The sequence below is a fragment of the Acinetobacter genomosp. 15BJ genome (assembly GCF_000400715.1).
GTDB lineage: Bacteria > Pseudomonadota > Gammaproteobacteria > Pseudomonadales > Moraxellaceae > Acinetobacter.
On the sequence record NZ_KE007346.1, the window covers coordinates 432728 to 548070 of the forward strand.

Genomic DNA, 115343 nt, shown 5'->3' on the forward strand with positions numbered 1-115343 from the left:
CAACGTATGATATACGCTGAATTATCAGGAGACTTTCCCTTGGGAGATTCTAGGCAGCCAACTTATAAAAGTCTTCGGCCATTTGATTTGGTGTCGAGCCTGTAAATTATTTTGTGTAAGTTCCATTTTTTATAAATGATCTTTTAATCGATCATCGAACTGAATCGTAAACCAATTCATTGCTAAACGCCAATTTTGAATTGGCATCGTCCATTTCTTCGCAGCATTTGATGTTGCTAAGTAAATGACCTTCTTTACTGAGTCATCAGATGAAAAGATTTTCCTCTTCTTCGTTGAATGGCGTATTACGCTATTCAACGACTCAATCGCATTTGTTGTATAAATTGCATGACGTATTTCGGCTGGATAGCTAAAGATCGTTCGGATATTTTCCCAATTGGCCCGCCAGGATTCTCCAATTTTGGGATACTGGTGATTCCATTGATCACAGAAGATGTCTAGGGACTTTAAAGCATTTTCCTCTGTACTTGCCTGATAAATCGCTTTCAGACCCGAGGTAACAGCCTTGTAGTCTTTCCAGCTTACAAATCTCAGGCTATTGCGTACAACATGCACGATACACAGTTGAATATCAGTATGAGGGTAAACGGAGGCTATCGCGTCAGGAAAGCCTTTTAATCCATCTACACAGGCAACAAGAATATCCTGTACTCCTCGATTTTTTAGCTCTGTCATGACTGACAGCCAGAATTTGGCACCTTCTGTCTGAGCAATCCACATACCCAGTAATTCTTTTTGTCCATCCATATTGATGCCTAAAGCAAGGTATACGGACTTGTTAATCACATTGGAGTGCTGACGGACTTTGACAACAATACAGTCAAGATAGACAACAGGATAAAGGCTATCTAAGGCTCTATTTTGCCACTCAGTCACTTGCTCAATCACAGCATCGGTAACTTTGCTGATGAGAGATGCTGAGACATCGGCATCGTACATTTCTTTGAAGAAGGCTACAATTTCCCTATTAGTCATTCCTTTTGCATACAGTGAGAGGATTTGGTCATCCATACTGGTGATGCGTGTTTGGTGCTTTTTGATAATTTGTGGCTCAAATGAACCTTCTCGATCACGGGGAATATCTAAAGCCAGTTGTCCATCTTGAGTTGTAATGGTTTTAGAACTAAACCCATTACGGCTATTTGAGCCTTTCCTGGACTGATGCTTTTCATAACCGAGATGGTCTGAAAGTTCAGTATTGAGTGCAGTTTCAATCATGAATTTTTTAAAGACTGCTGTCATTTGGTTTAAGTCTTCTGGTGTTTTTAGACCTTTAGCCAATTCGGCAGCCATACTTTTGATTGTTGCTTCATCCATGTGAAGTACCTTTTGTAATTATCCTCTGAAGGATAAATGAAAATTAAGTACTTACACAAAATTTAGAACAGTCCCTTGGTGTCTTAAAACCCAAACCCTTTTGAATTCTTCGATGATTATAAAATAATTCAATGTATTTTATAATATCTGCTTTGGCTTCTTCTCTGGTTTGATAGTTGTAATTTGGAGGGTGTTTTTTTAGAGTAAATTTTCGTAAATTAAGTGGATAAAATATTCCAATTATAAAAGCCAGTAAATTATTTTTTGTAAGTTTTAATAGTCAATAATAGGACTTCCACTGACAACAAGATTTAAGCATAACTTTTCTTTTAATCGCTCATAGGGTGTTACGCCATTCATAACTGCATGAGGTCCGGCATAATTGTAAAATGCCTCCCATTCGGCCAGCTTGGCTTATAAATCCACATCATATGTGTAGTCTAAGAGCTGGCAGAAGTCCATTTTATCAGTCTAATGAGTTCGTTCGACCTCACCGTTATGTTTAGGTGTTCGTGGGTTAATATAGCGATGATGAACGGCCAGATCATTCAGATGACAATGGAATTTAGACTTAAACTCATGACCATTATCAGTCTGAATGGTATGAATATGGAAAGGAAATTTGTATATCACATAATTGATGAAATCAATAGTATTGGCTTGATTATGTTTCTCATAAATCTTTAATGCCCTAATCCTACTTTAGATAAATTGAATAGTTGGATGAAGAAGCTTTCCCAAAATTTAAATTATCAAAATGGAAAGGTAGCCATTGCGATAGTTAATGCAAAAAATAAGCAGTCTCGCAAAATGTTGGAACGGGCTGGACAAGTAGCTGGACCAGATTGGGAAGAATTTAATAATCAACGGTGTTTAAGATTGACGATTCCAAGGCCAATGAACTTAAACGATCTAAAAAATGATCGCTTCCATATGACAATGGCTCGGCTACTGTTGTCACATTTAGATTCTTTGATTGGCTATAAATACTGTGTTGGGATACACCTAAAAGTTCTGCAACATGAGTGACAGAATATCCGTGTTTAGTAATCAATTTTACAGCTTCATCTTTAAATTCTGGGGTATAACGTTGTCCACTCATAATATTTTCTCCTATGCAAAATGAATAGACCATATTTGTCTAGGAGAGTGGTGGCAGTCCATTATCTAACTAAAAGGTGTCTAAAAAATCGGTGGCTATTCAGTCAAGTAAATGTATGAAATTTTAAATTTTAAATGTATATTTAAAAAATCCCATAAGGTGATCAATAGGACTCTATTGATTTAAAACTACACTTAGTAAATTACAGAACATATGCATATTTCAAAAGTCAGCTTAGTTAATTATAGAAATTTTAAAAATTCTTCTTTTCTATTTAATGAAGGAGTTAATACAGTAATTGGAGAAAATGGATCTGGTAAGACAAATTTATTTAACGCAATAAGGTTACTCTTAGATGACTCTTGTATTCAATATGCATATAAACTAAATGAAAATGATTTTAATAGAGAGCTCGGTGGGGATTGGAAAGGGCATTGGATAATTATTAGTATTGATTTTGATAAGTTGGATAGTAATGAGGCTATACAGTCTCTTTTTGTCCACGGTGCGGGATTACTCGAATCAGAATCTGCAACAAAGGCGTGCTACACACTTTTCTTTAGACCTAAAATTCACATTAGACATAAACTTGCTGATTTGAATGAAGGGGATATAGTTGGGTTGCAAGAGGTACTAGAAAAAATAAATATTCAGGATGACTATGAAACTGTATTCCATGGAAAAAGTTCAGCTAATTATAATGATCCGAGCATCTACGAAAGTTTAGTTGGTAATTTTACAGATGTTAAATTTCCTAGAGATATTGATGCTTCAAAATTTGGAGTGAGGGTCCCTCATCAGCTATCAGTATCTAAAGAAATTTCTTTCACATTTATACAGGCTTTGAGAGATGTAGTTAGTGAATTCAAAAACAATAGAACTAACCCATTATTAACATTATTAAAAAGAAAAAGTGATGAAATTAAGCAAGAGGAATATCAACCTATTAGTGAATTGGTCTTGACTTTAAATGGTGCTATAGAAAATCTATCTGATGTCCAAGAAATTAGAAATGATATTAAAAATACGCTTTTAGGTACAATTGGTCGTACTTACTCGCCATCTTCCTTGTCAATAAAGTCTAGCGTTCCAAATGAGGCTGAAAAATTACTACAATCATTAAAAATTTTTATGAGTGAACCAGATGAGGAGTATGAGGGAGGGGTTCATGAGTTAAGTTTAGGTAGTGCAAATTTAATTTTTTTAACTTTGAAATTACTTGAGTTTAAATATAGAAAATCAAAAGATACGTTTGCAAATTTTTTAATTATTGAAGAACCTGAAGCACATATTCACAATCACATACAAAAAACTTTATTTGATAAATTGGATTATGAAAACACACAGATTATTTACTCAACACATTCAACTCAAATATCAGAAGTGAGTAATGTTGAAAATATTAACATTGTAAGTAAGAAAACAAACAATTCTGAGGTATATCAGCCTTCAACAGGTTTAAGCTCTAAAAGTATTAATCAGATTCAGCGTTATTTGGATGCAGTTCGCACAAATCTACTGTTTGCAAAAGGGGTTATTTTGGTGGAGGGGGATGCAGAAGAAATCCTAATTCCAATCTTAATTAAAAATGTATTTGGTGTAAGTTTAGATGAATTAGGTATAAGCTTAATTAATATTCGAAGTACTGGGTTTGAAAATGTTTCCCAACTTTTTCATGACAGTCGTATTCGCAGATACTGTTCAATTTTAACAGATCTTGACAGTGCTATTTGTGATACCAATGTATTACCAATAGATAGTGATAAAGTTAAAAAATATAAAGAAAAAGTTGCTAGATCTGCAAAAAGTGGTGCGGAACGTAAAATAAAATTAGATGAACTTGAAAAAGATAATGATTGGGTAAAAAGTTTTTATGCGAATTATACCTTTGAAGTTGATTTCATTGCTGCAGGTAATGGTTTTGAAATTAAACGGATAGTTAAAGATATTTATACTGATCCAGCAACTTGTATTAAAGCTAAAGAAGATATAAGTGATGGCAATGTAGCAGTTTTTGGCCGTAGAGTCTTGACGATGGCTAACAGTGCTGGTAAAGGTTGGTTTGCTATTTTACTAGGAGGGCATATTACATATCAAACAGAAATACCCGACTATATAATGGATGCACTAATTTTTTCTAAAGAAGATTATTCTAAATTCTTATTAGCAGATATGATTGAATATAGAATAGGTAGGTATGAAGCGGAAGATGATTGTGATATAGATTTCTCTCCATTAAGAGAAACTTTAGAAGAGTATAAGTTTTCAGGATTATCATTAAATTCTGTGATTGAGGAAATACAATCTGTGATCGAAGATGATCAGATTTTAATTTTTTTAGATAGATTATAAGAAAGTAAATATGTATATATTATCGGATGAGTCTTTAAACCAGGAGCAAAAAGCTGCTATATACACAAATGAAAATGTGTTATTGATTGCATGTCCTGGTAGTGGTAAAACTAGAACTCTCATTTATAAAATTGCTTATGAATTGAGTAAGATGACCTCATCTAAACAATTTGTTATAGCTATTACTTATACAAATACAGCAGCTGAAGAAATTAAAGAAAGAGTGGAAATACTTGGTGTTGACACTACTCAGCTTTGGATAGGAACGATTCATTCATTTTGTTTACATTGGATACTTAGGCCATATTACTTATATTTGGATAATCTAAAAAATGGCTTTACAGTAGTTAATTCATATGATTCTGAAGAAATTATAACAAAATTATGTGAACCATATAAAAATGAAAAAATTAAATTTTGGGATTGTGGTGTAATAGCAAAGCCAAATGGTATTTATCTAACTTGTAGTGATCCTAATAAGCAATCATCATTGTTAAAAATAATCAGTGAATATTATGAAATATTGCAAATAAATAATCAGATTGATTTTGAACAAATTTTAAAATATTCATGGGATTTGATTTCTAAAAAAAATATAATTAGTAAGTCACTTAGTAAAATTTTTTCAACAATACTTGTTGATGAGTATCAGGATACAAAAGAAATTCAGTATTATATAATTTCTGAAATATTAAAATCAAACAATGGCGATACTAAAACTCTTATCGTGGGTGATCCTAATCAGGCTATTTATGATTCTTTAGGAGGCTTTCCAATGCCGAAAGCCGATTTAGAAATTTTATTAGGATTTAATTTGGTTTGTCTCAGTCTTGAGAAAAATTATAGATCATCAGATAGAATTGTAAAATATTTCGACTTTTATAAAGTAGATAATAATACTATTATTGCTTCAGGTGATAATTCAGAATATAAGAGCTTAATAACTTACAATAACTCAGTAGCACTTGATGATTTAATTGATGAAATTTCTCATTTAATTTTATTGAATATAAGAGATCATAATATTTCCCCTGATGAAATATGTATTGTTGCACCTCATTGGGTTCATATAGGTGTTATTACTAGGAAACTTATGATTAAGCATCCTGATTTGAACTTCAATGGACCAGGTATGGCACCATTTTCTAGAGATATTGATAATTTTTGGTATAAGGTTTCAAAAATTATTTTAACTGAGCCATCGCCAGACATATATATAAGAAGGTTGAGATGGAGTGGTGAAATCTTAAAAGATCTTGAATTATTTGGAGTTAATATTATAGACATATCAAATAAGGATCTACTTAAAATTTGTAATTCAATCACAATAAATGAAAATGATGGGCTAGTATATTTGAGTAAATTTTTTTCAATACTTTTTGAATTGTTAAATATTGATTGGGAAATAATTCCTACTCTTAAAAGCCATTACGATTCATTTTTCGCAAGTTCTTATCAACGAATAGAAAAACTTTCTGCAGAGGGATTGAGTGGTGTAGAGACTCTTGAAAATTTCAAGAAAGTTTTTAAACAAAAAGGAGGAATATCGGTATCAACTATTCATGGAGTTAAAGGAGAGGAATATGATGCTGTAATAGGTTTCGCTCTACTTGATGGCTTTGTCCCGCATTTTAGTGATCCAAAGGGTGAGTTAAATTCCAAAAAGATGCTTTATGTTCTTGCATCTAGAGCCAGAAAAAATTTGCATTTAATAGCGGAAAGAATGAGAAATCCACATAGTTATCACGCTCCTAATGGTAAAGCGCCTACTTCTCATTTAGAGCTTTACAAATACTCTTATGATAATTAACAAATAAATTGAAAAAAACACTCTATATAAAATATTTAGGTTGAATTCATCATTAGATAATTTTTTCATAGAAAAATTCTGCCCAATCAGCCGTTAGCGCTTTACGTTATCTCAAGATAAGGGCATCGTAAATAAGCTACTTCAACTTCATCTAGTAGCTTATGCGCAATTACATGCTCACACACCTCACGAGAATAATCAGTTTTGTCTGCTGACCAGTCACGGAATGTGGAACAGAAGGCATGCGTAGTAACTATCCGATTTTGTTTCGGGGCAATAATAGCCTAAGCTATTTGTATTACAGATAGTGAGTATTGCTCTCCTGTTAGAGTTCGAAAACGGATGTGATATAATAGGAAATCGAACTCTAGTTACCTTAAATAGACAAACTACTGTTTTGAAATAGATTGAAACAAAGAAATCACAGTGCGGTAAAAATAGTAGTAAAAAATTAAAAGTTAAATATTTAATTGTTATTTATTAATAATTTATTTCTTTAATTTGACTGTCACCGCTTCCGCCAAATACGAAAAAGCCCTTATGAAAATAAGGGCTTTTTTATTTCTCTGTGTTCTAGATTAGCAACTTCGTTGCAATTGCCCACATCATAAGCCCAACGACAACATCTAGAATTCTCCACGAACTGGCCTTTTTAAACCAAGGCAATAAGATTCTTGCGCCATAGCCTAAAGCGAAAAAGAAGATCCATGAAGAAAGTATGGTTCCGGCTGCAAACAAGTACAGATGATCTGCAAACTGAACTGAAATCGAACCAACCAGAATCACGGTGTCTAGATAGACATGTGGATTCAGCCATGTGAAGGCCAAGCACATACCAATAATCTTAAATAGCGAGTCTTTTTCAATTTCACTGGGGTTGAGTGATGAGCTATTGTTTATGGCTGAGTAAAAGTTTCTAAGTCCATATAAAAATAAAAAAGCAGCACCAAAGTATTTGGCAATGGTGACGATCAAAGGGAAGTCAATCACGATTTTTGAAAAGCCCATGACCCCTAAGTAAATCAGGATAGAATCTGAAAGTGCACAGATCAAACAGACCCAAAAAACATGCTGCTGTTTTAAGCCTTGTTTTAGAACAAAAGCATTTTGCGCGCCAATGGCTAAAATTAAAGAAAAGCCAATACCAAGCCCATAGAAAAATGCAGTCATATTTTGGTTCCTCAATCATATAGGGTGGTCTGTGCTGGCTCTGGATGGAAAAGAACGTGCAGATGCTTAGGCAAAAGCAGTTCGTCTAACGCTTAGATCAAGTGTTAGATGCTTTTTTTCCATTAAAAATTTACTGTTTGCTATTATCTTTTTTTATTTATAAAAGTCAGTAAAATTAAGATTGTTTTGGTTTGGCTAAATTTTTTTTAAGGTTTGATGCTGAACACAAAACAAGGTGAAGTATTTTTTGCTGTCGTTGAAAAGGGGTGTTTTGGGTAGGTTGTTATGAGGCATTCAGAGTAAAGGCTAATGGGTTGTACCTTAGATTTTAGCTATAGCTTTCTATATCTGAGATGGATATGACTGAATCAGTGTTTAGAGGTCGGGTAATGTAACAAAGCTGCTTAATCTTGTTGTCCGAATTACCCCCCTTGTTTTTCAATTATTGCCCTTATTTTCAGAATCGTTTTAGATCAAAATTAAAAACAATCGACACAGGAAGTGTTCGAGGCAATATCCAAGCACATATTTAAAAATAATGAAGTGAGTCAGGCATGGACCTCAATCATAATATTCAAGGTGTAAACAACCAAATGCTCAACAAAACAAGAAAAGTGATTGCGCTCGGTTTTGCCACACAAGGCCTTGGCTACGCGACCGTGATGACAGCACTCCCCACAATAAAAGGTCGATTCAGGCTTTCAGATGATCAGTTATCGCTGATTATTCTTGGGGTATGCATTGCAGCAGCGCTCGGTTCAATTTTAGCTGATCGTATCGCAGTCAAGCTTGGTTCACGACTTGCCGTTGTGACTGGTTTTATTTTTGAAGCGATAGGAATAGTAATTGCTGCATTTAGTCCAAATGTGATTCTCATGATTGCGAGCTTTTTACTTTATGGGCTTGGACTAGGCTGTTTAGATGCAGCACTGAATATGCAAGCAGTTATGATGGAGCAACGGCTTGGTAAAAGTGTATTTGGTGGTTTCTTTGCTTGTTATACCGCGGCTGCATTTTTAGGTGCATTAATTATGTCAGCCACTGTTTCAACGGCACTTGGAGCAACGACAGCATTATGGATTGCAGTGGCGATTGCCTTCATCACCTCGCAACTCTCTAGACACTGGTTATTTCAGCAAAAACAATGCTCAGACATACATCCACAAGAGAAACCTGCAATTCCATATCAACAACTTCTTATTTTTGGGCTGATTATTTTGATTGTGTTCACTGTCGATTCTGCAATCAGTACATGGAGTTCAATGTATCTCAAAGATGTTTTGGCAAGCTCGGCAACGATTGCTCCTTTAGGGTATGCAGCCTATCAAATTGGAATTTTACTCACACGCTTAAGTCTTGATTATTTGCTGCAATTTAAAACAGCGACATGGATTGCTTTGGTCACGCTCCTGATTGGAGCATTTGGGTGTGTATTGTCTGGAATAAGTCATTCATTAGTGACCGTTATTTTGGGTTTTGCATTGGCTGGTGTTGCTGTAGGCGCTTTGGTTCCACTGACCTATTCTGCCGTAGGTCGTTTAGATGAAAGTCGACGCGATGAAATTATTGCTCGTGTTAATATTTTTAATTATGGGGGCGCAGTAGCAGGTGCGGTCATCGTTGGGCTGCTAGCAACGCCTTTTGGTTATACGCCGTCGTTTATCGGTTTGGGATTTGCCTTACTCAGTATTATTTATTTGAGAAAAAGACTGGTTTGATCTACATCAACCAGACAGAGGCATTTTGTGATGGTCTTAATCAGAAGTCATCAACAACGGCATTAGAAAATCTAGTGACGCCAAGATAAATCAGAATTGTGCCTGAGGGTACGCAGATTCATTGCCGAACAGAATTGGAGATTTTTTCAGATAGAAGATTGACTGGTTATGATCATCTTTTTTTATTTTTAAAATTTAGTAAGATTAATGTTATTTTGATTTTCCTAAAATTTTTTAAGGTATTTATGCTGGACAATAAACAATGTGAAGCCTTCTTTGCAGTTGCTGAAAATGGAAGTTTCGAACAGGCAGGCGTGAAGCTTTATATTACTGCTTCAGCAGTAACATTGAGGGTGCAGGCACTGGAAAAGGAATTGGGTCAATTATTGCTGATTCGTGGTCGCCCCTGTGCACTCACGCAAGCGGGTCAGCAATTGTTTGAACATTTGCAGCATATAAAACGTTTAGAACAAAATTTATTACACGGCTTGACGGGTGCTGGAGAGTCACATTTTTTTAAGACCGTGATCGGCTCAAATGAGGACTCATTGGCGACATGGTTACTTCCTGCATTAAAGGATGTGTTACTGAAAGAAAAGATTGTGATTGAGCTGAGAACGGATGACCAGTCTCATACCTATTCATTGTTAGAAAAGGGTACGGTGAGTGCTTGTATTTCGATCGAAGATCAACCCATGCGCGGTTGCCGTGCGCAATATTTAGGTTTGATGCGTTATCAAATGATGGCGACAGCGCAATTTAGACAGAAATGGTTTGCTGAAGGTGTTCATCGAGAAACTTTACGTGCTGCACCAGCGATTATATTTAATGAAAAAGATCGCATGCATTTTGATCTTCTTGAAAAAAACTATGGATTGATGAAAGGTACTTATCCTTGTCACTTAATTCCATCGTCAGAGTCTTTTGTGACCGCAATTAAATTGGGGTTAGGTTATGGCATGGTGCCTGAGCTGCAAATGAATATTGAAAATAAAGCAGAAGTATTGGTTGGATTATTGCCTGATCTTAGCGTTGATATTCCACTGTATTGGCATCATTGGGATCAACAATCAAAGCCATTACAGCTTTTAACTGAGCATATTGTCAATCACGCTCGATTAATTTTGGCCTGAGATGAGAGAATAACAATAAAAAATTATTATATCGTGTATTGCATAAGCATTTTAACTGCATGTAGTTAACACTGCTTCTAAATCATTTCATTAGCATAATAAAACCTAATAAACTTTTAGAAGCAATGTCGAAACTAAATCAAGTCTGAATATTTTATTGGACGACAAAGATTAGAAAATCCTAGAACTTCCAATATATTGTTTAGAGACATTATTTAAGGCGATTAATATACGGCTAGCATCTTTCGTGCTTAATGCTTCATTCAGCTCATGCATATAAGCTACAATTTGTTCTTTTACTTTATCTGCGAAAACTGGCGTGACAGCTTGATCTTCATAGAGTAGGACATAGTTTTTTGCAAAACCATAAATGAGAAATAAAGCGTTGTATTCAAGCGGGTGCTCAGCAGCAACAATAGCTTGTTCACATTGATTTTTTAATTGTTGGTAGGCGTCCGTTCCATTTGGAAGAGTTTGAAACGTTTCAAATATAGATTGGAAATTCATTTGAATTACTCGCTCAAAAAGAAAATCTACAGATGATTGAACTAAAAATCAAGAAAAATTTATTATTTTTTATGATTAATTATTTATGTAATGATTCAGGTTATTTTTTTAGATAGTTAAATGTTTTATTGGCAGATTTAGTTTTATATCTCTACAAAAGTTGAATATAGCGGTGGTATCACAGATTTATTTAATTTTTTTTACATTTCCGATACTAGTCATATACATGCTGTACAAATCAAAAAAGACCTTAATATGGGAAAATGGTAACAATTATTTGATTTTGATCGTTTTAGGTGATAGTTGTGAAGAATATTTTATTACCCGCGATTTTGGTATTGGGTTTGGTTGGTTGTACTTCGATCACGACTATGTCTCCTGCTCAATTTAACCAACTCAGTACAACACAGATTCCATTCTCAGGAAATTGGACGGGTGAAGCGGGTACTGCATCAGTCGCGTTAAGCCTGAACCGTCAAGGTAGTGGCATGCTGTGTATGGATGACCGTAAGGAAGTCATGTCTTATCAGGTAAAGTTGGTTGATAACACCCTATACAGTGATAAAGGGGTCAAGTTTAAAGTCAAAGCGTTGAATAACAGCAAGGCCAACATTCACATGAGTTTATTGGGGTTAGGGGTGAATCTTGATCTGAATAAAGATGATTCGTTAAAGAATGCCACTGTAAGTTGTAAGCAAGCCCTAAATTAATTTTGTATTGCGATTCTAAACCTTGCCTGTGATTGCAGGCATTTAAAATTTTCCGCAGATTAAAGAGACCGTTATGTTTTCTCCTTATATTCATGCGTTTGCATTATTTTTCTCATTGCTCAATCCCTTCCTGATGAGTGTTTACATGGTCGGGATGATCCGTAATACCGATGCAAAGGTATTTAGTAAAGCCTTGATACAGGGGAGTTTGATCGCCTTTGGGGTGTTTATTCTATTTGCCTGGGGCGGTGAGAATATTTTTAGTCGCTATTTGAATGTTCGTTTCGAGTCTTTTCAAATTTTTGGTGGCTTAATTTTCTTGGTGATTGGTTACCGTTATGTATTCCAAGGTGCGGAAACGATCGGAGAAATGCGTGGTGCGCCTGAGCATTTGGCCGGTACCATCGCAATGCCATTTATGATCGGTCCAGGCACAATTAGTGCGGCGGTAGTGACAGGGGTAAGTGTACCTTTTACGGGTGCAATGGCTGTTATTGCAATTACCTTAATTTTAACCTGTAGTATTTTGATCCTGATGAAGTTTGGTCATGATCATTTACGCTATAAACATGCAAAATATATCGATCGCTATTTTGATATTGTTGGACGTTTATCTGCTTTACTGATTGGCACGATTGCAATTGATATGATTGTAAACGGTATCATTGGGCTGATTCGTTCGGCCAATCTGAGTTGAATGGCATAAAGCCCAGATTTTCTCATTTCAAGTATTTTGTCCAAGTATTCTCTTTCTTTTGCAAAGGTACTGAATCAAAATACTTGAGATGTCATTATTTTGAATTAAACAATAACAAGATCATAAAAAGAATTGATGATGTTTTATTGCTTTACACATACTTTTAGGCTCATGAATGAACGATAATAAAGACGTTGTATTTCTCAATGAGCTCTCATGTATCAATTAGATCAAGCAAACCAAGCACCTGATGACCAGTCAGAGTTGACGATGACGGTTTTAATGACACCTGATATGGCCAACTTTTCAGGTAATGTTCATGGTGGAACTATTCTCAAGTTGCTCGATCAAGTCGCCTATGCGTGTGCCAGTCGATATTCAGGTAGCTATGTAGTCACAATGTCGGTTGATCGCGTCAATTTTAAAGAACCCATTTATGTAGGTGAGTTGGTGACTTTTCTTGCCAGTGTGAATCATGTCGGCCGTACTTCAATGGAAATCGGCATTCGTGTTGAAGCACAGAATATTCAGAAACGAACTATTCGGCACACCAATACTTGTTATTTCACCATGGTTGCCGTGGATGAACAGCGTAAGCCAAAAGAAGTACCACAGCTAAACCTAGATACAGAATGGAAGCGTTGTCGTTTTGAAGCCGCAGAGCAACGTAAGGCGATACGTTTGCAAGAAGTTCATCAACCTTCATGCAGTGTTTTTAAGAAAACGACATCGTAGTCAGTTTTTAATATAGTGCTGATGCAAAAATAAAAGATCGAACCGCAGCATGGTTCGATCTTTTTTTACATTTGTAATGAAATAAAATTTAAATCATTACAAATGTTGGTCTAAAGGTCTGGAGGAACCTTGAGATCTGATTAGTTTGTTGGTGCAGGTGTAGACGCAGGTGCTTCAGTTGTTGTCGCATCAGCAGCAGGTTGACCTTGAGTTTCAGGCTGTTCCTGAGTTGAAACAACAACTCTTTCTTCAGTTTGTTGTTCATTTGCAGGCGCTGCAAATGTAGACGCTGCTGCAAGAGTAATTGTTGTTGCAAGAAGAGTTTTGATAAGTTTCATGTTTGGCATCCTTAATTAATTAAATATCAACCTCAATACGATGATTCGGTTAATCCAAATCTCAATTTCGGCATGAGGTTCATGCTATGTGCCAAACTTAGTTGCGGCAATATTCTTAACAATCTATTACGTCTATCTTAACAATATGAAATATTGAATCGCCTTATGTAGTTGCTATGTAAAACATCATGAAGAAATTAAGGATTAAAATGTATGTAAATATGTTTTTGTGATTAAAAAATAATCTATTATTTTACGTGTTTTAAACACTAGCCTTAGTTTTATAAAAAGTTATTAATTGAATAAACCATTTATATCTTATTTTTAAATAAGAATTTTAGATTTCATGTGTGATGAATATCTCCTTATTGTTATTTAATAGCTTTTGAGTCTAATTATAGGGCAAATCATTCTTTATTTTATTTCATCAATTTTTCGCTTTAGAATGAAATAAATTTTCAATGCGAGTCGATCGTGAAGGTTATTGCTCCCAAAACAGTTCCCACTCATATTATTTCTGGCTTTTTAGGGGCAGGTAAGACCACATTATTGCAGCATTTACTCACTCAAAAACCTGAGCATGAAGTTTGGGCGATTCTGATGAATGAGTTTGGGCAAATTGGGGTTGACCAACAACTGATTACCCAGCAGCAAGGTTATGCGGTGAAAGAGCTGTTAGGTGGTTGTTTGTGTTGTAGCAGTCAATTGCCGATGCAGATTGCACTTTCTCGCTTACTCACTGAAAGCAAACCTGATCGATTGTTTATTGAACCAACGGGTTTAGGGCATCCAGCACAATTATTGGAGCAATTGACTGAACCGCATTGGCAAACGAGTTTGGCAATGCGTGCTTTGGTGATTGTTGTAGATGGAAGTCGTCTACATGATCAGGATTGGGTCAAACAGAATTTATATACCGATCAATTAAAAGTGGCTCAAATTGTGGTGTTGTCGCATATCGACTGTATGACAGCAGCAGATCATCAAGCCTATGTGGCTTTAAAACAAGAATATGAAACCTATGTCCAGTATTGGATTGAAGCTGAAAATGGGCAGGTGGATATTCAGCAATTGGATATTCAGCAGCAACCATTACAACGTAAGATCCAACCCTTATTAAGATTGCAGCAAAAACAAGCTGTTGAACAGATACCAGAAATAAAGCAGCTCCCTTATCATTATGTTGAATCGGCTCAAGGCTATACGGTCGCGGGTTGGAAATTACCGAAACGCTGGCAATTTAATTTTCATGATTTATTAGATGTGTTGTGTGCGCAACAAGACTGGGTACGAATTAAAGGAATTTTTAATACTGATCAAGGTTGGAAAAGTTTTAATTTTAATCCGCAGCAGTTTAACTATAAGTCAGCCGAGGAGAGCATCGATAATCGCATTGAAGTCATTTGTCAGTCAACACGTGACTGGTTGGCTTTTGAAACACAATTATTGCAGTGCCGTATCGATCCGATTGATGATCAACATGATCAAATCGCACATGCTTCTCGGTAAAATAGAGTATGCTTAGCGCCAAATTTGAGAACACTGTATTTAAGAGTTTAGTTTATGGCGTTAAAAGCAACAATATATAAGGCAGACCTCAATATTGCCAATATGGATGAGCATATCTATGCAGATTATCAGCTCACGCTTGCTCAGCATCCTTCTGAAACCATTGAACGTTTAATGGTTCGTATTTTGGCTTATGCGCGTTTTGCCGATGAACGTTTAGAATTCACCAAAGACTTATTTGAAACAGATGAGCCAGCGCTATGGCAAAAAGACCTGACTGGACTGTTAGAGAAATGGATCGAAGTGGGTTGTCCATCTGAAGATAAAGTGAAAAAGGCCAGTGCACGTTGTAAGAATGTTGCTGTGGTGACCTATGGTTCTCAGTCAGATGATTGGTGGCAGAAAAATACTAAGATTAAAACCTTGAGCAATGTGCAAGTGTGGCAATTGGACCCACAAACTACGCAGGCACTTGAGGGTTTATGCGAACGTACCATGCAATTGCAGTTGAATATTATGGATGGTGAATGGACTTTGTTAAGCGATAAAGGTCAAGTCGACATTCAGTGGCAACAATTGCAATAATTTTAGTTTGAGTGATGTGGAGAGATAGAAATGAGCGCGGAATTAGAAATTATTGACTTGAAAGTAGGTGAAGGCAAAGAAGCGGTTCGTGGTGCTTTGATCACGACTCATTATACCGGTTGGTTGGAAGATGGAACCAAGTTTGACTCGTCTTTAGATCGTGGCAACTACTTTGAAACCGTGATTGGTACAGGTCGTGTGATTAAAGGTTGGGATCAGGGTATTATGGGCATGCGTGTAGGTGGAAAGCGTAAGCTGATTGTGCCTGCACATTTGGCCTATGGTTCACGTAAAATGGGCAAGATCATTCCAGCCAATGCCAATCTGACTTTTGAAATTGAACTATTTGACGTAAAAACACGCGACGAATAACCAGTTTTGATTGAGTAAATTGCAGCGGTTTGGTTTATTTTTAGACTAAATCGCTTTAAAATCATAAAGATAAAATAATATTGATAATTGTATAATAAGATTTTGATTTTAAAAACATTTCTTTCATCTGAATTTTATTACAGCCCAAGAAAAATATATTGATTCTGTATACAGTCCTGTATATCTTTGAGTTAAAAGAGCAATTTTTCTATGGCCCTTATTGTTAAAGCATAAATCTGTATTTTCAGGGTATGAAATATTGTGCTTCAGGTGACTCAAAGTTGATGGGGGTAAGTCAGCTATAGTTCATCAATGATAAAAAATGTCGCAAAAAGTAATGATAAGAATTTGAGTGAGTAGAGGTCGATATGAATGATTATTTGGATATCACTGCATCAGAACTATTAAGAGAGTTAGATCATTTTTTTCTGATTGATACCCATGATGGCGCCCAGACTGGTTTTTGGGTCAATGAAAAAGCGCTGACAGACAAGCACTACTGGATGGATGGCGACTATAAGGTTGAAATCCTCAGATCTTTACAGCCTTCGCATCAGTATGCGCCACATGACTACAAAATCACGCGTTTGACAGTAGGGGAAAATGACAGTAATGTGGTGTTATTGGACTATGATGGGGTGCATAAAAAAATTCAGACCTTTCGTCGCGGTGAATGGGTAAACCGTCTGAATAAATATTTTTATCAAAAAGAGCGCCACTATTTACAGCAGCTTGCAGATCATCCCAACTTTCAATTAATACAGTATTAATCTCGTATCACGATGCTTAAATGCCCCTAATTCAAATCTTGAAATAGGGGCTGGCGTGCTTACCAAAAAATATTCAATTAAAATGTGATTGATTTCATAAAAAATACATTTAAGTTTATTTTCAGCTTTTAAAATTATAAATACAATCCGTACTTCCAGCTGACCATCAAAAACATCTTATTTGTCCATAAAATTGTAAGATGATGCAGGCATGATCTGCGATCAGCGAATTTCTAATCTTGAGACGATATCTCTATGACAACACGTTTAGTGTCCCCAACTTTAAAAACTGTTTTAGGTCTTGTATTTGGGGTGGTTGCCTGCACCACAACTTTTGCGGCAAATCCAAAAATTGATGCAACCACATTGACGGTCATTGGGTATCACGAAATCACAGAACGTAAAGATGCCTTGATTCCAAGTTATGCTGTGACAGCCAAACAATTTGGTGAACATATTGATTGGCTAAAAAAGAATGGCTATCACTTTATTAATGTCGACCAACTGATCAAAGCACACCAAGGTAAATATAAATTACCAACGAAACCTATTTTGCTGACGGTGGATGATGGCTATCAGTCGTTTTATCAAAATGCCTATCCGATTATTCGCGCGAAAAAAATTCCAGTGGTATTGGCTGTCGTCGGATCTTGGTTAGAGCCTAAAGCCGATCAGAAAGTTGATTTTGGTGGTGAGCTGATTGAGCGCAATAAAATTCTGAGTTGGGATGAACTCAAGGAAATGCAGAACAGTGGTTTGGTTGAAATCGCCAGCCACAGTTACCATTTACATCAAGGCATTAATGGCAATCCGCAGGGCAATCTGGAACCTGCTGCGATTACGCGTATTTATGACCCTAAAACCAAGAGCTATGAAAGTGATGCAGCTTATCAGGCCCGTGTTTATCAAGATTTAAAAAAGAACAATGACCTATTAAAATCACATGGTTTACGTTCGCCACGCGTGATGGTCTGGCCGTATGGTCGCTATAATATGCAGTTGGTACAAACCTCCAAACAGTTGGGGATGCCAATTACTATTACTTTGGACGATGGGGCAGATCATGCCAAGCAATCGCTACAAAATATGAGCCGTATTTTGATTCAGGGCAATATGTCGACCAGTGCATTGGCGCAAGAGATTAAGAACCGTGAATTGAATTTGAATGATAACAATCGACCGCAAAAAATTATGCATGTCGATTTAGATTATATTTATGATCCAGATACCAAGCAGCAAGAACGTAATCTCGATCATCTGATTGATCGTATTAATGGGATGGGTGTAAATACAGTGTATTTACAAGCCTTTTCTGATCCTGATGCTAATGGTTCTGCCGATATGGTGTATTTCCCAAATCGTCATATTCCAATGCGCGCAGACTTATTTAACCGCGTTGCTTGGCAAATCCAAACTCGTACGCCTGTGCAGCGTCTATATGCATGGATGCCACTTTTGGCTTGGGAATTACCTAAAACTGACCCAGTGTCGAAAGATTTAGTGGAAACACAGCAAGCAAAAGTGGGTGAGCATTTGAATATGGGCTATATCCGTCTCAGTCCCTTCTCGCCAGAAGCTCGTCAGACTATTAAAGAGATTTACCAGGATTTGGCTAAATCAACGCCGTTCGATGGTTTGTTATTCCATGACGATGTGACTTTGTCAGATTATGAAGATGCCAGTCCTGATGCGTTGGCGGCGTATGCCAAACAAGGCTTACCAACTGACCTTGCTAAAATTCGTGACAATGATGCTGACTTGCAAAAATGGACGGCTTATAAAACCAATTATTTAGATGATTTTGCCATGGAGCTTGCGGGGGAGGTTCGTCAATATCAACCATTCCTAGTGACTGCTCGTAATCTTTATGCGCAGGTGGCTTTAAATGCTTATGCAGAAAACTGGTATGCACAATCTCTAGAGCAATCACTAAATCGCTATGATTTTACTGCGATTATGGCGATGCCGTATATGGAGCAATCGGACAATCCAGCTAAGTTCTATTCCGATATCATGAATCGCGTGAAGCAGTATCCAAACGGCATTAAAAAGACCGTGATGGAGTTACAGGCGGTAAACTGGCGCAATGACCAAAAAGTACCGTCTGAAGAAATGGCAGCTACGATTAAGTCCTTATATGAACAAGGTGCAATGCATGTGGCATACTATCCAGATGATCCGATCAAAGGACATCCAGATGTTGAAACCATGCGTAAGGCTTTTGGTCTAAAATCATCTCAATTAGTACCATAGTCGAGTAATGTAGATGAGTTGGATTGCTTTATTGTGGTCATATGCCATTAAGTTTGTTTTTTACTATCCATTATTTATGTCGTATTTGTGGATGGTGGGGGCACTTATTTTCTATTGGAGAGAGCGTCAAGATCCTCCTTATCAGCAACCTGCGGCTTTACCTGAATATCCTAAAGTTGCGGTCTTAGTACCGTGCTTTAATGAAGGGGATAATGCCGAAGAAACCATTAGCCATGCACTGAAATTGGATTATCCCAATTTTGAAGTGATCGCGATTAATGATGGTAGTTCTGACAATACCGGTGAAGTACTAGATCGATTAGCCACGCAGTATGAAAAATTACGCGTAGTGCATCTGGCACAGAACCAAGGCAAAGCGATGGGGCTGCAAGCGGGTAGCTTGATGACTGATGCAGAATTCCTGATTGGGATTGATGGTGATGCTCTGCTCGATCCACATGCGGCCAAATGGATGATGCGCCATTTCTTGGAAGATCCAACAGTGGCCGCGGTAACTGGGAATCCACGTATTCGGACACGTTCGACTTTGCTTGGACGTATTCAGGTTGGTGAGTTCTCTTCGATTGTCGGTATGATCAAGCGCGCACAACGAACCTTTGGTCGTTTATTTACCGTATCGGGCGTAATTACCGCTTTCCGTAAAAGTGCAGTACATCAAGTTGATTATTGGTCACCGAACATGTTGACTGAAGACATCGACATCACTTGGAAACTACAACGTGCAGGTTGGGATGTACGTTTTGAGCCAAATGCCTTGGTCTGGATCTTGATGCCGGAAACCTTAAATGGTTTATGGAAGCAGCGTCTACGTTGGGCCATGGGTGGTGCACAGGTCTTGGTTAAAAATATTGATGTATTTTTAAAGCCTAAACTTAATTTTTTATGGCCTTTGATGTTTGAACTGTGTTTGACACTTGTTTGGTCATATTTGATGCTTATTATGGCGATCATCTGGTTATTGCATTTTATCTTTGCAATTCCAGCACTGGCGGTCGTGAGCTCGCCATTTTTACCTTACGGTAGTGGAATTTTATTGGGGGCGACCTGTTTAATTCAGTTTGCTTTAAGCAAATGGATGGATAGTCGTTATGAACCAAACCTTGGGAAAAATTATTATTGGATGATTTGGTACCCGTTTGTGTTTTGGTTGATCACAATTACTGCTACAATCGTCGCCTTTCCAAAGGTGCTGTTGCGTAATGATGAGAAGCGTGCCCGTTGGATTAGCCCAGATCGTGGAATTCGTTGAATCGTAAAGATTCATTTTGCTGAGTAAAAAGCAATGAAAGCAGACAGCTTGATTATTGATGTACGTCGCCAACTCCCATGGCATAAACGCTACTTCTCGACCACTACCACCGCAATGATGTGGGCAGGGTGGTTATTGTTATGGCGTCCATTTATTTTGGTGTGGGTGTTGGTTGAATTACAAAAGACCCATATCGCACAGCGTTTAATGTCCGCATTTGGTGATGGCATTGAGCATGGTGTAACAGCATTGTTTATGTGTGCGGTTGCATTATTGCTTTGGAGTTTGTTACCTGCAAAACGTGTGCATAAAAAGCATGCTGTTGAAAAGACACTTCCTGATTATGCACGTTATTTTGAATTAGCTGAGCAAGAAATTCAGGTTGGACGTCAGCAGAAAGTCAGCATCGTTCATCATGATGAAAATGGTAAAATCATTCGAGTAGAATAGTTTTTATTGTTCTCAATAGACGATATCAAATGCCTTGGTCTTTTATGATTAAGGCATTTTTTATTATCTGGTCTTAAATTTCAGACATAAAAAAACCAGCTTACGCTGGATTTTTATTTGCACCATCTTTCACTAGTTGGAAGATGGTGCCCGAGGCCAGACTCGAACTGGCACGCTTTGTGGGCGGGGGATTTTAAATCCCCTGTGTCTACCGATTTCACCACTCGGGCATGTGCGCAATAATAGAGGACACTTTAAAACTTGGCAAGAGCAAAACAAGCTATTTGCTTTCTTTTCAAGCAATTCATGTGCTTATCTGATGAAAATTAAGCACTGTCATATAACTTTCATGATTCTTTCATCAAACTGAGATCAAAGCTTCATTTAAGCCAATTAATTTAAGTCATTTATTTATAGTGATAAAAGTTAAGGTAGCTATCCAAATGACAGCAAAAATTTCACGACGGGAACTTATTCAAAAAAGTCTATTCGGTTTCGGGGCGTTGTCTTTATCTGCGGGTTTTACAGGATGTAACGACAGTTCAGATCAAGAGACAGCAACACTACAAGTGAATTTTGAACATGGGGTTGCCAGTGGTGATCCTTTACAGGATCGCGTGATCTTGTGGACACGTTTGACGCCAAGTGAGAGTAGTGCACGTCTGCAAGTGACATGGGAAATTGCTTTAGATCAGCAATTCAAACAAATCATTAAAACCGATAAAGTCACGACAACAGCTTCACAAGATTTTACTGTGAAGGTGGATGCAACAGGTCTAAAACCAGATCAAAGCTATTTCTACCGTTTTATCTTCGGGGATAAGGTTTCACCTGTGGGTCAAACCAAGACTTTGCCAAGCAGTGCGACAAAAGTCAGTTTTGCGGTGTGTTCATGTTCAAACTATCCAGCAGGTTATTTCTATGTATATCGCGAAATGGCCAAGCAAAATGTCGATGTGGTGATCCATTTAGGTGACTATATTTATGAGTATGGTGCAGATGGTTACGCGGCAGAAGATGCGGCTAAACTTGGGCGAAGTCTCGCGGCAGATAATAGTAAAGAAATTATTAAGTTGGATGATTATCGCAAGCGTTATGCGCTCTATCGTAAAGACAAAGACTTGCAGGCTTTGCATCATCGCCACCCATTTATTGTGATTTGGGACGATCATGAGTTAGCTAATGATGCATGGCGAGAAGGGGCGGAAAATCATCAGCCGAACGAAGGACCTTTCCTTGATCGTAAATTGGCAGCTCTACAGGCTTATTTTGAGTGGATGCCAATTCGTCCTGTCGATGATCAACATACCAAGATTTATCGCCAGTTCGATTTTGGTAATCTGGTTCAATTAACGATGTTGGATACGCGAATTATTGCGCGTGATGAACAGTTGGACTATGCCAACTATATGACAGCGAATGGTTTGGATATTGCAAAGTTCCAGGCAGATTTGACCAATCCAGCACGTACTCTAATGGGCTATACCCAACGTGATTGGCTGATTGGAAAACTGCAACAGTCGACAGCAAACTGGAATGTGCTTGGTCAGCAAATTCTAATGACTAAGATGTTGGTTCCTGCTGAGCTGCTGCTTGCTTTGGCTGAAATTACTGCGGGTAATCCAAGTACAGATACCTTAAATAAGATGAATGCCCAAATCACTGAATTAGTAAAATTGAAAATTCGATTATTACAAGGTGATCCTAGTTTAACAGCACAAGAAAAAGCGCGTGTTTTGACAGTTGCACCCTATAACTTGGATGCATGGGATGGTTATTTTGCTGAGCGTGAGATTGTGTATGCTGCTTTGGCGCAATTGAAGAAAAAAGTCGTGGTGTTAGCAGGGGATACCCATAATGCATGGTCATCGAATTTATACAGTAAAGATGGTGCTTTTGTCGGGGTAGAGTTGGCAACCAGTTCGGTTTCTTCGCCAGGTTTGGAAAAATACTTAAATATTCCATTGGCACAACTGCAACAGTTTGAATTTGCATTCACGACTTTGATTGATGAGTTAAATTACTGCAATTTAAATCAAAGAGGCTATTTGATTGTTCAATTTGATGCTGCGCAGGTTCAATCGCAGTGGATTTATGTCGATTCGATCAAAAAGCCTGAATATGTGATTGATAAATCACGGGGCTATCAATTGAGTTTGGATAAAAACTTATTGCCAGTGAAAACAGGGCAGCAAGTGGCTTAAGTTTCAAAGATGGTAGGAAGCCAAGTCAATGAACTTGGCTTTTTATTATCTGTCCTTAAATTTTAGGCATAAAAAAACCAGCTTACGCTGGATTTTTATTTGCACCATATTTCAGTAGCTGAAAGATGGTGCCCGAGGCCAGACTCGAACTGGCACGCTTTGTGGGCGGGGGATTTTAAATCCCCTGTGTCTACCGATTTCACCACTCGGGCTTTACCAATGGAGGCGGAGGTCGGAATCGAACCGGCGTACACGGAGTTGCAGTCCGCTGCATGACCACTCTGCCACCCCGCCATCTCTTGGTGATGCACATATTAGCAATCTTTAAAAAAAAAACAATAGTGTTTATTGCGAATATGCACATAAAAACAACATCTAAAAGAATATTGCTCAAATTATCATGTATTATTTACGCAATTGATTCATACCCACTTTGGAGATGCGCTGTGGCATTGGTTTTAGACGGTCGTGCATTAGCAAAACAAATTGAAACGGATTTGTTGGTACGTGTAGAAGCATTAAAAGCAAAATCGGGGCGTACCCCAATCTTGGCAACCATTTTGGTTGGTGATGATGGTGCATCTGCCACTTATGTGCGTATGAAAGGGAATGCTTGCCGCCGTGTTGGCATGGACTCGCTTAAAGTTGAGCTTCCAAAAGAAACCACAACTGAACAATTATTGGCTGAAATTGAAAAATTAAATGCTAATCCAGATGTACATGGCATCTTGTTGCAACATCCAGTGCCTGAACAAATTGATGAAAGAGCATGTTTCGATGCGATTTCATTGGCAAAAGATGTCGATGGCGTAACGTGCTTAGGTTTTGGTCGTATGGCAATGGGTGAAGCGGCATATGGTTCAGCAACTCCAGCTGGCATCATGACCATTTTGCAAGAAAACAAAATTGAAATCGCTGGTAAGCATGCGGTTGTGGTTGGGCGTTCTGCTATTTTGGGTAAACCAATGGCGATGATGTTATTACAAGCCAATGCTACTGTGACCATTTGCCATTCACGTACTCAAAATCTGCCAGAATTGGTTAAACAAGCCGATATTATCGTTGGTGCGGTGGGCAAAGCTGAGTTGATCCAAAAAGACTGGATCAAGCAAGGTGCGGTTGTGGTTGATGCAGGTTTCCATCCACGTGATGGCGGTGGTGTTGGCGATATCCAATTGGTCGGTATTGAAGAGATTGCTTCAGCTTATACACCAGTACCGGGTGGTGTAGGGCCGATGACGATTACGACTTTGATTCGTCAAACTGTAGAAGCTGCTGAAAAAGCATTAGCGTAACGATTAATAACCCCTCGTTAAGAGGGGTTTTTTTAGAATTAAACAAATATGAGTTGTACTTTTCAATTTGCCAAAGCACCTGAACATTTGCTTGATGCTTTGCATCAGGTGATTCCCAATACTGATTTACTCGCACAGCAGTTGCCTGAAACACCAATTTCGCTTTGGTTAATTCCACCAGTATTTCCAACCGATCGCTTAGATGATGAAGTGATTCGAAGGATTTGGAATGAAACGCCGTATTGGATTTTTTGTTGGGCTTCTGGTCTGGCGATGGCGCAATGGCTATTGGCTGAGCCGCATCATGTTAAAGATAAGGTTGTTTTAGATTTTGGTGCTGGTTCTGGTGTGGTTGCGATTGCGGCAAAAATGGCAGGCGCTAGGCGTGTGATTTGTTGTGATATCGATCCAATCAGTCTGGCATCATGTCGTGAAAATGCGTTGTTGAATGATGTTGAGCTAGAGTATTTGGATGATTTGTATCAATCAGAGCAGGTCGATGTATTGCTTGCGGCAGATGTACTGTATGACCAATCCAATCGTTTCTTTCTGGATGAGTTCCTTAAGTTTGCACCTGAAGTGTGGGTTGCGGATAGTCGAGTCAAAAATTTTAGCCATCCTCAATATCTAAAAATTGATGAACGTAGCGCAAGCACTTGGCCAGATCTAGATGAAGCCAAAGAATTTAGAAACGTCAGTTTTTACCGCACCAAATAAATACTCTTTATCAAATCTCAACACAATCTCCTGACTATGCATGCTAAAACATTCAGATGAAATAAACAGATGGCCTTTAGGCTGTTATATAGAAGAATGTTTAAAAAGGAAGGTGTATGAGTATCCAGCAGATTGATGATGGGAAACATGGCGCATTTAAGTTGTTTGAAGGCGAGATACTTGCTGGTGAAATGGCTTATACCTGGGCGGGGGACAGTATGCTCATTATTGATCATACCGATGTGAGTGATCAATTTCGTGGACAAGGTGTCGGGCATAAGTTGTTAAAGGAGTTGATTGCTTTTGTACGTGAACGTCAGGTGAAAGTCATTCCTTTGTGTCCGTTTGCAAAATCGGTGTTTGATAAGGATCTTTCGATTCATGACGTATTGAAAGGCTAGGCTGAGTTGGATGTCTTCCAAATGATGGAATACATCCATTTTCATTGATCAAGACATAAAATCAAGAACAAGTATAACGAACCACTTTGAGTGTGCTAGGACGCGTTTCAAGTGCCTGACGGGTTGCATAGCCTTCACTATTATTCAAATCTGGTGAATTAGATAAGCCAAATGTTGCACGGCTATTACCGATTTTTACGCCATATTGCTCTTGTTGGGTTGGATTGACGATTTCATTAACACTGAGCACTGCAAGTTTATAGGTTTTGTCTGCACCTAAAATTTGCTTGCAGGCATGTTGTAATTTTTTCTCATCTAGATCGCTATTGCTACGTGCCGCGAGGGTATAGGCAACAGTCGCGGAAGTGGCAGTTTTATTTTCGATTTGATAACCTGTTGTGCCATTGTATTGATGTGGACTACTTTGACAGGCTGCAAGAACAAGAGCACCGCTCATAATTAATAATAAATTGGTTTTTTTCATATCAATGATCCTGTTATTTCTGGTTTTAGTATCGCATAAAATAAGTTTTTTATTGTGAGGAATCTTTAAAATACAGGCTATTCATCGTTTTTTAGCTTCAAATATAAAGAAAGAATTTTCGTTTTCGAACAATTTTGCATATAATCTGCCAAGTTTTTTATTTAATACAGAAGTCATTGCTTTTTTGTAGTATTTGAGCCCGTTTTTTAACGGGCATTTAATTTATTGCACTATACATAAGCAAGTCTGGATAGGTATGTCATGATCTCTACAGATAGTCAAAAGAAATACGTGGTTGCATTTGACCAAGGTACAACCAGTTCACGTGCGATCGTATTGGATCACGATGCGAATGTCATCAGTATTGCTCAGCGTGAATTTACGCAAATTTACCCACAACCGGGTTGGGTTGAACATGATCCAATGGAAATCTGGGCGACGCAAAGTGCCGTATGGGTCGAAGCTTTAGCGCAAGCAAGTATTTCTAGCGAGCAAATCGCAGCGATTGGAATCACCAATCAGCGTGAAACCACTGTCATCTGGGATAAAAAGACAGGTAAACCTATTTACAATGCAATTGTATGGCAAAGTCGCCAAAGCAATGAGATTTGTAATCAGCTGCGTCAAGATGGTTGGCAAGATTACGTTCATAAAGTGACTGGTCTGGTTCTTGATCCGTATTTCTCTGCGACTAAAATTAAGTGGATTCTGGATCGCGTTGAAGGTAGTCGTGAACGTGCAGAACGTGGCGAGCTTTTATTTGGTACCATCGATACATGGTTGCTTTGGAAATTGACCAATGGCCAAGTTCATGTGACTGACTATACCAATGCATCTCGCACCATGTTATTCAACATCGAAACGCTTGAATGGGACGATAAACTGCTTGAAGCTTTAAACATTCCTAAAGCGATGTTGCCTGAAGTTCGTGGTTCTTCTGAAGTCTATGGTTATACACATACCATTAGTGGTCAAGAAATTGGGATCCCAATTGCAGGTATTGCAGGAGATCAACAAGCCGCATTGTTTGGACAAATGTGTGTTGAAGCGGGTCAGGCAAAAAATACCTATGGTACAGGTTGCTTCTTGCTCATGAATACAGGCAAGCGAATTGTGCAATCTGATCATGGTTTATTGACCACGATTGCATGTGGTCCACGTGGTGAAGTGAACTATGCATTGGAAGGTGCGGTGTTCAATGGTGGTTCATGTGTGCAATGGTTGCGTGATGAACTTAAGGCGATCAATGATTCACATGATTCTGAATACTATGCAACCAAAGTAAAAGACAGTAACGGTGTCTATGTGGTGCCTGCATTTACAGGCTTAGGTGCGCCATATTGGGATCCAACAGCACGCGGTGCGATCTTGGGGATTACCCGTGGTGTAAGTATCGAACATATTATTCGTGCCACATTGGAATCGATTGCTTACCAAACCCGTGATGTTTTGGATGCTATGCAGCAAGACTCGGGTGAGAAATTGCGTACCTTACGTGTCGATGGTGGTGTAACTGCCAATAATTTCTTGATGCAATTCCAAGCCGATATCATGGGGACTTCAGTAGAACGTCCTGCGATGAAAGAAACAACGGGCATGGGTGCAGCATTCTTGGCTGGTTTGGCTGTCGGTTTCTGGTCGGATTTAAACGAATTGAAGAGTAGAATGACCATCGAAAATACCTTTGTGCCAGAGTGTAGTCAGGATGTGACTGAAAAACTCTACAAAGGTTGGTTAAAAGCAGTCGGACGCACTCGTGATTGGGCGGAAGACTAAGCTAAAATAGACCGTTTAGTATGACTTAAAACAACATAGGATGGATGAGCATGAGCTTGATACTACGCCAACAAAAAACCCTCGAACTAGTGAGAGAGCGTGGCTATATCAGTATTGAAGAACTTGCTCAACATTTTGATGTTACCCCGCAAACCATCCGTCGTGATATTAATCAATTGGCGGATGAGGGGTTGTTGAGACGTTATCACGGTGGTGCAGCGCATGATTCAAGTGTGGAAAACACTGAATATACGATGCGTGTTGGCCATATGTTGGAACAAAAAAGAACGATTGCAGCTGCTGTGGCTGCTGCTGTTCCTGATTATGCCTCTTTATTTATTAATATTGGGACCACAACTGAAGCAATCGCGCATGCATTATTGAATCATACGGGTTTGCGGATCATTACCAATAATCTCAATGTGGCGAAAATTCTCAGTACCAAAGAAGATTTTGAAGTTTTGATTGCCAGTGGGCGTGTGCGTCCAGATGGTGGCGTGATTGGTCAGGCGACGGCAGACTTCTTTAAACAGTTTAAAGCGGATTATGCTTTAGTCGGCATTAGTGGAATTGAAGAAGATGGCACTCTGCTGGATTTTGATTTCCAAGAAGTGTGTGTCTCTCAGGAAATTGTATCGAGTGCCCGACAAGTGTTCCTTGCGGCGGATAGTAGTAAGTTTGGTCGTAATGCGATGATTCGTTTGGGTTCGCTTAAGCAAGTTGATTGTATTTTTACAGATCAACAGCCGAATGATGAATTTATGAAAACCATTCGAGATTTAGATGTTGGGCTAATTGTTGCCCAATAAATCTTCATTTCCGAAAAATTGTTAATTTTCTTGAGTTGAGATTATTTGACTCAAGAATATTTAAATAAGAATAATGCTGTAACGATGAGCAGTCTTTGTATTGCCAGAAGATCCTCTTTTTCAACTATACATTTTCGATTTTGACCATTTATCTAAAAATGTCTATAAATTGGCATTTTTTTGACGAGTTTTTATTGTTTGTTTTCATTTTACATGTTTAAATGTTCGTTATTGAACAATAATGAAAATTTGCGGTGATTTATGCAAACTTCTCCTCAGTCAAACGACAAAATTTATGACCTTGCTGTCATTGGTGGTGGTATCAACGGTGTTGGTATCGCAGCAGATGCTTCGGGTCGTGGCTTATCTGTATTCCTATGTGAAAAAGATGATTTGGCCAGCCATACCTCTTCTGCAAGCAGTAAGTTGATTCATGGTGGTTTACGTTACCTTGAACATAAAGAGTTTCGCTTAGTACGCGAAGCGCTGGCTGAACGTGAAGTATTGTTGGCAAAAGCACCACACATTATCCGTCCAATGCGTTTTATCATGCCGCATCGCCCACATCTGCGCCCAGCATGGTTGATTCGTACAGGTTTATTCTTTTACGATCACTTGGGCAAACGTGAAAAGTTATTGGGTTCGAATAACGTTTATTTTAAAGAAGACAGCCCATTAAATGCTGCAATTACTCGTGGTTTTGAATATTCAGACTGTGCGGTAGATGACTCTCGCTTGGTGGTGTTGAATGCCATGCATGCCCGTGAAAAAGGGGCTGACATTGTAACGCGCACCCGTTGCCTATCAGCACAGCGCGAAGGGCAATATTGGGTTGTGGATTTGGAAAATGAAAAAGGTCAATTCCAGATTAAAGCCAAGGCTTTAGTGAATGCTGCTGGTCCTTGGGTTGCACAATTCATTAAGCAAGATTTACAGCTCAAATCGCCGTATGGTATTCGTTTGATTCAAGGTAGTCATATCATTGTGCCTAAGCTTTATGAAGGTGATAAGGCATTTATCATGCAGAATGATGACCGTCGTATTGTGTTCGCGATTCCATATTTGGATCAATACACCATGATTGGAACTACGGATCGTGAATATCAAGGTGATCCAGCACAAGTGAAAATCACTCAAGAAGAAATTGCTTACCTGATTGAAGTCAGCAATGCACACTTCAAAAATCAGTTAACCCAAGCTGATATTATTTCAACTTTTGCTGGTGTACGTCCATTATGTGACGATGAATCGGATAATCCGTCGGCAATTACCCGTGACTATACGTTGGCTTTATCTCAAGAATCGGAAGATCAGGCACCTTTACTTTCAGTTTTTGGCGGTAAGTTAACCACATATCGTAAGTTGGCTGAGTCAGCTATGCAGCAGTTAAAAGCGTTTTTCCCTGAAATGAAGGGTAGTTGGACAGCAACTGAGGCTTTACCTGGTGGTGAAAACATGGCATCAGCTGAACAGTTGGCAAACGAAATTCGTGCGCAAATAACCGATGCTTCAGAGTCTTTGGCAAAACGTTGGGCATCTGCTTATGGTTCACGTATTTGGAATATCTTGGGTGAAGCAACTTCGGTTGAGCAGTTAGGTCAGCATTTTGGTCAAGGTTTGTATGCGAAAGAAGTGGATTATTTATGCCGCTTTGAGTGGGTAACGACCAGCCAAGATATTTTATGGAGACGTTCAAAGCTAGGTCTTAATTTTGCGCCAAGCGAAATCGAAAGCTTAGATGTGTATTTAGCAAATAAACCAAATACCACAGTTGCTGCTTAAAAGCTCTCAATAAAAAAGCCCCTTTTTAAGGGGCTTTTTTAATGGGTTTTAATCAGTACTTGAAGCGGAATGCAACGGTGTAATTTGCAGGTGCTCCGTAGAAGGCTTGTCCATCGGTAAAGCTGTTTAAATATTTTTTATCAGTCACGTTATTGGCATTGGCCTGAATACTGAGGTTTGGACTAAGGTCATAGCTTGCCATCAAATTGAGCAGTGCATAATCACTTTGTTTGAGATAAGTATTAAAGCTTGGGTCAAAACGGGTGATCTTACTTTGCCATTTCACACCTGCACCTACTTTCAGTTTTGGCAATTGTGTAGGAGAGTAGGTGGTGAGTAGATTGAAGCTTTGCGTTGGGTTATAGGTTCTTGCAGCACCGCCATTTTTTAAATCTTGCAAGCTAAACTGGGTATAACCGAGTGAAACATTGACCTGATCTGTTAATTGTCCAGCCAAACCAACTTCTACGCCTTGTGAGCGTAAATCACTGATAGCTGAAGTACGGTTGAGAGGATGGCTATCTGTTGGGCGTAGCGGGTAATTATTTTCCTCTGTTCTAAAAACAGCCAGTGTTCCAGTGAGTTTATTATCTAACCACGAACTCTTAAAGCCGAGCTCATAGCTTTTACCTTTAATTGGGTCGGCAACTTTTCCTGTTTTTTCATCGACTGCAGTTTGCGGTCGGAAAATCGAGGTATAACTCATATAACCAGTATATTCAGGGGTGAAGTTGTAGGTAATACCTGCATAAGGGGAGACTTTACTTTCATCATAAACCATTGGCGCATCGTAACTTGTACCTTCGCTTTTGGCTTTTACATAGTTTGCCCCCAAGGTAACTTTTAGATCATCGTTAAGGTGAAGGCGTGTTGCTGCATAAACCGATTGGTTGCGTTGTGTATAGTCTGCGGTCTGAGAAAAATCAGACCAAGTGACATTGTTGGGGGTCCAGCTTGCCCAATCTGTGGTGTAAGGGACATTATTGGCATAGTTAATATTACTATCATGCAAGGTCCCGTTTTTTGCATGGTCATTTTGATGGCTGTTTGAGAAAGTATAGCCGATGATTGCTTCATGCTCTCGATTGAACAGGTCAAATTTGCCTTGTAGATTTAAATCGGCAGTATGTAGTTTATTATTTTCTAAAAAGCCGCTTGGTGTTAGGGAAATACCTGAACCATCCGCATTTGGATAGCCATAGTAGTAGAGCAGCTGGCTTTTACGATCCTTCTCATTGTAGTTATAGCTTAGGTTAGCAGACCAAGTTTCTGATAATTTTTGTTTTAACTCAAAAAATGCATTACGTGAGGTATTATCCCAATAGGTCCAATCTGGATTAGGGTTATAGGAACGATCATAGCTGATTTGTTTACCCGTAGAATCCATCAACGGTAAAGCACCTCAGTTATTGGCATTGGGCTTATTTTTTTCTTGGCTGGCACCCACAGTCAGTAAAGTGCTATCACCAAGATCAGCTTCTAAAATTCCTGCAATGCCATTTTTCTCGGAACTATAGCGGTCTAAGTTTGAATCCCCCGTTTGTTGAAAACCAGAAACGCGGCCGCGAACAGCACCGTTTGGTGATAGGCTACCTGAGGCATCTGCCTCATAACGTTGTGTATCCCATGAGCCATAGCTTAATCCCGCATTGGCTTGAAACTCTTTGGTAGGGCGTTTACGGATATAGTTAATGGTTGCGCTTGGATCACCAAAAGCATTGGTCAGTGCATCCGCACCTTTAATGACTTCAATGCGATCGTAAAAATAGCTGTCTGGATTGGTATCGTTATAATTCCATTCACTTGATGGAAAACCAACTCCATCAACCAAAATGTTTGAAATTTCAAAACCGCGTGCCATATACACTGAACGCTCAGTTTCAAGTGAGTTAACGGTCACACCTGGGGTGTTGTTGAGCACATCTCTAGAACTGGTGAGGCCAAAATCTTCGATTTGTTGTCGTGTCACCACATTAATGGTTTGTGGGGTTTCTTTGGCTTCAATATCGAGTTTGGTGGCGCTTGAACTATTTTTAATGGTATATGCTTTGGTTTTTTCACTGGCATTGCTATCTTGCGAGGCTTGAACTTTGATGGTTGGGAGTTGTTGTGAACCTTCCTCAAGTGCATGACTATATGAGCTGATACTGACTAATGTGGAGATTGCTAGAAAAAGGGGAGTGCGTTTGAACAGCGAAGAAGAACTCATACCTACAACCATGTAAATGAGAAATATTATTATTACAATTATTGTTAATATTCGTTAACTTTGCAATTTATTTCGTCCAAAGCTTAATGGGAATACCTAGTGTGGGGTGGAGGGTTGATAGGAATTTTCGAAAATTGGGCATTAAAAAAGGTCGCTGTGGCGACCTGTGATCAGTTATGTCCAGTCAAATGTAAATAGGACACGTCGAGTTTCGGGTTGGTAAAACATCAAGATGTTGTCGGCGCCATGATTGCAATACTCCCAACCGGATGCGGAGGCAATAAAATAATAACGTCGTTGCTGTTGGTCAAAGATGTGTACAAAATAATGGTCATCTTGTTCCATATTTTTCAATTGAAGTTGTTCTTCAATCGGGTAGCACCAGTTACCATATTCAGCATCGCCACCCAGTTGATTGAGTAAAATGGTGGGTTTGTCATTTTGATAATTGACATCAGATGTGCTAATCACTCTTTTTTGTTCTAAGAAGCGTTGTTTAACCTGTTGAAAATATTCATGCATTTCTTGACTGTGAGTCAAAACCTCAGTGTATGAAGGATGGCTTTTATTTTCTAAAATAAAATAGTGTTGATCAGCCAGCCAATGATATTGAGACTGCTCATCCAGCTGTAAAATAAACCAATTTTCATGCGCAAATTCGTTATAAAACTCAGCAGTTTCTGAGCCGATGTAGCATTCATAAGGCTCAATTGGATTGACTAAATGAATCCAACCTTGCCATTCAGGATTGATCTGGGTAAGGTCAATCGAAATGAGGGGGAGTAAATGTTTTGCGAGAAAGGCGTCTTTGGCTTCAAAAACAGTGTCTGAGTCTGGGAGTAATTTTAAAAAATCTTGTGCAATTGTAATGTCTTGTTGCATAGCTTTTCCTGTTTAAATCGATAAAATACGGATCTCTTTATATTTTTTAACTGACTTTTGCTGGCACATCAAAGTCTTAACTTGTTCATCTTCGATGGATGAAAATTGCTTATCAGGCTGTTAGTTTATTATCGTTTTGCAATTTAAGATGACAAAAAAGGCCGCCGTAGCGACCTTTTTTAATCTCCCTGAATCTCTCTTTATTAAAGAGGGAAACTAAGGTGATTAAGCAGATTTAACAGCTGCTAATAATTCATTTTGACGATCTTTAAGTGCTTGAGGTAAGCGAGCACCAAGTTTAGTGAATAACTCAGTGTGGCTTTCAAGTTCTTTGATCCATTGATCTTTATCTTGAGCTGTAACAGTGTTGAATTGCTCTTTAGAGAAATCAATACCAGTCCAGTTCAACTGTTCGTAAGTTGGAACATAACCGATTGGTGTTTCAGTCGCTTCAGCGCGGCCTTCACAACGATCAATGATCCATTCAAGAACACGCATGTTTTGACCGAAACCAGGCCATACGAAGTTGCCTTCAGCATCACGACGGAACCAGTTTACGTTGAAGATTTTTGGTAGTTTATTACCAGCAGCTTCAGCTTTTGCACCAACTTCTTGACCAAGTTGTAACCAGTGACCGAAGTAGTCAGCCATGTTATAACCCGCAAATGGAAGCATTGCGAATGGGTCACGACGAACGATACCTTGTTGACCAACCGCTGCTGCAGTTGTTTCAGAGCCCATCGTTGCTGCTTTATAAACACCATCAACCCAGTCAAATGCTTCAGATACTAAAGGCACTGTATCTGCACGACGACCACCGAAGATGAATGCAGAGATTGGTACGCCTGCTGGATTTTCCCAGTCAGCGTCAATCGAAGGACATTGACCAGCAGAAACAGTAAAGCGCGAGTTTGGATGCGCTGCTTTTTCGCCTTCAACGTATGGTTGGCCTTTCCAAGTGATCAGGTCAGCTGGAACTTCTTTAGTTAGACCTTCCCACCATACTTCGCCATCTTTGGTTACTGCAACGTTGGTATAAATCACATCTTTATGCATCGTTGCGATACAGTTCGGGTTGGTTTTGGTATTTGTACCAGGCGCAACACCGAAGAAACCAGCTTCTGGATTGATTGCATACAAGCGACCATCTTCACCTGGTTTGATCCAAGCAATATCGTCACCTACAGTTTCAATTTTCCAGCCTTCGTAACCTGCTGGTGGAATTAACATCGCAAAGTTTGTTTTACCACATGCAGAAGGGAATGCTGCTGCGATGTAGTGTTTTTCACCTTGTGGGTTAGTTACACCTAAAATTAGCATGTGTTCAGCTAACCAGCCTTGCTCGCGACCCATTGCAGAAGCAATACGTAATGCTAGGCATTTTTTACCAAGCAATGCATTACCGCCGTAACCAGAACCGTAAGACCAGATTTCACGAGTTTCTGGATAGTGAACGATATATTTTTCGTTGTTACATGGCCAAGCAACATCTTTTTGACCATCTTTTAATGGTGCAGCAACAGTGTGTACGCATGGGATAAACTCACCATCTGTACCTAACACGTCATAAACTGCTTTACCCATACGTGCCATTTTAGTCATGCTGACTGCAACGTAAGGTGAATCTGTTAACTCGATACCAATGTGAGCAATGTGGCTTCCTAAAGGACCCATCGAGAAGGGAACCACATACATGGTACGGCCTTCCATTGCACCGTCAAATAATCCATTTAATTTTTCGCGCATTTCTGCAGGAGCAACCCAGTTGTTTGTTGCGCCAGCATCTTCTTCATTTTGCGAGCAGATATAAGTACGGTCTTCAACACGAGCAACGTCAGAAGGATCAGAATTTGCAAGATAAGAACCAGGATGTTTTTCTTGGTTAAGTTTTTGCATGGTGCCGTTAGCGATCATCAAGTCCATGAGACGTTGATATTCTTCTTCGCTTCCGTCACACCATTCGATTTTTGCTGGTTTGGTCAATTTTGCAATTTCTTCCACCCATGCAATCAGCTTAGGGTGACGAACGAATTCTGGTGCGTTCACTTGGGTCATGGTGATGCCTTTTTAAAGTGTGTACGACGTACAAATTCTATCCACTGGATGGCAGTGAGACAGATGAAGTAAAAAAAGTGGCTGTATTAAAGCATAAAATCATAAAAAATATAAGACTAAAGAATAGGTGGGTGTGTAAGATGGGAAATGTAGGTTTGTGATTATAATATTGTTTTTTAATAACTTTATTATTCTATGATTTATTATTTTGTTTTTTTATATGTAATATTTTTTTTATAAATTTCTTTGTTAATCAATATTTTAATTTATTTTTAATTTTTTGAGAATTGTTATTGATTATATGAATAATGTTCATTCAAAATTTACATAAACTTGCTTTTATTTGTTGATTTTGTAAACAAAAATAGGCTTATCTAAAGCCTCAAGGTTGATGCGAATGAGTCGAAATTTACAGCCTTTATCTATTATTTATAATCAAAAATCAGGCTTTCATGCCACGCAGCAAGATGATGAATATGAACGCCTCATGACGTATTGGACGCAATATGGGTTTGAAATTCAGGTTTTTGAATTAAATCAGCAGGTTAATTTTGATGAAATGATGCAGGCTGTATTTGCTCGGCATCAACAGGCAGATTCACGTGGTGTGGTTGTTGCCGCTGGGGGAGATGGAACGCTGAATGCCGTTGCAAAGAAGTTGATTCATACCGATATTCCGATGGGAATTATACCGCTGGGTACGTTTAATTATGTCGCACGAGCGTTGAATATCCCGATTGATGTTGCACAAGCGGCAGAAGTAATTGCAACAGGTAAGATACAGGCAGTACACGTTGCGGGAATAAATGATCAAATTTATCTCAACAATGCCAGTTTAGGGCTGTATCCTTTATTTATAAAAAAACGTGAATTATACAATCAGCGACTTGGGCGTTTTCCTTTAAATGCCTATACATCGGGTTTGGATGTGTTACTACGGGAATCTAAATCTTTAAAGTTGGCAGTGACTGTGGATGGTCAAAAGTATCCAGTGGCTACACCGTTGATTTTTTTTGGCAATAATCAATTACAGCTCAGCGATATGAAATTAAGAATTGCCGAATGTGCTGTCAATGGAAAGCTTGCAGGGGTCGTAGTCGCTAAAAGTGATCGTCTCAGTCTATTAAAAATGTTATGGAAGTTGATTCAGGGAAAAATTGATCAGGCTTCCGATGTGTATTCATTTTGTGCCGAACATATACAGGTCGATTGTAAAAAGCCAAAATTAACAGTTGCGGTAGATGGAGAGCTTATGGAGATGCAAACTCCATTAAAATTTTCAGTGAAAAAGTCAGCGTTAAAAGTGATGGTTCCGAATGTTATTACACCTGTCTGATCTGCATTTTGGAACGGAACGTGGCGTTTGTATTGAAGCAATCAAGCAATTTTGCCAGCAACATCGTCCTGAAGCTGTGATCGTGAGTGGTGATCTGACCCAACGCGCGCGCTTTAAGCAGTTTTATGCATGTCGACAATTTCTAGATGCGCTTAATCTTCCTTATCTGGTGGTACCAGGCAATCACGATATTCCGCTGTATCATGTCTGGAATCGCTTCTTTTCTCCTTTTGTTCGTTATCAGGCATTCTTTGGGCGTTTGGAAACAACGCTGGAAACGGAGCATTTTTATATTGTTGGGATGAATAGTATTCGTCGGCGATATCATACAAGAGGGCATATTTCTCTTGAGCAAATTCATGAGGCTTATGAGCAGTTAAAAAAAGCGCCATCTAATAAAATCAAACTGGTGGTTTTTCATCAGCCCTTTTATACCTTTCCAAATGAGCATGGTGATAAAGATTGTCCTGTGCTAGGGAAAATCGCTTTAGAGCGTTGGGGCGAAACAGGGTTGTTTGGTTTATTGCACGGACATTTACATAAAGTCGCTGTACATGATTTAAATCAAATTTTTCAATTGGGATTTGATCATCCAATCTTTGATATCCATGCAGGCACAGCGGTTTCAAACAGATTACGCTTTGGGTTAACCAATAGTTTTAATGTAATTTCGGATGATGGCAAGATTGAACATTATTGGTTTGATGAACATGAAAATACATTTAAGGCCTCCTTGCTTTAGTTGGTCAAATAGTTCGTAAGAGAAGTTTCTTAGGTTAAAATAAAAGAATAGTTTTTCTTTTCTTAATAATTGATTTTATTTATTTTTTTGTTTGAAAGTTTTTTTCTTTTAAAATATATTCAATATTCTTAAGTTTTAAGAAAATAAAAATTAATTTAATAAATGGTGGGGAAATGAAAACAATACGAAGACAGTATGATGTCTTAGGTCAATCTCAGGAGCCAAAGGATCATACGACATCTGAAATTTTTAATTTGAATAAGGGAACTTTTTCTGATTACACAACAAATCAAGCCAAGAACAGCGTTTTATTTTATAAAGATAAAGAATCTATTGTAAATGTTGAACGAGATAATGAAAGGTTATTTAATTTAATCCCTAAAGTGAGAGCTGAAAATAATTTAACTAGCATTACAAAGATTCATGATGTAGATCAATTTTTTAGTTTTTTAAATGAATCGCTATATAAGGTCGTATCAAAGGTTCATAATTTTTTAGATGTTCACTTTTTAAAAGCATTAGATGATTTATCTATTGATCAATTTAAGGGGAGTGATGTTGATAATATTTACTATGTCAATCATCCTTCTGATTTTGTACAAGAGTATAGTATTCAATATTATGAAGTCTTCGATAAGGTCTGGGTTGATAACAGCTATTATGAGTCACAATGGGTTGAAAGTGGTTATGAACGTGAAAATTTGATTGTTGACGGACATAATGGATCTGTTTGGGTTGAAAGCGGATATTATGATCAGATAGAGGTGGTTGAAGGGTATACAGAACAGGTTTTAGTTGAGCAAGGTCATTTTGAAACACAAAAAATTTATAAAGACCAAGTAGGGGTGATTTATGTCGATGATCATTCACCGACCAGCGACTATTATAAATATTTGACACAATACTATGATGCAAAAACAAAGGTTTGGCAGGCTGGATATGAGCTAACCTTGGCTGAATCAAAAAATGTTTGGGTTGATACCAGTTATTATGAGTCACAATGGGTTGAGACCAATCATTATCAAAAAACAATCTGGGTGGATACAAGTCACTACGAAGATCAATGGGTCGATACAAGCCATTATGAAAAGGAATGGATTGATACGAGTGGCTATGAAAATATTTTAATAAGCAGTGGTTATTGGGAAAATCAACTAATCGAATCTGGTTACCGAGATGTAGACTTTGGTGGGCATGATAAGGTTTTGAGTTCTGTAAGTTATAGTCTGATGGGGAATTATGACTGGGTAAATGACCCAGAAAGTATAGAAAGACATTTAGAATGCGGGCGTTATATTGAAGATCTTGAGCTAGTTGGTAGTGCAAATATCAATGCCACAGGTAATGGATTGGATAATGTGATTACTGGAAATGTTGGAAACAATATTCTGGACGGCCGTGGTGGTCATGATAACTATATTGGGGGTGCTGGTTCAGATACGGTGATTTATAACATATTGAATTATAGTGATGGACTTGTTGATCGATGGCAAGATTTTCATGTCGGTAATGTCTGGACAGATTTGCAAGCAGACAAAATTGATCTTAGTCAATTATTGACGGATTATACTGGGGATGGCTCGACTGCATCTCTGGAAAAATTCATTCATGTCAATCAAGAAGGCGAAAATACTATTGTAAGTATTGATCGAGATGGTGAAGCGTCTGCTGAGAACAGTGTTCAGTTAGTGCTACTCAACAATGTCAATACAACATTGAGTGAATTATTGGGCAATCACCAAATTATTTTTTAAACGTTTTTTATAAAAATCTAAGAGCTGTCAATGACAGCTCTTTTTCTTGGCTGTAGACAATTTGTTCAATCAAAATCAGTTTGAAGAAAAAATACTAAAAAAGTCGAGTTTTTTTTAATTCTCCCCTTGAAGCTATTTTTTTTAACCCCACAAAAGTGGCATATCAAAATTTTATGTATTGCCATGAATTGGCGATACGAATTAATCAAAAAGACTAAGTCTGATGGAGTTAACTATGAGCAACATTCGTCCATTACATGATCGTGTTGTGATTCGTCGCGTAGAAGAAGAAACTAAAACGGCTGGTGGTATTTTACTTCCAGGTTCTGCTGCTGAAAAACCATCTCAAGGTGAAGTAATTGCAGTAGGTAATGGTCAAATCACTGACAATGGTGTTCGCGCTTTAGACGTTAAAGTTGGCGATAAAGTATTGTTCGGTACTTATGCAGGTACAACAGTAAAAGTAAGCGGTGAAGAGCTCTTGATCATGAAAGAGTCAGATATCTTAGCTGTACTTGAAGGCTAATCGATACATAACTCACAAATTAATCAGATACAGTATTTAAAAAGATTCGGAGTTTCACATGTCAGCTAAAGACGTAAAATTTGGTGATTCAGCTCGCTCAAAAATGATTGCAGGCGTAAACACTCTTGCAGATGCAGTAAAAGTTACTTTAGGCCCTAAAGGCCGTAACGTTGTCATCGACCGTTCTTTCGGTGCACCGCACATCACTAAAGATGGTGTAACCGTTGCGAAAGAAATTTCTTTAAAAGACAAGTTTGAAAACATGGGTGCTCAACTTGTTCGCGAAGTTTCTTCTAAAACAAATGACATCGCGGGTGACGGTACAACAACTGCAACTGTACTTGCTCAAGCAATCTTAAATGAAGGGATCAAATCTGTAACTGCAGGTATGAACCCAATGGATTTAAAACGTGGTATCGACATCGCAGTGAAAACTGTTGTTGAAAATATCCGTACCAATGCAAAACCTGCTGATGATTTCAAAGCAATTGAACAAGTAGGTTCAATCTCTGCGAACTCTGATACAACTGTTGGTAAACTTATCGCTCAAGCGATGGAAAAAGTAGGTAAAGAAGGTGTTATTACTGTAGAAGAAGGTTCTGGTTTCGAAGACGCATTAGACGTTGTAGAAGGTATGCAGTTCGACCGTGGTTATATCTCTCCATACTTCGCGAACAAGCAAGATACCTTAACTGCTGAACTTGAAAATCCGTTCATCCTTCTTGTTGATAAAAAAATCGGCAATATCCGTGAATTGATCGCTGTATTAGAAGCTGTTGCTAAAACGGGTAAACCACTTCTTATTATCGCTGAAGATGTTGAAGGCGAAGCGCTTGCAACACTTGTTGTGAACAATATGCGCGGTATTATCAAAGTATGTGCAGTTAAAGCACCTGGTTTTGGTGACCGTCGTAAAGCAATGCTTCAAGACATCGCGATCTTGACTGGCGCGACTGTGATTTCTGAAGAAGTAGGCATGTCTTTAGAGCAAGCTTCTCTTCAAGATCTAGGTACTGCACACAAAATCACTGTATCTAAAGAAAATACAGTCATTGTTGATGGTGCTGGTAATGCTGCACAAATCGCTGAACGTGTTCAACAGATCCGTGCGCAAATCGAAGAATCTACTTCTGAATACGACAAAGAAAAACTTCAAGAACGTGTTGCTAAATTAGCTGGCGGTGTTGCAGTTATTAAAATTGGTGCAGCAACTGAAGTTGAAATGAAAGAGAAGAAAGATCGTGTTGACGATGCTCTTCACGCAACTCGTGCGGCAGTAGAAGAAGGTGTTGTTGCAGGTGGTGGTGTTGCACTGGTACGTGCTGTAAACGTCTTGGATGGCTTAAAAGGCGCGAACGAAGATCAAACTGCAGGTATCAACATTTTACGTCGTGCGATTGAAGCGCCACTTCGTCAAATCGTTTCAAACGCAGGTGATGAGCCTTCAGTTGTAATCAATGCAGTTAAAGCGGGTGAAGGTAACTTCGGTTATAACGCTGCAACTGGTGAATATGGCGATATGTTAGAGATGGGTATTCTTGACCCTGCTAAAGTAACGCGTTCTGCACTTGAACATGCAGCTTCTGTTGCTGGTTTGATGTTGACGACTGAATGTATGATTACTGATATCCCAGAAGATAAACCAGCTGGTCCAGATATGGGCGGTATGGGTGGTATGGGCGGCATGATGTAAACTGCTCATATATAGTTTAAATTATTATAATTTAAGCTATAAATTTTTAACTTACTCACGATGTTACTCACATTTGAGTTTGTTACAAAAAGGTCGCAAATTTTATTTGTGACCTTTTTAATTCATGGATCACTATTAATTCGATCATATAGTTGACCTGAATTAATTACAAAATCAGATGTGTTTGGAGTCGTTGGAGGATCTTATTGATCAGAGAGAGTAGGGAATCATTTGCATCTACAGCATTAACTGATATCGCTAATAATTGGTCTAGGAATAGAGAAAAGATGGAAAAGAAAAAGCGGAGAAAAAATAATGGAGTCTTATGAGTTAACGAAATATGATCATTTTATAAATCCTGCTTTTATTAAGGTTGTAAAGGGTGAACTTATTTTTTTAATTTTTTCACTGGTCTGTTTGTGGATACTGATACCTGCGGTTTTTGATTCTGATCGATGGGTTGTAATGGTTTTTAATTTTAATATTTCATTGTATTATCTTTATCCTGTTTTTGTTGGGTTTCTCTGTTTATTATATGTATTTGGAAGGGTTTTTAAATATTATAGTCGTACTGTATTTCATTTTTATTTTAAAGGTAATTTTCTGGTGCTTAATATCTTTGAGTTTAAAAGCGTTCAGTTTAGTGAATTTAATTTTGTTTTAGACAAGTATAGTATTGGACACTGGAATGGCTTTAAGAAAGAATATTTTAATTGTGTAGGGATTGAAGGTAATAAAAAAATATATCTCCTTCCTATTGCTGATGATAAACAAGATGAGCTTGTAAAGCTTTTGCTTGATCATGGTGGGAAGCAACTATAATTTTGAAGATGACAAGAGTAGTGATAGGAGTAATATATGTTTGATCAATTGAATACGATTCAGGTTATAAGTATTTTTGTTACGCCTATCATTATTATCTTAGGAGTATTTTTGCTCCAAAATCATTAAGACGACCTTTGTCGATTGGGCTTATTATATTATTAACAACTTATTTTATTCGATTGTTTTAATGTAAATTAACTTACTAGTAAGTATTGCTTTTTTAAATTTATTTAAAAAATAAAAAAACTATAATAAAGTCACAGGTTAATAGAGTGGTTTGTGGTTTTGTAGTTATATTGGCAGTTGCACTGCGAGGGTAACTTTTTATTTTATTTTTTTGATTTGTGCTTATTTCTGGTGGTTTTTTGCAGGCGAAATTACTTATACGCCAACTAAATGAATATTCGTTGTACCAAATCGACGTATTTACCTGTTTGTTGTACAGAGTGCTCGATCCAGTTTAACTTGATAAATTCAGAGAAATTTGAGAGGGATGTATTTGTTTGTTGAAACGTGAAATCTAAACTCATAAAAAATGAGCGTATTTATGTACACTCATTTTTACTACATTTTTTTAAGTTTTAGCCTTAACTGTTTAGCATTACTGCATATGCAGGGTTTTTTTTATTGACCATTTTGGGGATTTAACGAAATAAAATAATCATCCAGGTAAAAAAGATAATTGCCAAAGAAACAAATTGCGCAGCACTGCCCATATCTTTTGCATTCTTAGATAGCGGATTCTTTTCTAGCGAAACGCGGTCCACTACAGCTTCAATGGCCGAATTAAACAGCTCTACAATAATCGCCAATAAACAGACAGCAACCATAAGTGCCTGTTCAACGGCTGACACATGTACAAAGAAGCTCATCGGGATCAAGATCACATTCAGTAATAGGATTTGTCGGAAGGCAGCTTCATGACTAAAAGCGGCTTTAAATCCTGCGATTGAATAGCCTGTGGCATTTAAAATCCGCTTAATGCCACTTTTGCCTTTATAGGGAGAGTATTGCGTCATTACGATCGAGGAATGAGAGAAAGGCTTATTATAAGAGCAAAGATGTTGCAGTAAATTGGCAATATGTCGCATGCGTGTAGCATGAGCCGCAGCTTTCTGCCATTAATCTCTATAAAGCTTGCATTTATAAATTGTCAATTTGTGCTGTGCTAAGGATAATAAGCACAGAATTATTGAAGGAAAGCGCTGCATGAAAATTATCGCAGATGAAAATTTGGCATTTACCGATTATTTCTTTGCGGAATTTGCAGAAATACAGCACCGAGCAGGGCGTACCTTAACCCATGCGGATGTACAGGATGCCGATGCACTTTTAGTTCGCTCTGTGACTAAAGTGAACCATGCCTTAATTGATCAGAGTAAAATTAAGTTTGTAGGCAGTGCCACCATTGGAACAGACCACCTTGATATCCAAGCCTTAGAGCAACAACATATTACGTGGAGTAATGCTGCAGGTTGTAATGCACAAGCAGTCGCAGAATATGTGATTACCGCGTTACTGTATTTAGATATCAATCTTTTGGAAAAAAATAAAGCCTTCACTTTAGCCATTGTTGGTTTAGGGAATGTCGGTAGTCGTCTTGCCGTGATGGCACAATTGCTTGGTTGGAATGTAATTGGCTATGATCCTTATGTGCAATTAGGCGGTATTGAAAATGTCTCTTTTGACGAGCTGTTAAAACGTGCCGATGCCATTTCAATTCATGTGCCTTTAACCTTATCGGGTGATTTCCCGACGCAGCATTTATTTGATGCAGCTGCTTTGACTGCTATGAAACCCTCTGCTGTTTTAATCAATAGTGCGCGTGGACCTGTGATTGAACAGGCTGCATTAATGGTAGATATTTTGGATACTAAACGTCAAGTCGTTCTCGATGTATTTGAGTTTGAACCAGAAATTTCTGAGCAACTGTTGGATTTATTGGCCTTAGCAACGCCACATATTGCGGGTTATAGTCTGGAAGGGAAGGCCAGAGGCACACAGATGATCTATCAAGCTTTTTGCGATAAATTCTCTTATGAAGCCTCGAAGCATTTTGAGAGTCAATTGCCTCAGGTGGAACAATATTTCTGGCAGCAGGATTTAAAAGCTACGCTGAAACAACATCTGACTCAGATTTATGATATTGCTGCCGATGATCAGCAACTCCGTGCTTGTGTACAAGCGGGCAAGGTTGAGCAAACAGCATTTGATCTACTCCGAAAAAATTATCCTTTACGCCGTGAGTGGGCTGCCCACGGTGGACCAAAAGCATGAGTCAAGCAATGAAAACTTACCAACCGACCTGTTCAATTGATGCCTTAAAAGCGCGTGCAGAGATGTACAGCAAGATTCGTCAGTTCTTTGTTCAGCGGCAAGTACTTGAGGTTGAAACCCCGATTTTATCGCAGGCAGGTGTGACTGATGTACATTTGGCTTCTGTTCAAGTACAGCGTCATATTCACGGCAAATTAAATACCCAGTATTTACAGACCTCTCCTGAATTTCCAATGAAACGTTTATTGGCTAGTGGCAGTGGGGCAATCTATCAAATTTGCAAAGTCTTCCGTGATGATGAGCATGGGCGTAAGCACAACAGTGAATTTACGATGTTGGAATGGTATCGACCGGGATTAGACTTAAAGGGCTTGATGCATGAGACTGCGGATCTGCTAGAAACCTGTCTGGTGCATCGTTTTGGTGACATTCGTCCAGTTGTTCTCAGTTATAAGCATGCTTTTCAGGATCGTTTGGATATTAATCCTTTGCAAGCGACGGTGAAACAACTCAAAGATACAGCCAATCGTGTTGGGCTTAATCTTGATTTGGGTGATGATCGTCTAGCGTATATGGACTTATTATTTTCGCATTTTGTCGAGCCTAGTCTGGGCTTCGATGCACCTGTATTTTTGACCGATTTCCCACCTGAAATGGCATCATTGGCAAAAGTGAAACAGGATGAAGATGGTGAATCCGTTGCAGCTCGTTTTGAGGTGTATATCGAAGGTTTAGAGCTGGCCAATGCCTATGATGAGTTATTAGATGCTGAGGTTTTAGCATCACGTTTTGAGGCGGATAATGCTGAACGTGCGAAGCAGGGCTTAGCAGTGATTCCAACTGATCAGTATTTATTGGCAGCTTTACCCCATATGCCTGAATGTTCTGGTATTGCTTTGGGTATTGATCGTTTACTCATGGTTGCCATGAATCAACTCAAAATTGATCAGGTCATTGCATTCCCAGCAGAGATTGCCTAGGGCTTTTATTTTCAGTCTTTACAGAAGTTGCATTAATAGCTGCATCAACTCACTTTGGCGATGTGTTCGGGTTTTTTTGAAAATTGATTGCAGATGCTTTTTCACAGTATCCGCTTGAATTTCATGTGAAAGAGCAATTTCTTTGGTGGTTTTTCCTTCCAGAAGTTGCTCACATATTTTATGTTCTACAGGAGTGAACATAAAAAGTTGGGTGCAGATGTCTTTCTGATATTTAGGTTTTTGTTTGAGTCCAGAAAAGGTGGCAAGTAAGACTGGACGAAGGCCAAAAATCTTATGGGTTTTTTCTGGGCTGAGTAAATCTAGCGTTAAGAATAAATGTTGATCGAGTAGCATGATCTTTGAACTTTCATGACTCGAATGTTCAGAATTGTTTTTATAATGACGCTCCAATTCAATCAGATTCTGGTCAAATTGTTGCTGATGTTGTTCATTAAAAATAAAACGACGCTGTTTGATTTGAATCTGTTGGTGATCTTGTAATAATTGCTGAGCTTCGGAATTGATCTCTAAAATATCCCCATTGAGATTAATAATGGCAATGGGTTGGTTCATTTTTTGAATTAACTGTGACCCGAGTAAGGTCATGGTGGAGTATTCAAAATGATGACGATATTGTTGAATTTTTTGTTGTACGATCGGCAAAATTTCATAAATTGGCTGGAGTTCGGTACAACTTAAAGCACCCCGATCAGGGCTGGTCAGAAAGGCCAATAATACACAGACTTTTTGATCATAAATAATTTGAATGGCTGAACAAAAACGTAGATCTAAAGGCTGTAAAACACGTTGATAGACTTGGGTGTGGGTAATTTCCTGTTCATGAAAATGTTGTGCACAATGCATCCAGCCCATCATTGGTGCGATGAGCATTTTCTTTAAACGAGGATCGTCATCAATATCTAAACGAATTTGAGTGAGAGCCGCTTGTTCGAGCTGATGTGCATCAAAATTGACGCCGTGGTGAACACTAAATGAAAGCGCTTGAACTTCGAGATCAACGGCCAAAAGTTGTGAGGCTTGAATATTAAAATAATGATTTAATTGCTCTAGAAAAATAATCCAATCATCAGCATGCTGAACTTTATTCAAGATGTCCATGACAGGGCGATGCTGAGTTAAATTCATCTAAAAACCCCATTAAAAGAATAGAATAAATTTCCATATAGTTTATATGGGTTTTAGATAAATGAAATTACTAAATGAAAAAAATGTGACTTGTTATGCAATGAACTGACGAAATAGGTGTTTTGGGTTAAACCATTTTAAGGGGAGACTAAACATGAATATGCCTAAACTGGATAGCAGTCTAGGCATATTGGAATTCAACAGCGTCCTTTTTTAGCTTGCCCAGATGGGCAAAAATCACCATGACCCTCATGATGATTATCTGGATCAATAACCACACTGCCATGAGGAGGATGTACTGCACCGGCGGATAAACCGAAGGTCAGTAACGTACTGAAGCAGAGCAATATTATTTTCATCATTGCATCCTATCGTTATTACTTTCACTTTAAAACGATCAATATGTTTCGGCTAGCGAGATGATGCTGGTTTTTTAACAGAGATTGGTATCATTCGGCTGTGCGTAAAACAGTTCTAAATCCGACATGGGTTGCTGCCAAATCAAATTCTTGTGGATAGCGGCTACTGTTTCGGTAACGGGCACAAAAATTGGAGGCACATAGAAAAGAACCGCCTTTAAGCACATATTGCGTTGCGGTGCTATTTTTTTGGCGCAGCTCTGCATAATTGCCCATGTGCTGATCATGTGCACCCTGATAAACAGAGGACGTCCATTCCCAGACATTGCCAATCATATCGAACAGCTTAAAGGCATTGGCAGGGTAACAGCCAACAGGCGCTACGTTTTCAAAATGATCTTCAACGCTATTGTTGAAAGGAAATTCGCCCTGCCAATAATTGGCTTGTGGATGTTGATGGGCATCTTGTGGTGCTTGATGTAAAGGGGTATCGGTTTTCGAACCTGCTTTGGCGGCATATTCCCATTCTTGCTCTGTTGGTAAATCCCGACCCAACCAAACGGCATAATGTTCTGCATCATTTTTGGTGACATAGCGAACTGGCTCAGAAGGAAGAGGGGCTTGACCTGCTATACCATTGGGTTTTTTCCATGTGTAATCTGCTTTCAGTTGCCACCATTGTTTGGGGTTGTTCGCATCAGGCGAAAATACCGCCGCCTGCTTTTGTTTTTCTGCATCGGTGATATAGCCGGTTGCTTTGACAAAACTGGAGAATTGGGCAACCGTCACCTCGGTTTGATCAATCCAAAAACTTGCTACTTGGCGTTGTGCTTGACCAAAATTCAATTCATCAGGATAGGCTAAGTTTGAACCCAGTTGAAATGAACCTTTGGGAATCTGGACCATGCCCGCGGTTTTACTCTTTTGCCATGCTTCAGGTAAGCCTGAATACTGTTGGCATTGAGACAACGAGCCCAGTTGTAGCACTGAGCTACTTTGCATAGGCACGTGACTGTTAGGATCAGGCTTCGCTTTGCTACAGCCTGTCACGAGGGACAGGCTGCTGATTGAAACTAAAAAGCAAATCCACTTCATTTGCGGAAATATTCCTGAACGCCATTTTGTTGAGTATATTTGTTATAGACATCGACAAGTTCTTGTAACTTGGCAGGATTATCTTGCGCTAAATTCTGAGTTTCACCGCGATCATTCTTGAGGTTATATAATTCCCAAGTACCTGTGCCAAGTTCTGATTTGCCTTGTAATGCAATTTTCCAGTCGCCTTGGCGTGCATATTTACTGCCATGCAGTTCATCTGCAAAACTAAAGTTAACTGGGCGAATGGCTTGCGCTTTATTGTCGAGCACAGGTTTCCAAGAATAGCCGCTTGGCGTATTGATTTGACGACCTTTGTATTGACCTTGTGGGACGGCAATATTGGCATAGTCGAGCACGGTTGGGAACACATCCAATACTGAGGCAAAACCATGATGCGTGGCTTGGGCTTTGCTTTGATAAGGGAGTTTCACAATTGCCGGTGCGGTGGTTGCACCTTCACCCGCAGTATCTTTCCAGAGGTGGAAAGGTGCAGCGCTGACTTCTGCCCAACGTGGTCCAACATAGTGATAAGAGCTTGATGTCCCCACGTTATTAACGCCGTTATCAAAACCTGCTTCGGCACCGTAATTGCCACGAATAAAGCCTTCTGCGCCATTATCTGAGACAAAGAAGATTAAGGTATTGTCATATAAATTATTGCGTTTTAAATATTGAATCACTCGACCAATATTGGCATCCAGATTTTCGACCATGCCTGCATAGATTTCCATTCTGCGTGCTTCCAGCGCTTTTTGCTCGGTCGAAAGCTCATTCCATTTACCATATTTTTGCGGTGCATTTTGTGTGGTGATTGGTTCAGCTGCTTTAAAGTTTGCTGGAATTAATCCGAGTTGTTTTTGGCGGGCTATGCGTGCATCACGAATCACATCATAGCCAGCATCATAAACACCACGATAACGGTCACGATATTCAGCTGGTGCTTGTAAGGGCCAATGCGGTGCGGTGTAAGCGGCATAGGCAAAGAATGGCTTGCCTGAGCTTTTACCTGACTCGAGATAACTGATCAATTTGTCTGTGAAGTAATTGGTAGAGAAGAAATCATCGGGTAAGGATGAAATCGGAACTGGTTTACCATCTTCGGTATAAGTGGCATTACGCTTATAGGCAGCCGGTGCTTGTTTGAAATGTAGGTCTAAGCCCTGTAATAGCGTAAATGAATGATCAAAACCTTTGGCATGTGCGTTGGTTGCATCGGTTAAACCTAAGTGCCATTTACCACTGATATAAGTTCGGTAACCGTTGTCTTTGAGGACTTCGGCAATGGAGAGTGAACGTTCATTCAAATAGCCCTCATAACCGGGTTGCCCTTTTAGATGCTCAGGTGTGAGTTCAGCCATTGCACCAATCCCCGCTAAATGATGATCAGTCCCCGAAATCAATTGTGAGCGTGTTGGCGAGCAGGTTGGCGCAGTATGATAATCCGTTAAAATGCGACCTGCTCGGGTCAATTCATCAATATTCGGGGTGTGAATTTCTCCACCAAAAGCACCTAAGTCTGAATAGCCTAAGTCATCTGCCATGATGAATAAAATGTTGGGTTGTTTCTTGGTTTCAACCACGGTGTTTGAATCATCAGAATCATTATTGCTGCAAGCTGAAATTGAAAGGCTAAATAATGCAATTGAAAGCGTGCTCAGGAGGCTGTTACGAGACATGAGAATTGACTTAATTTTATAGAAGAATTAGGGTGAGTTTAGAGAGATGATTTTTATGATAAAAATAATTAAAATTTGATTGTTAATCTAAAAAAAAGAAAAGCCCCAATGCAGGGGCTTATTTCTAAGATGATTTAAAATGGGATTTTGGTGAGTTGATTCAAGAAATGTGGAACAACCCTTGGCTCCAAGATGATGGTCACTACCACGCCATAGGCAGCACCCCAGAGATGCGCACTATGATTGATATTGCTATTGCCGCGTTTACCTGACCAGATGCTATAGGCCACATATAAAATGGCAAAAATAATCGCAGGGACAGGAATAAAGAATACGAAGATCAAGTTCCATGGCTGGAACAGGATATAGGCAAACAGTACCGCTGAAACTGCACCAGAAGCACCTAAGCTCGCCCATCGTGCATCATGACGATGTTTCAGATAGCTCGGTAAAATGGCTACAATCAGTCCGCCCAAATAGAACAAAACAAAGCCCATGTCATAGAAAAACTGACGATAGAAGCTTTCGATAATATTGCCGAAGAAAAACAGCGTGATCATATTGAACAATAGATGCGTGCCATCGGCATGAATGAAACCATGCGTGATAAAACGGTCATATTGCCCACGTTGCATTGCAGGAGGCCAAAAGATCAAACGGTTCATCACCGCCTGATTGGAGAAGGCCAATAAGGAGATTGCAACAGTAATAATGATCAGAGTCACAGTGTGACCAAAGGGTAGATGTAACATATAGGTTTTAAATTGATCAGTGTCTAAGCAATAATGCCATTAAAAACTTAATAAACAATGTTCTTGCATAGAATTCCTACAAAAATGGTTGATTTTTTTTTATTACCCTCCATCTTCGGTTAATATAACGACATCAGCTTGAGGATTATTGTTATGTCGACTGAGAACACCAACACTGCTGTCGCAGAAGAAATTCCAAACCTTTTAATTACTCCATCTGCACAAGAGTATTTAGGTGATTTATTAGCAAAGCAAAATACCCCAGGAATTGGCGTTCGTGTTTTTGTAGAGCATCCAGGTACTCCACGTGCTGAATGTTGTATGGCATATAGCGCACCTGAAGAAGTGGTGCCGACAGACTATAAACAGGATTATCCTAATTTTCCTGCTTATGTTGATGCACCTTCAATTCCGTATTTGGTTGACGCCGTAATTGACTACAACAAAGATCGTTTTGGTGGTCAATTAACCTTCCGTGCACCAAACTCGAAAGTACCGCGTGTCGGCCCAGATGCTTCAATTGAAGAACGTATTACCTATGTACTGCAATCTGAAATTAATCCAGGTCTAGAAGGACATGGCGGTAATTGTAGTTTGGTAGAAGTAAATAATGATCCAGAACACGGTCTGACTGCTGTGTTGAAATTTGGTGGTGGTTGCCAAGGTTGTTCTGCGATTGATGTTACCTTGAAGCAAGGTGTAGAAACCACTTTAAGACAGCATGTGCCTGAATTACAACGTGTAGTGGATCAAACTGATCATACGCAAGCAGAAGGCGCTTATTTTAAATAATCGCTGGAAATTTACTGTATTTTTTAAAAGCCCTTTCGAGGGCTTTTTTTATTGTTTAATCAAAACTGAGATGATTTTTCTTTATTCTATAAATAGATGTATGCAAAACAAAGTGAATTTATAAATAATAATAATTATCATTTTTATTGAGTTTTATTTGTTTTTTGTTAGAATTCTCATGAATTTTTAAGCAAATCTTAAGATTTTTTCTGAATCAGGTGGGAATATGTCCAATACAATAGTACGTCAATCACTACTCACAATTTCTGTGTTGAGCGGTATGATGACCGTTGCACATGCAGCAGAAACTCAAACGAATAAAGATGCAGTGCAATTAGACAAGATTGTTGTGACTGCAAGCGGCTTTGAACAAGATATTAAAAAAGCGGCAGCCTCGATTTCGGTACTGACACAAGAACAAATCAATAAAAAAGCTTATCGTGATGTGACTGATGCACTTAAAGACGTGCCAGGGGTTGTTGTAACAGGTGGGGGCAGTTCAAGCGATATTAGCATCCGTGGTATGGGCAGTGCTTATACCGTAATTATGGTTGATGGTAAAAAAGTAAATACCCGCTCTGTACGACCAAATAGTGATAATTCGGGGATTGAGCAGGGTTGGTTGCCAAATATTGGCGCGATCGAACGTATTGAAGTCATCCGTGGCCCAATGTCTGGTTTATATGGCTCAGACGCGATGGGTGGTGTGATTAATATCATTACCAAGAAAAATGTTACTGAGTGGACTGGATCAATCAAGCTTGATACCACATTACAGGAAAATTCTGACTCAGGTAATCAATACCAAACTAATGCGTATATTGCAGGTCCTTTGATCGCCAATCTCTTGTCTTTTAAAGCTAATGGCTTGTATTCACAGCGTGATGAAGATGAAATTTATGGTGGCTATAGCAAGCAAAAAATTCGTGCGGGTGGGGCTGCATTTAGCCTGACACCGAACGATGATCACACCATCGATTTAGAATATCAACGTTCAATTCAAAATCGAGATGCAACGGTTGGAAAGAGCATTTCTCCAGTACAAACTGGACGAAACAAACCTGCTAATTCGCTTACTGATTATTATCGTACTGAATATAGCTTAACCCATCGTGGCAAGATTGGTGCTGTAGAGACGCACTCATATATTCAACGTGAGGAAAATGAAAATCCATCACGTAATATGGAAGCGACGAACACCACTTTTAATACCATCAATAAAATTAATTTTGATCGTCATAGCTTGAGCTTTGGTGGTATGTATTTAAAAGAAGAATTAGATGATAAAGGCAACCAGTTAAGCGTGGGTGGGGCGAAACCTGTTTCAAACCTTGATCGTTACAGTTGGGCATTATTTGCTGAAAATGCTTGGAACATTGTGGATGATTTCACTTTAACCACATCACTTCGTTTAGATAAAGATGAAAAGTTTGGCGACCACTGGAGCCCGAAGGTTTATGGTGTTTGGGGTTTAAATGACAACTGGGTGATCAAAGGCGGTGTGTCTACAGGTTATAAAACTCCAGCACTGCGTGCCACAGTCGCAGAGTGGGGTCAAGCAACGGGTGGTGGTCAGAGTAAAGGGGTGATTGTGGGGAACCCTGATCTAAAACCTGAAAAAAGTGTGAACTATGAAGTTTCTTTCAACTGGGATAATTTGGATAACTTGACTGCTGGATTAACGCTGTTTAATAGTGAGTTTAAGGACAAAATTACAGAAGTGAGAACCTGCCAAGGTGAAAATGTTGGTGCCTTAGAATGTGATTGGTTGGGTGAGAAGTTCGACTTTGTTAGCTTACGTGAGAACGTTGATAAGGCTAGTATGCGTGGTGCGGAAGCAACCTTTGGTTGGAAAGTACTCCCTAATGTGAATTTGAGTGCGAACTATACCTTTACGGATACAGAACAAAAGAGTGGCGTGAATAAAGGCAAACCTTTAAATGAAATGCCAAAGCACATGTTTAACACCACAGCAGACTGGGAGATTAATGATCAGTTCTCAAGTTGGGGACGAGTTAACTATCGTAGTAAAACCTCTGATTACTTGAGCCGTACTGCGATGGCGAAAGGTAAACCTGCGTATACCATGGTGGATGTAGGCGTAAACTATAAGCCAACACAAAATATCGCTGTTGCAGCGGGGATCTATAACTTATTTGATAAAGAGATTGATACAGCAACCTATAATTATGTATTAGATGGTCGCCGTTACAATCTTGGCGTGACGTATAGCTTCTAAATGACAATAAGGAAAGGATAGGGCAGCAAATGCCTTATCCTTGTTTATTTAAGATTTGATTGACTGCTTCAGAATAATAAAACTTCTCTAAATACGCGCGTGCGCGTTGTCTTAAATAACCTGTCTGGATGACTTGCTGTAAAACAGGGCTGAGTAAATGGCTCAGTTCATTTTCAATTAAGGCTTCATCGATATTCAGATCACGTAATAAAAGGTCAAAAGTTCGCTCCTGATTACGGGCATACCATGCATAGACACCATCATGCACTTGTTGTTTGAGATAAGGTGTTTGACGGATATGTTCCCAAATTTCATGTCCCATGCCCACTGTTTTAGGCAAATCTTGTACTTCGACATAATTACGCAAAACCGATAAAGGCATAAGTTTAATTTTATGCCAAAGGTTGGCCTGAAAATGGTAAAGCTTGTCATCATTAAAATGCTGATTTAAGACTTTTTCACTCATTTGACTGATTTTTAAAATATTCTTTTGCAGGTAATGTCCAATTGTTTCATTTAGATTGGAATCAGTCACTGATTCTAAAACCGATTTACCCATTTTCATAAAATGTCCAACACCTGGAACACGTTTAGACATCATAGAGTTATCTAAATAATCTTGAATAGAATGTTGAATCAATTGGGTAATCAATGCAGAAAAGGCGGGGTTGTTCACCACTGTTCTGATCAAACGCTGCCGATGTCCACTCTTGCTCGCCACATACTGGGCGATTGAATCGATGGTCAGTACAGGGATAACATCTTCAATGGTGGTTTGATCATTGATGGGGTGAATCAAGGCAAAGCGAATATGTTCCGCAATTTGTTCGACTAAGAATGCACTGGCAGGTGTAGCTAAAATTTGTTTTTCGATAAGCTCAAAGATTTGTTCAAATGACCAAATATGCTGTAGCTGTTGTAAACGCAACCAATGATAGAACTGCTTAAACTCAAGTTGAATGGTTTCTGCGTGTGCAAACTCAGCGTCAAGAAAATCAAGTTGAGCATCAATCAGTTGTTCTATCATGGGTTGTTTAGACATAAAATCTCAAATTATTAATCAAATTTATGGTGATGGTGCAGTTGCAGGTTTTTGTGCCTGAATCTTGCTTAAAAATGGTAAATATTGCTGAACCACCAATTGATCTGCTTCCAAGATTGGCATATGTCCAACATTATCCAAGATCACAGGTGTTTGCGCATTTTTCATCAGTGATTTTAACTCAGGTGCAACTTCAACATTGATAATTTTATCTTGTTTGCCCCATAAAATGAGCGTTGGTGCATCAATTGATCGCGCAAGTAAAGCAAATGAATCTGGTGTATATAATTTATTGAGAGCAATGATTTGATCGACCATCTTTTGAGTTTGCTCAACTTGGCCAATCATCATTTTCTCTTGGGCTTGAGCAATTTCCTTTGGAATAAATGGTGGTGTGTACATGGCTTGTTGCATTAAGAAATTAAAGTCACCTTTCTTGCTCACAATCATGTTTTTCAATTGATTTGGATCTTTTAGGTAAGGGGTAGTGGCAGACTTATAAACACCAGCTGCATCAATCAAGAACAAACTTTTGGTTTCAAATGGATATTGACCTGCATACAGCATTGCAATTGAGCCACCCAATGAATGACCTGCAACATGCGCTGGTCCTGTGAGATTAGCCGCTTCGACAAAACGACGCAATTTTTCTGTCACGTTTGGAACTGAATAATCAAAGTCTTTCGGAACGTGTGTTTCTCCGCTGGCTGGAAGATCTGGAATAACCACATGATAATTTGCTGTGAGCGCACGTGCGACACGGTTCCAGTTGTCGCGACTTCCTGCTAAACCATGTATCAAAATGACGATAGGTTTTCCTGCTTGTCCACCTTCACTATATGACCATGTGATATCACCCACTTTTAAAGTCTTTGTTTGCAGCCCAGCCCATGCACGCTCTTGTTGCAGAACATTCTGAAAGCTCATCTCAATTTCCGCAGCTTGCGTCGTGCTCATCGCAACTGTTGTGAAACTACATGCAAGTAATGCGGCGGTTAAGGTCTTACGAAAGGGGAAGGAAAATCGATTTCTCATGTTCATTGTTCTGTCCTTGATTTATTTTTAAACACTATTGATTATTAGGGAAGACGCTAGAGGAGTCATTTGCATAATTTACAGATGTATGGAAATTCTTGCCAATGAAATCATCAATTTTCTACGATTTTCTCAATGAAAAGAGTGCGAGTTTGAGTGAGAGTTTCTGTTTTTGTCAGTGACTTTCAAACAGGTGCACATTAAACTGTTTGCCTAGCTCAATCACAAATGGATACACGCATGCTCACCGCACAAGAAGCATTAGAACGTTTAAAAGCTGGTAATGCCCGTTTTGTAAAAGGAGAAGCAGTTCAACAAAAATTGTTGTCTCACCAAGAACGTGCCGAGATGGCAAGTGATCAAAATCCTTTTGCAATTGTTTTAGGTTGTTCTGATTCACGTGTACCTGCAGAAATGGTGTTTGACCAAGGTTTGGGTGACTTGTTCGTGATTCGTGTTGCAGGAAATATTGTTGCACCTTCACAGGTTGGAAGTGTTGAGTTCGCTGCAGAGCGTTATGATTGTGCAGTTGTGGTAGTACTTGGTCATAGTCATTGTGGTGCGATTCAGGCCACGATTGATACTTTGATGCATCCTGATCACCCGCCTTCATCGAATTTAATGTCGATCGTGAACCGTGTTCGCCCTTCGGTTGAAATTTTGATGCAAACTGAATTGAAAAATGATTTGAAAAAGCTTTCTGCGCATGCAGTTCGTTCAAATGTATTTGCTTCAGTGAATCAACTTCGTCATGGTTCTGCCGTGCTGGAAAGCCTGATTGAAAAAGGTAAAATGATTGTGGTTGGGGCAGAATATTCGCTTGAAACGGGTGAAGTAACTTTTTTTGATTTTTAAAGCAGATGGCGAGTTGAGAAACTCGCCATTATTTTATCATTAATGCTTTATATCCATCGTTGATAAAATTTGGATGTTTCAATTAAAGAGCAGCTTTACTATGAATATTATGCCGATATCTGAATCACAATTATCAGATTGGCTAGCATTAAGAAGCTTACTCTGGCCTGATCATGAAGATGCGCATTTATTGGAAATGCGCCAGCTACTTAAACAAACCGATACTTTACAGTTATTGGTGTATTCGGAAACGCAACTTGCGATAGCAATGTTGGAAGCATCGATCCGACATGAATATGTGAATGGTACACAAACCTCACCCGTGGCTTTTCTTGAAGGGATTTATGTATTGCCTGAATATCGACGTTCAGGCATTGCGACCCAGTTGGTTCAGTGCGTAGAGGAATGGGCGAAACAATTTGCATGTACAGAGTTCGCTTCAGATGCAGCGCTTGAAAATACGATCAGTCATGCAATGCATCGGGCTTTGGGTTTTCATGAAACTGAACGCGTGGTGTACTTTAAGAAAAATATCGGCTAAGCAGTTTTAGCTATTCAATAGGCGCTTATAAGGCGCCTTTAATATAAGGATAAGCCACATTTAGCATAATCGGTTGCGCTTTGGCATTGGGATGGATTTGATCATTCTGAATTAAATTCTTATGCCCAGCCACGCCCTCAAGGAAGAACGGCAAGAGTTTTACTTTATATTGCTGGCTTACAATTTTGTAATTATTTTCAAAAGCCGTGCTATAGGCTGTCCCATAATTCGGTGGTATTTTCATACCAAACAGTAAAACATTGGCTTTCTGTTTTTGGCTCAGCTGTACCAATTGAGCGAGATTCTTTTGAATCATTTGTGGTGGTTGGCCACGTAGGCCATCATTGCCACCAAGCTCAATGACCACGATTTCAGGCTTGTAGGTTTGTAATAACTTCGGAAGTCTTGCCAATGCACCGCTAGTGGTTTCGCCGCTGACACTTGCATTGACCACTTTGTGTTGTTTCGGATACTGTTGGTCTAGGCGTTGTTGTAATAATTGCACCCAACCTTGCTTTACATCGATGCCATAACCTGCGCTCAGGCTATCACCCAAAATTAAAATAGTCTTTGCTGAAACCAGTGTTGGAATTAAGCCAATGGCGATGATTCCAACTGCTTTTGATAGTGACCAGATAACTTTAGATTTTTGCATCGTATTTCAAATTTGTCCTAAAGGATACGTGACATCATGCCACAACCGATTATCTCTGCCCAAAAAGTTACACAAAACATTCAAATCAATCAGCAAAGTCTGAGCATTTTAAAAGACATTGATTTAGACATCTATCAAGGTGAACAGATTGCCATTACTGGCCGTTCGGGCTCAGGGAAATCAACTTTATTAGGTATCCTCGCGACATTGGATCGACCGAGTCTAGGGGAATTATGGGTCTGTGGAGAAGCTGTTCATCAGCTTACTGAAGAACAACGTGCCCGTGTCCGTTTAGAAAATATTGGCTTTGTCTTTCAATCTTTTCAGTTGTTGCCGCAGTTAAGCGCTTTGGAAAATGTGATGTTACCGTTGCGGTTACAACCGGATTTTAATTTCAAGCAGGCAGAACAAAAAGCATTGGCATGGTTGGAACGGGTTGGACTGATTCGACAAGCACAGCAAATGCCGAAAGTGCTTTCAGGTGGAGAGCAGCAACGCGTCGCAATTGCACGAGCTTTGATTGCCGAGCCAAAAATCATTTTTGCAGATGAACCCACAGGGAATCTAGATGGGCAAACTGCGGAAGAGGTTGAGCAACTGTTATTTGATTTAAATAAAGAACTCGGTACAACCTTAGTGCTAGTCACCCATGATCAAAACTTGGCTGCACTTTGCCAACGCCATGTCAAACTGGCTGATGGTCAAATTCAGGAAATCGTCAAGTTGCAGGAGGGGGTATGAGTTCAGTCCTGAAACCTTTATTGCTGCAAAGTTTTCGTACTGGGGGCTTATATCTGCTGATTATCGCATTGTCTTTGGCAATCAGTGCAACCACGGCTCTTAAGTTTAGTAATACTCAAGTACAAAATGCGGTGGCATTACAAGCTGCCGAAATGTTGGGTGGAGATCTGGTTTTATCAGACAAGGACCCCATTCAGCCGAATTGGCTGCAACAGGCAGATGAACTGAAGTTAAAGCATGCTCCTGTGACCGTATTTAGCTCAATGGCACATACCCAAGATCAGTTTGTGATGGTCAATGTCAAAGCCGTAGATGGAAATTTCCCATTGCGTGGCCAACTGCAAATTCAACCCCAAGCACAGGCGATACAGCCTGGGCAAGTCTGGTTAAGTCAAAGGGCAATGGATTTATTACACGCCAAGCTGGGTGAACCACTGGCAATTGCCGATGCTCAGTTTAAGGTGACGGGCATAATCGAGCGTGATTCTAATCAAGAGACTGGATTCTCAGGTTTCTCTCCAACGGTGATTATTCACCAAGCCGATATTGCTAGAACCAACGCAGTTCAAGTTGGAAGTCGTATTGAATATCGACTGCTGCTTGCGGGTGAGCCTGAGCCAATCAAAGCCTATAAAAAGATTTTTAAGCAATCTCAAAAAAATGAACAAGACACTGAACAGCAGGCAGATCAACAACTGGAAGGTGAGCAAAGCTCACTAAAACTCAGAGATGCCAGTCAATCCAATACTCGTTTAATGAAGCCGATTGAAAATCTGGATACCTTCTTGCAGCTGGCCAATCTATTGACCATTTTACTTTGTGGTATTGCGATTGCTTTAACCAGTCAGCGTTATGTCCAACAGAACCAAGATCATATTGCATTGATGCGTTGTTTGGGGGCGAGTAAGCGACAAATTTTATTGGCATATATTGCCTTGCTTGGAATTGTCAGTGCCTTGTCGATTGTGTTGGGAAGTCTGATTGGGATTGCTTTGGGTTATGGTTTACTGCAATTAATGTTGCAACTGATTCCACAACTGCAATTGAGCTTCGCAGTCATCGATCTGCTTTATGCCTTACCGATTGCGATTTTTACCAGTGTGATGGTGTTGATAGGCTTTATTTTGCCAAGCATTTGGGAATTATTAAACACGCCACCAATTCGGGTGATTCGCCAGCAAGAGCGTTCGCGTAAGTCTTATGTGGCAATGTTCGCAATTGGTATTGTCAGCTTGATTCTGTTTAGTTTGGTGCTGAGTGATAACCTACAGTTGAGCTTGTTGGTGCTCAGCGCAATCTTACTGCTTTGCACAATGATGTATGCCGTGATTTGGCTGCTACTCAAAGCGATTAAACAACTGAAACATCCTCTAGCGGCTTATGTTCGTATTCCACATCAAACCGCTTTGCAGATCACTGCACTGGCTTTAGGTCTGAGCTTGATTACGGTATTGAGTGTATTAAGAACAGATCTATTGCAACGCTGGCAACAGCAATTGCCTGTGGGCACCCCGAACCAATTTGTCTATGGTTTGCCACCGTTTGATATGCCTCAGTTTAAGCAACAGATCGAGCAAAATGGTTGGCAATCAACGCCACTATATCCAAATATTCGTGGGCGTTTACTGGCTAAAAATGGACATGCATTTGCACCTGAGTTGGTTAAGCAAAACAATTCATTACGCCGTGAATTAAATCTGACCCAAGCCAGTCTTTATCCTAAAGATAATGTGATTACCCAAGGTGTTGCAAACTTTAGCAAAGCAGGACAAGTCTCTGTAGAGGAAAAAACCGCACATGAGCTTGGCATTCAAATTGGTGATCAACTCAGTTTTAGTTTGCCTGAAGGGACATTAGAAGCAACAGTGGTGAACTTACGTACTGTCGAATGGGAAAGCTTTAGTCCGAATTTTTTCTTCATTTTCTCACCCGAAACGATGGATGAAAACGCGGGCAGTTATTTAGGCAGCTTCTATTTGCCACCTGCTGATCAGCCGAAAATGGTGCAATTGATTCAGCAATTTTCCAATACAGTCTTTATTGATGTCGGACGGATTCTAGATGAAATTAAACGCTTGGTGAATGTGCTGGTACAGATTGTCACGGTGCTGGCTGCCTTAGTCGGCTTCTCTGGCGTATTGGTACTGATTGCATGTTTAAATGTGCTGATGGATGAGCGTCGTAAAGAAGTTGCGTTGCTACGTTCATTTGGCGTTGCCAAGAATAAGTTAAAACGGATGCTCAGTCTTGAGATTGGTTTTATTGGGTTATTGTCAGGTGTGGTGGCGTGTTTGTTTGCAGAAGTGATAAGTGCGATTGCCAGTCACAGGATGCAAATGGCCGTGCAATGGCATCCTGAAATTTGGTTGATTTTACCGTTGAGTATGATGATCATTTGTACTTTAATCGGTCGTTATCGCCTGAGCTATTTATGCGATATTCCACCCTTACAAAGCCTAAGAGAAATGAATCAGTCTTAAAATGTTGACTGATTCTGGCGCAGGATTTCATGCCATAAAGGATTGAGTCCTGTGCTTAACACTGTGCAATACCAATAAAATGCAGCAAGTAGCAGCAGCCCAAGACTTAAAGCAATGATCTGGAATAGGCCTTTATTTTGCATTTTTTGACTGAAATACCATGTCGCAGCTAATAAAGCTCCCATGATCATACCGCCGATATGAGCAGCATTATTAATGCCTGAAACGGTAAAACCAAAGACAAGGTTAATTCCCATAATCATCAGCAATGATTTTTTATCTAGCCAAAAACGCTGTTGTGGCAAAGGCGGAAATAAGGAGACGACAGTCAACGCGGCACCAATGCCCATCACTGCGCCTGAGGCCCCAGCACTGATGTGTGGAAGCAGTTTAGGATCAAACTGCTGCAATAGTTCATAACCATCACGAATACTTAAATAGCTTGAAAGTACACTTCCCATTAAGCCAGCTAGAAAATACAGACCAATATAGTAGCTTCGTCCAAATAGTTGTTCAGCAACACTGCCAAAGATATACAGGGCCCACATGTTGAGCATTAAATGAATCATGCCAAAGTGGAAAAACATGCTGCTGAATAAACGTTCAGGTTCACCTGTGAAGGTGAGTGGGGTAAAATCTGCACCCCAAGTGATTGCATCTACTGGGGCAGGGTCGGTAATATTCACACCTGAAAGAATTTGCCAGCCAAATAATCCGACATTGACTGCAATCAGTAGCGCAGTAAACCACCATGTTTGTATTTGCAATTTTTGATTGATTTGTGGTGGAGTCGTTTCAGTCATGTGTTTACGCTAGTTATTGATATAAAAAATAGCTTAGCATGAATTTGTTGCACGATGGAGTGATGCACTTTAATGAAAGCCTTTTTAGCACGCGCAGTAATGTTGATTATCGGTGTCATTCTACTGATTCAGTTATGGATCTTTGGTAGTTTGGTCTGGTGGCGTACCCATCCGGTTGAAACGACAATGTTTATGCGTGCAGACTATTTGACAGACTTCAAACCAATCAAACAGGAATGGCGCGATTACGATGAAATTAGTGATAATTTCAAACGTGCAATATTAGCGGGTGAAGATGCCAAGTTTATCCATCATCATGGTTTTGACTGGGCGGGAATTCAATTTGCATTAGAGCGTAATAGTGAAAAAGGGGAACTGGTTGCAGGCGGCTCCACGGTTTCACAACAACTCGCAAAAAATCTCTTTCTTTATAATCAGCGTTCGTTTATCCGTAAGGGCCAAGAAGCAATTGCCACATGGATGATGGAGCGGATGTGGTCAAAACGCCGTATTTTAGAAGTGTATATGAACTCGGTTGAATTTGGTCAGAACATCTATGGTGTTGAGGCGGCTGCACAATTCTATTATGGCAAAAGTTCAAAAAGTTTAAGCCGAGAGCAAGCAGCGTTCTTGGCGGCATTACTGCCAAATCCAAAGTATTATCAAGACAATCGCAATGATCGCAAGCTGCAATTCCGTAAACGTGTCATCTTGAAATATATGAATGCGATACAAATTCCAGAATAATTAAATAAATTTTAAAAAAGCCCAATATTTTTGGGCTTTTTTACCAAATTGACATAATTTTGCAGCATACTTAAATCATCACTTGATGAATGATAATGCGACAAGGTTCGGTATGAATACTGCAGTGACGACAACAGCGCCCATAGAATATAGTTACAACGACCGTTATATTAATCGTGAACTTTCGATTCTCGATTTCCATCTTCGTGTACTTGAACAGGCCGTCGATCCACTTCACCCACTTTTAGAACGGATGAATTTCCTTCTGATTTTTTCACGTAACTTAGATGAATTCTTTGAAATTCGTGTTGCAGGGGTAATGGAGCAACTGACCTTAGGCAATGAAAGCCGTACGCCTGATGGATTAACACCTAAACAAGTTTTAGATCAAATTTCAAAAACAACACATGCTGCGATTGAACGCCAATACCGAATTTTAAATGAACAAATTTTGCCTAAGTTGCGTGAAGAAGATATTTGCTTCTTGCGTCGTGGTGAATTAACACCTGCACAATCGGCATGGATTAAGAAATATTTCCAAGAACAAGTTGCACCTGTACTGACTCCGATCAGCCTTGATCCAGCACATCCATTTCCGCGCTTAGTCAACAAAAGTTTAAACTTTATTGTGACGCTGGAAGGGAAGGATGCGTTTGGCCGTCAGATTGATTTGGCAGTTGTCCCAGCACCGCGCTCATTACCTCGTGTAGTACGTTTACCAGATGAACTTACCGATGGTAAAGAACATCATGTAATGTTGTCTGCGATCATTCATGAACATGTCTCTGATTTGTTCCCCGGCATGACCGCAACTGGCTGTTACCAGTTCCGTGTCACGCGTAATGCCGACTTAGCGCTGAATGAAGATGTAGAAGATCTTGCTAAAGCTTTAAAAGGTGAGTTGAGTTCGCGCCGTTTTGGTCGTGCAGTACGTTTGGAAGTGACACATAACTGTCCAAAGCATATTTATGAATACTTGCTAGATGAGTTTGATCTGAACGAAGAGCAACTCTATCGCGTTGATGGGCCTGTGAACTTGGCGCGTTTATTGTCGAACTTTAAGCGTCCGCATTTACGTTATGACTCACATACCCCTGTGATTCCAAAAGCATTTAAAAAGTCGGAAAGTATTTTTGCTGCGATGCAGAAGCAGGACATTTTATTGCATCATCCATTTGAATCATTTGCTCCTGTGATTCAGTTGTTACGTGAAGCTGCACGTGACCCGCAAGTGCTGGCAATTAAGCAAACCCTGTACCGTAGTGGTGCCGATTCAGAAATCGTACAAGTGCTTGCCGAAGCAGCGCGAAATGGTAAAGAAGTTACCGCAGTCATCGAATTACGTGCTCGTTTTGATGAAGAATCGAATATTGAAGTGGCCAACGTTTTGCAAGAAGCGGGTGCTGTAGTGGTTTATGGCATCGTGGGTTATAAAACTCATGCCAAAATGATTCTGGTAGTGCGTCGCGAAAATAATAAATTGGTGCGTTATGTACATTTGGGGACGGGTAACTATCATGCCACCAATGCACGTATCTATACTGATTATGGTTTGATGACCACAGACAAAGACCTGTGTGAAGACGTACATCGTATTTTCCAAGAATTAACCGGTATGGGGAAAATGGCGAAGCCGAAAAAGCTACTGCATGCGCCATTCACTTTGCACGCTCAACTGATTAATTATATTGATGATGAAATTGCCAATGCCAAAGAAGGTAGACCAGCGCAAATTATCATTAAAGTGAATGCTTTAACTGAAGTTCAGTTAATCAATAAATTGTATGAAGCATCGCAAGCCGGTGTACAGGTTGACCTGATTATTCGTTCAATTTGCTGCTTACGTCCGGGCTTGCCGAATCTGTCGGAAAATATCCGTGTTCGTTCGATTGTCGGGCGTTTCTTGGAACATACCCGCGTTTATTATTTTAGTAATAACGGTAATCCACGTATTTATGGTTCAAGTGCAGACTGGATGGATCGCAATTTATTTAATCGTGTAGAAGCATGTTTCCCTATTGAAGACCCTATATTGAAGAAGCGTATCTATCAACTCGGTTTATTGAATTATCTCAAAGATAATCAGCAAGCATGGTTGTTACAGGGCGATGGGGTTTGGGATCGTGCACGACCTGCGGACGGTGAAGAGCCACACAATGCACAGCATACTTTGCTTGATGCAATTAAATAAAAATGCCTAAGTGTTCCAACAAGGCAACAGGACTTGTTGGAACATATTTAAATTAAATCGGAAGAGATGCTTTTATCGCGGTTTTTCCAACCTTAGAGTAAATAATTAAAGTTCCGCCTAAACGTTCTAAACGTGTTTGCATACTTCTCAGGCCGACACTCATGCCCGCAGTTTGGACCGCTTCAACATTAAATCCAATTCCGTTGTCCTCAATCTCTAAAATTAATTTTGCATCATTTGAAAAAGACAAGATAAAGCGCACTGAATTTGCTTGGCTATGTTTTAAAATATTGGTTAAAGCTTCTTCTGCGACTCGTAGTAAAGTCAAACAAATGAGCGGACTTGGCTGGATTTGCCAAGACTCGGGAAAAGACCATTTTGATGCAATATCAAGTTCATCAAATAACTGACTAAAGCGATAACGAAGTGGAGCTCCCCATAATATTGGGCTGTCAGGCACTTTTGCTCCAGTACTTGAGCCGCTATCAATCACCTGACGTAAGTCATCTCGTAATAACTTTAACATTGATAAAAATTGTTGATTGCTCAGATTCACTTGACTCTGATCGACAGTCACCATTGAACGAACCAGAGAACCACCTAATCCATCGTGTAAATCATGTGCAAGTTGTAAACGTTCTTGTAGCTTGGCATTGTCTAATTCGAGTTGATGCTGGGTGTTGAGTGAAACAGCCAATTCATCCCTTGCTTCAACAATATTCTGTGCCAAGGTTTGATTAAATTTTTCAATTTTCTTCACATTTTTGGCAAGCCTTAAAGCAAGAATAATCGCAATAAATAAGGTCATTAAAGGCGCTGTATAAGCAACAGCCGTTGCTCTGGTCGAGGACTTGCTAAGAATCAGATACGCGTCATGCAGTACAATAAATAAGAAGAAAACAAAAACACTCGCCAATAAATAGGCTTCGATTTGTCTTACTTTATAAGCAATAAAAGGGAACGAAATACAGTTGGCGATATTAATAAAAACAGCGCAGATAAAGGTGAGTAGTAAAAACCATGTTAAGGCTGTATCTGGGAGTAAAAGAGCGGATAGAGCTACAACAATAAAGCCAATCAAAAAGATTCTTTCGATATGGGGAAAACGTTGATGCGCAAAACGCCATGCATATAAACAACCACAAATTGCATGCATAAAAATCATGACGATATTGATGCGTGCAATTTGTAAGGTATTTAAGCCAAAAGGGGGATTGATGATGGCAATATTGCTCATAATAATCACCCAGCAGAAGGAGGTTAGAGCAAACCAACCAAAAGCTTTTTCCTGTCGACGAAAGAGCCAGACCAGAAAAGCAATCAGGCCCAAGATCAGTGAGAAAGAAAGATTAAAAAAATTTAAAACGCGTTGTTCATATTTGAACGTTTCATATTGAGGAATTGCGATTTCTGGTGTCGCTAAAATGACATGTCCCAAGCCTGGGTCTTGGGTTGCGACGCCAACGACCCGTATCCATAAAATGTTCGAACCTTGTTTTAAGGTCGAGGGCAGTAAATCCCAGTAGCGTGGCATATTCCAACTACGAGAAAGTGGTTCCACTAGCGATTTATCTTGCCATAGGCGCTCATCATTTAGATAAATCTCTCCTGCCATGTTAATACTATTAATCACTAAGGTAATCGGTTCGTATTGATGCGGTGGACAATGATAGTCCCAAGCAATTTTATACCATGCACTGCCGGTATAGTCAGGCCAACGTTGATGCCAATGATCAGGCAAAGTTATCTTTTGCCAGTCGGTTTGAGGACGTTGTGTCTGACTTTCTTGGTTTGCTTTTGCAATCTGTATTGAGGTGATTTGAGCTGTACAGCTTGAGTGGCTATTTGCAATAGATGGCAATGAATTTGCCAGCACTACTTGTGCAAAGCAAAGCGACCAGCACAGTATGAGGTACTTTATAAAAGACCTAATGAGCGTGCCGTATTGATGGCTTTGGAGCGACTGCCCACTGAAAGTTTTCGATAAATATGTTTGATGTGACATTCGATTGTATATTTTGATAAATGAAGAAAATCAGCGATTTCTCGATTACTCATTCCTTGAGAAACCAGTTTTAAAATTTCAAATTCTCGCGCTGAAAGTAAATGATTTTGTTCTACGGCTACAATATCTTTTGTTGTCGGTTCAAATGAAATTTTAGACAGAATTTGTTGGGCTATAAATGGATCTATGGGCGCACCGCCTCTTAATATACTACGAATTGATAAGGTGATTTCAAAATCATCTCGCTCTTTTAACAGATAGCCCGTTGCACCCATTTGGATTGCTTTTAAAATCGTTTCTTGGGTACTCCAGGCCGAAATAACCAGAACCGGCGAGCTTTCGTCGACCTGTCTTAGGCTCTCGATAAAATCAATACCATTACCATCGGGCAATCCGAGATCAACCAATGCAAATGAAATTGGGCTTTGTTGAAGTATCTCTTTCGCTTGATAGAGGCTTTGCGCAAAAATGAGAGCCTCTTGTGTATAACCAATGTCCAGCAAGATTCTTTTTAGCCGCTGTTGCATGATTGCATCATCTTCCAGAATAAATACGGGCACGGGTAAAGTGAGTTCATTCTGAGACACAAAAATCATCCTTAACCATTATTGTTTTCACTTGTCATCATAGGGGGGATTTGATTTTTTGACTATCACTGAAATTAGGTATTGTATGATCTTTTTTTGCAATATTTTTAGGTTTCTTTTTTCTATTCTATTACTGACCTGTAGATCATATATATTATTTTAACTATTATTTTAATTTTAAATATTATATGGCTATTAATGATTTTATTATTAAATAAATCTAATTAAAAAATATTTTTTAAAATACCAGTTTTCAGTGATATTTGGATTTATTTTAATATGATTTTATATGGTTTCAATAAAACTTATTTGAATAAATGGAGAAAAACCATGTCAGTTAAACATCTAGATAAATTATATTTACGTTCATTATTAACAGATTTTTGGAAAAAAGAATTAAATACCAATAAAGATCCAGCCAACGGTAAGTGGTATGAAAAGGGGGCACAAAATGATGGCGGACTATATGGGGATGTGAGTGATGCTGATGATGTTGAAATCATTTTTCATCAAGATCAGGCAAAACTTGAAAAAAATCAGGTTACGATTATCCATAGCGATTTTGACAACTCTAAAAGTAACATTGGCACTGAGTTTTCAACAGAGTTATCGGATACTTGTACTTTGGCAAAAACCCATACGACAACAAAGAGCCATACAATCAAGTTTGGTCTTGGCTATGAAGTAAAAGCAAAAGTTGGAATTGTTTTTGTGGATGTAGAAGAGACGATAAAAGTTAATTTTGAATATCAGTATGCGACTTCAAAAACAGAGTCTACAACGGAATCTAGCTCTCAAACCATCAAGCAAACAATTAAATGCATTGTACCCGCAGGAAAGATTTACAGAGCTTCTTTGGTCTGTACTAAACAGCGATTATTAATACCATTCACTGCTTTAATTGCTTTTAAGGGTACAACAGGGACTTGGTTCGAAAGCCGGGTGGATAACCATTATCATTGGATCTCTTCTATTGGACATGCCTTTCAACAAATTAATGCAAAAAAATTAGCTGGAAATGATAGTGAAAGATTTACCGTACGTGGTATCGAAGATAAAGGAATGATGGATAATTCTCAGCAATTCGATTTTAAAATTATTATTTCGGATATTACTAATCTCGTTAATTTGGGGAATGTTGAGAAATTAATAGAAAAAGAGGAAAACTTTGTAGAGCTTGTTGAGCTAGCTTAATTTAATAGTTTTTAAGATGCTCACACATGTGGGCATTTTTTGGGATTTTTAGAATTAAAAAATATTATTAAGATGATTTAAATTAATAGCTTACTTATTTTAAAAATGTGACGATTTCATCGAAATACCAGTTTTCAGTGATATACAGGCTTTAGTGTAATGTTTTGTAATTGTACCGATTGATTAAAAAAATATAGGTACGGATATGAATCACATTTTTAAAAAAATTTGGAATAAATCACTGGGGCGCATGGTTGTTGTATCTGAAAATACCAGAAGTGCTGGTAAGACAGATAATACCATTGGGGCGGTAAGCATTTCGGATACTGTTACAACGGATACGATGATATATCGGGGATTTGGTCTGCAAACGCTAGTTTTAAGCATTGCTATGGTGACAGGAAGTAATGTTTGGGCTGAGGTCTGTGATGTAAACGGTAGTGGTGGAACTGGAGGAAGTACGGCACCGTCTGGGGCTTTCGCATGTGGTATAAATAATACGATATCGAGCTCATCTGTGGCTTCTAACGCTATTGGATTGGGAAACTTTGTAAGTGGCGCAGGCTATAATTCTGCTCTGGGTAGTAACAACACTGTTTCTTCTGAGGGAGCCGTCTCGGTAGGATTTTTAAACTCAAGTGTTGGACCAGGTTCTACTGCCATTGGAACAGCAACGAATGCTTTAAATCCTCAACATTATCGATCACTCGTAGATAATATACAAAATGGCGTATTGGTGAGTGTAAATGATATTGCTGTAACAGCCACTGGGGCATCTAGATCGACGATCACACATATTAACGGTCAGGCTGTTAGTGCTGCTGAAAGGGATCGTTTTTTTATAAATTTGGAAATTGGTGGAAATATAGCTGTAGGCCGATTTAGCAGTGCAGTAGGTGTAAAAAACCTCACTTTGGGAGAGTCTAGTGCTGCGGTAGGCTTTAATAATAATGCGACTAAATTGAATAGTAGCGTTTTTGGTACCAATAGCCAAGCTATAGCTGATGGTGCAACCGCTATCGGTAATAATTCTCTAGCCAATGAAGCCAATACAGTATCAGTAGGGCGTAGTGGTGCAGAAAAACGTATCACCAATGTCGCTGCCGCAAGCAAAGGAACGGATGCCGTTAATCTAGGGCAGGTGCAAAGCCTGTTTTCGGCTATTGGAGTATCGGATAACTATGCCCATAACAGGAGTCCAGCGTGAGCGTTGTTTTACAAATACACTTAGAGAAGGAGGGTCTTGTTGCCAACCAACCGCGTAGGGTACCCATTTAATCCGTCTTTGCCCGAGGAAAATTCTAAAGCTCATCTCGGTATCATCTACCAAAGATTTTTCATCAAAACCACCTAGCGTTTCTAGAGCATCGCGCCAGATTACATAATTTGTGCCCATTAAGGTTGACAGTTCAAAACGCTGCCAACGGCCACCTTGGAAAATCCATTGGAAGAAAATAAATTCAATTGCGATAAAACGAGTCAAAATACTGTCACGCCAGTTACGGGTACGGACTTTACCGTTTACAGCCACTAATTTTTTATCCGCCAGTAAGGTTTGGGCTAATAGACGTACGCAGTCTGGTTCAGGTGTACTATCCGCGTCATAGACGACGATCAATTCTCCTGTGGCATGCGGTAAACCGTTATTGAGAGTACGTGACTTACCTTTCCCTCCCATCCCTTTCGGTACATTAACAATTTTAATGCAAGGATAAATGGCAGCCATGCGCTCCGCAATTTCTAGCGTATTGTCTTTCGAACCATCATTAATCAGCAGCACTTCATAAGCATGCGCAGGGTAGTCCTGTTGTGCAATCGCATGTAAAGTATCTTCGATGACCACACCTTCGTTATAGGCTGGAATCAAGACACTTAAAACAGGCCACTGTTCTGGAACAGGCAGATTTTCTAGCTCTTTGGCAGCATTTTTAGAATATTTCCATGCCTGGAAACTTAACCAAGCCCAAAATGCTTGAGGAATCCAAATGCCTAAAAAGCCAAATAAGAAAAGAATATCAATTGCGGGCATTTATTCTTCTCCTTCGAATGATAGAAATAATCAAGATCAGGAGTAATCCACCGCCAAGTAATAACGAAATCCAGGAAATAGAACTCCCAAATGTACTGAGTAAACTCGGATAATGTGCTGAGTAGATGTAGTCGAGTGGAATAACCACTGTACTTAACCCAATCAAAATATAGCCAAATAAACTGGTTTCAACTCCATCCGTACTGCTGCTAAATTGTGTGCGATTCAGATCCCATGAGATCCCCAGTTTTGGATACTCAATGGTATTTACGGGCATTCCACGTGGTGGGTTAATTACCACTTGATAACCTGAGCTTTGTGAGGGATCGGTAATGGCTTGATAAAAATAGTGCTGATGATGTTGAATTTTGCGCGCTGGAATACGTAATTCATCGGGGAGGTCTGATTGAATAATATAACTACCAGCGGGTTGAGCAATCAGGTTTTCATCCCAACCGGTTTCAATCAGTGCCGCTAAGGGACGTAGGCCAATCGCAGTTGAGAAAGTTGCTTTAGCTGCAAAATACTTTGCATGAGCCATTTGATAGAAGGCAACAGGAATAGCACCCTCATTCACCGCTTTTTTTATTTTATAATATTTAACTGCGCTAAAATATTCATTGGGTAAAATCACACCGGGTTTGATACCTTGTTCAATCAATTGTTTAAAGCTTTCGGAGTCCAACTGATCAGATGTAAACACAGGCCACCATGTCGCAGGCTGAGGAAAGAGTTCAGCAACTGTTTGAGGTGTTTGAATTTGAGTACTTAGATCCGTTTTTGCTGTTTCGATCTGACAGTGGTAGTACTGCTGATAAAATTGCTGCAAGGTTGTATCTGGGAAATGGCTGGTTGCAACAATTACTCCACAAATATTAAGTAAGACAGACATCAGCGCACCTCTCGATCGGAAGGTGTTAAGTATTCAGTATGTTGTTCAATATGTAGTTTGAGTACTGTTAGTTCCTGAAGGTCTTGAATAAAGCATGGATAGATTTGATTTTGGTCACTACTGGGATCGTGAATGACAATACTTTTAATTTCACTGAGTTCTTCGTTAATGAAGTGGTAAATTACGCTATCTCGCTCAGTGGATAAGATGGACATAATTTTATTTTGGGTTTCTTTCCAAATATCTTCTCCCAGCATTTCACGAATCAGTATGGTGTTATTAATACGGGTACTGATGATTCGATAGTGGTCTTTATGCGTGAGCTGAAGCAGCTTTTTGAGTTCGCCTTGGAAATGTTTCAATGCTGTGAGTGGCAAAATATCGTGTTGATAATTACGATCATAACTCTGAATGTCACGGAAGCTTTTTAGCGCATTTTGAATATTATGACGTATCGCACTTAAAAAGATTGGTGTAATTGGTAGCACAAACAATAACAGCAGTTGACGTTCGACATAAGTTTGATTGGCAAGGTCAAGGAAAAAATAGACAGCAACACCAACAAATGTGACAAGTCCGAGAGCTAACGCCATACCAACATTTAAAAAAGCCCCTGAAATTAACAAAATAAGTAAAAACACCCAGCTTCCGCGATAACTTGCTGGCAGCCACTCGTACGCAACGATGCCCATAAAAATTTGAGCTGAGATAATCCATAAGACGAGTGCTGGAGCCGGATTTTTTTGCATAATAATTTTAGTTTTAATAAATGTCTTTTGTGAAGAAGTTAGCATTATTTTACAGTTTTGACGACAGTTTTTCTGTTGTTAGCTTTGTAAAATAATTTTATAAACAGTAACATACAGTATAGTCTGTATTTCAAAATAATAAAAAGTATCCTATTTTAGAAGTTTATTTAATTTATGTAAGCTGAGTTAGGTTGTTTTAAACGCTTCTATGGCGCGTAGACGACTGGCCTTTAAATCAACCATTGGCTTAGGATAATCCAGTATTAAGGCCTGATTTTTTGCATAAGGTTCATGAATCATTTTGTTATCAAGATGGGCAAGTTCTGGAATCCATTTACGGATATATTCTCCTTCAGGATCAAACTTTTGTGATTGAGTCGTCGGATTAAACACACGGAAATAAGGAACAGCATCCGTGCCTGTAGATGCGCACCATTGCCATCCGCCATTATTGGCAGCCAAGTCACCATCAATTAGATGCTGCATAAACCATTGTTCACCTTTACGCCAGTCGATGAGTAGGTTCTTGCTTAAGAACATGGCACAGATCATACGCACGCGATTATGCATCCAACCAGTGGCTAACATTTGCCGCATACCTGCATCAATAATGGGAATACCTGTTTGCCCTTGCTGCCATTTTGCTAGAGCAGCTGGATCATCTTGCCAACAGATCTTTTGGGTGTGAGATTGAAAGGGGTGATGCTTGGAGACTTTGGGGAAATCAAACAAGATATGTTGATAAAATTCACGCCAAAGCAGTTCATCTAGCCATGTTTGTTGGCCTTCGGACTGAATCTCAAAATGTCCGTGTTGCTGTCTAAACAGGGCTTGCAGGCATTGACGAATCGAAATAATCCCAATATTTAAATAGGCAGAAAGCTGGCTGGTGCCAGATAGTGCAGGTAAGTCCCGTGTTGTTTTATAGCCAGTTAAGCGTTCATCAATAAATTGATCTAAGAGCATGAATGCATGTGCTTCTCCAACTTGCCATTCGCTAAAGTTGGTATCTTGGATTTGTTTTATATAGTCCCGTTGTAATGTTTGAATCTCATCTTGGTGAAAGGATGATATATCCAGCGACAGTGGTTGCTGCTCCGTTGGGGAGGGATAACATTGGGGTAAACCATGCTGTAAACGTTGATAGCAGGTTTTCTTAAATGCACCAAAAACCTGATACGGAGAGTTAGATTGATTGCGGATAGAGGCAACAGGAAATAAAGTTCGATCATGGAAAAGGATCAATTCTTTTTTATGCTGATTGAGTTGTTGCTGTACAGTCTGATCCCGTTTGAGTTCATTGCTGCCAAGTTCGATATTGGCATATATATTTTCAATATTAAGTTTTTGAATTAAAAGTGAAAAAAAGTCAGGGATATCTTGCCAAAATGGAATTGTTTGAACCAGTAGGGGAATATTCAGGTCTGCAAGTTGCTGTTTGAGTTGTTGTAATTGACGTAGATAAAATTCGATTTTAATCGCTGCATCGTCGTGTTGTTGCCACTGCGCAGGGGACAAAACTATAAGTGCAATTGTGGGGCCTGCTTGAGTCGCATGCCAAAGCGCTGCATGATCATGGATTCTTAAATCTTGGCGAAACCAAATCAGTTGATAGGTCTGAGACATAGCTGTGGATTGTAATCGAAAGTTGGATAACGTTAAGCGATTTTCCGATTTTGGAAAAGTACTTGGCAATAAAAAAGCAAAGCCGAAGCTTTGCTTTTTCTATCTAATTCAAAAATGAATTAGTGGTGGTGACCACCTGCACCATGAACGTGACCATGATCTAATTCTTCTTGAGAAGCATCACGGATTTCAACGATTTCTACTTCAAAAGTAAGATCTTGGCCAGCAAGCGGGAAGTTCGCATCAACGATGATGTTGTCACCTTCAATCGCTTTAACAGTCACGATTTGAACGCCATCATCAGTTTGAGCTTGGAATTGCATACCAGGTTGGATGTTATCCACACCTTGGAACATTTGAGCTGGAACTTCTTGAACGAGGTCTGGGTTGTATTCGCCATAACCTTCAGCAGCTGGAACGTTTACAGTGAATTTTTCGCCTACAGTTTTACCTGTAAGTGCATTTTCTAAACCAGGAATGATGTTGCCTGCGCCGTGCAAATATGCAAGTGGTTCACCTTGAGATTGATCAAGTGTTTCACCCTCAGCGTTTGTTAAAGTGTAGTGGAATGAAACCACGTGGTTAAGTGCAATAGCAGTCATGTTTTGAATCCATGTCATCAATAGTTTTAGCTGTATATCATAAAGTGAAAAATAGATTTTGTTGACTATTTTCCACTTTTTGAAACGATTTAGTTAAATATTGAGACGAAATATCAAATTTCAACTCAATACAGCTTAATTTTTGGACGTACACGACGTGTTAGAAAATCCTTCATGGTGAGCATCCCTGCTTGGGTATAACCATGAATATTGGCTTGATGCAGTCGATATAACGATACATACATGGTTTTTGCAATAAAGCCTTGTACGCTGACATCGCCTAACAATTCGCCTACAGCTTGGTTGTGGCTTAATGACACCAGAGATCCTTTCTCATTAAAGCTAAACATCGGCTGTGGAGAACCCGACAAACGTGCTGCCATTGCATCGACCAAGAATGTTGCTTGCTGACTTGCTACTTGTGCACGTGGACCTAGAGGCGGCTGACGCGCATCTAATTGACAGTTGGCGCAATCACCAAAGGCAAATACATTTGGGTCAGAATAAGTCTGTAGTGTTGCATACACCATTAAACGATTAATCTTGTCACGTTTAAAATCAGTAAATGATTCTAGAACTTTCGGTGCTTTGACGCCTGCTGCCCAAACCGTAATATCTGAGTGCAAGACACTCCCATTACTAAAATAGACATTTGATTCATCGACTTTTTGCACTTTATGTTGGGTCAGAATTTCAATACCCATTTTCTTGAGTTGCTTGGCACTATGCGCAGCCGTTTTTTCAGTCAGTGCAGGGAGAATGCGATCAGAGGCTTCAATTAGGGTAATTTTGACCTGCTTAGGATCGATTTTCTTTAAACCATAGCGATAAAAGTTTTTCGTGGTTTCAATCAGTTCAGCTGCTAGTTCGACACCTGTTGCGCCAGCCCCAACAATACCAATATTTAAAGCACGTTCAGTTGGCTGGTTTTGTGCTTCGATATACAGATGAAACAAATCTTGTTGGAAGATGTCCGCTTGTTGACGGCTATCAAGGAAATGACAATGTTCGCGGACACCTTCTGTGCCAAAGTCATTCGATACAGAACCTACCGCCAGAACAAGTGTATCGTAGCTGAGGTTCTGGGTGAGTGGAGTGTGTTCTTTAGAAAGCTGTGGGGGAGAAAGCGTAATTTGTTTTTGATCTTTGTCGACATCGATTAAGGTTCCAAGCACGAACTCAAAATGATGTTTTTCTGCGTGAGCAAAATAATTGGTTTGTTCTTCGTGAGGATTAAGTGAGCCTGCTGCGATTTCGTGAAGGAGAGGTTTCCATATGTGAGTGAGGTTTTGATCAACTAGGGTAATTCGGGCTTTCTTGCGTCGACCAAAACGTTCTCCTAGTTGTGTCGCAAGCTCTAAACCACCTGCGCCACCGCCTACAATCACGATATGATGTAAGGTTTTACTCATGATTAACCTAATTTTTTTTGTGAAAGGATGGCTGGATTATGCCATCCTTTTTTTTATATTGTATTGGTAATCTTGATAGAAATAGTAGGTTTTTTTTAACCTTGGTTTAAAGGGTAAAGTTTTGGGTTTTTAGTGTCATTTGTTGAGAAAAAACTGAACAAATTAGAAAACCAGATCATAATTTTCTGAAAAATATTGGCTTCTTCAATCTGCACATCATTCTCAATCTGTAAGCTACGTATCAATTGATTGTTTTGATAGATTGATACCGTTGCCAAATTCATGACTTGAGTCAAAGGGGCAGTTAAATGCTGTTCATTCAGCTCAATATTGATATGTGTATTTGTGGTTTGAAGCGGTTCAACGGTAGTGACTTGCTGGTTGGCATCTGTCAAATGAATACGTTGGGTGAGTAAGTCAAAAGTATTTAAATCAATCGGTGTGGTTTGACCATATAAAGAAGTGGTCACAATGGTCGGTTGCTGTGTTTCTACTTTAAACATTTTCAAGGTCGATTTAATTACAGGAAGTTCTGCAATCAATCTTTGCTTTGGAATTATTTCTTCATCGCGGGTATAGGTATAGGCCAAGTTCATTAACTTATGTGCCACTTCAGCACGTTTTACTGCGCTAGGTGTACCTAATACCACAACAATCAAACGACGCTTTTCAACATGAGGGTTAAAAGTCGGACGCTCTGCTGTTAATGCAAGATTATAACCTGCTGCTTTGGTATAACCCGTTTTTAGACCATCTGCTGTTGGATCCATTTTTAATGCAAGATTAGTGGCGTGATGGAAACGTTGGTTATAACTAAAACTTGGCATTTTTGAATAATATAAATATTCAGGCGTTTCTTTCACGATCGCTTTTGCAAGTAAGCTTAAATCTGCAGCTGTTGAATAATGATCGGTCATAGTGATTCCAGCAGGATTGCTGAAATGTGTATCTTTCATGCCCAATGCTTGTGCTTCTTGGTTCATACGAGCAACGAACTGCGGCACACTGCCTGAAATTTTTTCAGCAAGGGTGACGGCCGCATCATTGGCAGACATCACAATTAAACCTGCCAAAAGCTGATCCACAGAAATCTGTTCGCCAGCTTTCAGGTACATCTGTGACTCATCCCACATCACTGTACTGACCACAGGTGTAGCTGTCAGCACTTCTTCTTTACGTAATTTACCCGCTTCGATCTCTTTTAGCGCGATATAAGCCACCATCATTTTGGTTAAAGAAGCTGGCGCACGTTGAACGTGACTATTGTGTTCAGCAATGATTTGCCCTGATTGAGCATCAATCACCGACCATGCTTGTGCTTCAACTGTTTCAGGCGCGATGTTCAGTAAATTTGCATGCGCAAGGTTTGCACAGACGAGACTAAATAACGTAAAGAGGGAGAGGAGAAATTTCACGTGAATACCTTGTATTGCCGATCCGATGGCCTTAAATGTGAGAGGAGAATGCTATGACTTTTTTGTTGAAGAATCCAGCAACTTTTGCTGACAATTACGACATCTACGCATGACTTTGTAAAAAAATGCTAAGCTGTGTGAAATTGTTCCTATTTTCATGATTAAAAATTATGTTGCACTACCAAATTGAGTTCGACGATTATCGCCAGCACCTGATTCATGTCACACTTCGTTTTCTTGCAAATCCCAATCAAGAACTTTGGCTACCGACTTGGATTCCCGGCAGTTATTTGATTCGAGAATTTTCAAAACATATTGAATCGGTTAAAGCGTCTGATGAAGCAGGGCGTTTGTTAAGCATTAAAAAAACAGAAAAAAATCGTTGGCGTTTATTCAATACCGATCACGAACTGATTACGGTTGAATACGATGTCTATGCCTATGATTTGTCTGTACGTGGCGCCTATGTCGATCAAACACGGTTATATGTTAATCCTGCATGTGTTTGTTTAGGACTGATAGATCAAGAACAAGCAGCATGTGAGCTTGAACTGTTTCTACCTGATGAATTAAAACATTTTCAAATTGCAACGGGTTTGCCATCAAAAAGCTTAGTGAAGGGGCGTTTCACCTTAAAAGCGGAAAACTATGACCAATTGATTGATAGTCCATTTGAGTTGGCAGATCAAAGTCGTTTTAGTTTTGAAGCCAACGGTATTCCGCATGAGTTTGTAATCTCTGGGAAACACATCACCAACTTGTCGCGTTTAGAGGCAGACATTCAAAAGATCTGCCAAACTGAAATCAATATGTTTGGTTCAGCACCATTTCAAAACTATACCTTTATGACCATGGCCACAGGCAATAGTTATGGTGGCTTGGAGCACTGCAACAGTACCAGCTTAATTACACCACGTGATGATTTACCGAAGGTAGATGAAACAGAAGAACCTTCTAAAGATTATCAACGCTTCTTAGGTCTTTGTAGCCATGAGTATTTTCATTCATGGTTAGTGAAATTTATTCGTCCTGAAAATTTTGCCAATTATGATTTGCATAAAGAAGCCTATACCAGCTTACTGTGGATTTTTGAAGGTTTTACGTCTTATTACGATGATTTGATTTTATTGCGTAGTGGTGTGATTTCGCAGAAGTCTTATTTAGAGCTACTAAAAGCGCAAATTGATCGTTATTTACAAAATCCAGGACGCTTAATTCAATCTGTTTCTGAGTCTAGTTTTGATGCATGGATTAAGTTCTATCGTCAGGATGAAAACTCCAATAATGCAGGAACAAGCTACTATAACAAGGGCAGTTTAGTGGCGCTTTGTCTAGACTTAGGTTTGCGCTTACGTGGTTCAAACTTAGATGCATTGATGCGCCGTTTGTATGAAAATACCCAAAATGGCGTTCAGGTCAATGATCGGACTATTTTTGAATTATGTAATGAACTGACAGGTGATAACTGGATCGAGCAAATCAATCATTTGATTAATACCACGGATGAATTACCACTTGATCAACTATTTCCTGAATTTGGCTTAAGTTATAGCATCAAAGATGAGAAGGCTTTGCCTTTTGGCTTAAAAGTGGCTGATAAAGCAGAAGGTGTAGTGGTGCAACAGCTGCGCCGTGACAGTGCTGCAGCTCAAGCGGGCTTGTCGGCGAATGATGTCATTATTGCGATTGATGGTATTAAGGCATCAGAAAAACTTTTAGCCAAATATGCGAAGCAAAAAGGCAACTTTACAGTTTATGCATTCCGTCGCGATGAGTTGTTACAACTGCAACTACAAGCGGGTGAAAACTCACTGACAACAGTTGAGCTCAAAGTTGAAGATCAAAATAAGTTGGATCTTTGGTTAAGATAATCATGATCTAAATAGAAAAAGGAAGAGCTGAGTCTCTTCCTTTTTTATTCAAGTATTTTAATACGCATGGTTGTTGGTAATGAGACAATAGTATTTATTTTTGTTTTGTCACCAAGCGTGAAATCCCTCTAAATTCGGCAATAATTTCATTGTGCTGATTAGAGATCGTAATATCATAAATTTCAGATCGTCCACTCGGTGCCTTAAAGATTGCCGTGGCAGTTAAAGTATCGCCAATTTTTCCGGGTTTGATATAACTAATATTGCAATGCTGTCCAACCGCAGATTGTTCACTATTTCAGGCAATCGCAAATGCGCTGTCAGCAATCGCGAAAATAATTGCACCGTGGCAGGTTCCATGACCTTGGGTATGATTTTCTTTCACTGTTAAAGAGACTGAGGCTGAACGATGACCTGAGACTGTTAGTTTTGCACCGATCATTTGCATCACAGCATCTTGTTGAAATAAGTCATTCATATTGGCAAGATCCATCTTTGTATTTGATATGATTTTTAATATAAATTAAATTTAATGAATCATAAATACTGTTTTTATAAATGATAGATAAGATCTGACAAAAACAAATTTTTGATGCCCAAGCTGATCAGCAGTAGTTTTGGCTTAGCTGATCTGTAGGCAATTATGCAAGTTCAGCCGAAGCCGAAATCGATTTGAAGGGGTGGCGTTTAAATTGATCTTACCACTAAAGAATTAACGTAATCTTCATCAAGCTCTGTCAAAATAAGGATCATGCTTAAACAATATGCATATTTGTTTGCTAAATGATCAACTCAGTGCATTCATTTAAAGTTGACAGTGGTTTGTATTTGAAAAGACATGACTTGGCCTCATATATACATACCAGAATGCTACTATTATATCATTTTGTAGTATTTTTTATCGAAATGTCGTTATCACAGGATATTGCGTTGACTAGCATGTGATGAACACTGATACTCTCAAGTTTGTTCAAGCAAATCGGTTCTAGGAGCTGGGCCACAAGCGCAGTTTTCCATAACTCAATCCAACACAAGGGGCTATATATGGCTGGTGGAAAGTCAAAAATCATTTACACACTGACTGATGAGGCGCCTTTATTAGCGACTTATTCATTACTACCGATCATTGAGACCTTTACAAAACCTGCTGGCATTGAGATTGTTAAAAGTGACATCTCAGTTGCGGTTCGTGTGCTCGCAGAATTTTCAGATTACCTCAAAGATGAGCAAAAGGTAAACAATAACCTTGCGGAGTTAGGTCGTCTTACGCAAGATCCAGATACCAATATCATTAAACTTCCGAACATCAGTGCTTCTGTTGCTCAGTTGGTATCATGTATTAAAGAGCTCCAGTCGAAGGGCTATGCAATTCCTGATTATCCAGAAAACCCAACTACTGAAGAAGAAAAAGAGATCAAGGCGCGTTATGGTAAATGCCTTGGTTCAGCTGTAAACCCAGTATTGCGTGAAGGTAACTCTGACCGTCGTGCACCAGCTGCGGTAAAAAATTATGCGAAAAAACACCCGCATTCAATGAGCGAGTGGAAGCAGTGGTCACAGACTCACGTTTCTCACATGGATGAAGGTGACTTCTACCATGGCGAAAAATCAATGACTTTAGACCGTGCGCGTAATGTGAAAATGGAACTCATCACTAAGTCTGGTGAAACCATTGTGCTTAAGCCAAAAGTTGCACTTCAAGATGGCGAAATCATTGACTCAATGTTTATGAGCAAAAAAGCATTGTGTGACTTCTACGAGAAAGAACTCGAAGACTGTCGTGAAGCGGGCATTTTGTTCTCATTACACGTGAAAGCAACCATGATGAAAGTGTCACACCCGATCGTATTCGGTCACTGTGTGAAAATTTACTACAAGGATGCTTTTGAAAAACACGGTAAATTGTTTGATGAACTCGGTATTAACGTAAACAACGGTATGGCTGGTCTTTATGAAAAGATCGCAACTTTACCGACATCTTTACGTGAAGAAATCATTGAAGATTTACATGCTTGCCAAGAACACCGTCCTGCGCTTGCAATGGTTGATTCGGCAAAAGGCATCACTAACTTCCATTCACCAAATGACGTCATTGTAGATGCTTCTATGCCTGCAATGATTCGTGGTGGCGGTAAAATGTGGGGTGCTGACGGCAAACCTTACGACTGTAAAGCTGTGATGCCTGAATCAACTTTCGCACGTATCTACCAAGAAATGATCAATTTCTGTAAGTGGAACGGTAACTTCGATCCACGTACGATGGGTACTGTGCCTAACGTTGGTTTGATGGCACAAAAAGCAGAAGAATACGGTTCACACGACAAAACTTTTGAAATTTCAGAAGCGGGTATTGCCAACATTACTGATTTAGACACGGGTGAAGTGTTGATGTCACAAAATGTGGAAGAAGGCGATATCTGGCGTATGTGTCAGGTGAAAGATGCACCAATTCGTGACTGGGTGAAACTTGCAGTAACACGTGCACGTAACTCTGGTATGCCGGCGATCTTCTGGCTTGACCCATACCGTCCACACGAAAATGAATTGATCAAAAAAGTTGAAAAATACTTGAAAGATCATGACACCGCAGGTCTTGATATCCAAATCATGTCACAAGTACGTGCAATGCGTTATACGCTTGAGCGTGTAGCGCGTGGTTTAGATACCATTTCTGTAACGGGTAACATTTTACGTGATTACTTAACTGACTTGTTCCCGATTATGGAATTGGGTACTTCAGCGAAAATGTTGTCGATCGTGCCGTTAATGGCTGGCGGTGGCATGTACGAAACAGGTGCGGGTGGTTCAGCACCTAAACATGTTCAGCAGCTAGTTGAAGAAAACCACTTACGTTGGGATTCACTCGGTGAGTTCCTTGCGTTAGCAGTGTCTTTGGAAGAGCTTGGTATCAAAGAAAGTAATGACCGTGCGAAATTACTTGCCAAGACACTTGATCAAGCGACAGGAAAATTGTTGGATAACGACAAATCTCCATCACGTCGTACAGGTGAGTTAGATAACCGTGGCAGCCACTTCTATTTAGCATTGTACTGGGCAGAAGCATTAGCAGCTCAAGACGAAGATGCTGAGTTAAAAGCGAAATTTGCTCCGCTTGCAAAATCACTTGCTGAAAACGAACAGAAGATTGTTGCTGAGCTTGCTCAAGTCCAAGGTCAAGCTGCTGATATCGGTGGTTACTATGCAATTGATCCAGCGAAAGTAAATGCAGTAATGCGTCCAAGCGCAACGTTTAATACGACACTTGCGTCACTTTAATTGTTGATATATCACCGACAATATTGTCGGTGATATAAAAAAAGCCGATGTGAAAGCATCGGCTTTTTTATGAGCTAAATTTAGATTTTAACGACCATTACGGCTACGTCCACGTGGTGCTTTTGTATTTGGGCGCGTTGTACCATTGGTCTTACGACGTGGTTTGTCTGCATCTTCAGTTTGCCAAATACGGGTTGTACCGCCGCCAGCTTTCTTCTTACCTTTAAATGGTTTTTCGCCTTTTTCTTCGCGTGCTTTATCTTTGGCACGAGAAAAATGCGGTTTATTATTTGATTTTTTCGCGAATGAACGACCTTCATAAGGCTTATCAGCTGGAACGTCTTTAAAGTCTGGATAAAGTAAAGGTTCGATTTCGAGTTGCTCACCTGGCTGTAAACCCAGTTTAACGAGATCGATGCTACCAATTTGAGTACGAATCAGACGTAAAGTTGGGAAACCCACAGCAGCAGTCATACGACGTACTTGACGATTACGACCTTCGCAGATTTGTAGTTCGATCCAAGTCGTTGGAATATTGGCACGATAACGTACTGGTGGGTTACGCTCCCATAACCATTCTGGTTGATCAACTTTACGTGCTTTGGCAGGTAAAGTCATACCATCTGCAAGTTCAACACCCTTTTGCAGTTTTTCAATTGCTTCTTCTGTGACATCACCATCAACTTGAGCAAGATAAGTTTTATATTTCTTATTATCAGGATGGGTGATGAATTGATTTAAACCACCATGATCAGTAAGAAACATTAAACCTTCAGAGTCTAAATCTAGACGTCCTGCAATACGAAGTTCAGGATCTTTAATAAAACTTGAAACTGTTAAATGTTTTTCATCTTCGCGAAACTGTGACAAAACGTCAAAAGGTTTGTTAAATACGACTACTTTCATATGGATATACTACTTTGGCTACGGGCGGCATCATAACAATAAAGGTTTCTATTTAATGGGAAAATGTTGTTATTTCCCGTATAAATCTCAAAAAAACCTGTTTTGAACTAAACTGTTTCATGCAATAAAAAACGAAAGTATGCCATAGAAGGCATAGAGATAATCGCTAAATACATGAGGGAGAACCTACAAAATGGGTTATCAGAAGATTGTGGTTCCTGCAGATGGAGACAAAATCACAGTAAATGCAGACCTGTCATTGAATGTTCCAAATCGTCCAATCATCCCTTTTATTGAAGGTGATGGTATTGGTGTGGATATTACACCAGCAATGAAGGCAGTAGTAGATGCCGCCGTGCTAAAAGCTTACGGTGGCAAACGTTCAATCGAATGGATGGAAGTCTACTGCGGCGAAAAAGCAGATAAAATCTATGGCAATTATATGCCAGAAGAAACTTTTGATGCTTTACGCGAGTTTATTATATCAATAAAAGGCCCTTTGACTACACCTGTTGGTGGCGGTATTCGTTCTTTGAATGTTGCATTGCGCCAAGAACTCGATCTATATGTCTGTGTGCGTCCAGTACGCTGGTTTGAAGGTGTTCCTTCACCTGTGCAACATCCAGAGCTTACGGACATGGTGATTTTCCGTGAAAACTCAGAAGATATCTATGCAGGGATTGAATGGAAGGCCGATTCTCCAGAAGCAAAAAAAGTCATTAAATTTTTGCAAGAAGAAATGGGTGTGACCAAAATCCGATTCCCTAAAGATTGTGGGATTGGGATTAAACCTGTTTCTAAAGAAGGGACTCAGCGTCTGGTGCGTAAAGCCATTCAGTTCGCGATTGATAATGACAAGCCTTCTGTGACGTTAGTACACAAAGGCAACATCATGAAGTACACCGAAGGTGCGTTCAAAGAGTGGGGTTATGAACTTGCGATGGAACGTTTTGGTGGACGGTTGCTAGATGGTGGGCCTTGGGTAAAAATTAAAAATCCGAAAACAGGTAAAGACATCATTATTAAAGATGTGATTGCCGATGCATTCTTACAGCAAATTTTAATGCGTCCAGCTGATTATTCCGTGATTGCGACACTGAACTTAAATGGTGACTATATTTCTGATGCACTTGCAGCAGAAGTGGGCGGCATTGGGATTGCACCAGGTGCGAATATTGGAGGTGCAATTGCAGTTTATGAAGCAACACATGGCACAGCACCGAAGTATGCGGGGCAAGATAAGGTCAACCCGGGTTCGATTATTCTCTCTGCTGAAATGATGCTGCGTGACATGGGCTGGGTTGAAGCAGCAGATTTAATTATTCAGGGTGTTTCGGGTGCGATTTCAGCCAAGACCGTAACATACGACTTTGAGCGTTTAATGCCAAATGCAACCTTATTACGTTGTTCTGAGTTTGGACAAGCCATAATCCAGCATATGGAAGATTAAAGTCTAAGTATGAAATGAAAGAGCGGTTTTGCCGCTCTTTTTTTATTTAAAATTGAGATAAATAAGTCATGAGAAAAACATGTACAAAATTGAATGCATGACATATTTTGATGTATTCGAAAATAAAAAACTGAACATCATGGCGGAAAGAAAATATGGTGCAGCAGCACCGAAAACAACAGAAACTATTACCAGCTTGGATTGGTATGGACAAGTACTCAGCAATCAAAAATATGAGCGGACGCTATTTGTTGACTTAGATCTGTCAGAAGCCCAAAACATAGGTGCGATTTTTAATGAGTGTACTTTTCGACGAGCACGTTTTAATGCATCGGTTCATCAAAGTAGTGCATTTTTAAATTGTACTTTTCATTTTTGCAATTTCTTTGATAGCAAATTCACCGACTGCAAGTTGGTCGGTAGCATGTTTAGCGATTGTCAATTTCACCATATGCGGGTTGAGGACAGTGATTGGGCTTTTGTTGGATTAGCGGGTGCCGATTTAGAGAAAGCTTCTTTTTTGAGAACCCGTTTAAGAGAAGCTGATTTGACTGGGGCACGTTGCCATGGAAGTGCGATTCGAGAGAGTGACCTCTCTGGTGCATGGTTACATTGTGCAGATTTTACTGAGTGTGATTTAAGAGGCAGTGATTTGAGTGCCTTAGATCTGAAAGAGACTCAAATTAAAGAGGCAATTATCAATCTTGATCAAACGCTGATGATTGCTGAAAATCTAGGCTTCGATGTCAGAATTGATTGAGTCTGAGAAAAGTGTTTGATCGAAATGAGTGAGTGGTTTTAGGCCACTCACTTTTATAGGAGATGGAATAAAGCTTATCTTGTTAAGAAAGATAGAGTCGAATAAAAGGGACCAATTGTTCACCCAGAGCCTGTAAATTATTTTGTGTAAGTTCCATTTTTTATAAATGATCTTTTAATCGATCATCGAACTGAATCGTAAACCAATTCATTGCTAAACGCCAATTTTGAATTGGCATCGTCCATTTCTTCGCAGCATTTGATGTTGCTAAGTAAATGACCTTCTTTACTGAGTCATCAGATGAAAAGATTTTCCTCTTCTTCGTTGAATGGCGTATTACGCTATTCAACGACTCAATCGCATTTGTTGTATAAATTGCATGACGTATTTCGGCTGGATAGCTAAAGATCGTTCGGATATTTTCCCAATTGGCCCGCCAGGATTCTCCAATTTTGGGATACTGGTGATTCCATTGATCACAGAAGATGTCTAGGGACTTTAAAGCATTTTCCTCTGTACTTGCCTGATAAATCGCTTTCAGACCCGAGGTAACAGCCTTGTAGTCTTTCCAGCTTACAAATCTCAGGCTATTGCGTACAACATGCACGATACACAGTTGAATATCAGTATGAGGGTAAACGGAGGCTATCGCGTCAGGAAAGCCTTTTAATCCATCTACACAGGCAACAAGAATATCCTGTACTCCTCGATTTTTTAGCTCTGTCATGACTGACAGCCAGAATTTGGCACCTTCTGTCTGAGCAATCCACATACCCAGTAATTCTTTTTGTCCATCCATATTGATGCCTAAAGCAAGGTATACGGACTTGTTAATCACATTGGAGTGCTGACGGACTTTGACAACAATACAGTCAAGATAGACAACAGGATAAAGGCTATCTAAGGCTCTATTTTGCCACTCAGTCACTTGCTCAATCACAGCATCGGTAACTTTGCTGATGAGAGATGCTGAGACATCGGCATCGTACATTTCTTTGAAGAAGGCTACAATTTCCCTATTAGTCATTCCTTTTGCATACAGTGAGAGGATTTGGTCATCCATACTGGTGATGCGTGTTTGGTGCTTTTTGATAATTTGTGGCTCAAATGAACCTTCTCGATCACGGGGAATATCTAAAGCCAGTTGTCCATCTTGAGTTGTAATGGTTTTAGAACTAAACCCATTACGGCTATTTGAGCCTTTCCTGGACTGATGCTTTTCATAACCGAGATGGTCTGAAAGTTCAGTATTGAGTGCAGTTTCAATCATGAATTTTTTAAAGACTGCTGTCATTTGGTTTAAGTCTTCTGGTGTTTTTAGACCTTTAGCCAATTCGGCAGCCATACTTTTGATTGTTGCTTCATCCATGTGAAGTACCTTTTGTAATTATCCTCTGAAGGATAAATGAAAATTAAGTACTTACACAAAATTTAGAACAGTCCCTCACCCAATCACGATGCCCAATAAACCCAGTAATGCAACAATGGGTGGTGCAGGTGCTTTAACATCAAGTAGGTAATACAGCACACCGACCAATACGCCAACCGCAAGTGATAATAAATAAATCTTCATATGCAGCGTTGATCAGCCTGCTTTTACTTTACAAAAGGGATCAACGTTTGGATTGCTATTCCAGATATATTCGGCCTCTTCAGCACATAATTGCGCGACCTTTTCACCCTGTGTGTCATGGATGAAAGCAAGGGTCATATCCATACCTGCGCTCACACCAGATGAGGTATAGAATTTCCCATCAATCACCCAACGGGCTTGGGCTTGCCACAACACTTGGTCATTGAGTTTTTGTACAAATTCAAATGCCATTTTATTCGATGTTGCCTTAATACCATTTAAAAGACCTGTCGCTGCAAGTAATGAACTGCCTGTACAAATGGTCAGAACATGCGCACTTTGGTTCGCTAAAGTTTTGAGCTGCTCAAGAAACTGCTGATTTTTGATTAATTCAAACGTCACGATGCCGCCTGGAACAAGCAAAATACTTTGGTCATTCACGTGCATTTCGCTAAAGGATTTGGTTTGAATACAAACACCATGCTTATTGGAAACTAGACCTCCATTCAGGCTATAAAACTGGACTTGATAATGTTCTTGCAGTAAGCCAAACAATTCAACTGGACCCATAATGTCGAGGGTTTCAAAATCTTCAAATACGATGGCATGAACAGGAATACGCATTGCTTTTCTCGCTTGTTTAATCTGGGTAATACCATAGAGAGCTTGAGTTTTTTGTTTGTGAATATTCTGTATGGCTTATTTTGAATTATGCTAAATCAGTGGACATTTAGATCGATCTGTTAGCAAGCGGAGTATTGTTTTTGCTTAATTTTAAAGCATTTAGTGTGCTTAAATCAGAAATGCCACGGTGTATCGTAAATTTAGAAAAATCTGTATCTATACTTTATAGACCAAATGTTCAAAATAATTGAAAAATAGAGAGAGTGCTGTGACATGAAGATGTACCAAGTTGATGCTTTTACAAAAGAATTATTTAAAGGAAATCCAGCGGCTGTAATCGTCGTCGATGAATGGTTAGATGATAGTTTGATGCAAAATATTGCGATGGAAAATAATCTGTCTGAAACTGCTTTTGTGAAAAGGATTGATGAAACCAATTATGAGATTCGTTGGTTTTCTCCACTCGATGAGGTTGCGTTTTGTGGGCATGCTACTTTAGCCAGTGCTTTCGTTTTATTTAAAGACTTTACCACGGTAGAAACCATTCAGTTCCATGTACGCGATCTTGGTATTTTTATTGTCAGCCAAGGGGCTGATGGCAAAATTAAAATGAATTTCCCGATTCGAAAAGCAGAGTTAGTTACTGATTATCCTCAAGTGTTACGTGAAGGGCTCACCAAACCGTTTAAAGCGGTCTATCGTAATGTCCAAGCCTATATTATTGAATATGAAACGGTGCAGGATGTATTGGATGAGCAACCTGATCTGGAAAAACTAAAACAACTGGGACAAGTTCGTACCGCGATTACAGCTTCTCAACCGGATGTTGCAATTACTGCTAGAGGTGAAGGTCAGTTTGATTGTGTTTCTCGCTATTTTGCACCAGCGATTGGTATTGATGAAGATCCGGTAACGGGTTCAATCCATACTGCGATTGTTCCACTTTGGGCTGGAAAACTAAATCAGACTCGATTAACCGCTTTTCAGGCATCTAAACGCGGTGGAATTTTAGAATGTGTGATTGCATCTGAAGAACGTATTGAAATTTCAGGCTATGCCAAATTGTATATGCAAGCCGAACTGACAATCTGATTTTTAGCTTAAACTGTGCAAAAATAAAGATAAAAGCTGTTTAAATAAACAGCTTTTTTCAAAACATAACTATTAAAAATGCGAATCGTTCTCTACTATAGCTTGACGTTTTTATTTAAATCATCAAAAACACTTGGATAAATTATGTTAATGCGGTTTAAGCAACTTACTCTCTCTCTTTGTTTGATTGGGTTGAGTGCAACGTCTTGGTCTCAGACGGTACTCGTAAAAAGTGAAAAAAATATCGAAGAATATAAATTAGATAACGGTTTCAGAGTTATTCTTGCACCAAACGATAAAGAAAACAAAGTTTATGTAAATACAGTTTATTTAACAGGTTCCTTGAATGATCCTAAGGGTAAAGGCGGCCTCGCACATCTATTAGAACATTTGGCCTTTAAAGGCACTCAAAATGTGAAGGGTGATGAGTTTCAACGTCGTCTGGATCAATATACGTTGATGACCAATGCCAGCACAGATTATTATGCGACCAAATATTTAAATATTGTTCGTCCTGAAAAAAATGCACTCAATGAAATTCTATACCTTGAATCAGAGCGTATGGATAAATTGGTGCTGCAAGAAAAATTTGTTCCTTCTGAAATTGAAATCGTAAAACGTGAACGAGAAATCCGTATGGATCAGCCGTTTGCTGTACTGATGGATCAAATGTGGAAAGCGGCGTATGGCAATCAATATTTAGGCCGTTTGCCAATTGGCGATTTACCTGAATTAAAGTCGATTCAGCTGAATGAATTGAACCAGTTTTATAGAACTTGGTATGCGCCAAATAACGCAGTGATGGTGATTTCAGGTAAATTTGATAAGACTGAGGTCTTATCTAAAATTGATCAGTATTTTAGTCCAATTCCAGCACGTCCAGTACCTGCGCAAGTTCAAGTGCCTGTTCTCGATTCAAGTAAAATTGAACAACGTCAGTTTACGGTACAAAAGGGCAGTGATTTGGCTAAATTCCATGTCTATATGAATGGAAAAAATATCCCATTACAACCGACTTTAGCACTTGCGCCAGCCTTATATACCATGCAGCCAAGTGGTACTTTGTATAAGAGTATGGTGGAAACGGGAATCAGTACGGCAGTGCAATCAACCACATGGTTAGATCAAGACTTTAATGTGGTCTTTATGGGTGCAATTTATGCCCCGAATCATGATGCGAAAAAGGTTGATGATGCTCTAAAAACAGGTGTTGAAAATAGCCAGCCATTTACTGAAGCTGAATTGCAGCGGATCAAAAATATTACGCAAAATACCGCAGATACCATTGCCAATGACGCGGTCGCTTTAGGTTCACGCCTGAGTGATTATGCAGTTTCATCACATGGTCAATGGGATCAATACTTTAAGGACTTACAAGCAGTTCAAGACTTAAAGCTGAATGATGCAAATAAAACCTTAAAAGAATTTTTAGTCTCTTCACATCGTATTTCAGGCGATATTTTACCGACGCCTGAAGATCAAAAGAAAGCGATGACCATGAAAGCAGAAAAGAAGCCGAAAACTTTAGATCAAAGCGATGAAAAGCCTGAGCCATTAAAAGATGCAAATGTTTACAAGCAGGAAGTGACCCAGTTTATGGCACAATCTGCTCAGCAATTGCAAAAAAATGAGCAGAAAATTCAACGTGGTGAATTAAAGAATGGGATTCGCTATGCATTATTCCCAACGCCTACACGTGATGATAAAACTTATGCCACGATTAGCTTGGATTTTGGTGATGAAAAATCATTATTTGGTAAAGGGGTTACTTTAGATTTAGCCAGCTATTTAATGCTCCGTGGTTCTCAAAAGCATACCTTGCAGGAAATTACCGATAAGGCGATTGCGGCTAGCGGTGGAGCATCGGTCAGTTCAAATGGCAATGGTTTTACCATCGTTGTTCAAGCGAAGAAAGACAAGTTTGAAGACTTCTTTAACTTTATTGTTGATGTCCTTAAACAGCCAAAATTCTCGCAAACTGAGTTTGATCTGGCAAAAAATCAAAGCCTATCGGTGTTGGATCGCCCATATACGGAACCAGCGGTTGTGTCATCGATGACTTTGTCTAAGATTCTGGAAATCTATCAACCAGGAGATATCCGTTATCACTTTGAACCAGAGCTTGCGAAAAAACAGATTAGTGAAGTAACCCAGCCGCAAGTGAAACAATTCTATGATCAGTTCTTTGTGACAGACCATGCTCAAATTGCAGTGACGGGTGATTTTGATGCCAAGAAAATGCAGAAAACTTTGCAAAAAGCTTTTGGTTCTTGGAAAGCAAAACAACCATTCACAAAAGTGACAGGGCAATATACGGTTTATAAAGCCCAGAAAGTTCATGCCTTATCGGAACAACGTGAATTTGGTAGCTACCAAAGCGTATTAGCACTACCAGTCGGTTCTTATCATAAAGATGCGCCAGCTTTAATTATTCTGAGCCATGTTTTAGGGAACTCACAACTTTCATCACGTTTGGCTCAAGAGTTGCGTGAAAAGAATGCTTTGGTGTATGGATTTGGTAGTGGTTTAGATCTCGATCCAGATATTGATGATGGAACCTTGAGTATTACCGCAAACTACACATCGGGTCGTTCTGCACAAGTATCACAATCTGTACATAAAGTCTTAAATGAACTTTTAAGTAAGGGTGTAACCGAGCAGGAAGTGGAAGCAGCGAAAGCGGATATCATGAAGAAGCGTGTGACCGCTTTAGAAGATGAACGTAATATCCATGGCATGCTGACAGGTCAGTTAGAGCGTAACAAAACGCTGTTGGATCGTGCAGAGCGCGATCAGGAGCTTGCGAAATTGACCAAAGAAGATGTCAATGCGGCCATCAAAAAATACATCAAGCTTGATCAGTTTGTAGAAGTCATGGCGGATCAATATGGTCAGCCTCAAAACTTGAAATAAGCAATCAAAAATAAAGCCACCGATGAGGTGGCTTTATTTTTTTGCATCAAAGATTAATGATCATGTTTGTGGGCATGAAAATCTTCGTTCTTACGGAAACGTAAGTAGTTTTCAAACTGTTCACAATATTCGTCAAAATTATCTTCTAACATCATTTGGAATTGTTGAAGTAGATAAGACATGACTTGTTCTTTGGCATCACGCATTTCATTGCCATCTTTAAAGTTATTGGCTGCGACCCATGTATTAAAACGGGCAGTGGCAAATAACATGGCTGCACTTACTTGGCCACGTAACTCTTCTGGCTTGGCTTGCTGACCTTTTGGTGGTCGGCAGAAATCATTGGCAAGTTTAATAAATTCATCTGCACGCTCAAAAAACACCGCATTTAAAGCTTCTTCATCCGTCACATCGGTGGCGTTAATTTTTTGAGACATGATATTTTCCAGCGACAAGTTAAGACACTTCATTATAGACAAAGCCTTGTCGAAACTAAACCTTTGCCTTAATCTAAAATAGCCTAAGCAATTAGAATAATCACTATGCAAGATGCGATCGCGATTCAAAGCTTAAAAACAGATATAGCCTTACTGCGCCAACATATTTATCCGCCTCAATATTTGGAAAATGTTGAAGGCTTGCCGATTTATTATGGGTTGCAACAAGATGTGGATGAGTATTATCGACAATGGCAACCCTTGATTGAAAGAGCACAACAGCTGTGTCAGCCTTTTATGGAAGATGAGGTAGTGGATGCGATTCATTTACCAAGTCATTTAAATCTGCCGCTGTTTTTCTTTCATGTCGATCGGATTCGGATTAATAAAACACGCGCTAAAGAATCGAAAACTTTTCGTGGCGTCGCTGCCTTGTTAGAAAAATGTGGGCAGTTTGAGACGGATCAGATTTTTGCAATGCAGGAATGGTTGGGCAGTGATGATACGGCTGCCTTAGTTGCGCATCGTGAGTTTATTGATTTAAGGACATATGTTTTCCAACATGGGCAAAGTGAATATACACGGACTCGGTTTTATATGAATAGCATGATTCTCAGTGTTGAACCGCATTTTAAATTGGTCGATGCACGGGATAAGCCGCGGAAGCAGCGTAATGATAGTTATAGCGATCCGATTGCTGATAATGGAACGTGGAAGATTTTTGGGAAGTATCGTAAATGATTTAATTGGAATAAATAGTTTAACACTCTAATTTTCATTAAAAATAATAGCACAGCCACAAGAGCTATATAAAGTTTGGATGTTTTCGCGTAGGCGATTTCCTACTTTGTTTTCGGACAAAGTAGGCAAAACCTGAGGTGCGAATCGCAAAGATTAATAATCTTTGTCGTACCGCAAGGCGAAAGCTATGCTTGAGTATAGACTACGCACTTCGCTTGTCTTGCACTAAGTCAAAGCTTTAGTCGCTTTGACTTGCTCAGGTTGCTGATGACGTTTCCGAGTATCCGCTTTTTGTAGGACTTAGATTATTTGTGGCGGCATCCATGTGCCAGCACGATAATAGAGTGAGGTGATTTTCCCTTATGCAGCTATCGCTTCTCATCCCAAAAAGCGTCCTGAGCAGATAAGCCTTGTAACTTTTTCGCCGCTTTTTTTGCCACATGTGGTTGCTGAGCCTTAACCCAACCTAATGCAAATAAAAACTGCGGGTATTCAGCAGTTTGTTGCTCAAAGATTTGCTCAGCAACAAACAGGTCATTATAAAAACCTAAATATTCCTGAATTGGCTGTAACTTATTTAAGAATTGTTGAACTTGTTTTTCAGGATAAATCCCTGCAATAAAGTCGATGCAATAACGCAATTGTTTGACACGCTTACGAGTACGATGTTGTTGCTCGACTTCTAACTTAGAAAATTGGGCTGCATCTTTTAGAATCTTTTGGTAAAGCTTAGTTAAGCTTTTAGCTGCTTGTTTAGAAAGTTTAGATTTAGACTCATGCTCACTATAGGTGAAGCTGAACAATGCTAAAAATAGCTGTGTGGTTTTAGTGTGGCTTAATAACTGAGAAACAGTGCTGTCAACACTCTCAGGGAATGGAAAATCAAAATCACAAACCTCTTTTACTAAGGGAATGATGGAATCTTGAATCGCATCATTATCACGTGATTGTCCCAAGGCTCTAAAAATATTAGCCAATTGGCTTTCCCAAGTAGGATCAATTCGCGTAGACCAGTTAGAAAAATGTTTTAAAGCAGAGCGTAAACGACGTAAACCGACACGAGCTTGGTGAATATGATCCGCTTCGGCCACACCATCGGCAATTGCAGCTGCATTAGGTAAGATATGATTAAGCGTATTTTCGATAATCAGTTTGATTGCTTGTTCAGCACTGACATTTTTCTCTAGGCTTAGTGATTTCGCTTTGGTGGCAGGGGATACCGTTTTGCCAATAGCCAATAAATTGCCACGTTCAGCTTTACTGCGCACATCGAGCCATAGTTGATATTTATCTACCCACGTTTTGGTAAAATTAACCAGAGATTGTGCTGATCCTTGTTTTAACTCAAATTCAACTTCGCAGATTTTGGCTTGATCGGTTGGAGTCCGGATTTCGCCATCGTCCAAACAGACTTCAATTTGAGCCCCCTCAAACTCGAATACATGGAAGGTACGATGTACGTCAGTTTGAAATTGCAACTGTAGTTCAGCAGGTTCTTCACCTAAAACATCACGGAGTACGCTTTGGACCGTTTGGTTATGTTTATATAAAGATAAGTCCAGTTCAGGTTCTTCAGCACATTTGCCTAAATAAATATCTTCTTCAATGCGTTGTAAATGGTTTTTACTAGCAGCTTTAAAGGTTTGCACCCAATGTTCACCTTCCTGACGCAGACGAATAGCAACATAATTTTTTGCCAGTAAACGGTCAGTAGTATCGTAATATTTTGCTTGAAGTTGAATTTTTTGTGCTTTTTGTTTGCTTAAAACCTGTAACACACTTTTTTTCTTAGATTCAGGGAGTTGAAATTTTAGCTCTATTTCCATGATGTTATGACTCCTGACCACCGAGAATGATTTAAACAAAACTTAGTATAACTTGTTGATCTCAAAAATCATTGTAAAGTTGTTTTAAGCCTGAAAAGGATGGCACACAATGACTTTATTTTGTACAGAAAATGCATTAACGTGTGGAGAGTCTTGCACGATTAGGATGATCTTAAAATGAATGCACCAGCGAATATTACCAAGCCAGTGGAATTTTCATTACCCATTAAAAACTATGATGAATTTTATCACTTTTATTTAACAGAACATCGCAGTATTGCCAGCCGTCGTTTGCACGTCGCAGGCAGCTCGGTCGGTTTATATTTCTTTAGCAAAGCCATCCGTAAACGTCAGGCAAAATATGCTTTGTATGGTTTGGTATCAGGCTATGCGTGTGCTTGGGTTGGGCATTTTTTCTTTGAACATAATAAGCCTGCTAGCTTTAAACAGCCGCTTTATAGTTTTATCTCGGATTGGCGTATGTTGTCAGACGTTGCACGTGGTCGTTTAAGTCTGATTGATCGTCAGTTTGATAAAATTGATTCTTAAAATCAGAACAAATAAAAAAGCTGCTTTTGCAGCTTTTTTATTTGTTCTGATTTGCAGCGGTTAATGATGTAAATACACTCGCTATCTTTAATTTTCAAACAAGAAAATATACCCTAAAGCTAATGTAATTATAGTGAATAGCGAAACGTTCATGCGCGGTCTTTATCTCATCACCAATGATGATCCAATCCAATTATTATTAGAAAAACTAGATGTGGCTCTAGCGACAGGCAAGATTGCCATTCTGCAATACCGTCGTAAAAAAGTCGCAAAAGCAGATCAGCCAAGTGAAGTCGAGCAGATCAAAGCACTTTGTGAAAAGCATCAAGTTCCATTTGTGATTAATGATGATTTGGCACTGGCAGAACAATTTGGATTAGGGGTGCATCTTGGACAATCGGATGGTGAAATAAGTGATGCTGCCGCACGTTTACCACAAGGTGTAATTATTGGTCGAACTTGCTTAAATTCATTAGAGTTGGCGGAAAAGGCGATTGCTGATGGTGCAACTTATGTGGCCTTTGGTGCCGTTTATGCGACTTCAACCAAACCAGAAGCAGGCAATGTAGGCATTGAAGTGATCAAACAAGCGAAACAAAAATTTGCTGTGCCGATTTGTGCGATTGGTGGTCTGACTGTGGAAAATTCTCAAGTGGTGATTGAGGCTGGAGCAAGCCTTTGTGCAGTAATTAGTGATATATTAGGCCGATCAACAGCCGAAATTCCTGCTCGTGTAAATGCATGGGCAACGTTATTTGACTAATTATATGTATCCGCTTCGCGGAACTTTTATTGTTTCTCGGAACGACAACGTTCCTCGTCCTCGATTCTAGGTTGAGTCTTTTATGAGCTTATCTCCAAAGCAAGAACAGCTATTTAAACAAGCAAATAAACATATTCCAGGTGGCGTAAATTCACCTGTACGTGCATTTAACGGTGTTGGTGGTACGCCTGTCTTTATTGAAAAGGCAAAAGGGGCGTATTTGTGGGATGTCGATGGTAAGCGTTATGTGGACTATGTGGGTTCATGGGGGCCAATGATTTTGGGTCACGCGCATCCAGATATTATTCAAGCGGTACAAACTGCGGCAGAAGATGGTCTAAGTTTTGGTGCACCAACGGTATATGAAACCACTTTGGCAGACACCATTTGCGAGATCATGCCTTCAATTGAATTGGTACGTATGACCAGTTCGGGTACCGAAGCCACCATGACCGCGATTCGTTTGGCGCGTGGTTATACAGGCCGTGACAAGATTGTTAAATTTGAAGGCTGCTACCACGGTCATTCCGATTCGTTATTGGTAAAAGCAGGTTCAGGTTTGCTGACCTTAGGTGAAGGTGAGCCGACCTCGAAAGGTGTACCTGCTGATTTTGCCAAACATACCTTAACGCTACCGTATAATAATATCGAAGCATTGAAAGAATGCTTTAGCAAATTCGGTCATGAGATTGCGGGGGTGATCATTGAACCTGTAGCAGGCAATATGAACCTAGTGACACCAATCGATGGTTTCTTACAAGCGATTCGTGATGTGTGTGATGAATACAAATCAGTCTTTATTATTGATGAAGTAATGACAGGTTTCCGTGTTGCTTTGGGCGGCGCACAATCGGTGTATAACGTTAAACCTGATTTAACTACGTTGGGTAAAATCATTGGTGCGGGCTTACCAGTTGGTGCTTTTGGTGGTAAACGTGAAATCATGGAATGCATCGCACCTTTAGGTGGTGTTTATCAAGCAGGAACTTTGTCAGGGAATCCATTGGCAATGCGTGCTGGTATTGCGATGTTCAAGCATCTGCGTGACCCAGAGTTTTATGACAAGCTGGCTGCACAGCTCGCAAAATTACTCGCAGGTTTACAGGCTGCGGCAGACGAAGCGGGTATTCCATTTAAAACTCAGCAAGTCGGTGGCATGTTTGGTTTGTATTTCACTGATCAAGAGGACATTACCAGCTTTGATTCAATGTTGGCCTGTGATGTGGAAGCATTTAAGAAATTCTTCCACGGCATGTTAAAGCGTGGAGTTTATCTTGCGCCGTCTGCATTTGAAGCTGGATTTATTTCATCGATGCATTCAGATCAAGATATTGCAGAGACCATTCAGGCCGCAAAAGAAACTTTTGCCGAAATGAAATAACCTTGTAATGCAGATAGAAGCCCGATTTATTCGGGCTTTTTTTATGGACGCATTTTACTTGAGCTGAATAGAGAACTTAACAGGTTTAACAATAGTGCTTCAGCGTAACGGAATCTTAAAGAGTTCCTATCTATTTATACGATAAACCGCTGCGACGAAGCACAAAGATAAACAATCTTTACTGTACCGTAAGGGGAAATAATGCTTGAATAGTAAACTATATTCGCGTTGGTCTTAGGCGGTGCTTTGGGCTTGCGCGGGCTGTAGATAGCAGTTGTATCATATCTAAAAGCTTTTTATAAGAAACCCATAGGAATGGAGTAAAACATGAAAACTAAACATTATTTAACATCCGCTGATGTGGAAATTTTAGTTGACGCAGCCTTGCAATATGCAACAGCGCACAGCTTTAATGTCAGCATTGCAGTAGTCGATGACGGTGGAACCTTATTAATGATGAAGCGTATGGATGGCGCATCGGTATTATCGACACAGATTTGCCAAGAAAAAGCTCAATCTGCTGCGGTCAGTCGAAGAACCACCAAGGCATCCGAAGATATGATCCGTGATGGTAAGATCGGCTTTTTAACGATCAATGCAGCAAAAGGCATGTTGGAAGGTGGTGAGCCAATTGTCTATCAAGGGCAGGTTGTCGGGGCTGTTGGTGTTTCGGGTGTACAATCTTTTCAGGATGCAGAAATTGCTCAACATGCGATTCAACAATTTCTAGAGCAACAGACCTAAATCATCATTTAAATTCGATTCTGGATGAAATATCGAGAGAAACACGAAAAAAATCAGTAAAAATACGTGTCATGCATTGTAATTCAGCGCCAAGCTTTTTATGATTGCCCGCTTGTTTTCATCCAGTCGTTGGAAGGCTACCTTGAATGATTTTCTAAGTGAACATTTGATTCATCGTGATGAAGATTTTATGGTCATCCATAAACCTGCAGGCTTACTCACAGTGCCGGGGAAAACACCTGATTTACAAGATTGTTTAATCAATCGTTTATTAGAATTAGAACCAAAAACTTTACTGATTCATCGTTTAGATCGTGATACTTCTGGCATCTTGGTGTTTGGTTTATCCAAATTTGGACAGAGCAATATTTCGCGTCAATTTCAAGATCGTCAAACCTCAAAAATTTATCAGGCTTTGGTTGCAGGACATTTAGAAGGTCAGGGGATAGTCGATATTCCTGTGATTTATGACCCAAGCCGTCCACCCTTGCATATTGTGGATGCCTCTTATCACAAGCCGGCATTAACAGAATGGCAAGTGATCGAACATTTAGAAATTAAAGGACAAGCTGTAACTCGAGTTCAATTGATTCCGATTACAGGGCGTTCACATCAGCTTCGTGTGCATATGCAATATTTAGGACATCCGATTCTGGGTGATACTTTATATGCCACGCCAGAACAGCAACAGCTTTATGCGCGTTTGTGCTTACATGCCACGCAATTAAGCTTTGCGCATCCTAAAACAGGTGCACAGCTCACTTTCGATTGTGCAGTACCGTTTTAGTCTAAAAACTTTTTTATGAAACACGATGTGATGCACGCTATTTGATTGCGCTTTGTGTCAAAATACATCGTTGAAAACTACATAAAATGCCTTAACTTTTATTTGGGTCAGGGCATAAAATATGTAGGCTAACTTGAGATAAAGGTGGAAAAATTGCAGCAGTTTGCTATTGGTCAACGTTGGTTATCAGATACTGAAACTGAACTCGGTTTAGGGGTTCTTATTGATGTAGATGAACGTTCTATCAGCATTTTATTCCCTAAAAGTGATGAAACTCGTGTCTATGCACGTAACAATGCGCCTTTATCTCGCATCATCTTTAACGTTAATGATGAAGTACAAGACCAAGAAGGCGTCAAGTGGACTGTTGAATCCATTGAAGATCGTCATGGTGTACTGCGTTACGATGTGGTTCGTAGCCTTGAAAATGGCGAACAAGAACGTAAGTCACTGAACGAAACCCGTATCGGTGCACAGATCCAGCTGTCAAAACCATTAGAACGTCTGTTAGCCAGCCAAGTCGATTATAAAGAATGGTATGACCTACGCATTGAAGCGATGTTGTTGCAAGCACAAATGCACACCAGCCCTTTACGTGGTTTTCTTGGTGCGCGCGTGGGCTTGATTCCACACCAACTTTATATCGCGCATGAAGTCGGTAAACGTTTTGCCCCGCGTGTTTTATTGGCCGATGAAGTTGGCCTAGGTAAAACCATTGAAGCAGGTTTGATCATTCACCAACAACTGAAAACAGGACGTTCAGAACGTATCCTGATTTTAGTGCCTGATTCACTGCAATATCAGTGGATGATTGAAATGCGCCGCCGTTTCAATTTGCAATTCTCGCTGTTCGACTTAACTCGTACCGCTTCGATTAAAGAACATGATCCTGATTTGAATCCATTCCTGACTGAGCAATGCATTATTGCCAGCGTTGACTTGATGGTTGACCACGATGACTTGCGTGAGCAAGCCATGGAAGCAGGTTTTGATCTATTGGTGGTCGATGAAGCTCATCATTTGATGTGGAGTGAAGAAGAAGGAGGCAACGATCGTTATGATCTGGTCGAAGAATTGGCTGAACAAACCGAAGGTGTGTTACTGCTCACCGCAACGCCTGAACAGCTCGGTGTAGAAAGTCATTTTGCCCGTCTTCGTTTACTCGATCCGCAACGTTTCAGTAGCCTTGACCGTTTCCTTGATGAAGAAGAACAATATCAACATACTGCAAAAATTGCAGAAGTGTTGATGTCAGATCAAGCCTTAACAGAAGAGCATCTTGCTGCACTGGACGGCTTATTGGGTCATCGTATTGATGATCAGCCTGAACAGCGTATGCGTGCGATTCATGAATTATTAGACCGTCATGGCACAGGCCGTATTCTGTTCCGTAATACCCGTGAAGCAATTCAAGGTTTCCCTGGTCGTGATTGCCAGCCAGCGCCTTTACCTGCACCAGAAGACTGGTCATTTGATGGCAAAATGCGTGAGCAAATGTGGCCAGAAGAAGGTCAACTCGATGGTGCGTGGATGGAAAATGATCCGCGTGTGCCTTGGTTGATGGAAGTGCTGCGTAAAGAATTAAAGCACAAAAAAGTGTTGTTGATTGCACGCAGCGGCCCAGTGGTTGAAGCATTGGAAAATGTTCTACGTTTACATGCAGGTATCCGTACCGCGATGTTCCATGAGGGCATGAGTTTATTAGAGCGTGACCAAGCTGCGGCATATTTTGCAGAAGACAGTTATGGCGCTCAAATCCTATTGTGTTCGGAAATTGGTTCAGAAGGGCGTAACTTCCAGTTTGCCAGTGATTTGATCTTATTTGATCTACCGGCAAACCCTGACGTATTGGAACAACGTATTGGTCGTCTGGATCGTATTGGTCAAGAAAACCGTATTCAAATCCATGTGCCGTATCTGATGGGTACCGCACAAGAACGTATGTTCCGTTGGTATAACGAAGCACTCAATATTTTCAGCAGTATTTCTCCAACGGCGCAAACGCTACAAGAGAATTTTATTGTTGAACTAAAAGATTGCTTATTGGCAGATCAAGGCCAAACGTTTGAAGATTTACTTGAAGAAGTCAATGTACAGCGTCAAGCTTTGGAAGCTGAATTACAAGCAGGTCGTGACCGTTTGCTGGAGTACAACTCGTGCCGCCCAGTGGTTGCACAAGGCATTGTACAAGCGCTTGAAGATTATGATGACAACACCACTTTGCCAATGTTTGTGAAGCGTTTCATGTCATCAACTAATATCGATTTTGATGAGCAAAGTAACGGTACCGTGATCATCAAGCCGACTGATCAAATGCAAGTCCAAGGAATTACCTTAGATGAAGAAGGCATGACTGCGACCTTCTATCGTGATCAGGCACAAATCCGTGAAGATGCGCAATATTTGACTTTGGAACATCCGTTTATTGAAAGTGTGATGGAAATGATCCGCACACAATCATTTGGCAGTACCAATGTGGCCTTATTGAAATCAAATGCATTGAAACAAGGTTCGGTGTTACTGGAAGTATGGTTCAAGGTCGATGTGGTTGCACCAAAAGCATTGAACTTGCCATCAAGCTTACCGAAACAATTAATTCGTGTATTGCTCAGCGAAAATGGTCAGGACTTGTCTGCCAAGATTGACCCAAGCATTCTACGTCCGTATCTGCATCACCTAGATGGCAATAGTTGCCGCCAAGTGGTGAAAGCGCGTCGTGATGTGATTGAGTCACGTTATGCACAAGCCTTAGAGATTGCCAAGGGATCATTGCCAGAATTAATGCAACAAGCCAAAGAGCATTACAGTGGTAAATGGCAGTATGAAATTGACCGTTTAAGCTATCTCAAGCAATTTAATCCAAGTATTCGCCAAGATGAAATCGAGCGTTTACAGAAATTCCAGAAAGAGGGCTTAGGTCTGTTAGATGGTCTGTCTGTGACGCCAGAAGCAATTCAAGTTTTGGTTGTGGTTAAACCATAATTAAAACAGCAAAAAAAGAGGACGATTAACGTCCTCTTTTTTTATCTATTGATTTAGTGATCGATATTGGCTTCTAAGAACCATAAATATTGATCCAGATCTTCTAATGCAGCATGGATAATATCTTCAGAAATTGGGTCTTGAATTTCATCAATAGTATCACGCAGATGGTTGGCGACTACACCATAACGATCTGCCAACTCTTTAAGATGGTCTTGTACTGCATGAATGGCAACAGGGTATGGCTTGAGATGTGATGTTTCTGCAACCGTTTGCGTTGTTCCTAATGCGGTTCCACCGATCTGTACCGCACGCTCTGCGACATTGTCCAAATGGGTGATTAATGAAGTACGGAACATATCTAACATTTCATGTACGGCAATGAAGTTGCTACCCCGCATGTTCCAATGCGCCTGCTTGGTCAATAAGGAAAGATCAATCAGGTTGGCAAGGATTTGATTTAAGATTTTTACCGTGGACTCTTTAATTGAGTCGTCTAAATTATTACGTGTATATACTTTTAAAGCTTTCGCTGTTGAAGAATTCATAGTTACCTCATTCAATTATAATGTGATGAAACATAGTGAATAAAAACCATTCATTTCATGACTAGCTTATCGCTTGAATCGAGGCTTGAGTGTTTTCGTTTTCTAGGCTTTTGTAAGTTTGCTTATCATCAATTCTGTTTTTGATTTTATTGGTTTTGATTCAGATGGAATGATGCTTCCATCTGTTAGACTTCTTTTAGAATTGTAAAAATGGCTTAAATCAGTCCTGCATCCTTACATTCCAGTTTGATATAAGCATAGAAAATAGGCGCAACAATCAGACCGCTGAGTCCAAAGATTGATTCAAAAATGAGCATCGCCAATAACACTTCCCAAGCACTGGCATTAATTTTGGTGCCAATGATTTTGGCATTGACGAAGTATTCCAGCTTATGAATGATCACCAGATATGCCAATGCGATGGCTGCCACAGACAGGGAAATGGTCAAGCCAGCCATAATGATCAAAGTATTTGAAATCAGATTACCAATAATCGGTAGTAGACCAAAAATAAAGGTCAGAATGGTCAGGGTTTTGGCAAAAGGTAAATGGATATTGAAGATCGGTAGAACGATAAAGACAAAGATCATAAATAATGCGGTATTGATCAGGGAAATTTTCACTTGAGCAAAGACCACATTTTTAAACGAAACGGAAAGCTTTTGAATGCGATGCAGCACAGCCGCTTTAAACGCAGGTTGTGGCGCATGTTGTTTGAAATTCTGGATCGATACCAAAATCCCGACAATTAGACCAATCACCATTGTCGCTAGGTTATGCAGAATATCGGTGCCTGTATTTTTGACGATCGAAATATTATTTTTGATAAAAGACAAAATCTGGTTTTTGATATCCGCCACGCTATGCGGCAAATATCCTGGCAGGTAATGACTCATTTCCTCTTGGAATTTAATCAGTGTTTGATCGATCTTAAAGTTAAAGGAATTCAGTCCTGTACCTTTTAAATCATAGATCACAAAGCTAATCAGACTGGTAATAAAAAAGCCAATCAGGAACGTGGTTAGAATACCCAGAATAATACTAATAAAGATACGTGCGCGTTGACCATCAATATGTTTTTCAACAATCGAACTTAAACTGTTAATAATTTCAAAGACCAGAAAACCTGCAAAAAAACTCGGAAGTAAATGCAGGGGAATGACCATCATTAAAAACAAAGCCATTAAGATAAAACTGGCGATGATGCTTTGACGGTCACTGAGTAGATTCATGATCTAGATGCCTAGTTTAAGTTGTTGTTATGTTAAAGAACAAACATATGATTTTGATGACATCTATCCTATTGCGCTGCGAACAATTAATCAATTTCCATTTCATTGATATGGCGCGCGCCTTCTAAAATCATACGAATCATCACCATGGTTTGTTCTGCCACTTCAGTGCGTTGCTCTGTAGGTAAATCCAGCACTTTTGCACCCATATTGAACACCAATTGGGTGATGGCTTTGGCAGCAAGATCAGCATGACTGAGCTTACTGTTATTCAAACGTTCTAAACGAATCAGGTCTTCTTGAAGCTCTTGCTGAAAGAAGTTGAGTTGACGGTCAACCGCTGCTTTATATGAGGTTGAACCCGTATAACCTTCGCGTAATAACAAACTTAGGTTACCCTCATCGGTATTCAATTGTTGAATAAACACTTCAACCGAACTGCGGATAATGCTTTGCTGCTTTGAAGCCTGTAAACGTGCTTCACGAATAATCCGGCGCAGTACCAAACCCGATTGATCAATCAAGGCAATCGCCAGTTCATCAATGTCTTTAAAGTGGCGATAGAAGCTATTTGGAGCAATACCTGCTTCACGCGCAATTTCACGCAAGCTGAGTGAAGCGATACTTTTTTGTGGGCCGATCAGATTGAGTGTGGCTTGAAACAACTCTTCTTTGGTAATGGTTGCTTTTCTACCTACTGAGCGCACAGGAGATTTCATAGGAATGACATCTTGTTCGTTTAAGTTGTCATGGCTGAGTGGTAAAAAAGAAGAATGAACCATTGTTTTCAATATATAAGTAAGCTACTCGGGATTATAGCGATTGTCTGTGGACTTGTGAAATGTAAATTATTATACGAGTATATATACAAATATATATACATATGTATAATAATTAGCAAACAACCAGAGTAAACCTGCTCATGCAAGCAATTGAAAAGAGAAATTCTCTATTTAATTCGTTGGCTCACAGTGTGATGAACAGCCATGACGCCAATTTTTGGTTACAGAAAATCAATCCATTGTGGTCGATTAATCAGTCTCTTGCCAAAATTGTAAAAAAACAAATCGTAGCAAAAGACACAGTCAGCCTTATTCTGCAATGCAACCGACATGTCGCTCGTGGTGTTGCAGGGCAGCATCATCCTGTGACGGTTGATATTGCAGGTCGTCACTATGAGCGTACTTATAGTTTGATGCAGGTGGATGCCGATCATCTCTGTTTAACCGTGAAAAAAGTGGATCAAGGTTTAGTCAGTTCTTGGTTGGTTGAGGGCAGTCAAACTGGGGATATCTTACGTTTGGGACAGCCTTATGGTGAGATGCAGCAGACCGTTGCAACACCGCATTTAGTATTGCTGGCAGCGGGGAGTGGTATCACCCCGATGCTGAGTTTGATTGAAGCGTTATGTCAGTCAAAACAATTGAATACAACATCCGTCCAATTGATGTATTGGGTCAAAACCCATGCCGATGCAGCTTATGCAGAATATCTGAAAGAAGTATCTGAAAATTTTTCAAATTTTAGTGCCCAAATTTTTTATACCCAAGAACAAGATCAACGTTTAAATCAAAGCCATGCTGATCAAATCCGTGATTTAGCTGAAACCACGGTCTATGCCTGTGGACCATCGGGTTTTGCGGCAACAGCAGAAAGTCTGTTCCAAGATGCCGCTACATTGCAAACCGAAGCTTTTAGCTTGAGCCAATTTGATGTGGATGCAGCGGATACAGGCTTTGTGAATGTCACGTTGACCCAATCCAATAAGACCATCGCCATTCCTAAAGGCCAATCGATTCTGTCTAGCTTAGAACATCAAGGCATCAAGCCAAATCATGGTTGCCGTATGGGGATTTGTAATAAATGTGCCTGTAATAAAGCACAAGGCGCAACCAAAAACTTATTGAATGGTGCTGCCAATAATGAACCAACACAGCTATTAAAAATTTGTGTCAATTCAGCCCAGTCTGATCTTGTGATTGATCTATAAGAGAGTAATTGATTATGAACATGCCTGTTAAGATGGAATTTTTTAAAAATCCAAAAAATCGTGATTTAACTGCTGCAGAATTAGATGCTTTTGCTCGTGAACTCGATCAAATCAAACAAGAAGTATTAGACGATTTAGGCGAGAAAGATGCCAAATATATCCGCCGTGTCTATTCCACCATTCGATATAGCAGTTTGGCTGGACGTGCATGTTTATTTCTAGGCTGGTTTCCTCCAGCATGGTTACTTGGAACAGGCTTACTCGGTTTCGCCAAAATCATGGAAAATATGGAGTTGGGTCACAATGTCATGCACGGTCAGTATGACTGGATGAATGATCCTAAATTTAATGGTCAAACCTATGAATGGGATACGGTGGGGACTTCAGATAACTGGCGTCAAACCCATAACTATAAACATCATACCTATACCAATGTAAAAGGCATGGATGACGATGTCGGTTATGGCGTTTTCCGTTTGTTCCCTGAACAACGCTGGTCGAAGTTCACTTTAATTCAGCCAATCTATATCGTGCCATTTAGTCTGTTATTCCAATGGGGGGTCGCAGTTCAAAATCTTGAATTGGGTAAGGTGCTGTATAAGCGGAAAACCATGGCACAATTCAAACGCGAATGGCAGCCTGCGCAAAAGAAAATCCTCAAGCAAATGTTTAAGGACTATGTGTTCTTTCCATTGATTGCAGGTCCTGCAGCGATTCCCGTATTTACTGGTAACTTGGTGGCGAATGGGATTCGCAATGTCTGGACCTTCAGCATTATTTTCTGTGGTCACTTTACCAAAGATGTTGAAGTATTCCCGAAAGCCGTATTGCAAGATGAAAGCCGTGGTCATTGGTATATGCGCCAGATTCGTGGTTCATCCAATCTGACTGGTTCAGAAGCTTTTCATATTCTAACGGGACATTTGAGTCATCAAATTGAGCATCATTTATTCCCTGATATTCCTGCACGTCGCTATCGTCAAGTTGCACCGAAAGTACAGGCGGTTTGTGAGAAATATGGCCTGCATTATAACAATGCCAGCTTTGTGAAGCAGTTTGGTGAAGTGGTAGGACGTATTTTTAAATATGCACTGCCTTTTAAAAAGTAAGCGATAACGCCTAGAAAAGCCCTGAATGCATATGCTTCAGGGCTTTTTTATTTTATTTCTTCTTTTTGGAAATCCACATGGTAATGGTGGCATGGAAAACTTTTTCATTATGTTGATCGAGTACATCAACATTCACCAGATATTCACCTGCTTTGTCCCAATCGTAATGCTCATCAACAGGGCTAGCAATCGCAATCAGATCAGTTTCAGCCTTCTTTAAATATTCAACCGTCATGCCTTTGGGAATCCAGCGATGGGTTGTGGGTACCGTCACTTCAGTCATGGTTCCACCTGCAAGTTCTGCCATGTTACACATCGCTATCGCATGTACCGTACCAATATGATTCAACACGCTCCGTTTTTTCTTGATACTAATTTTGCAGGTATTAGGTTTAAGTTCTTCAAACAGCGGGGAAATACTACTGAAATACGGCGCTTTAACACACAGCATTCGAGTAAATGTCCATTTACCTGTAGGTAAGGCTGATACTTTATTCCATAAATCTAAGGTGTTTGCCATTTTAAATGTCCTGATACAGAATTAAATTCTTTTGCAGAATATAATTCTGTTTACAAGCTGTGGTCAAGTCATACACAATAGTTCCGATTATTGGTCATTTTGATGAAAGCATGCAGGCAGCTCAGCAATTATTAGAACGTTTATATCCACAACGTAGATCCTTATTAAAACGCCAGATTTTATCGGATGCCTTGTCCTGTTTTCTTGAATATGGTCTGGAAACGACTAGCATTGACATGATCCGAGCAAAGTCAGAGAGCAGTGTCGGTGCGATTTATCATCATTTTAAAAACAAAGAAGGTGTGATTGCAGCACTGGTGTTTGCCGCATTGGACGATCAGGCGCAGCTACGCGATCAGTATTTACAACAAGCAAAAACACTCAAAGAATTGCTCTATGCACTGATTTATAGTTATACCGACTGGGTTTCTGATCAGCCCAAGTTCGCGCAATTTCTTTTGCTCGCTCATCTGAGTGTGCGACAGGGTGAATATCGACAAGTCTTAAATGACAAAAATAAACTCAGAAATCAACACATCATCGCGCATATTTCCAACTATGCCGATGCCAGTGTATTAAAATCAGTGCCAGCAGAGTTGATGATGTCTTTGGTGATCGGTGCCAGTGAAAGTTATTGCCGTGCTTGGTTGTCTGAAAAAGTGTTGACCAGTCCGACGGCTTATCGGGAAATACTGGCACAAGCGGCTTGGGATTCATTACAACATTTGAGCTAAGCTTAATCAGATAACAACAATCAGGATCATTATTGATGAGAGCAAACCAGCAGAAGATACAATTTACAGGGGCTTGTTTGTGTGGGGCAATCAGCTTTCAGTTCCATCTGACAAAAATCAAAATGATGTATCGTTGTTATTGCAGCCTATGCCGCAAGCAGAGTGGAGCTGCATCGAATGCCTCCACCTTTGTGCAGACGGAATCATTTCAATGGCAGCAAGGCGAGCAGTTGATTCAGACTTATATTAAAGATACCGGTTTTAATAGTAGTTTCTGTCGGCAATGTGGATCACCTGTCCCCAATGCACTAACGATCAACCCAAAGGTGATGTGGATTCCTTTGGGACTGGTTCAGGAGGATTTTATTGCAGAGCTTGAGTTAAATTTTTGTGCGAACTCCAAAACCAGTTGGGCTGAGACGCATCAAAAACTTACGGAATTTGATGAGTTACCTAATAGCATTGAGTTGACACATTATTTTGAAATCAATCAATAAAAAGCCGAATGTGAACATTCGGCTTTAGAGTGTTAGAAATCAAACGAGGTCTGTAAATAGTAGGTACGAGAAGGGCCTGCGTAGATGCCACCCACCTGATCTGCGGAACGGGTGTAATAGTCATGATTGAATAGGTTTTTCACACCTAAGCCAACTTTTAAGCCTGACAGGGAGGTATCGGCAAAGTCATAAGCGGCGCGAACACCAACAATACCGTAACCCGGAATATTGCCATAACGACCCGTACCATCATTGTTATTTCCAGAGGCAGTTTGACGCGACTGTGCATAGAGATTGGTGTTGAAGGTCCATTGATCACGTTTGTAGTCCACACCCGCATTACCAACCCAGTTTGAATAGAAATCCAGTTCATTGCCTGAGTCTTGGCCTGCCGATGCTGTTGCTTTGGTATAGGTGGTATTGGCATACATCGAGACATTGGCTAGGTCATCATTAATTGCACCTAGATTATATTTAAAGCCGAGTTCAGCACCCTTATGCTTGGTCGCCCCCAGATTTGAATAGGTTTGTGTGGCATCATCACGCTTGAACTGATCGGCGAAATCAATATAGAACAGGGTAAATTCAAGCGATAAATAATCGTCCAGATAATGTGTGCCGATTTCATAATTATCTGCTTTTTCAGGATTCAAGCCATCCATGGTCAAATAAGCACCTCTGGCATTGGTATTGGCCATTTGACTATATTGCAGTGGAGCAAATGATTTACCGTAGTTGGCAAAAATATTCCATTGCTCATTGGCTTTGTACATCACCGCAAAGCTTGGCAGTACAGCATCATAGGATTTGCTAGCATTCACGCCATTCAGAACTGAATAATCACGGTTTAACTTATACATGTTTTCATTGGTTTTAATTCGCTCGAAACGAATCCCAGGCGTGAAGGACCATGCGCCTAAATCGGTACGGTTATCGACATAGACGGCATGCGCTTCGGTGTCGCCATCCGCTTTGGTCCAGCCATAAAAATCACTTGGGCCTGTATCACGGTTATAATTGGCGCGATCAACGGATTCACTGCTCGTTTCCTTTAAATAACGATAACCGACAGACACTTCATTCAGCGTATCGCCGAGCTGAAACGCATGTGAATAACGTGGTTCAATGGCAGTCACTTTATAATCACGTGGGGCAATCTGATAAAGACTGGAACCGCTGCGCTCTACACCTGCATCACGATAACTATCCAGATGGTAGGCCAAAACTTCAAAGGCATTGTTGTCTTTTTTATAATTATATTTCAGGGACACGTCATTACGATTGCCTTCCATATAGTCATAGTTGCGTAACGATTGATATGGGTTTTGCGCATACTGCGCAGGGGTTAAACCACCAGGCATATCCACCTTGGCTTCATAACGATGTAGATTCGCTTCAATGCTTGAATAATCATCTAGGGCATAGCTTGCTTTCAAACGCAGATCATTGATGTTTGAATAATCATTTTGATCACGATAACCATCGCCATTCACCCCAGAATAGAGCAAAGCCAGACCTAGGCCATTGTCTAAAGTAGTCCCAACAAACAGGTTTGGGTTGACTTTTAAATTACCATTTTCCGCCACTTCCGTGGTCATCCCAACACTGGCTGCAAAATTCTCTGGAATGCTGCGCGTATTAAAATTGATAATGCCACCGACGTTTTGTGGCCCAAAGCGGACGGAGCCAGCACCACGAACCACATCAATCGATTCCATATTGCCCAAGGTGGTTGGGGCCAATGAAAGCTGAGGCTGTCCATAGGGCGCTACCGCTAAAGGGACGCCATCGATCATCAGTTGCGAACGGGGTGAAAATCTTGAGGTTAGGCCTCGAACACCAATACTTAAGGAAGCATCACTGCCTGACGTACCTGAATTTTCAGAGGCTTGTACACCAGGAACAGTACGTAGTGCTTCTTTGACTGAGGTAATACCTCGAGCTTCTAAGCTTTGTTGATCGACCACGGTACGAGCACCGGGGTGGTTGAGCACTTTTTTGGCATTGGCTTGCTCTAACCAGTTGCCTTCAGCTTGGATGGAAATGGTTGCCAACGTTTGAGTGGTATTGCTTTGGCTATCATCTGCAAATGTTGTTGTCGCAACGCAGCTGATCAGTGCTGTGATGGCACAGCTTAGGGCAGAAGGCTTAAATTTGGAGAAATCAAGAGGAGCAGAAATCGAGCATGTCATAAGTGGATTGCCGAACGAAATGAGGTAGAGGAGTTATTTTGCGCTGTTATTCTAATTGATTATAATTCTCATTTATAGGTATTGTTTAGCAAAACTAATTAAAGTTTCACATAAAATATATAATTTTTTTTGTTAAGGGGTGAAATGTTGTCAGATAAACTGAATCAAAGTTTTGATTTCATTTAGATTGTAGCTTATGGGTGATATTCACTGTGAAAGAGATAAAACGCCGAACTTAAACGTTCGGCGTTTTATATTTAAAAATCATAGGATGTTTGTCAGCGCTATTATTTAAATTGGATTGAACCATTGGCACTGACCGTGATTTTTGATTCACCTGCTGCCATATCCTGAGCAGGGGCTGCTTCAGCCATGGCAAACTTAGCCATGCCACCGCGCATCATCGGTTGCGGAAAGTAGTTGCTGGTATTCAGGTTTAAACTCACTAGGTTGTATTGGCCTTTATTCCATGCTTGGGTGATGGCTTGCGCACGTTGCTGGAAGTTCTTCGATGCTTCAATCATCAGCTCATTTTCAACTTTTTTACGCTGTTCATCCGACACGGTAAAGTTAATCGATTGGGTCTGGAAGCTCTGTTGCAATTCGCTGATCAACTGGCTTGCGGTTTTAAAGTCTTTACTTTCCAGTTGGATTTCCGCGCGGGCACGCCATTCTTTCAACTTATTGCTGTCATTGTCATACACAGGATAGGTACTTTGTGCGCCTGTTTCGACTTTGACCTGTGAATATTTACGCGCAATCGCTTGTGCTTGATTCATCAGTTGGTTGATTTGATTTGAGAGTTCTGCAGGTTGTTTATTGCTTTTCTCGACATAAAGCACGGCACGCATTTCATCATTGGCAACCTGACGTGATGCATCCGCTTGGATATTCACAATGTTGTAGTTCAAGTTCTCAGTCTCGTGAGCAAAAAGGCTTGGGCTCAATGCAGCCCCGATCATTAATGTAGCAAGTGCTAAAGTACGCATAAAAATGTCCTTAGAATTTGATATCGAAAATTTATTTTTACCAGTTCGATATTAAAAAGAACTGATGTCGAACTTCTGCATATTTTGTGGTGACTTTGTAAGAGATTAGCAGTGTTTTGCAACAGGAAAATAAAACAAAAAATATTTAAAATCAGCTTATTAAGTGGAGTAATTTGACCATTTATCTAAAAATGCAGGCGGGATTAAAAAAAGCTTACTTTCTTTAGCTTGTCACATAGTATGATGATAATCCATCATAGTTATTGGAATGAAATATTTTTTCAATAATTTAGATGCATGTAAGACACAAAAAGTGTTTATTTTATTTCAAAATTAGGTATCATCTCGCTCCTAGTTGAAAGATATAAACAAGTGTCTGCACTAGATTCTAAAAAGCACCGAGTCAAACGACCGCAAGTCACCAGACTTATTTCTTTTACCCATATCAGAGATGGTAATTCGATATGAGCGTTACTTCCGTAAATCCTGCCGCTAATGCAACTAACGAATATTATCTGACTCGCCAAAGTCAGATGGAATCGAATGTTCGTAGTTATCCACGTAAATTACCGTTAGCGATAGCAAAAGCACAAGGCTGTTGGGTTACTGATGTTGAAGGTACAGAGTACCTTGATTGTTTAGCTGGGGCAGGAACATTGGCTTTGGGCCATAATCATCCTGCGGTGATTCAAAGTATTCAAGACACATTGGCAAGCGGTTTGCCATTGCATACTTTAGACTTAACGACTCCTTTAAAAGATGCGTTTACTGAAGCGCTTTTGGCTTATTTGCCAGGCGGTCAAGAAGAATATTGCCTACAATTCTGTGGTCCATCTGGTGCAGATGGTACAGAAGCAGCGATTAAATTAGCGAAAACTTATACGGGTCGTAGCACAGTGATTAGTTTCTCTGGTGGCTACCATGGTATGACGCACGGCGCGCTTGCAATGACAGGTAACCTGTCAGCGAAGAATGCGGTGAATGGCTTAATGCCAGGCGTGCAATTTATGCCATACCCACATGAATATCGTTGCCCACTTGGTTTAGGTGGGGAAGCAGGTGTTGACGCTTTAACTTACTTCTTTGAAAACTTCATTGAAGATGTTGAAAGTGGTGTAACCAAGCCTGCAGCTGTGATCCTTGAAGCGATTCAAGGTGAAGGTGGTGTTGTTACTGCACCAGTAAAATGGTTGCAAAAAATCCGTGAAGTGACTGAAAAGCACAACATCGTTTTAATCTTGGACGAAGTTCAAGCTGGTTTTGCACGTTCAGGTAAAATGTTTGCCTTTGAACATGCTGGAATCGAGCCTGATGTTGTGGTGATGTCTAAAGCGGTAGGTGGTAGCTTACCACTTGCAGTATTGGGTATTAAACGTAAGTTTGATGCTTGGCAGCCTGCGGGTCACACGGGTACTTTCCGTGGTAACCAACTTGCGATGGGTACAGGTTTAGCATCACTTCAAGTGATCAAAGAACAAAACCTTGCTCAAAATGCGCAAGAGCGTGGTGATTTCTTACAAGCAGAGTTCAAGAAACTTGCTCAAGAATTCCCATGTATTGGTAACGTACGTGGTCGTGGTTTGATGATCGGTGTTGAGATCGTTGACGAGCGTAAACCTGCGGATCATATGGGTTCATTACCTGCTGATGCTCAATTGGCTGCTGCAATTCAGACTGCTTGTTTCAACAATAAATTATTGCTTGAAAAAGGCGGCCGTAACGGTACAGTTATCCGTTTACTTTGCCCGTTGATTATCAATCAAGAAGAGTGCGTAGAGGCGGTTGCTCGCTTCAAGAAAGCTGTTGCTGAAGCATTAAAAGCAGTACGAGGCTAATTCATGGTTGATTTTGCAGAACATCGTAAAGCGTTACTCTGCAATGATGCTCAATCTATTGCTGACTATCAGTCAGCAATGGGCGAGGCGGTAACTGCCGTTTCAGCATGGTTGCAAAATGATAAAATGTACACTGGCGGCAGCATTAAAGATTTGCGTGAAGCGATCTCTTTTGCTCCTTCAAAACAAGGTTTAGGTGTACAGCAATCATTACAACGTATGGTTGAGCTTTTCCTCAACAAAAGCTTAAAAGTACATCACCCACATTCACTTGCACACTTACACTGCCCAACCATGGTGATGAGCCAGATTGCGGAAGTGTTGATCAATGCAACCAACCAATCGATGGACTCATGGGATCAAAGCCCAGCGGGTTCTTTGATGGAAGTTCAACTCATTGATTGGCTTCGCCAAAAAGTGGGCTATGGTGCAGGTCAAGCAGGTGTGTTCACGTCTGGTGGTACACAGTCAAACTTGATGGGTGTATTGCTGGCACGTGACTGGTGCATCTCGAAAAACTGGAAAGACGAAAATGGCAAGCCATGGTCGGTTCAGCGTGATGGTATTCCAGCAGAAGCAATGAAAAACGTAAAAGTCATCTGTTCTGAAAATGCACATTTCTCTGTGCAAAAGAACATGGCCATGATGGGTATGGGCTTCCAGTCTGTTGTCACTGTTCCTGTGAATGAAAATGCACAGATGGATGTTGATGCACTGGAAAAAACCATGGCGCATCTTCAGTCTGAAGGCAAAATCGTGGCCTGCGTTGTTGCAACAGCGGGTACGACAGATGCTGGTGCGATTGATCCACTCAAGAAAATCCGTGAAATTACTACGAAATTTGGTTCATGGATGCATATTGATGCAGCTTGGGGCGGTGCACTGATTCTTTCAAATGACCATCGTTCAATGTTAGATGGAATTGAATTATCAGACTCAATCACGCTTGATTTCCATAAACATTATTTCCAAAGCATTAGCTGTGGTGCTTTCTTGTTGAAAGACGAAGCAAACTATCGCTTTATGCATTATGAAGCAGAATATTTAAACTCTGCTTATGATGAAGAACATGGTGTACCTAACCTTGTGTCTAAATCATTACAAACGACACGTCGTTTTGATGCATTGAAATTATGGATGACGGTTGAAGCATTAGGCGAAGAGCTTTATGGTTCAATGATTGATCATGGTGTGAAATTAACACGTGAAGTTGCAGATTATATTAAAGCAACAGCGGGCCTTGAATTGTTGGTTGAACCACAATTCGCTTCAGTCCTGTTCCGTGTCGTACCAGAAGCTTATCCTGCTGAATTTATCGATAGCTTAAACCAAAACGTGGCAGATGAATTGTTTGCTCGTGGTGAAGCGAATATTGGTGTAACCAAAGTGGGTAATGTTCAATCATTGAAGATGACTACTTTAAGCCCAGTTGCAACGCTTGAAAACGTTCAAAACTTGCTTGCACTTGTGTTGGCAGAAGCTGATCGTATTAAAGATGCAATTGCTGCAGGAACTTATGTTCCAGCGATTGATTAATTTCAATCTGGCACATCCATCAAAATAAAAAAGAGGTCTGAACAGACCTCTTTTTTATTGCGTCTTGGAACTGAATCTATAAATCAGCTAGGCCGCAAAAATAGCATTGAATCCCATTTTTTTTAAAAGTCGACGATACATACTTGAGCTACGGTCTGCTGGAAAATGCGCTTCCATCGATAAATCCAGTGGTAAGTATTCAGGTTTCTGTGTTTCGACAATCAGCCGATCTTCTTCAAAAATCTGTAAATTGAATG

The 115343-nt window shown here is 39.8% G+C and carries 96 protein-coding genes, 3 tRNA genes and 6 pseudogenes (1 of these 105 cut by a window edge); 58 read left to right on the top strand and 47 right to left on the bottom strand.

Translation table 11 applies throughout. The features are described from left to right. Positions 1-129: 129 nt before the first annotated feature. From F896_RS14645 to F896_RS21120, 3 genes and pseudogenes are all read right to left on the bottom strand, one after another. Positions 130-1338, bottom strand: a complete 1209-nt coding sequence (locus F896_RS14645) for an IS256-like element ISAba26 family transposase (protein ID WP_005202188.1) — start codon at positions 1336-1338, stop codon at positions 130-132. 43 nt (positions 1339-1381) lie between these two features. Beyond that, positions 1382-1516, bottom strand: a pseudogene (locus F896_RS20760) (IS3 family transposase); the annotation flags it as partial. A gap of 792 nt (positions 1517-2308) precedes the next feature. Further along, a pseudogene (locus tag F896_RS21120) lies at positions 2309-2440 on the bottom strand (transposase); the annotation flags it as partial. A gap of 213 nt (positions 2441-2653) precedes the next feature. On the opposite strand from F896_RS21120, the gene F896_RS14640 reads away from it, so the two are divergent. Both F896_RS14640 and F896_RS14635 read left to right on the top strand, forming a co-directional pair. Next, positions 2654-4792 (top strand): ATP-dependent nuclease, encoded by a 2139-nt coding sequence (locus F896_RS14640; protein WP_016162864.1) that lies wholly within the window; start codon positions 2654-2656, stop codon positions 4790-4792. 10 nt (positions 4793-4802) lie between these two features. After that, positions 4803-6602 carry a UvrD-helicase domain-containing protein gene (locus F896_RS14635; protein ID WP_016162865.1) on the top strand — a complete coding sequence of 600 codons (1800 nt, stop codon included), beginning with the start codon at positions 4803-4805 and terminating at the stop codon, positions 6600-6602. 52 nt (positions 6603-6654) lie between these two features. Here the strand turns inward: F896_RS14635 and F896_RS21195 are convergent. After that, a pseudogene (locus F896_RS21195) lies at positions 6655-6880 on the bottom strand (integrase); the annotation flags it as partial. Positions 6881-7175: 295 nt separating this feature from the next. Further along, positions 7176-7772, bottom strand: coding sequence for a LysE/ArgO family amino acid transporter (locus F896_RS14630; RefSeq protein WP_016162866.1), 597 nt, complete (start codon positions 7770-7772; stop codon positions 7176-7178). 554 nt (positions 7773-8326) lie between these two features. On the opposite strand from F896_RS14630, the gene F896_RS14625 reads away from it, so the two are divergent. Beyond that, the gene (locus F896_RS14625) at positions 8327-9490 is read left to right on the top strand and encodes an MFS transporter (protein WP_016162867.1); all 1164 of its coding nucleotides are present in this window, start codon (positions 8327-8329) and stop codon (positions 9488-9490) included. A 245-nt stretch (positions 9491-9735) separates the two neighbouring features. Continuing rightward, a complete protein-coding gene (locus F896_RS14620; RefSeq protein WP_016162868.1) occupies positions 9736-10623 on the top strand; it encodes an ArgP/LysG family DNA-binding transcriptional regulator in 888 nt (295 codons plus the stop codon). A 171-nt stretch (positions 10624-10794) separates the two neighbouring features. Here F896_RS14620 and F896_RS14615 read toward each other — a convergent pair whose 3' ends face one another. Further along, positions 10795-11130, bottom strand: coding sequence for a hypothetical protein (locus F896_RS14615; RefSeq protein ID WP_016162869.1), 336 nt, complete (start codon positions 11128-11130; stop codon positions 10795-10797). Positions 11131-11429: 299 nt separating this feature from the next. Here F896_RS14615 and F896_RS14610 point away from each other — a divergent pair, with 299 nt between their 5' ends. From F896_RS14610 to F896_RS14600, 3 genes are all read left to right on the top strand, one after another. Continuing rightward, positions 11430-11840 carry a J517_1871 family lipoprotein gene (locus F896_RS14610; protein WP_032882083.1) on the top strand — a complete coding sequence of 137 codons (411 nt, stop codon included), beginning with the start codon at positions 11430-11432 and terminating at the stop codon, positions 11838-11840. 73 nt (positions 11841-11913) lie between these two features. After that, the gene (locus F896_RS14605; protein WP_005184297.1) at positions 11914-12537 is read left to right on the top strand and encodes a MarC family protein; all 624 of its coding nucleotides are present in this window, start codon (positions 11914-11916) and stop codon (positions 12535-12537) included. A gap of 216 nt (positions 12538-12753) precedes the next feature. Next, the gene (locus F896_RS14600) at positions 12754-13272 is read left to right on the top strand and encodes an acyl-CoA thioesterase (RefSeq protein WP_016162871.1); all 519 of its coding nucleotides are present in this window, start codon (positions 12754-12756) and stop codon (positions 13270-13272) included. Positions 13273-13412: 140 nt separating this feature from the next. On the opposite strand, the gene F896_RS14595 is transcribed toward F896_RS14600, so the two are convergent. After that, positions 13413-13610 (bottom strand): hypothetical protein, encoded by a 198-nt coding sequence (locus F896_RS14595; RefSeq protein WP_016162872.1) that lies wholly within the window; start codon positions 13608-13610, stop codon positions 13413-13415. 474 nt (positions 13611-14084) lie between these two features. On the opposite strand from F896_RS14595, the gene F896_RS14590 reads away from it, so the two are divergent. The 7 genes from F896_RS14590 (at position 14085) to pgaD (ending at position 20819) form a co-directional block, all read left to right on the top strand. Then, the gene (locus tag F896_RS14590; protein WP_016162873.1) at positions 14085-15119 is read left to right on the top strand and encodes a CobW family GTP-binding protein; all 1035 of its coding nucleotides are present in this window, start codon (positions 14085-14087) and stop codon (positions 15117-15119) included. A 54-nt stretch (positions 15120-15173) separates the two neighbouring features. Continuing rightward, positions 15174-15704, top strand: coding sequence for a YaeQ family protein (locus F896_RS14585; protein WP_016162874.1), 531 nt, complete (start codon positions 15174-15176; stop codon positions 15702-15704). A 30-nt stretch (positions 15705-15734) separates the two neighbouring features. Beyond that, positions 15735-16076, top strand: a complete 342-nt coding sequence (locus F896_RS14580) for an FKBP-type peptidyl-prolyl cis-trans isomerase (protein ID WP_004652009.1) — start codon at positions 15735-15737, stop codon at positions 16074-16076. Positions 16077-16444: 368 nt separating this feature from the next. Next, the gene (locus F896_RS14575) at positions 16445-16846 is read left to right on the top strand and encodes a hypothetical protein (protein ID WP_016162875.1); all 402 of its coding nucleotides are present in this window, start codon (positions 16445-16447) and stop codon (positions 16844-16846) included. A gap of 255 nt (positions 16847-17101) precedes the next feature. Then, positions 17102-19099 carry a poly-beta-1,6-N-acetyl-D-glucosamine N-deacetylase PgaB gene (pgaB, locus tag F896_RS14570; RefSeq protein ID WP_016162876.1) on the top strand — a complete coding sequence of 666 codons (1998 nt, stop codon included), beginning with the start codon at positions 17102-17104 and terminating at the stop codon, positions 19097-19099. 13 nt (positions 19100-19112) lie between these two features. Beyond that, positions 19113-20369: a poly-beta-1,6-N-acetyl-D-glucosamine synthase gene (gene pgaC, locus F896_RS14565; RefSeq protein ID WP_016162877.1), complete on the top strand. Its 1257-nt coding sequence runs from the start codon at positions 19113-19115 to the stop codon at positions 20367-20369. A 33-nt stretch (positions 20370-20402) separates the two neighbouring features. Next, on the top strand, positions 20403-20819 hold the full coding sequence (gene pgaD, locus F896_RS14560) for a poly-beta-1,6-N-acetyl-D-glucosamine biosynthesis protein PgaD (protein WP_016162878.1): 417 nt from the start codon (positions 20403-20405) through the stop codon (positions 20817-20819). A gap of 144 nt (positions 20820-20963) precedes the next feature. On the opposite strand, the gene F896_RS14555 is transcribed toward pgaD, so the two are convergent. Further along, a tRNA-Leu gene (locus F896_RS14555) sits at positions 20964-21049 on the bottom strand. Between the two features lie 213 nt (positions 21050-21262). On the opposite strand from F896_RS14555, the gene F896_RS14550 reads away from it, so the two are divergent. Next, positions 21263-23023 carry an alkaline phosphatase D family protein gene (locus tag F896_RS14550; RefSeq protein ID WP_016162879.1) on the top strand — a complete coding sequence of 587 codons (1761 nt, stop codon included), beginning with the start codon at positions 21263-21265 and terminating at the stop codon, positions 23021-23023. Positions 23024-23149: 126 nt separating this feature from the next. Here F896_RS14550 and F896_RS14545 read toward each other — a convergent pair. Together F896_RS14545 and F896_RS14540 are read right to left on the bottom strand one after the other, a co-directional pair. Further along, positions 23150-23235 (bottom strand) — tRNA-Leu (locus F896_RS14545). Between the two features lie 8 nt (positions 23236-23243). Further along, positions 23244-23317, bottom strand: a tRNA-Cys gene (locus F896_RS14540). Positions 23318-23469: 152 nt separating this feature from the next. On the opposite strand from F896_RS14540, the gene folD reads away from it, so the two are divergent. From folD to F896_RS14525, 3 genes are all read left to right on the top strand, one after another. After that, positions 23470-24318, top strand: coding sequence for a bifunctional methylenetetrahydrofolate dehydrogenase/methenyltetrahydrofolate cyclohydrolase FolD (gene folD / locus F896_RS14535; protein ID WP_004652016.1), 849 nt, complete (start codon positions 23470-23472; stop codon positions 24316-24318). Between the two features lie 48 nt (positions 24319-24366). Then, the gene (locus F896_RS14530) at positions 24367-25035 is read left to right on the top strand and encodes a class I SAM-dependent methyltransferase (RefSeq protein WP_016162880.1); all 669 of its coding nucleotides are present in this window, start codon (positions 24367-24369) and stop codon (positions 25033-25035) included. Positions 25036-25151: 116 nt separating this feature from the next. Continuing rightward, entirely contained in the window at positions 25152-25436 is a 285-nt protein-coding gene (locus F896_RS14525) for a GNAT family N-acetyltransferase (RefSeq protein ID WP_016162881.1), read from the top strand. Positions 25437-25497: 61 nt separating this feature from the next. Here F896_RS14525 and F896_RS14520 read toward each other — a convergent pair whose 3' ends face one another. Beyond that, positions 25498-25920, bottom strand: coding sequence for a hypothetical protein (locus tag F896_RS14520; protein ID WP_004801483.1), 423 nt, complete (start codon positions 25918-25920; stop codon positions 25498-25500). Positions 25921-26181: 261 nt separating this feature from the next. Between F896_RS14520 and glpK the strand changes: the two genes are divergently transcribed. The 3 genes from glpK to glpD all read left to right on the top strand — a co-directional run bounded on the left by glpK (position 26182) and on the right by glpD (position 30287). Next, positions 26182-27696, top strand: coding sequence for a glycerol kinase GlpK (gene glpK, locus F896_RS14515; protein WP_005144845.1), 1515 nt, complete (start codon positions 26182-26184; stop codon positions 27694-27696). A gap of 50 nt (positions 27697-27746) precedes the next feature. Beyond that, entirely contained in the window at positions 27747-28505 is a 759-nt protein-coding gene (locus tag F896_RS14510) for a DeoR family transcriptional regulator (RefSeq protein ID WP_004652022.1), read from the top strand. A gap of 261 nt (positions 28506-28766) precedes the next feature. After that, the gene (gene glpD / locus F896_RS14505; protein WP_016162882.1) at positions 28767-30287 is read left to right on the top strand and encodes a glycerol-3-phosphate dehydrogenase; all 1521 of its coding nucleotides are present in this window, start codon (positions 28767-28769) and stop codon (positions 30285-30287) included. Positions 30288-30339: 52 nt separating this feature from the next. On the opposite strand, the pseudogene F896_RS0119650 reads toward glpD, so the two are convergent. The 3 genes and pseudogenes from F896_RS0119650 to F896_RS14495 form a co-directional block, all read right to left on the bottom strand. Beyond that, positions 30340-32508, bottom strand: a pseudogene (locus tag F896_RS0119650) (TonB-dependent siderophore receptor). A gap of 162 nt (positions 32509-32670) precedes the next feature. Next, positions 32671-33378, bottom strand: a complete 708-nt coding sequence (locus F896_RS14500; RefSeq protein WP_016162885.1) for a hypothetical protein — start codon at positions 33376-33378, stop codon at positions 32671-32673. Between the two features lie 225 nt (positions 33379-33603). After that, on the bottom strand, positions 33604-35433 hold the full coding sequence (locus F896_RS14495; RefSeq protein ID WP_005296119.1) for a phosphoenolpyruvate carboxykinase (GTP): 1830 nt from the start codon (positions 35431-35433) through the stop codon (positions 33604-33606). Positions 35434-35830: 397 nt separating this feature from the next. Between F896_RS14495 and F896_RS14490 the strand changes: the two genes are divergently transcribed. From F896_RS14490 to F896_RS14465, 6 genes are all read left to right on the top strand, one after another. Then, positions 35831-36769, top strand: a complete 939-nt coding sequence (locus F896_RS14490) for a diacylglycerol/lipid kinase family protein (protein ID WP_016162886.1) — start codon at positions 35831-35833, stop codon at positions 36767-36769. Then, on the top strand, positions 36750-37511 hold the full coding sequence (locus F896_RS14485) for a metallophosphoesterase family protein (protein ID WP_016162887.1): 762 nt from the start codon (positions 36750-36752) through the stop codon (positions 37509-37511). Before F896_RS14490 ends, F896_RS14485 begins: the two co-directional genes overlap by 20 nt. Positions 37512-37684: 173 nt before the next feature. Next, on the top strand, positions 37685-39265 hold the full coding sequence (locus F896_RS14480) for a type I secretion C-terminal target domain-containing protein (RefSeq protein WP_016162888.1): 1581 nt from the start codon (positions 37685-37687) through the stop codon (positions 39263-39265). Positions 39266-39500: 235 nt separating this feature from the next. Then, positions 39501-39791 carry a co-chaperone GroES gene (locus F896_RS14475; protein ID WP_004652030.1) on the top strand — a complete coding sequence of 97 codons (291 nt, stop codon included), beginning with the start codon at positions 39501-39503 and terminating at the stop codon, positions 39789-39791. Positions 39792-39849: 58 nt separating this feature from the next. After that, a complete protein-coding gene (groL, locus tag F896_RS14470; protein WP_004801460.1) occupies positions 39850-41484 on the top strand; it encodes a chaperonin GroEL in 1635 nt (544 codons plus the stop codon). A 315-nt stretch (positions 41485-41799) separates the two neighbouring features. Further along, entirely contained in the window at positions 41800-42306 is a 507-nt protein-coding gene (locus tag F896_RS14465; RefSeq protein ID WP_016162889.1) for a hypothetical protein, read from the top strand. 647 nt (positions 42307-42953) lie between these two features. On the opposite strand, the gene F896_RS14460 is transcribed toward F896_RS14465, so the two are convergent. Next, entirely contained in the window at positions 42954-43328 is a 375-nt protein-coding gene (locus F896_RS14460) for a diacylglycerol kinase (RefSeq protein ID WP_016162891.1), read from the bottom strand. Positions 43329-43518: 190 nt separating this feature from the next. On the opposite strand from F896_RS14460, the gene F896_RS14455 reads away from it, so the two are divergent. Together F896_RS14455 and epmA are read left to right on the top strand one after the other, a co-directional pair. Beyond that, on the top strand, positions 43519-44586 hold the full coding sequence (locus F896_RS14455; RefSeq protein WP_016162892.1) for a 4-phosphoerythronate dehydrogenase: 1068 nt from the start codon (positions 43519-43521) through the stop codon (positions 44584-44586). Beyond that, positions 44583-45566: an EF-P lysine aminoacylase EpmA gene (gene epmA, locus F896_RS14450; protein ID WP_016162893.1), complete on the top strand. Its 984-nt coding sequence runs from the start codon at positions 44583-44585 to the stop codon at positions 45564-45566. Before F896_RS14455 ends, epmA begins: the two co-directional genes overlap by 4 nt. An 18-nt stretch (positions 45567-45584) precedes the next feature. Here the strand turns inward: epmA and F896_RS14445 are convergent, their stop codons facing one another. From F896_RS14445 to F896_RS14425, 5 genes are all read right to left on the bottom strand, one after another. Further along, positions 45585-46712 carry a helix-turn-helix transcriptional regulator gene (locus F896_RS14445; RefSeq protein ID WP_016162894.1) on the bottom strand — a complete coding sequence of 376 codons (1128 nt, stop codon included), beginning with the start codon at positions 46710-46712 and terminating at the stop codon, positions 45585-45587. 197 nt (positions 46713-46909) lie between these two features. Next, positions 46910-47071, bottom strand: a complete 162-nt coding sequence (locus F896_RS21000) for a hypothetical protein (RefSeq protein ID WP_016162895.1) — start codon at positions 47069-47071, stop codon at positions 46910-46912. A gap of 90 nt (positions 47072-47161) precedes the next feature. Further along, on the bottom strand, positions 47162-48166 hold the full coding sequence (locus F896_RS14435) for an SUMF1/EgtB/PvdO family nonheme iron enzyme (RefSeq protein WP_016162896.1): 1005 nt from the start codon (positions 48164-48166) through the stop codon (positions 47162-47164). Beyond that, on the bottom strand, positions 48163-49845 hold the full coding sequence (locus F896_RS14430) for an arylsulfatase (protein ID WP_016162897.1): 1683 nt from the start codon (positions 49843-49845) through the stop codon (positions 48163-48165). The genes F896_RS14435 and F896_RS14430 overlap by 4 nt, the downstream gene beginning before the upstream one ends. A gap of 134 nt (positions 49846-49979) precedes the next feature. Then, positions 49980-50597, bottom strand: coding sequence for a rhomboid family intramembrane serine protease (locus F896_RS14425; RefSeq protein ID WP_005145015.1), 618 nt, complete (start codon positions 50595-50597; stop codon positions 49980-49982). 153 nt (positions 50598-50750) lie between these two features. Here F896_RS14425 and nfuA point away from each other — a divergent pair, with 153 nt between their 5' ends. Both nfuA and F896_RS14415 read left to right on the top strand, forming a co-directional pair. Beyond that, complete coding sequence (nfuA, locus tag F896_RS14420; protein ID WP_004652044.1) at positions 50751-51389, top strand: Fe-S biogenesis protein NfuA; 639 nt, start codon at positions 50751-50753, stop codon at positions 51387-51389. Positions 51390-51615: 226 nt separating this feature from the next. After that, complete coding sequence (locus tag F896_RS14415) at positions 51616-53628, top strand: ligand-gated channel protein (RefSeq protein ID WP_016162898.1); 2013 nt, start codon at positions 51616-51618, stop codon at positions 53626-53628. A gap of 34 nt (positions 53629-53662) precedes the next feature. Here the strand turns inward: F896_RS14415 and F896_RS14410 are convergent, their stop codons facing one another. After that, entirely contained in the window at positions 53663-54670 is a 1008-nt protein-coding gene (locus F896_RS14410; RefSeq protein ID WP_016162899.1) for a hypothetical protein, read from the bottom strand. A 24-nt stretch (positions 54671-54694) separates the two neighbouring features. Further along, positions 54695-55711: an alpha/beta fold hydrolase gene (locus tag F896_RS14405; protein ID WP_016162900.1), complete on the bottom strand. Its 1017-nt coding sequence runs from the start codon at positions 55709-55711 to the stop codon at positions 54695-54697. Between the two features lie 234 nt (positions 55712-55945). On the opposite strand from F896_RS14405, the gene F896_RS14400 reads away from it, so the two are divergent. Together F896_RS14400 and aac(6')-I are read left to right on the top strand one after the other, a co-directional pair. Then, positions 55946-56560 (top strand): carbonic anhydrase, encoded by a 615-nt coding sequence (locus tag F896_RS14400; RefSeq protein ID WP_005145019.1) that lies wholly within the window; start codon positions 55946-55948, stop codon positions 56558-56560. A gap of 100 nt (positions 56561-56660) precedes the next feature. After that, on the top strand, positions 56661-57101 hold the full coding sequence (gene aac(6')-I, locus F896_RS14395) for an AAC(6')-Ighjkrstuvwx family aminoglycoside N-acetyltransferase (RefSeq protein WP_016162901.1): 441 nt from the start codon (positions 56661-56663) through the stop codon (positions 57099-57101). A gap of 25 nt (positions 57102-57126) precedes the next feature. Here aac(6')-I and F896_RS14390 read toward each other — a convergent pair whose 3' ends face one another. Next, positions 57127-57756, bottom strand: a complete 630-nt coding sequence (locus F896_RS14390) for an arylesterase (RefSeq protein WP_016162902.1) — start codon at positions 57754-57756, stop codon at positions 57127-57129. Between the two features lie 36 nt (positions 57757-57792). Here F896_RS14390 and F896_RS14385 point away from each other — a divergent pair, with 36 nt between their 5' ends. Beyond that, a complete protein-coding gene (locus F896_RS14385) occupies positions 57793-58497 on the top strand; it encodes an ABC transporter ATP-binding protein (RefSeq protein ID WP_016162903.1) in 705 nt (234 codons plus the stop codon). Further along, positions 58494-60977 carry an ABC transporter permease gene (locus F896_RS14380; protein WP_016162904.1) on the top strand — a complete coding sequence of 828 codons (2484 nt, stop codon included), beginning with the start codon at positions 58494-58496 and terminating at the stop codon, positions 60975-60977. Before F896_RS14385 ends, F896_RS14380 begins: the two co-directional genes overlap by 4 nt. Here the strand turns inward: F896_RS14380 and F896_RS14375 are convergent. After that, positions 60974-61780: a rhomboid family intramembrane serine protease gene (locus F896_RS14375; protein ID WP_016162905.1), complete on the bottom strand. Its 807-nt coding sequence runs from the start codon at positions 61778-61780 to the stop codon at positions 60974-60976. The genes F896_RS14380 and F896_RS14375 overlap by 4 nt on opposite strands. Positions 61781-61852: 72 nt before the next feature. On the opposite strand from F896_RS14375, the gene mtgA reads away from it, so the two are divergent. Beyond that, entirely contained in the window at positions 61853-62527 is a 675-nt protein-coding gene (gene mtgA / locus F896_RS14370) for a monofunctional biosynthetic peptidoglycan transglycosylase (protein ID WP_016162906.1), read from the top strand. 112 nt (positions 62528-62639) lie between these two features. Next, positions 62640-64718: a polyphosphate kinase 1 gene (gene ppk1, locus F896_RS14365; protein ID WP_016162907.1), complete on the top strand. Its 2079-nt coding sequence runs from the start codon at positions 62640-62642 to the stop codon at positions 64716-64718. Between the two features lie 52 nt (positions 64719-64770). Here the strand turns inward: ppk1 and F896_RS14360 are convergent, their stop codons facing one another. Together F896_RS14360 and F896_RS14355 are read right to left on the bottom strand one after the other, a co-directional pair. Then, entirely contained in the window at positions 64771-66522 is a 1752-nt protein-coding gene (locus F896_RS14360; protein WP_032882084.1) for a sensor histidine kinase, read from the bottom strand. Positions 66523-66635: 113 nt separating this feature from the next. Continuing rightward, positions 66636-67319 carry a response regulator transcription factor gene (locus F896_RS14355; RefSeq protein WP_032882051.1) on the bottom strand — a complete coding sequence of 228 codons (684 nt, stop codon included), beginning with the start codon at positions 67317-67319 and terminating at the stop codon, positions 66636-66638. A gap of 321 nt (positions 67320-67640) precedes the next feature. Here F896_RS14355 and F896_RS14350 point away from each other — a divergent pair, with 321 nt between their 5' ends. After that, on the top strand, positions 67641-68504 hold the full coding sequence (locus F896_RS14350) for an ETX/MTX2 family pore-forming toxin (protein WP_016162910.1): 864 nt from the start codon (positions 67641-67643) through the stop codon (positions 68502-68504). Positions 68505-68709: 205 nt separating this feature from the next. Further along, positions 68710-69711: an ESPR-type extended signal peptide-containing protein gene (locus F896_RS14345; RefSeq protein WP_016162911.1), complete on the top strand. Its 1002-nt coding sequence runs from the start codon at positions 68710-68712 to the stop codon at positions 69709-69711. On the opposite strand, the pseudogene F896_RS14340 reads toward F896_RS14345, so the two are convergent. The 7 genes and pseudogenes from F896_RS14340 to F896_RS14310 all read right to left on the bottom strand — a co-directional run. After that, a pseudogene (locus F896_RS14340) lies at positions 69700-70533 on the bottom strand (glycosyltransferase family 2 protein); the annotation flags it as partial. The gene F896_RS14345 and the pseudogene F896_RS14340 sit on opposite strands and share 12 nt — an antisense overlap. Further along, positions 70520-71425 carry a hypothetical protein gene (locus tag F896_RS14335; RefSeq protein ID WP_016162913.1) on the bottom strand — a complete coding sequence of 302 codons (906 nt, stop codon included), beginning with the start codon at positions 71423-71425 and terminating at the stop codon, positions 70520-70522. The pseudogene F896_RS14340 and the gene F896_RS14335, both read right to left, overlap by 14 nt. Next, positions 71425-72174 (bottom strand): membrane protein, encoded by a 750-nt coding sequence (locus tag F896_RS14330; RefSeq protein ID WP_032882086.1) that lies wholly within the window; start codon positions 72172-72174, stop codon positions 71425-71427. The genes F896_RS14335 and F896_RS14330 overlap by 1 nt, the downstream gene beginning before the upstream one ends. A 186-nt stretch (positions 72175-72360) precedes the next feature. Continuing rightward, positions 72361-73800, bottom strand: a complete 1440-nt coding sequence (locus F896_RS14325) for a cryptochrome/photolyase family protein (protein ID WP_016162915.1) — start codon at positions 73798-73800, stop codon at positions 72361-72363. Positions 73801-73919: 119 nt separating this feature from the next. Beyond that, positions 73920-74402 carry an FKBP-type peptidyl-prolyl cis-trans isomerase gene (locus tag F896_RS14320; RefSeq protein WP_004801387.1) on the bottom strand — a complete coding sequence of 161 codons (483 nt, stop codon included), beginning with the start codon at positions 74400-74402 and terminating at the stop codon, positions 73920-73922. A gap of 125 nt (positions 74403-74527) precedes the next feature. Next, positions 74528-75814, bottom strand: coding sequence for an NAD(P)/FAD-dependent oxidoreductase (locus F896_RS14315; protein ID WP_016162916.1), 1287 nt, complete (start codon positions 75812-75814; stop codon positions 74528-74530). Positions 75815-75909: 95 nt separating this feature from the next. Beyond that, entirely contained in the window at positions 75910-77229 is a 1320-nt protein-coding gene (locus F896_RS14310) for a D-alanyl-D-alanine carboxypeptidase PBP6B (RefSeq protein ID WP_016162917.1), read from the bottom strand. Between the two features lie 170 nt (positions 77230-77399). On the opposite strand from F896_RS14310, the gene F896_RS14305 reads away from it, so the two are divergent. After that, positions 77400-79100: a M61 family metallopeptidase gene (locus F896_RS14305; protein WP_016162918.1), complete on the top strand. Its 1701-nt coding sequence runs from the start codon at positions 77400-77402 to the stop codon at positions 79098-79100. Between the two features lie 94 nt (positions 79101-79194). Here F896_RS14305 and F896_RS0119655 read toward each other — a convergent pair. Continuing rightward, a pseudogene (locus F896_RS0119655) lies at positions 79195-79578 on the bottom strand (hotdog fold thioesterase). Between the two features lie 566 nt (positions 79579-80144). On the opposite strand from F896_RS0119655, the gene F896_RS14300 reads away from it, so the two are divergent. After that, the gene (locus tag F896_RS14300; RefSeq protein WP_016162920.1) at positions 80145-82376 is read left to right on the top strand and encodes an NADP-dependent isocitrate dehydrogenase; all 2232 of its coding nucleotides are present in this window, start codon (positions 80145-80147) and stop codon (positions 82374-82376) included. 87 nt (positions 82377-82463) lie between these two features. Here the strand turns inward: F896_RS14300 and F896_RS14295 are convergent, their stop codons facing one another. After that, on the bottom strand, positions 82464-83282 hold the full coding sequence (locus F896_RS14295; RefSeq protein WP_016162921.1) for an rRNA large subunit pseudouridine synthase E: 819 nt from the start codon (positions 83280-83282) through the stop codon (positions 82464-82466). Between the two features lie 193 nt (positions 83283-83475). Between F896_RS14295 and icd the strand changes: the two genes are divergently transcribed. Together icd and F896_RS14285 are read left to right on the top strand one after the other, a co-directional pair. Further along, entirely contained in the window at positions 83476-84732 is a 1257-nt protein-coding gene (gene icd / locus F896_RS14290; RefSeq protein WP_016162922.1) for an NADP-dependent isocitrate dehydrogenase, read from the top strand. A gap of 139 nt (positions 84733-84871) precedes the next feature. Beyond that, positions 84872-85492, top strand: coding sequence for a pentapeptide repeat-containing protein (locus F896_RS14285; RefSeq protein ID WP_032882087.1), 621 nt, complete (start codon positions 84872-84874; stop codon positions 85490-85492). A gap of 160 nt (positions 85493-85652) precedes the next feature. On the opposite strand, the gene F896_RS14280 is transcribed toward F896_RS14285, so the two are convergent. The 3 genes from F896_RS14280 to F896_RS14275 all read right to left on the bottom strand — a co-directional run bounded on the left by F896_RS14280 (position 85653) and on the right by F896_RS14275 (position 87689). Beyond that, positions 85653-86861, bottom strand: a complete 1209-nt coding sequence (locus F896_RS14280; protein ID WP_005202188.1) for an IS256-like element ISAba26 family transposase — start codon at positions 86859-86861, stop codon at positions 85653-85655. Between the two features lie 75 nt (positions 86862-86936). Then, positions 86937-87065, bottom strand: coding sequence for a DUF1427 family protein (locus tag F896_RS20335; protein ID WP_081402372.1), 129 nt, complete (start codon positions 87063-87065; stop codon positions 86937-86939). Between the two features lie 12 nt (positions 87066-87077). Next, positions 87078-87689: a DJ-1/PfpI family protein gene (locus F896_RS14275; protein WP_016162924.1), complete on the bottom strand. Its 612-nt coding sequence runs from the start codon at positions 87687-87689 to the stop codon at positions 87078-87080. 273 nt (positions 87690-87962) lie between these two features. Between F896_RS14275 and F896_RS14270 the strand changes: the two genes are divergently transcribed. Further along, positions 87963-88781, top strand: a complete 819-nt coding sequence (locus F896_RS14270) for a PhzF family phenazine biosynthesis protein (protein WP_016162925.1) — start codon at positions 87963-87965, stop codon at positions 88779-88781. Between the two features lie 144 nt (positions 88782-88925). Beyond that, a complete protein-coding gene (locus F896_RS14265) occupies positions 88926-91694 on the top strand; it encodes a M16 family metallopeptidase (RefSeq protein WP_016162926.1) in 2769 nt (922 codons plus the stop codon). Between the two features lie 53 nt (positions 91695-91747). Here the strand turns inward: F896_RS14265 and F896_RS14260 are convergent, their stop codons facing one another. Then, entirely contained in the window at positions 91748-92131 is a 384-nt protein-coding gene (locus F896_RS14260) for a DUF3144 domain-containing protein (RefSeq protein ID WP_004801353.1), read from the bottom strand. A 105-nt stretch (positions 92132-92236) separates the two neighbouring features. Between F896_RS14260 and F896_RS14255 the strand changes: the two genes are divergently transcribed. Continuing rightward, a complete protein-coding gene (locus F896_RS14255; protein ID WP_016162927.1) occupies positions 92237-92872 on the top strand; it encodes a hypothetical protein in 636 nt (211 codons plus the stop codon). Between the two features lie 368 nt (positions 92873-93240). Here F896_RS14255 and F896_RS14250 read toward each other — a convergent pair whose 3' ends face one another. Next, positions 93241-94698: a CYTH and CHAD domain-containing protein gene (locus F896_RS14250; RefSeq protein WP_016162928.1), complete on the bottom strand. Its 1458-nt coding sequence runs from the start codon at positions 94696-94698 to the stop codon at positions 93241-93243. Positions 94699-94875: 177 nt separating this feature from the next. Between F896_RS14250 and F896_RS14245 the strand changes: the two genes are divergently transcribed. The 6 genes from F896_RS14245 (at position 94876) to rapA (ending at position 101904) form a co-directional block, all read left to right on the top strand. After that, positions 94876-95247 (top strand): Mpo1-like protein, encoded by a 372-nt coding sequence (locus F896_RS14245; RefSeq protein ID WP_005184094.1) that lies wholly within the window; start codon positions 94876-94878, stop codon positions 95245-95247. A gap of 151 nt (positions 95248-95398) precedes the next feature. Further along, positions 95399-96010: a thiamine phosphate synthase gene (thiE, locus tag F896_RS14240; RefSeq protein ID WP_016162929.1), complete on the top strand. Its 612-nt coding sequence runs from the start codon at positions 95399-95401 to the stop codon at positions 96008-96010. A gap of 82 nt (positions 96011-96092) precedes the next feature. Next, on the top strand, positions 96093-97391 hold the full coding sequence (hemL, locus tag F896_RS14235) for a glutamate-1-semialdehyde 2,1-aminomutase (RefSeq protein ID WP_016162930.1): 1299 nt from the start codon (positions 96093-96095) through the stop codon (positions 97389-97391). A gap of 327 nt (positions 97392-97718) precedes the next feature. After that, a complete protein-coding gene (locus tag F896_RS14230; protein ID WP_005202294.1) occupies positions 97719-98135 on the top strand; it encodes a GlcG/HbpS family heme-binding protein in 417 nt (138 codons plus the stop codon). A 142-nt stretch (positions 98136-98277) separates the two neighbouring features. Beyond that, positions 98278-98922: an RluA family pseudouridine synthase gene (locus tag F896_RS14225; RefSeq protein ID WP_171069641.1), complete on the top strand. Its 645-nt coding sequence runs from the start codon at positions 98278-98280 to the stop codon at positions 98920-98922. A gap of 144 nt (positions 98923-99066) precedes the next feature. Further along, entirely contained in the window at positions 99067-101904 is a 2838-nt protein-coding gene (gene rapA, locus F896_RS14220) for an RNA polymerase-associated protein RapA (RefSeq protein WP_016162932.1), read from the top strand. A gap of 53 nt (positions 101905-101957) precedes the next feature. Here the strand turns inward: rapA and dps are convergent, their stop codons facing one another. From dps to fabR, 3 genes are all read right to left on the bottom strand, one after another. Next, positions 101958-102452, bottom strand: a complete 495-nt coding sequence (gene dps, locus F896_RS14215) for a DNA starvation/stationary phase protection protein Dps (RefSeq protein WP_016162933.1) — start codon at positions 102450-102452, stop codon at positions 101958-101960. Between the two features lie 215 nt (positions 102453-102667). Next, the gene (locus tag F896_RS14210) at positions 102668-103684 is read right to left on the bottom strand and encodes an AI-2E family transporter (RefSeq protein WP_005202300.1); all 1017 of its coding nucleotides are present in this window, start codon (positions 103682-103684) and stop codon (positions 102668-102670) included. A gap of 86 nt (positions 103685-103770) precedes the next feature. After that, the gene (gene fabR, locus F896_RS14205; RefSeq protein ID WP_016162934.1) at positions 103771-104466 is read right to left on the bottom strand and encodes an HTH-type transcriptional repressor FabR; all 696 of its coding nucleotides are present in this window, start codon (positions 104464-104466) and stop codon (positions 103771-103773) included. Positions 104467-104606: 140 nt separating this feature from the next. Here fabR and F896_RS14200 point away from each other — a divergent pair, with 140 nt between their 5' ends. Both F896_RS14200 and F896_RS14195 read left to right on the top strand, forming a co-directional pair. Next, entirely contained in the window at positions 104607-105674 is a 1068-nt protein-coding gene (locus F896_RS14200; protein WP_016162935.1) for a ferredoxin reductase, read from the top strand. Between the two features lie 14 nt (positions 105675-105688). After that, a complete protein-coding gene (locus F896_RS14195) occupies positions 105689-106783 on the top strand; it encodes a fatty acid desaturase family protein (RefSeq protein WP_004801310.1) in 1095 nt (364 codons plus the stop codon). A gap of 52 nt (positions 106784-106835) precedes the next feature. Here the strand turns inward: F896_RS14195 and F896_RS14190 are convergent, their stop codons facing one another. Then, a complete protein-coding gene (locus tag F896_RS14190) occupies positions 106836-107303 on the bottom strand; it encodes a hotdog fold domain-containing protein (RefSeq protein WP_016162936.1) in 468 nt (155 codons plus the stop codon). 110 nt (positions 107304-107413) lie between these two features. On the opposite strand from F896_RS14190, the gene F896_RS14185 reads away from it, so the two are divergent. After that, complete coding sequence (locus F896_RS14185; protein WP_016162937.1) at positions 107414-108037, top strand: TetR/AcrR family transcriptional regulator; 624 nt, start codon at positions 107414-107416, stop codon at positions 108035-108037. Between the two features lie 35 nt (positions 108038-108072). Next, positions 108073-108534, top strand: coding sequence for a GFA family protein (locus tag F896_RS14180; RefSeq protein ID WP_016162938.1), 462 nt, complete (start codon positions 108073-108075; stop codon positions 108532-108534). 32 nt (positions 108535-108566) lie between these two features. Here the strand turns inward: F896_RS14180 and F896_RS14175 are convergent, their stop codons facing one another. After that, positions 108567-110726 (bottom strand): TonB-dependent receptor family protein, encoded by a 2160-nt coding sequence (locus F896_RS14175; protein ID WP_016162939.1) that lies wholly within the window; start codon positions 110724-110726, stop codon positions 108567-108569. Between the two features lie 287 nt (positions 110727-111013). After that, the gene (locus tag F896_RS14170) at positions 111014-111715 is read right to left on the bottom strand and encodes an SIMPL domain-containing protein (RefSeq protein WP_016162940.1); all 702 of its coding nucleotides are present in this window, start codon (positions 111713-111715) and stop codon (positions 111014-111016) included. 464 nt (positions 111716-112179) lie between these two features. Between F896_RS14170 and F896_RS14165 the strand changes: the two genes are divergently transcribed. Beyond that, positions 112180-113550, top strand: a complete 1371-nt coding sequence (locus F896_RS14165; protein WP_004652118.1) for a diaminobutyrate--2-oxoglutarate transaminase — start codon at positions 112180-112182, stop codon at positions 113548-113550. 3 nt (positions 113551-113553) lie between these two features. Continuing rightward, positions 113554-115086, top strand: a complete 1533-nt coding sequence (locus tag F896_RS14160) for a pyridoxal phosphate-dependent decarboxylase family protein (RefSeq protein WP_016162941.1) — start codon at positions 113554-113556, stop codon at positions 115084-115086. A gap of 87 nt (positions 115087-115173) precedes the next feature. Here F896_RS14160 and F896_RS14155 read toward each other — a convergent pair whose 3' ends face one another. Next, on the bottom strand, positions 115174-115343 hold the 3' end of the coding sequence (locus F896_RS14155; protein WP_016162942.1) for an aromatic ring-hydroxylating oxygenase subunit alpha. The gene runs 886 nt beyond the window's last position; 170 of the gene's 1056 nt are visible here — the last part of the coding sequence; its start codon lies beyond the right edge, outside the window — the gene reads right to left on this strand; it ends in the stop codon at positions 115174-115176.

What these genes read in the sequence shown, in the direction of transcription:
- pgaD (WP_016162878.1), top strand. Translation starts at nt 20,403, where the DNA reads ATGAAAGCAGACAGCTTGATTATTGATGTACGTCGCCAACTCCCATGG.
- F896_RS14430 (WP_016162897.1), bottom strand. Translation starts at nt 49,845, where the DNA reads ATGTCTCGTAACAGCCTCCTGAGCACGCTTTCAATTGCATTATTTAGC.
- F896_RS20335 (WP_081402372.1), bottom strand. Translation starts at nt 87,065, where the DNA reads ATGAAGATTTATTTATTATCACTTGCGGTTGGCGTATTGGTCGGTGTG.
- F896_RS14460 (WP_016162891.1), bottom strand. Translation starts at nt 43,328, where the DNA reads ATGACGCAATACTCTCCCTATAAAGGCAAAAGTGGCATTAAGCGGATT.
- F896_RS14255 (WP_016162927.1), top strand. Translation starts at nt 92,237, where the DNA reads ATGCAAGATGCGATCGCGATTCAAAGCTTAAAAACAGATATAGCCTTA.
- glpD (WP_016162882.1), top strand. Translation starts at nt 28,767, where the DNA reads ATGCAAACTTCTCCTCAGTCAAACGACAAAATTTATGACCTTGCTGTC.
- F896_RS14305 (WP_016162918.1), top strand. Translation starts at nt 77,400, where the DNA reads ATGTTGCACTACCAAATTGAGTTCGACGATTATCGCCAGCACCTGATT.
- F896_RS14375 (WP_016162905.1), bottom strand. Translation starts at nt 61,780, where the DNA reads ATGACTGAAACGACTCCACCACAAATCAATCAAAAATTGCAAATACAA.
- F896_RS14195 (WP_004801310.1), top strand. Translation starts at nt 105,689, where the DNA reads ATGAACATGCCTGTTAAGATGGAATTTTTTAAAAATCCAAAAAATCGT.
- F896_RS14635 (WP_016162865.1), top strand. Translation starts at nt 4,803, where the DNA reads ATGTATATATTATCGGATGAGTCTTTAAACCAGGAGCAAAAAGCTGCT.
- F896_RS14495 (WP_005296119.1), bottom strand. Translation starts at nt 35,433, where the DNA reads ATGACCCAAGTGAACGCACCAGAATTCGTTCGTCACCCTAAGCTGATT.
- F896_RS14275 (WP_016162924.1), bottom strand. Translation starts at nt 87,689, where the DNA reads ATGCGTATTCCTGTTCATGCCATCGTATTTGAAGATTTTGAAACCCTC.
- F896_RS14595 (WP_016162872.1), bottom strand. Translation starts at nt 13,610, where the DNA reads ATGAAACTTATCAAAACTCTTCTTGCAACAACAATTACTCTTGCAGCA.
- F896_RS14265 (WP_016162926.1), top strand. Translation starts at nt 88,926, where the DNA reads ATGTTAATGCGGTTTAAGCAACTTACTCTCTCTCTTTGTTTGATTGGG.
- F896_RS14405 (WP_016162900.1), bottom strand. Translation starts at nt 55,711, where the DNA reads ATGAACATGAGAAATCGATTTTCCTTCCCCTTTCGTAAGACCTTAACC.
- F896_RS14245 (WP_005184094.1), top strand. Translation starts at nt 94,876, where the DNA reads ATGAATGCACCAGCGAATATTACCAAGCCAGTGGAATTTTCATTACCC.
- F896_RS14485 (WP_016162887.1), top strand. Translation starts at nt 36,750, where the DNA reads ATGTTATTACACCTGTCTGATCTGCATTTTGGAACGGAACGTGGCGTT.
- F896_RS14550 (WP_016162879.1), top strand. Translation starts at nt 21,263, where the DNA reads ATGACAGCAAAAATTTCACGACGGGAACTTATTCAAAAAAGTCTATTC.
- F896_RS14575 (WP_016162875.1), top strand. Translation starts at nt 16,445, where the DNA reads ATGAATGATTATTTGGATATCACTGCATCAGAACTATTAAGAGAGTTA.
- F896_RS14210 (WP_005202300.1), bottom strand. Translation starts at nt 103,684, where the DNA reads ATGAATCTACTCAGTGACCGTCAAAGCATCATCGCCAGTTTTATCTTA.
- F896_RS14300 (WP_016162920.1), top strand. Translation starts at nt 80,145, where the DNA reads ATGGCTGGTGGAAAGTCAAAAATCATTTACACACTGACTGATGAGGCG.
- F896_RS14585 (WP_016162874.1), top strand. Translation starts at nt 15,174, where the DNA reads ATGGCGTTAAAAGCAACAATATATAAGGCAGACCTCAATATTGCCAAT.
- F896_RS14350 (WP_016162910.1), top strand. Translation starts at nt 67,641, where the DNA reads ATGTCAGTTAAACATCTAGATAAATTATATTTACGTTCATTATTAACA.
- F896_RS14605 (WP_005184297.1), top strand. Translation starts at nt 11,914, where the DNA reads ATGTTTTCTCCTTATATTCATGCGTTTGCATTATTTTTCTCATTGCTC.
- F896_RS14345 (WP_016162911.1), top strand. Translation starts at nt 68,710, where the DNA reads ATGAATCACATTTTTAAAAAAATTTGGAATAAATCACTGGGGCGCATG.
- F896_RS14320 (WP_004801387.1), bottom strand. Translation starts at nt 74,402, where the DNA reads ATGACTGCTATTGCACTTAACCACGTGGTTTCATTCCACTACACTTTA.
- nfuA (WP_004652044.1), top strand. Translation starts at nt 50,751, where the DNA reads ATGTCGACTGAGAACACCAACACTGCTGTCGCAGAAGAAATTCCAAAC.
- F896_RS14380 (WP_016162904.1), top strand. Translation starts at nt 58,494, where the DNA reads ATGAGTTCAGTCCTGAAACCTTTATTGCTGCAAAGTTTTCGTACTGGG.
- hemL (WP_016162930.1), top strand. Translation starts at nt 96,093, where the DNA reads ATGAGCTTATCTCCAAAGCAAGAACAGCTATTTAAACAAGCAAATAAA.
- F896_RS14490 (WP_016162886.1), top strand. Translation starts at nt 35,831, where the DNA reads ATGAGTCGAAATTTACAGCCTTTATCTATTATTTATAATCAAAAATCA.
- F896_RS14390 (WP_016162902.1), bottom strand. Translation starts at nt 57,756, where the DNA reads ATGCAAAAATCTAAAGTTATCTGGTCACTATCAAAAGCAGTTGGAATC.
- F896_RS14160 (WP_016162941.1), top strand. Translation starts at nt 113,554, where the DNA reads ATGGTTGATTTTGCAGAACATCGTAAAGCGTTACTCTGCAATGATGCT.
- F896_RS14625 (WP_016162867.1), top strand. Translation starts at nt 8,327, where the DNA reads ATGGACCTCAATCATAATATTCAAGGTGTAAACAACCAAATGCTCAAC.
- F896_RS14180 (WP_016162938.1), top strand. Translation starts at nt 108,073, where the DNA reads ATGAGAGCAAACCAGCAGAAGATACAATTTACAGGGGCTTGTTTGTGT.
- groL (WP_004801460.1), top strand. Translation starts at nt 39,850, where the DNA reads ATGTCAGCTAAAGACGTAAAATTTGGTGATTCAGCTCGCTCAAAAATG.
- F896_RS14435 (WP_016162896.1), bottom strand. Translation starts at nt 48,166, where the DNA reads ATGAAGTGGATTTGCTTTTTAGTTTCAATCAGCAGCCTGTCCCTCGTG.
- F896_RS14230 (WP_005202294.1), top strand. Translation starts at nt 97,719, where the DNA reads ATGAAAACTAAACATTATTTAACATCCGCTGATGTGGAAATTTTAGTT.
- F896_RS14520 (WP_004801483.1), bottom strand. Translation starts at nt 25,920, where the DNA reads ATGAAAAAAACCAATTTATTATTAATTATGAGCGGTGCTCTTGTTCTT.
- F896_RS14510 (WP_004652022.1), top strand. Translation starts at nt 27,747, where the DNA reads ATGAGCTTGATACTACGCCAACAAAAAACCCTCGAACTAGTGAGAGAG.
- F896_RS14410 (WP_016162899.1), bottom strand. Translation starts at nt 54,670, where the DNA reads ATGTCTAAACAACCCATGATAGAACAACTGATTGATGCTCAACTTGAT.
- F896_RS14580 (WP_004652009.1), top strand. Translation starts at nt 15,735, where the DNA reads ATGAGCGCGGAATTAGAAATTATTGACTTGAAAGTAGGTGAAGGCAAA.
- F896_RS14620 (WP_016162868.1), top strand. Translation starts at nt 9,736, where the DNA reads ATGCTGGACAATAAACAATGTGAAGCCTTCTTTGCAGTTGCTGAAAAT.
- pgaB (WP_016162876.1), top strand. Translation starts at nt 17,102, where the DNA reads ATGACAACACGTTTAGTGTCCCCAACTTTAAAAACTGTTTTAGGTCTT.
- F896_RS14200 (WP_016162935.1), top strand. Translation starts at nt 104,607, where the DNA reads ATGCAAGCAATTGAAAAGAGAAATTCTCTATTTAATTCGTTGGCTCAC.
- F896_RS14385 (WP_016162903.1), top strand. Translation starts at nt 57,793, where the DNA reads ATGCCACAACCGATTATCTCTGCCCAAAAAGTTACACAAAACATTCAA.
- F896_RS14630 (WP_016162866.1), bottom strand. Translation starts at nt 7,772, where the DNA reads ATGACTGCATTTTTCTATGGGCTTGGTATTGGCTTTTCTTTAATTTTA.
- F896_RS14250 (WP_016162928.1), bottom strand. Translation starts at nt 94,698, where the DNA reads ATGGAAATAGAGCTAAAATTTCAACTCCCTGAATCTAAGAAAAAAAGT.
- F896_RS14455 (WP_016162892.1), top strand. Translation starts at nt 43,519, where the DNA reads ATGAAAATTATCGCAGATGAAAATTTGGCATTTACCGATTATTTCTTT.
- F896_RS14445 (WP_016162894.1), bottom strand. Translation starts at nt 46,712, where the DNA reads ATGAATTTAACTCAGCATCGCCCTGTCATGGACATCTTGAATAAAGTT.
- F896_RS14260 (WP_004801353.1), bottom strand. Translation starts at nt 92,131, where the DNA reads ATGTCTCAAAAAATTAACGCCACCGATGTGACGGATGAAGAAGCTTTA.
- F896_RS14270 (WP_016162925.1), top strand. Translation starts at nt 87,963, where the DNA reads ATGAAGATGTACCAAGTTGATGCTTTTACAAAAGAATTATTTAAAGGA.
- F896_RS14640 (WP_016162864.1), top strand. Translation starts at nt 2,654, where the DNA reads ATGCATATTTCAAAAGTCAGCTTAGTTAATTATAGAAATTTTAAAAAT.
- F896_RS14330 (WP_032882086.1), bottom strand. Translation starts at nt 72,174, where the DNA reads ATGCAAAAAAATCCGGCTCCAGCACTCGTCTTATGGATTATCTCAGCT.
- F896_RS14415 (WP_016162898.1), top strand. Translation starts at nt 51,616, where the DNA reads ATGTCCAATACAATAGTACGTCAATCACTACTCACAATTTCTGTGTTG.
- F896_RS14480 (WP_016162888.1), top strand. Translation starts at nt 37,685, where the DNA reads ATGAAAACAATACGAAGACAGTATGATGTCTTAGGTCAATCTCAGGAG.
- F896_RS14325 (WP_016162915.1), bottom strand. Translation starts at nt 73,800, where the DNA reads ATGTCTCAGACCTATCAACTGATTTGGTTTCGCCAAGATTTAAGAATC.
- F896_RS14600 (WP_016162871.1), top strand. Translation starts at nt 12,754, where the DNA reads ATGTATCAATTAGATCAAGCAAACCAAGCACCTGATGACCAGTCAGAG.
- F896_RS14500 (WP_016162885.1), bottom strand. Translation starts at nt 33,378, where the DNA reads ATGCAACAAGACATTACAATTGCACAAGATTTTTTAAAATTACTCCCA.
- F896_RS14425 (WP_005145015.1), bottom strand. Translation starts at nt 50,597, where the DNA reads ATGTTACATCTACCCTTTGGTCACACTGTGACTCTGATCATTATTACT.
- F896_RS14335 (WP_016162913.1), bottom strand. Translation starts at nt 71,425, where the DNA reads ATGTCTGTCTTACTTAATATTTGTGGAGTAATTGTTGCAACCAGCCAT.
- F896_RS14465 (WP_016162889.1), top strand. Translation starts at nt 41,800, where the DNA reads ATGGAGTCTTATGAGTTAACGAAATATGATCATTTTATAAATCCTGCT.
- F896_RS14165 (WP_004652118.1), top strand. Translation starts at nt 112,180, where the DNA reads ATGAGCGTTACTTCCGTAAATCCTGCCGCTAATGCAACTAACGAATAT.
- F896_RS14190 (WP_016162936.1), bottom strand. Translation starts at nt 107,303, where the DNA reads ATGGCAAACACCTTAGATTTATGGAATAAAGTATCAGCCTTACCTACA.
- F896_RS14400 (WP_005145019.1), top strand. Translation starts at nt 55,946, where the DNA reads ATGCTCACCGCACAAGAAGCATTAGAACGTTTAAAAGCTGGTAATGCC.
- glpK (WP_005144845.1), top strand. Translation starts at nt 26,182, where the DNA reads ATGATCTCTACAGATAGTCAAAAGAAATACGTGGTTGCATTTGACCAA.
- F896_RS14615 (WP_016162869.1), bottom strand. Translation starts at nt 11,130, where the DNA reads ATGAATTTCCAATCTATATTTGAAACGTTTCAAACTCTTCCAAATGGA.
- F896_RS14645 (WP_005202188.1), bottom strand. Translation starts at nt 1,338, where the DNA reads ATGGATGAAGCAACAATCAAAAGTATGGCTGCCGAATTGGCTAAAGGT.
- F896_RS14285 (WP_032882087.1), top strand. Translation starts at nt 84,872, where the DNA reads ATGGCGGAAAGAAAATATGGTGCAGCAGCACCGAAAACAACAGAAACT.
- F896_RS14175 (WP_016162939.1), bottom strand. Translation starts at nt 110,726, where the DNA reads ATGACATGCTCGATTTCTGCTCCTCTTGATTTCTCCAAATTTAAGCCT.
- dps (WP_016162933.1), bottom strand. Translation starts at nt 102,452, where the DNA reads ATGAATTCTTCAACAGCGAAAGCTTTAAAAGTATATACACGTAATAAT.
- epmA (WP_016162893.1), top strand. Translation starts at nt 44,583, where the DNA reads ATGAGTCAAGCAATGAAAACTTACCAACCGACCTGTTCAATTGATGCC.
- mtgA (WP_016162906.1), top strand. Translation starts at nt 61,853, where the DNA reads ATGAAAGCCTTTTTAGCACGCGCAGTAATGTTGATTATCGGTGTCATT.
- thiE (WP_016162929.1), top strand. Translation starts at nt 95,399, where the DNA reads ATGCGCGGTCTTTATCTCATCACCAATGATGATCCAATCCAATTATTA.
- ppk1 (WP_016162907.1), top strand. Translation starts at nt 62,640, where the DNA reads ATGAATACTGCAGTGACGACAACAGCGCCCATAGAATATAGTTACAAC.
- F896_RS14280 (WP_005202188.1), bottom strand. Translation starts at nt 86,861, where the DNA reads ATGGATGAAGCAACAATCAAAAGTATGGCTGCCGAATTGGCTAAAGGT.
- F896_RS14525 (WP_016162881.1), top strand. Translation starts at nt 25,152, where the DNA reads ATGAGTATCCAGCAGATTGATGATGGGAAACATGGCGCATTTAAGTTG.
- F896_RS14170 (WP_016162940.1), bottom strand. Translation starts at nt 111,715, where the DNA reads ATGCGTACTTTAGCACTTGCTACATTAATGATCGGGGCTGCATTGAGC.
- F896_RS21000 (WP_016162895.1), bottom strand. Translation starts at nt 47,071, where the DNA reads ATGAAAATAATATTGCTCTGCTTCAGTACGTTACTGACCTTCGGTTTA.
- F896_RS14355 (WP_032882051.1), bottom strand. Translation starts at nt 67,319, where the DNA reads ATGATTTTTGTGTCTCAGAATGAACTCACTTTACCCGTGCCCGTATTT.
- pgaC (WP_016162877.1), top strand. Translation starts at nt 19,113, where the DNA reads ATGAGTTGGATTGCTTTATTGTGGTCATATGCCATTAAGTTTGTTTTT.
- F896_RS14295 (WP_016162921.1), bottom strand. Translation starts at nt 83,282, where the DNA reads ATGAAAGTAGTCGTATTTAACAAACCTTTTGACGTTTTGTCACAGTTT.
- icd (WP_016162922.1), top strand. Translation starts at nt 83,476, where the DNA reads ATGGGTTATCAGAAGATTGTGGTTCCTGCAGATGGAGACAAAATCACA.
- F896_RS14185 (WP_016162937.1), top strand. Translation starts at nt 107,414, where the DNA reads ATGCAGGCAGCTCAGCAATTATTAGAACGTTTATATCCACAACGTAGA.
- F896_RS14530 (WP_016162880.1), top strand. Translation starts at nt 24,367, where the DNA reads ATGAGTTGTACTTTTCAATTTGCCAAAGCACCTGAACATTTGCTTGAT.
- fabR (WP_016162934.1), bottom strand. Translation starts at nt 104,466, where the DNA reads ATGGTTCATTCTTCTTTTTTACCACTCAGCCATGACAACTTAAACGAA.
- F896_RS14475 (WP_004652030.1), top strand. Translation starts at nt 39,501, where the DNA reads ATGAGCAACATTCGTCCATTACATGATCGTGTTGTGATTCGTCGCGTA.
- F896_RS14315 (WP_016162916.1), bottom strand. Translation starts at nt 75,814, where the DNA reads ATGAGTAAAACCTTACATCATATCGTGATTGTAGGCGGTGGCGCAGGT.